This is a genomic window from Paenibacillus sp. FSL H8-0122 (genome assembly GCF_038005345.1).
In the GTDB taxonomy this organism is placed as follows: Bacteria; Bacillota; Bacilli; order Paenibacillales; family Paenibacillaceae; genus Paenibacillus_AQ.
Genome location: NZ_JBBOTB010000001.1, coordinates 5,246,991 through 5,361,886, shown reverse-complemented (window position 1 = coordinate 5,361,886; position 114,896 = coordinate 5,246,991). Strand labels below are relative to the sequence as shown.

The window sequence follows — 114,896 nt, the reverse complement described above, 5'->3', positions numbered from 1 at the left end:
CAAACGAATACAAACGAATACAAACCAAGCTGACTTAGAGTTTTTCTTTGTCAGTTTGGTTTTCTTTATGTGAACTTTAATGAAACTGCGGGGGCGCCGGGTCCTCCGTTTTTTTTGCTGCACAACCCAATCAGAATGGCTATTGCTAGAGTAGATTAGCTTGAGGGTGATTCTGTTAGAGTGGCGGCAATGGACTGCGCCAAAAATGTGGACAGGGGTAAAGGCGCGAATCCGTTCCGATTACATTAGGAAATGGGGGGATACAGATGGATTTCAGTGCATTGACTGGCCTTTTCGTGGATAACAACGGTTCGGTCGTGCTGAATGTTCTGTTATCTACTGCCTTGATCTGGAGTGTTAAGCAAATTGCGAATAAAGAGAAAGTGATTCAGAATTATCAGAAACGGGATGAGGAGAATGAGAAGCAGCTTAGCGAATATAACCGTACGCTCGTGAAGCTGCTGATCGAGAGAGGAACCGCAGAGAAAAAACCTAATGATGAGGGGGTCGTCAACAAGTGAAGCTCCTCGATATCTTTCGCAAGCACGAGCTGAAGCCCAGCCGGGTCAAACGGGAAATTGAGACCCTGGGCCAAATTCAGGAGGCGTATGAATCCAATGATCTAGAGAGGCTTATTGATCTGCACCGTACCGGCTTAGGCAGAAGGGGAGATGATCTGCATGGACATTATTGACTTGATCCTGATTACACTGGAAATGATAGCCTTGATCGCTTTTACCGCGTATGTTATCCGTTACAGCAGGTATTTTATGGGACGAGGCCCCTTGCGTACGTATAATTTATATCTCCGCAGTGTGTGGATAACTTACGGGGCGGTAGCGCTGCTATGTCTCAATCTGCTCTGGGGCAGGCTGAACATTATTCTCGGGCTGAACCTGTCCGGCAGCTTATCCGATATCCTGCGGGAGTATGTGCTGGTGCTGACCCTGGTAATGCTTGTATTCGCAGGCTTGATGCACAAAGAGTTATGGGACAGCAACCATAGGCACAAGCCCCGCCGTGAGCGCAAGAAACTGAAGTAGTAGGCCCCACTGCGCATCATTCCCCCTCGTACACTAGTCCTCCGCCACGTTCATCTCTCTCAATATGAAAAAGCACCAGCTCCAGCTGAAACAGCTGGCTCTAACCATCGCCCTGTCCGTTTTGGAGAAGCGGGATATTCAGATATAATAGGGGAAAAGCATGCAGGGAGGCGGTCTGTTTGACTTCGAATGATACGCTGCAGCTGGCGACCTTCGCCGGCGGCTGCTTCTGGTGTATGGTCAAGCCGTTCGACGAGCTGCCGGGCATCGTCTCGGTAGTGTCAGGTTATACAGGCGGGCACACGGAGAATCCGACTTATGAAGAGGTAGGGTCGGAAGCTACCGGGCACCGGGAGGCGGTGCAGATTGTCTATGATCCGGAGCTGTTCCCGTATGAACGGCTGCTGGAGATCTATTGGCAGCTGATCGATCCGACGGATGACGGTGGGCAGTTCATGGACCGGGGGCATTCTTACGCTCCGGCGATCTTCGTTCACAATGAAGAGCAGCGGAAGCTGGCGGAGCTGTCGAAGGAGAGGCTGAAGGCCAGCAAGCGCTTCAAGGCGCCGATTGTGACGCCCATCCTGCCGGCTGCGCCGTTCTATCCGGCGGAAGCGGAGCATCAGCAGTATTACCGGACCCATCCGCTGGATTATAAGCTGTATCAGAAGGGCTCGGGCCGTGACGACTTCACAGCGCTGCACTGGAACAGCCGTGAGGATAAGAAGCGGCTGCGGGGGCAGCTTACAGAGCTGCAATATGAGGTCACCCAGAACAAAGGCGCGGAGCCTGCCTTCCAGAATGCGTATTGGGACCTCTTCGAGGAAGGCCTCTATACGGATGTGATCAGCGGTGATCCGCTGTTCAGCTCGGCAGACAAATTCGACTCCGGGACAGGCTGGCCCAGCTTCACGGGTCCGGTGGAAGAGGGGATGATCCGGCGGGAAGCCGATTACAGCGGCGGACAGGTGCGGACCGTGCTGCGCAGCAGGTTAAGCGGAGCTTATCTGGGGTATTTAACCTTTGACGGCCCGGAGCCGGCGAAGCAGCATTATCATATCTATTCTGCCTCCCTTCAGTTCGTCCCCAAGGCAGAGCTTGAAGACAGAGGGCTGGGTCGGTATGTGAGACTCTGAAGCTATGGGTCTATTTATAGCTGCCTTGAGCATATGCTGAATCTATAGTCCTGTCCACAAAAGGGGTTGAAGATTTGGCGGGTGCACTTTTAGGCAGCTTTTTGTCTGCCATGGCAACGGTGCTGGGCGTTATTCCTATTCTGTTCGTAAGGCGGCTGTCCGAGCTGTGGAAGGATGTGCTGGTGGCCTTCACGGCCGGGATCATGGTCTCTGCAAGCACCTTCGGGCTGATGCCGCAGGCAATCAGAGAATCGGGTATTACTGCACTGACACTGGGGCTGATTACCGGCGTATTGCTGCTCGATCTGATCGAGAGTCATATTCCGCATATCGATGTGGAGAATAAGCCCGGCCTCAGCAATCTGGATTCCAAAGCGCTGCTCGTCATGATTGCGCTGTTCATTCATAACATCCCCGAAGGGCTTAGCACAGGCTTCAGCTATGCCAGCGAGCAGACAAGCCTCGGCCCGATGGTGGCGATTGCGATTGGCGCGCAGAATATGCCGGAAGGGCTGATTCTGGCAATCTTCCTCATGAATGCCCGCGCCAGCCGGCGTAAGGCGTTGACGATAGCAGCGTTGACCGGTCTGATGGAGATGGTGTCGGCTGTGATCGGATATTTTACTGCCAGCTATGTACAGAATGTGGTTGGATACGGACTGGCGTTCGCTGCCGGAGCGATGCTCTTCATCGTGTATAAGGAGCTGATCCCGGAGAGCCATGGCCACGGCTTTGAACGGCCCTCGACGTATTCGTTTATCTTCGGGCTGCTGGCGATGGTCTATATTACGCAGTTTTTTGGCTAGACTGCTTCAGCGGCAGTGTCATTTGCATCTGCCTGCCGCAGCCGCTATACTATAACGCAATCCCCGGTTCCTATGGAGAAGGAGTGGTGACACGATGGTTAGACTGGAATGGGAAGCTGTATTATCCTTCGTATTATTGATTGCTTCATACCTGTGCTTATACGCGGCTATTCAGAAGCGGACGAATTTCGCCCGCTACAGCATGACGGTTCTCCTGATAGCCAGCGGAGCGCCGCTGGCCGTGATGCTGATTCTGGAGAGCAGAAGGGAAGCGCTGGATGCCAATATCGGGCTGGGCATGGCGTTCCTGCTGACCTGGCTCATTACCGCAGTGGTATTTGTAGCTGCATTGATTACGTGGATAGTTAAGGCAAGGAATCGCGCTCATAGGTAGACAATAAGAAGCTAAGCAAAAAATAAGAAGCTGTCCAGAGACTGTAATGCCTACAGTTTCCGTACAGCTTCTTCTGTTAGCCGTAAGGCCGCTCTACACGTGTAGAGTATACCGTCCTGCCTTGCTGGAATCCCGTACAGCTTCAAGCTCCAGTGTAGAGAGCGGCTGCGAGCGGGCAGCCGCCATATTCTGCCGCAGCTGCTCCAGGCTGCTGGCCCCCGGGATTACGGCGGCTACCGCCGGATCGGCCAGCGGATATTGCAGCGCGGTCTGCGTCAGCGTCCGGGTAAGGGTGGTCTGGCTCATCAGCTGCTCATGCAGGGACGTGAGCTCGGCCTCCGTATAGTTCAGGTATGCCCGCTGTGCCTTGCTGCGGCCATGATCGGTCAGAATGCCGCTAGCCAGCGGCCCCCGCGCAATCAGGCTGATGCCCGCGCGGCCCAGCAGCGGAAGAATGCTGTCCTCCGGGCGTCTGTCGAGAATGCTATACTGGCTCATCACGCTGACGATGCCGGAGCGCTGCACATATTCCCGGATAACATTCGGCCGGATGGAGGAGATGCCGTAATGCCGGATAACCCCTTCCCGCTTCAGTTCCTCGAAGGCTTCAATCGTCTCTTCGATATCATCCTCCAGCGTTCCTCCGTGCAGCTGATACAGGTCAATATAATCGGTCTGCAGCCTGCGCAGGCTCTCCTTCACAGCGGAGCGGATATAGGCCTTGGAGGCATCCCAGCTCCAGCCTTCCTTGCCGGGAATTCTGCGGTTGCCCACCTTGGTCGCCAGGATCACATCGGCGCGGCGGTGCCGGATGGCCTGACCGACAATCTCCTCATTGCGGCCCTCATCGTAGAGGTCGGCGGTATCCAGGAAGTTGATTCCGCGTTCGAGCGCTTCGTGGATAATGGCGGTGGCCTGCGCTTCCTCTGTCCCCAGCGACATGCAGCCAAGCCCCATGGCACTTACATGTAAATCGGATTTCCCCAATCGGTTAGTCTTCATCGGATGTCCTTTCGTTACGCAGTGATAGTTATTGATGGTTATGAATGAGTTCATTATAGCATTCAGGCACACCGTAAGCACTCGGGCGGGACCGCTTCAAGGTTCAATGGGTACAGCATCAGGTTTAAATTAGTGAAAACCATTTTTTGCAGCGCCCCGAGTAGCGTACCCACTCATAGGCGATAGGCTTAATTGTATTTTGTACAACTAAAACGCCTGGTTTGCTCCCCAGTATACGTTTAGCTGTATTTCGTACACTTAAAATCCCCGCTTTCCCGAGTTTCCACCCGTTGGGGCAGATTTAGTTGTACAGATTACAGCTATAAGGGGCAAGCCTTCTTTTTCGCTTTTTTTAAGTGTACATTCTGCAACTATCCCTGAATGTCTACTTGGAACTACACGCCATAAAGCACTGATTAGTTGAAGCTCTCCCGCCAACCCAATGTTCTATTGCACCAAATAACCAACTGATTGTATTTCCTGCAATGGAAACCTCATATTTTGCTGTGAAATGGGATTCTACTGTATTTCGTACAGCAGAAAGTTGCATTTCAGGTGAAAAATAGCCATTGCTCGAGATTCAACTGTACAGAATACAATAGAGCCTAGGTGATAGCCGTTTTTACAGCATTCTATGGTACAAAATGCAATTGCTATTGTTCTAGCTAGTACAGCATCAGGTGTTTAGCTACAGGAATGAAGCATTCGCGTGATAAGGTCTGATCATTGTCATATTCACAAGATTAGCTCTGATGATGTACTAGTTAGGGAGATCTGCACAAAAAAAGAACCCTGCACCACCGCGAGCGGTGGGCAGGGTTGCCGTCATAATCTGTGCTCTGTGATCTGTAGGTTCGGCAGGTGCAGTATCCGCCCCGGCTTATCCGCGCAGAATTGTCTCAATCTGCTCCAGCTCTTCCGCGCTTAGCTCAGGCGCATTCAGTGAAGCTACGGCATCCTCGATCTGGCTGATCTTGCTTGCCCCGATCAGTGCAGAGGTCACCTTGCCGCCGCGCAGAACCCACGATAAGGCGAGCTGGGACATCTTCTGTCCGCGTGCCGCCGCAATCTCGTTCAGCTTGCCAACCTTGGCAAGCACCTCAGGCGTGAGCTCCTTCTCCGAGAGGAAGACACTCGGACCGGCTGCGCGGGAATCAGCTGCGATGCCGTTCAGGTAGCGGTCAGTCAGAATCCCCTTTTGCAGCGGGGAGAAGGCAATGGTGCCGATGCCCTCTTCCTCCAGCACATCCTGCAGGCCGTCCTCAATCCAGCGCGACATCATTGAATAGTTCGGCTGATGGATCAGGCACGGCGTGCCTAGGCGGCGGAGAATCTGCGCGGCTTCACGCGCTTCCTCCGGTCTGTAGTTCGAGATGCCGACGTACAGCGCCTTGCCCTGGCGTACCAGCAGGTCGAGGGCAGACATGGTTTCTTCCAGCGGCGTATTCGGATCTGGACGGTGGTGGTAGTAGATGTCTACATAATCCAGCCCCATCCGCTTCAGGCTCTGATCCAGACTGGAGACGAGATACTTCTTGGAGCCCCATTCACCGTAAGGGCCGGGCCACATATAGTATCCTGCTTTGCTGGAGATGATCAATTCATCGCGGTAAGGGGCAAGATCCTTCTTCAGCATCTGCCCGAAGCTCTCTTCGGCAGAGCCGGCGGGCGGACCGTAGTTATTAGCGAGGTCGAAGTGGGTGATTCCTAAGTCAAACGCCCGGCGGACCATAGCGCGGCCGTTCTCGAAGACATCATTGCCTCCGAAATTATGCCACAGCCCGAGGGAGATGGCCGGCAGCAGCAGGCCGCTGCGTCCGGTGCGGTTATATTTCATCTTGTCATAACGTTCAGGATTGGCGATATACATATTGGATTCCTCCTAAATTTAAGTTGTGCGGGACTTCATACCTCCCTAATTGTAGCGGATAAACGCTTTCAATCGTATGTCAGCATGGATGATTTTTATAGCACAATGTCCGTATCTGCATGGCGGAGCCGGTATTCTTTGGGCGAGCAGCCCTTCACCTTCTTGAACATCCGGGAGAACAGCAAAGCATCCTGATACCCCACCGATTGCGAGATCTCCCCGATGGTGCAGCCGGTCTCCGTCAGCAGCTCGCAGGCCTTGGACATGCGGAATTGGAGCAGATATTGCTGCGGCGGCAAGCCGACCGTCCGCTTGAACAGCGCCGACATATATTTGCGGTCCAGCTTCAGGGAAGCGGACAGGCTCTCCATCGTCACATTCTCGGCGTAATGGGCTTGAAGGTAATGCAGGCACTGCTCGACATAGACACTTCTGCTGCGCGGAGCCGGGCTGTCGGCAGCCGGGACCGTGCGCAGCAGCAGGGAGAAGAACTCATAGAGCATCACCTTCAGCGGCAGGTCCAGCAGCGCTCCGCTGCTCCCCGTCTTAGATAACCTGGCAGACAGCGAGGGCATCAGCTCCTGATCCATCGGGAACACCGGCTGCTCCGGGGTAAGCGAAGTTCGTGACAACAGATAGGCCGCCTCCTCCCCGGTAAAAGCAATCCAGGAATACAGCCAAGGATCATCCTGATCTGCGGCATAATGTGTTACCACATGCGGATAAGTGAGGAAAGCCTGCCCTGCGTTCAATGTATGGGTGGCTTCACCTACGGTTACCGTGCCGGTTCCGGCGTGTATGAAATGGATTTTGTACAGGCTGCGCACCCCGGGTCCGAACGAATGACCGGGTGCGCACTGCTCCTGGCCCCAGTAATGCAGATATAAGTCAGGATTGGCCCGGTGAGGGCGATGGGCGTTATATTTGAATACAGTCATGCTTGCAGCCTCATTTCCTAAAAGGATGATGGCACTCCTAATGAACATATACCTCTAGTATACCTCAGAAGGAGGAGGACCGGACAACCGCAAATAGTCCCAGCCCGGGGAGGGGAGGGACTGAGAGTATGAGGCTGAAGGCAGACTGGCTGGTGCTGCTGGGAATCAGGCTTCCATTTTGAGCATAACCAGCTCTTCTACCGGCTGTCCGTTCACCAGATGCTCCTCCACGATACGGGCCACATCCTCCGTTGTTACATTGTAATACCAGATCCCGTCCGGATACACGATGACAAAAGGGCCGTTGCCACATAGGCCGAGACAGCTGGTTTTGTTGATTTTGACCGTCTTGTTGATCCCCTGCTCCACCAGCTGCTCCTTGAATTCCTGCATGACATCCTCTACATCCTGGTTATTGCAGTGCTCACTGCAGCAGAAGAGCAGATGCTTCTTAAGTACCTTCAGACGCATATTCATCGCGGTTTCCCCCTGGATTCTATAAGAGTAGCTTACCTGTTATACGAGGAGTATAGTCCCTTTTGGCGGTGATGTAAGGAGATTAGAGCATTGTTCCCAAAGGCTTAATAACTGCCATGAACCGGAGAATTCAGTGTAATCTAAGCTGACCTCAACCCACTGAATTTGTGGGAAATGTGTCCGGCGGGCAAATTCCTGTTTCATAAATTTTTTTGCGGAACCCGGCTCAAGATTGAAAGTTACCAGTTTCGCGGAGAAGGGTTTGGTTAAGTAAGGGATGTGAAAGTAAAGAGAGAGTTAAACCATTAACAACCTAAATCAGCTACCAGGAGGGAATCGTTATGAATAAGAAAATTGTAGGTGTGTTCCATACCGAGCATGAAGCATCACGGGCCATTGAAGACTTGAAGGCGCACGGCTTTCTGACAGAGGATATCTCAGTGATAGCAAGAAATAAACGTGATGTGGAAGCGATCAATGATGAGACGGGGACCAAGGTGCCGGAGGGCTTGGCTACCGGCGCAGCAACAGGCGGCTTGCTCGGCGGTGTGACCGGACTGCTCGCAGGCATCGGCGCGCTGGCAATCCCGGGAATCGGGCCGATTATCGCAGCGGGGCCGATTGCAGCCACCCTGACAGGAGTAGCCGTAGGAGCAGGAACGGGCGGTCTGGTCGGCGGTCTGATCGGGCTGGGGATTCCGGAGGATGAAGCCGCCAGCTATGACAACTATGTGGACGAAGGCCGCATTCTGGTTATGGTAGATGCAGATATTGCGCGCGAAAAGGATGTCTACACTGTATTCCGCAACCATAATTCGGCGAACGCTGACCATTATATGAGGGATACCGGTCCTGCGGGTACGGCTGCTGATATGAATGCTCCACGGGACTCCGTGACAGACGCAGTGGATGCGGCGTTCAATGGCTCAGGTCTGGAAGGCCGGCATGATACGGGGCTGGATACGATGAATTCGGCCACCGAGCATGATCTCCCGGAGCGAAGCGCAGTGGAGGATATGAAGCGGCCGGGCATGACAGGGGATCTGTATTCCGGCACGCGTAACGGTATCGACAAGATGCCGGATCATACCGCGGAACGCAGGCTCCAGGATGAGGAGGATCGGCTGGCACAGGAAGCCGCCAGGCACGAGGGGGCACGGCCTGGCAGCCTTGTTGATGAGAAGGCGAAGGATGACAGCGAGCTGCTCAGAAACCACGGGCGCACCCGTTAAGCGGCGAATGAACAGCGGATGACGCATGAGCTTAGGATGATGAACGGCACATAAGATGACCACAGACAAGGGTTTCCCGAAGTCCCGCCGGACTTTAGGGAGGCCCTTGTTTTGCGGTGCGGATCCAAACCTATTAACACTGTACATGATATAACATGAAATGATGTTTTCGCCCATAATTAGACACCAAAGTATTTTATAACAATATTTGGTATGTTAAGCTTGTAGTAGGAAATATATGGAGTAAACGAACATATTGTTAGTATATTTTCTTTTATTACATAATTTTGTATTTTTGTTTTATTAATATTGAAAGGAGGTGAGAAGAACTATGTCAAATATTAGGCCGCCGAATGAGAAAAAAAGGTTCCTATATACCCCCATATCTTGACCCTGAGAAAGTTTTGGACTGGGTGGATATCTAAGAACCTATGTAGCATTGTACATTCTAACTTTATCTGTGTAAACTCAAAAAATGAATAAGGAGAGATTCATAAATGTTCAAAAAACATACATTAACTTCAATAGCAATAGTAGGAGTACTTACCTTAACTTCCTTAACACCAGCCATGGCTGCGAGTGTCAATGGAGCAACAAGCGGTTCAGTGAAATTAACCAATGCAATGATTACTCCGTTCGCAAGTACAAGTGTGGGTGGAGGAACCTGGAACTACGGAACTGAAAAAGTCGGAAATCAAAAACATGTATGGTCACTCTATGACCATTCAGAGTTGTCGCATAAAGCTTCGACTAAATTAGGAAGTGAATCTCATACAAGTGGTTGGAAATATGCAAAAACCACAGCTAAATCCGAGATCTATGGTAACAAAAGCAGCACAGGATATGCATACTGGGATGTCTATAAAAAATAATAAAAGTCATCATTAAAATGATGTGATATTCCACTTTTGAAGTGGAGTATCACACCTTTTTCTTATAAGGAGATTGTTGAACTTGAAAAAAATATCCTTACTATTTCTGGTAGCAGCTTTTTTGTTTTCTTATTATACTGCATATCTTCAAACGGATTATGAAGAATTTGAGAAGGTTAAGAATATAGAACAAACCGTTGGCAAAGAATTTGTAATTCCGAATTTACCCGGATTTGCAAGTCCTGAAGAGGTTTACCCGATATTAGCTTCAGCAGCAGAGGCTTCCAAAGTGAATATTTTACGAGCCGGTATTAATTATAAAGAGAACGATGAAGTAGAAATTTTTAAATATATACTGCTAACAACCAGCACAGATCTTTTTAATCATTTTAAGCTTAAACAGGGAAGATATCTAACAATAGCAGACACCAAACAAACTAATTTCTATTTATCCACAGTGAATTTAGAAGGTAGTCATCAAATTGGTCAAATCAGAGATTTCGGAGATAACAACAGAATCAGCATAAAGCCGTTGCAATCATCTTATGAAATTTTTCCTGTTCAAGGAGCATACTATGCAGAAGCAGCTGACGACAAAGTTTTTAATGATTTTATAAACCTCTTTGCGGATAAAGCGAATAAGTATTTTAACAAAAATGATATTATTTTTACTGCTAATGATTTTGTAAAAGATTCAAATGATGATGAAGTACGCAGTGTTACTTTTCCCTGGATTACCATTTTAACTTATTTAAGCTATGCAATTTATGGAGTTGCAGTGGTTTTACTTATCTATTACTTGTTCAATGAGTCCAGAAGAATAGGAATACTGAAAATGCATGGCATCTCAAATGTTCGTTTGTGGTATATTCTGGTGGGAAAACTTATAACATTTGTATTTATATTTTCTGTTGCAATTTCACTGCTTCTAGCCCTACTAGTAAACAATACAACTTACATATTTATATACACAGTGATGTTTAACCAGTTTAAAGTTTATGTCCTACTGATCATCCTTTCACTAATTTCATATTTGTATATTATGAGAATTAAGATAATTAGTATCATTAAACATTACAAATACACGAATCATATATTTGTGTTGAATATGCTTATTAAGGTTGGTTGCTCCATCCTTTTGGTCTTGATAGGACTTTCAACATGGTCGGAATATACATCTATTAATGATAAGCAGCATGAATTAAAGAATTGGGAGCATAGTAAGGACTACGGTGTACTTTATCTGGTAAACAACGGCTACGACGGAGATAGAATATTTGGAAGTGATTCCTTATTTGAATTAACTTCGCATGATGAGCTTTATTTTATGCTGAATAAGATGGGGGCAATATTAATAGAAACACAAAGTTATGAGGAAGATCAACTTCTTTTAGACAGAAATTGGAAAGGGATACGCTCTATAAAGGCAAACAATAACTACCTGCAAGAGTTTCCAGTCTTTGATATCGATCATAAGGCTGTACAAATCTCTGAGGATACGAGTGATTGGGTATTGTTGGTGCCTGAAAAATACCGGGACAAGGAAAAAGAAATATTAAGTTTCTTTCGAAATATGAGAAAAAACAATATGGAAAATGATCAGGGGTTTTATAAAAAAGAAATTCCTAATCGTCTAAAAAATCAAAAAATTGATATCAAGTGGATTAACAATAATCAAAAGATATTTAGTTTTAATCCGAAAGTATTTCCTTCTGAGAATAATGTTATAGTTGATCCAATTATTGAGGTTGTAACAGAGTACAATAGTGTGCTCACAGACAGAGATACCATATTAGGCCGGGGGCCGGGAGATCCTTTAAAAATAAAACTGATGAATAGAGATCCGCTGTTAACGTATAAAATGCTGGAGCCTAAGTTTAAAGAATTGAAAGTGGACGATAATTTAAAACACCTGGTTACGATTGATCAATATATTTTAGAGGAAATTTACCAAAAGGAAATTGCAATGAAGGAAAGCCTCCTTACTATTGTGGGACTGGTGTCAGGTTTCATCTTGCTTACAACTCAGAATATTATAATTTATTTCAACAAAAACCAGCATAAGCTTATAGTCCGAAGATTATTTGGTACAGGTTTTTTCAGAACTTATAAGGAATACGTAATTTTATTCTCACTCGTATGGATAGTTCAAATAGTGATTTGTAGTGGTATGAATAGAGGAATTGAGCCTAGAATGCTAATAGTAGCAGCTATTTTGCTATTGTTCGATTTTATAGCTTCCTCCATAGCAATTTTGCTCATAGAAAAGAAAAACAAAGTGAAGGTTTTAAAGGGGGGGAATTAAATATATGAATACTATATGTGAACTTGTTGATATATGTAAAAAGTATAACAATCATACAGTCATAGATAATATAAATATGACCGTCTCAAAAGGAGAGATGGTTGCTATTACAGGGAGAAGCGGTTCGGGTAAGACTACCCTATTGAATATCCTCGGATTACTTGAAAAGCCTGATAGCGGTAAGATTAAATTGTTTGACGAGAAAGATCAGAGAATCGGTCCCCTCCGTAGAAATAGGCTTCTCCGGACAAAAATTTCGTATCTGTTTCAAAATTATGCATTAATTGATAATGAAACAGTTGAGTATAACTTGGAAATACCACTTATGTATTCTAATGTAGGAAAGAAAGAAAAGCGAAAAATGAAAATGGCTGTACTGGAGCGGATGGGTCTAGAAATTTCACTTAAACAAAAAATACATGAACTTTCGGGTGGAGAGCAGCAAAGGGTTGCTATCGCAAGAATTCTATTAAAACCTTCTGAAATGATATTAGCTGATGAACCTACAGGCTCGTTGGATGCGGAGAATAGGAATGAGATCATGAGGATTCTAAAAGAGCTCAATGACGAAGGAAAAACGATTATAATCGTTACCCATGATCAATATGTTACTGAAGTATGCAGTAGAATTATAAAGCTTGAGTGATGAGGTGAAGCCCGTGAAGATAACAGAACAGCCTGTATCCCTTTAAGTCGGGGTGCAGGCTGTTTGTGTTTGGGGAGAAGCGCAGCAGTTACTCCTGAACCAAGGGTTCAACGCCTGCTTTTGGCAGAACGGGTATTACCGGTTTAGGCTTGAAGAACAGCTGCTTCAGTGCGCCGGCATTCACAAGGATGGTTCCGAATATAATCGTGAACACGCCAAGCAGCGTTACCCAGGTGACTGCTTCGTTATAGAACAGGAAGCCTACCCCAACGGCAATCGGCGGCGAGATGTACAGCCAGGTGGACGGAAAAACCGGATTCGTCTTGGAGACGAGCCAATAGAACAGCGTATGTCCGACCATGGAGCCGACAACGGTCAGGTAGAGCAGGGAACCTGCGGTTTTAAATGACAACAGGAAGGACGGGTGCAGCGGCTCAGTGAACAGGGAGATGATGAACAGCAGCGCTCCGCCGTACATCATCTGGGCAGCGTTCAGAGCCACGGGGGACTCGCCGGAGAAGGTGGTGATTACTTTTTTGGAATAGATTGCCCCCGCCGCGTAGCAGAGTTCCCCAATCAGCACCACCACACAGCCGATCAGCCACAGCGGGGTAACGTCAGCCGCCAGGCTGGGCAGCACCAGCAGCAGGACTCCGGTGAACCCGATGATACAGCCGAGCAGGGAGTAGGCGGGAGCTTTTTGGCGCAGGAAAACCGTCTGCATCAGCAGAATCATCATCGGTCCGGTGGCTGATAATACGGCAGCAAGCCCGGAGGATACATATTGTTCCGCCCAGTAGAGCGCGGCGAAGGTGCCGAAGGTCAGGGCTGCTCCTGTGAGCAGCATTTCCTTGCGCAGCAGCAGGGAGAAGCGGGCTTTGCCTCTAAGAACCATGAACAGGAACAGCACCGCACCCGCCACGAAAAAACGCAGACCCGCAGAGAAGAAGGGCGGCGCTCCGGCGTCTACGCCGATTTTGATGGCCAGGAAGGTAGTACCGAAGATCAGACATACAAGTGAATAAGCTAACAGAATCATGGTTCAGTTCCCCTTTGCGGTGGTAATGTGCCACCCTCGTACAAGATTTCAGTTAATCATAGCCTCATAGGCACAGAACAGATTGGAGATAGTAGAACAGTTGCGGGAGGGAATGCTGTACAATAAGGGCAAAGAGAAGTTAGCGGCTGGGCGTGCGCGGATATGTAGAAGTCGGCAAGCGTCAGAGGGAGCTGTGTCGAGTGAATATTGAGAATTGGAACGGCGGCGACCCCGGTACATGTTGCAGAAAGGCGGTAGGTTGATGAAAAAAATAGCGGGTGCCAGGCAGAATAATCCCTTATTCCGCCAAGTCTATGAGTTCATGCTGAACCGGATGGAGCGGGGGGAGTGGAGGGCCGATGATAAACTGCCTTCGATCCGGCTGCTGGCGGAGGAGCTGGGGGTTCACCGGCTGACCGTGTTCAAGGCTTACCGGGCGCTGACCGAGAGCGGCAAGCTGTATGTCAAAGACAAATCCGGTTATTATGTGGCCCCGGGCAGCAGGCTGAACCCTCCGCCGGACGAAGGCTCGGCAGTGCCTGGATATATGGTCAGGAGCCCGATGTCCGATATTCAGCGGCTGCCGGTCACGTACCAGTTCTCCCAAGCGTTGATTGATCCGGGCCTGCTGCCGAACCTGTTCCTGTCCGATTATGTCAAAAAAGTCTTCGATCTCTACCCGAAGGTCATGGGCACCTACTCCACAGTGGAAGGGGATGAAGAGCTGCGTGTTACGCTGAGCAGCCATTTCGAGGAGCGGTATAAGCTCCAGTTGTCGGCCCGCGAGCTGCTGATTACTTCAGGCGCACAACAGGCCATCAATCTGATTGCCGGGATCATGCTTGGTCCGATGGATGTTGTGCTGGTGGAGCGGCCTACGTATAGTGTGGCGCTGGATATTTTTCGGCGGGCAGGGGCGCGGCTGGTAGCTGTGGATATCTCGCCGCAGGGCTATGATCTGGCGGCGGTTGAGGAGCTGATGCGTAAGAATAAGCCGCGGATGTTCTACATCAACCCAACCCATCATAACCCGACGGGGTATACAATTCCGGCGAAGCAGCGCAAGCTGCTGGTGGAGCTTGCGGAGCGCTACCGCTGCCTGCTCGTGGAGGATGATCCGTTCCGTGACATGTACTTTGGGGAAGAGCCGCCCCCGCCGTTCTTCGCCTATGATACGGAGGGCTGGGTGATGTATATTAGCAGCTTCAGCAAATATGTGGCCCCCGGCCTACGGATCTGTGCGGTGGCCTGCCGTTATCCGTTCATGGAGCGGCTGATCGCCGCCAAGTCCTTGGCGGATAACGGGACGCCGCTGCTGAATCAGAAGATTTTCCTGCATTATTACACCTCGCCGCGCTTACAGCAGCATCTCGGCAAGCTGCGGATTGCCCTTCAGGTGCACAAGGAGATTATGGAGGAGGAGCTCGCGGCCACCGGCTGGGAATGGACAACTCCGCAAGGCGGGCTTAATCTGTGGGTCAAGCTGCCGGACAGTATTCCGGTAGCTAAGCTGCTGGCCCGTTGCCTGGAGCAATCCATCTCCTTCGTTCCCGGTGAGCTCTGCGATCCGCTGGGGGAGATGAAGTCCTGGCTGCGTCTCAGCTACTCGTTCGCCAGTGAAGCCTTGCTGCGCGAGGGGATGCAGCGGCTCACCGCCATTGCGCGGGAGATTGAGGCGGGGGAATAGATGGCGGGCGTGTGTAACCTTTCTCTGGAAATTTCCGTCTGAGGGTTATAAGGAGCGTGATATTGATGGTAACGAGAAGGAAAATGCGGGGCGCCTGTCTGATGACTCTCTGTACGCTGATTGTCTTCATGACGCTGCTGACTGTGCGCCCGCAGGTAACCTATGCCTGTTCTTGTGCAGTGTCTCCTTCACCGCTGGAAGCAATGGAGAAGAGTGCAGCTGTTTTTGAAGGAACAGTAGTTTCGATTAAAGAGAAATTTAAAATTATGCAGTCAAGCGCTGATCCGGTGCAGGTAACCTTTCAAGTGGGAGCCCGGTGGAAGGGTGAATTGGGGGAGAAGGTTACTGTAACTACGGCATCATCGGGGGCGAGCTGCGGCTTCGAGTTCACCAAGGGGGAACGCTACATCGTGTATGCAGGCGGAGAGGAAGCTGTGGGTGAGGAAGGAACAGCTAAGCTTACAGTCAGCTTGTGCAGCCGGACCGCATTGTTCTCTGGTGCCGAGGAGGACCTGAATGAGCTAGGCGCTGGAATGTCAGGGGGCTCGCCCACGGAGCCGCCCGGGATCGCTGATGATCAAGGGGCGGCCTCTGGTAATAACCCAACAACTGAAAATAATCCAACGACCGTGCCTGAAACAAACTCTGTATCTTGGCTGATTTACGCTGGAGCAGGTATCGGTATAGTAGTCCTTGGAGCCGTCGCAGTGATTCTCCTGCGCCGCCAATCTAACTCGCGCAAATAATCCGGAGTACTTGCAGTAACTCCTGATTGAAGCGAACGCGGGCCCGCGATGAGCATAGGAAGGGCAGAAGTGCACCTGAATTCAGCATACGCGCGCGAAAGGAGCGAATGAGGAGCACTAGTGCACCTGAATGCAGCGGATGCGCGCGAAAGGAGCGAATGAGGAGCACTAGTGCCCCTGAATGCAGCGGATGCGGGCGAAAGGAGCGAATGGGGTGCACTAGTGCCCCTGAATGCAGCGGATGCGGGCGAAAGGAGCGAATGAGGAGCGCTAGTGCACCTGAATGCAGCAGATGCGCGCGAAACGAGCGAATGAGGAGCATTAGTGCACCTGAATGCAGCGGATGCGCGCTAAACGAGCAAATGAGGAGCACTAGTGCGCTTGAATTCCCCGGATGCGGGCAAAAGGAGCGAATGAGGAGCATTAGTGCACCTGAATTCAGCATACGCGCACGAAACGAGCGAAGGAGGTGCACCAGTGCACCTGAATGCAGCAGACTCGCGCTAAATAAACAAAGGAGGGGCATTAATGCCCCTCCTTATTCGTTATGCTCCTATTCCATCAGAGCCGATAAAGCCGATGCTCTGTGAGCCAGCTGATCAGCTCTTCCATGCACTGCTCCGGTCTGTGCTCCGCTGTGTGCAGCGTCAGCTCCGGGTCAGCCGGGGCTTCATAAGGATCGGAGATCCCGGTGAAGGCCGGGAGCTCACCGGAGCGGGCCTTGGCGTACAGCCCTTTGACATCCCGCGCTTCGCAGACGGGAAGCGGGCAGTCCACATAGACCTCGACGAAGCCCGGCAATTCCTGCCGGGCATAGCTGCGCATCTCAGCATAAGGACTGATTACCGAGACCACGGTAATCACGCCATGCCGGTTCAGCATCCCGGCGAGGTAGACCGCCCGGCGGATGTTCTCGAACCGGTCCTCGCGGCTGAAGCCGAGTCCACGGCCCAGGCTGCGCCGCAGTTCATCGCCGTCCAGCCATTCCACTGCCTGGCCCTGCTCCCGGAGCCGGTCTGTGAGCAGCGCGGCAAGCGTAGACTTGCCCGCCCCGGACAGACCTGTAAGCCATATCGTTAATCCGGCAGAGGGCTTGTGTGCTTGTAGCTTACCCGTAGTCATTACTCTGTCCTCCCTGCGCCGTAAGGAATCCGCTCCAGCAGGCCGGAGCCGTAGATCTGCTCCAGGCCCAGCTCCGGCATATGAATATAGCCGATGTAGCAGTCGCAGACCTTCATGCGGCAGCTACGCTGGGCCGCCAGCCCTTCCAGTCCGTCGCGGTAGAGGTTGCCGATGACCGCACGGTCCTTGTAGCAGCGCTTCACCAGGCCGGGGCCCTGCACGTAGAATACGCTGCTTCCGGCATTACAGCTGGCGCCGAGGCTGTCGTAGTCCATCGCATTAATCTGGAAATGCGGGTCTATCCCGCTCAGGAAGCTTATATCCTCCGCTGTATAATAATCCCGCTTGTCCTTGTAGGCATTCACCCACAGATAGACGTCCTCCGGCAGGGCCGCACGCAGCGAGGCGATAGCCGGGAAGGCACTATGAACCCCCACACTGCCTACGCTAAAAGGAATCCCCCGGGCGTATACACTCATGCACTGCGCCAAGAACCGCTCCTCACTGACCTGACCCGGATGATAGGTTGCCCAGAAGGCTGCCTTGGCCGGGTTCAGTTCAGCGGTGAAATCAAGCCGGGCGGACAGATTAGTCTGGATGGCGACCTTGTCCACATGCTCCAGATGGGACAAGGTAATCAGCGCCTCCCGGTACCAGCGGTGCGTCAAGCCTTCGCCATACGGATTGAAAAAGATAGACAGGCGATGGCCTGCGGCCCCCTGCTCCGCTACCCAGCGGACAAAGGTCTCAAGACCGGCGCGGTCTTTGGCGAGGGTGGCGGCGCTGTCTTTGGTTTTGCCGAAGGGGCAGTACGGACAGTCATAGTTACAGGAGGAGAGGGAGCCCCGGTAGTAGAGGACTGCCTTCATGGCAGGATGAACTCCTGCATCTGCTCGCGGATCTCACCGGAGATGAACCAGTCACCGATGGAATCGGAGTAGCCCAGTCCATCTGGAGTCAGCCGCAGAATGCCCTCATCATCCGTGGCGAACCCGCTCTGTACCAAGAGGCCAAGCTCGGGGTGATCCTCCCATAGCGTATTCCCGAAGCGCTGGTTATAGTCGGCAATCGTCAGCCCTTCGCTGTGCAGGATGGCTTTTAGAATGAACCGCCGTTTCTGTTCGGCGAGGCTCAGCACGATGCCATAATCGGCTGTATCATAACGCTCTGCTGCAACATAATCCGCAATGATGCTCTCCGTGGCCTTGCGGCTGACGCCATAGCGGGAGGCATAATGAACATTCCGGGTATAGGAACGCGCGCCGCAGCCGAGGCCGACCATCCCTTCCTCCTGGCAACTGTAGTCGAGAATATTCTTGCCGGTCCCGGCGTCCTCCTTGGCGAATCTGCGCATCGAGAATTGCCGGTAGCCACGCTCTGCCAGTACTGCACGTGCTGCTTCATAGCATTCGTGGCGGATATCCAACTGGTTCACCAGGTCGCCCGGCTTCACAATCGTATGCTCACGGGTGTAGAGCGGATAGAGGAAGATTTCCTCCGGCTCATGCAGCAGCGCCTGGTTCAGCGAATAGAGCCAAGAGTCCACCGTCTGCCCCGGGAGTCCGTAGATCAGATCCAGATTGAGAATGGGAAAATCAAACTGCCCCAGCAGCTCCAGCGCACGGTACACCACCTCGGGGTCCTGCGGGCGGTAGATCGCAGCCGACTCGGCGGCCACGAAGCTCTGGATGCCCATACTGACACGGTCCACGGTATGCTCCTTCAGAATCGTCAGCTTCTCCTCCGTCAGCGTTTCGGGTGAGGTCTCCACGGAGATAGAGGTGGTTCTAAGATCAACCCCCATGATATCCGTTGCAATCCTGAACAGCCGGTTCAGCTGCGAGGGTGCCAGAAGACTGGGCGTTCCGCCGCCGATGGCGAAGCGCGCGTAAGGTTTGTGCTTGGTGAAGACCGCCCACTCCCTCGCCTGCCGCTCCAGTGCGTCAACGTATTCGGCGTGCACATTCGCTCTTTTATCAGGCAGCGTGAACAGATTGCAGAAGCCGCAGCGTGCGCCGCAGAAGGGAACATGCATATATAAGAAGAAGCTCTCCGCAGGCTCATCCCTCCACAGCTCCTCTAACGAAACAGGCGGATCAAGCTCGCGGTAAGCAGTTTTGTGCGGATAGGAATAGAGATAATTGCGGTAGGGATGGGCTGTGATCTGCTCCGTCCATTGCTGAAGCTCCCCAGCGGAGAAGGGAGGCTGTCCGTCTTGGTTCATATGATGAAGAGATTGCCGGATGGACGTCATACGTTCTCCTTCCTTGTGCGGGATCGAATTTCAGTTCAATGCTTATAAAATAAATTCCCGGTACGGAACATTCCATACCGTGTCATGCGCCAGCCGGTGGCCTTGGTAGCCGTCCTCTCCGTAAGCCGTACCGTGATCGGAAAAAGCCAGACAGAACACCGGATTGCCCCGCTTACGGAACGCATCGAACAGACGCCCCAGCTCCCCGTCGGCATAACGCAGCGCTGCGCGCTGGCTGTCCACCGAATCCTTGCGCGCACCCGGCAGGAACATATGGTTCGGGCCATGGATCGCCGAGACATTCATGAACAGGAACAGCCGCTGGTCCTGCGGGGTGTTGCCGAGCAGCTTGAGCGCATGGTTCACCTGATGCTCCGTCGAGCGCGGGTTCGTGACCCCGAAGGTCATCCGCCAGTAGCTCTGCTGGAAATAACCGGGGAGGACGCGGGCGAGGGGCACTTTTTTACTGAAAAAGATTACGCCCCCGATACACACCGTCTGATAACCCGCCGCTGCCAGCCCCGACACCATATCCGGTGTATCGAACAGCCAGGTATGGGGGTGGGTCTTCAGCCCGGTATTCCTGGAATGGAACAGCCGCACATGCTCAGCCTTATTTGTGTTCGCCGGAGTGGGCAGGAAGCCGCCAAAGAAAGCGTGATGGGCCGCATACGTGAAGCTGCCGGGGGTATGCCGCTTCTCCCAGGAGCCGCTGCCGCACAGATTGGGGCAATTCGCCTCCTCCAGCACAGCCGCATCGTAGCGAAGAGTATCGAGTGTGATCATTAAGATATCGTGGGTGCCGACGATGGTATTCATATCGGTCATGGGGCCGGATTCCTCCTAAGACAGCTGCTTCATTTCCCATTCGTAGGTGCTGCAGCCTTGGTATTCAACATCGTACAACAAGTCGCCAAAAGGATTCACATCCGCTGTATACATCCGCCCGGAGCTTCCCGCCAGCACATCGATGCCCGCGATAGAGCAGCGTGGAAAAGCGGCCAGCGAAGCCTCCGCTGTCCGGCGTACTTCTGCCTGCTGCGCCTCGCTCAGCCCGGCTTCCGCCGGAGTCATCCGCCGGCTGCGCAGATGCAGATTCGTAATCGGTGTGGAGCTGACTCTGGCGACAGCGTGGCAGGCTTCTCCAGCGACAACCAGCTGGCGGATATCGAAGGAATGCCCGTCCTTGCCGGGCTTCGGAATCCACTGCTCGGCATAGGCGCCGTGGCGGTAGAGCCAGTTAATGATTCCTGCAAGGCGGGCGGAATCGGTATAACGCTGCAGCTTGCCGGAATTATAATACACCGGGGGACGGGTGATATAACTCTCGACTCCGATGGTGGTAACCGCCGACTCAGCTCCTGTTGCCGGGTTCAGCTGATAAGCAATCACGCCGGAAGCAGCGGAGCCGCTGGCCAGCTTGATGAACACGCGGTGCATCCGCTCCGACAGCATCATCTGGCGCAGGGATGCGTAATCCACGGGGACTTGTCCGCCGCTGCCGCGAAGCGGCCGGGGAACAGGGACGCCGGACTCCGCGAGAATCTGCTGGGTCCGGCGCTTGTCCGTCATGGCTGCGATCTCCGCCGGATCGTTGGTCCAGCGTGAGGCGGGCAGGAGCTGCCCGGCCTCCTGCCGGAGCCGCGCCAGCAGGCGGCAGTATCCGCGGAACCACTGGGACGGGTGATGCAGCACGCCGGGCAGGTCCTTCAGGGCTGAGGCCGCTTTGAAGCTGAGCGGCCTCAGGTCCGGCTGCTGCCCGAACGGGTGCAGCGAGTCGTCTTGGTCCGGCGCATCCGGTGCGCCCAGCGCGATAAGCGCGCGCTCCAGCGCGAAGCTGCCGCCGGGGGACTCCAGCCGCAGCAGTGGCGGGGACGCTGCGGATGCCGATGCAGCGTGCCCGCTGAAGCTGCCGCTCGGAGAATCCGGCAGCAGGCGCTGCGCTTCCGCTGCGGACCCCTGCGCGGGTTGCCCGCCGCTCCGGCGGTCCGTTGTAGCCGGCTGTGCCGGAACCGGCCTCCCGTTCAGCGCTGGCGGTTCCGGCATTGCGCTACGGAGCAGCCGGCTCACCTGTTCCGGCAGTCCGGCTGCCTGCTGCTGCACAGCCTGCTCCAGCAGATCAGCCAGCGGCTGGCCCTCCAGCAGCCCGGCGTAGGGAATCAGGAGCGCCGGGGGCATCCCGAGACGCGAGCGCGCCTGCTGGATACCGGCCGAGCGCCGGTCGCCGGGCTGGCAGAAGACAATCAGCGGTGCGGCGGGCTGCATTATTCTGTGATCGACGGATAACGCCAGTCATCATCGTCATCGGCCTGCTGCTGGTCGCTGACATCCACCGGCAATCCGCTGTTCTTCAGGCGCAGCATCATCTCGTCAGACATGTAGTGATGGCTCAGGTTGAGCAGCTTCAGTCCCTTCACCCGCTCGCTGGCGAGCAGCGCCTCAGCGCCAGTGTCGCTAAGCGTACCCAGTGACATATCGAGGGTATGGAGCTGGTCCAGAATCGGTGCATCCACCAGGGCGGCGGCAATTTCGTCCTGAATCTCACTGTTTTTGAGTCCGAGATAGGTAAGCTTAGGGAACTTTCCAGGCTCGATCAGCGGCAGGAGATCCTCCAGTCCGCCGTCGAAGCCGTAATTGTCTACACCAAGGTATAATTCCAGCTTGCGCAGATTCGGCAGGCGGGAAGCGGCAATGTCCGCCAGCACGGCCTTACTGAGTCCGCCGGTAATAATAATGAGTTCTTCGAGCTTGTCATGCTGCAGTTGGCTCAGACGCAGATCGGTACCGCCTTGTGCAGTCAGGGATTGCAGCTCAGGATAAGCGGACAGCAGCGGCGAGAGATCGGTCTGGTTAATCCACGAGATTTCACATTCCTCATAGCTCATATCCCCGATGAACAGCTTACGCAGTGCCGGGAAGCTGGCGCTGTGCTTCACCAGAGCCTGAACGGCTTCCTCCGAGGTGTTCTCGTAGGCTTGACCCCAGTCGCCAATCGTAAGGCTGGTCAGGCCGGCGGCTTCAGGACTTCCGCTTAAGTGTTCAATCTCCGTCTCCATCCGCTTGCCTTCTTCAAATGCATCATAATCAATACTGAGCTTCACTGCTGTCATGAACAATCCCTCCCGGAAAATAGTAGCTTCCAAATCACCCTAACATGTAGTGAGAGGGAGAGTCAAATGGCAGAGGAACAGGTGCACCTATTTCCCCGTTAACGCCCGTAACCACGGGGTTGTACAGGTCAAATGTAATCGAAAAACCGATCACATTTAGCGTGGCGGTGGCGTGTGGTCCCAATGTAGTCGAAAAACCGACCACATTTGGCCTGGCGAAGGCGCGCGGCCCCAATGTGGTCGAAAAACCGACCACATTGGGCCTGGCGGTGGCGTGTGGTCCCAATGTGGTCGAAAAACCGACCACATTCGGCCTGGCGGTGGCGTGTGGTCCGAATGTAGTCGAAAAACCGATCACATTCGGCCTGGCGGTGGCGTGTGGTCCCAATGTGGTCGAAAAACCGACCACATTTGGCATGGCGGTGGCGCGCGGTCCCAATGTAATCGAAAAACCGATCACATTTGGCACGGCGGTGACCCCCGCCGCGAAGGATGCGCCCAGAGCGCAAAAAAGCACTATCCGCCCGTCCGGGGGAATAGTGCTCTGCAGGATTTACACCCAGCCGAACAGCCGGGCTGCCGAAGCCACCGCGAAGGTTACGCCGATAGCGATAGCGAGCGGGATTACAGCGGAGAGCACGGCCCATTTCAGGCTTTTGGTCTCCTTGTAGATGTTCACGAGTGTGGTGCCGCAAGGATAGTGGAGCAGGGAGAAGAGCATCATATTCAGCGCCGTCAGCCAGGTCCAGCCGTGGCTCAGGAAGATGTCCTTAATGCTGCCGAGACCTTCGATATCGACCATGGCCCCGGAGGACATGTAGCCCATCAGCAGGATAGGCAGCACAATTTCATTGGCGGGCAGGCCGAGGATGAAGGCCATAATAATGAAGCCGTCCATGCCGAGCAGCTGCGCGAACGGATCGAAGAACGCAGCCATATGATTCAGCACACTCTCCCCGCCGACAAATACATTGCCGAGAATCCAGGTGATGATCCCTGCCGGAGCGGCCACGATAATGGCGCGGGTCAGCACATTGAGGGACTTTTCCTTGGAGGAGCGGACAATGGTCTTCCAGATCTGCGGGCGGCGGTAGGGCGGCAGCTCCAGGGTGTAGTGGGTAGGCACACCGCGCAGCGCGGTTTTGGACATGATCCACGATACGCTCAGGGTGACGATAATTCCCACCAGTACGATGCCCATCAGCACCAGCGCCGTCGAGAAGGTACGCAGTGCCCCGGTGGTTGCCGCCCCGACCATGAACATGGAGGAGAGCAGAATAAGCGTAGGCCAGCGGCCGTTGCAAGGGACGAAGTTGTTGGTCAGAATGGCCAGCATCCGTTCACGGGGCGATTCAATAATGCGGGTGGACAGAATAGCGGCAGCGTTGCAGCCGAAGCCCATCGACATTGTCAAGGCCTGCTTGCCATGTCCCCCGGATTTCTTGAACAAGCGGTCCATATTAAAAGCGACTCGCGGCAGATAGCCGAAATTCTCCAGCAGCGCGAACACCGGGAAAAAAATCATCATAGGCGGCAGCATGACGCTGATGACCCATGAGGTGCCTCGGTACAGCCCCAGCACAAGGACGCCGTGCAGCCAGGCCGGGGCATGAACAGCCTCGAAACCGGCGGTCAGATAGCCTTCGATCCAGCTGAAGAGGGAGGCAATCCAGCCGGAAGGGTAGTTGGCTCCGGCAATGGTAATCCAGAATACCAGGCCAAGGCCGGCCAGCATAATGGGGAAACCCCAGATTTTTGAGGTGACGATATTATCCAGCTTGTAGGTGCTGCCCAGCTTCTTCTTGTCGTGATAGGTAACAGCATCGCTGCAGATTCCGGCCGATACCCCGTAGATTCCGCTGACGATCTCGTCACGGACCGCTCCTTTGTCTGCCAGCTTTTTCGCGGTAGCGAGCAGGGAATCAAGCGGGTCTTGGCCGTTAATGGCATGCGGTGACTCCATGGCGGGCCACCTCCTTCGCTACAGATATACCCTTGCGTCCCATATGGGCTTTGAGGGAAGCCAGCAGGCTGTGGTCACCGTCCAGCAGACGCAGGGCAATCCAGCGTGCCGGATATCTGGCGCCGACCGTCTGTTCCACCATCGGGATCAGCTCGGCAATGCCCCGCTCAATCTCATCGTTGTAGGTGATCTTCAGCGGCTCAGCCTTGAATTCACCGGTCGCTACGCGTGCGATCTGATCCAGCAGCGCTTCAATACCGATCCCGTTGCGGGCTGAGATGGCCGTGACAGGCACCCCGAGCCGCTCCGCAATCCGCTTCAGATTAATATCAATGCCCAGCCTCTTGGCTTCATCGATCAGATTGATGCAGACTACGGCGCGTCCCGTAATCTCCAGCACCTGCAGGGCCAGATTGAGGTTGCGCTCCAGCGACGTTGCATCCAGAACCACCAGCGTGACATCCGGCTCCTCGAAAATAATATAGTCCCGGGCCGCTTCTTCATCGGCGGAATTGGAGTAGAGCGAATAGGTGCCGGGAAGGTCAACGGCCCGGTAAGTATGCTCCTTGTGGGTGAACCGCCCTTCGGCGGTGACTACGGTTTTGCCGGCCCAGTTGCCGGTATGCTGGCGCATCCCGGTCAGCAGGTTGAACAGCGTGCTTTTGCCCGTATTGGGATTGCCTGCAAAAGCAACGGTATATTCGCTCATCCTTCTCCGCCTCCAATCAATTCGCCATAAATGAGGGAACTCTCTTCCCGGCGCAGGGCAATGGTAGTATTGCTGATCCGGTAAGCCGTAGGGTCTCCAAGCGGACTGCGCCGCAGCACTTCTACACTATTCCCGGCGACAAATCCGAGATCAAGCAGTCTTCTCCGCAGCACGCCCTGGACCTCGATGCCGCTGATCCGCAGCGTGCTGCCGTTCGTAGCTTCAGACAATGGAATTACGGATCCAGCCATAAGCTCTCCCACTTTCGTATGAATAATGAATGAATAGTTATAGTTATCCTTAAGTATGAAATATGCACTTGTATAGTATATTGTGCAGGGCACAGAATATTGCATCCTGCCACAAGATTAGTATACGTAAATAAATTTGTCCTTGCAACAATAATGTTTCCCTAGGGAAAGATAAATACAGCAAGATTTATCAAAAGTATTTCCGGTGTCTGCTATATACTTTGAGTTGTGGAGGGGGTGAGAGTCATGCACTATCAGTTGATTCACAAAAGCATCGAATTTATTGAGCAGCATTTGGAAGAGGATTTGGATTTGGAGAAGGTGGCTAAGGCAGCAGGGTTATCCAAATATCATTTTCACCGGATTTTTCGCAAATACGTGAACAAAAATGTCCATGAATATATCCGGGCCCGCCGTCTCAGTCAAGCAGCCAATCTCCTGCTGTATTCCGAGACACGAATTCTTGAGATTGCGCTGCAGTACGGCTTTGAGAGCCAGGAGGCTTTTACAAGAGCCTTCAAGGAAATCTATGATTTGCCGCCTGCACAGTACAGATCGCAGGTGAGACTATTGATTCAAGAAAGAGAGGTATATACAATGTCAGAGATTACAGGCTGGTATATTACAGGTACCCACCAGGAGAAATATAAGGTCGAGATCGATCTCCGCGTCTGCTATAAGACAAGTCCCTCCATGCATCTTCGTTCCAGCGGGGAAGCTGCGCAGGACGACAATGGTTTTGGAACCTTGATGCAGCAGTTTCAGGCAAGAGAATATCGGGGGAGACGGATGCGCTTCTCCGGGTTCGTTAGAACGGAGGAGGTCACCGGCTGGAGCGGCCTGTGGATGAGAGTGGATGATAATAAGCAGAATATGTTAGCTTTTGACAACATGCAGAACCGGAGCATACAGGGAACCACGGAATGGAACCACTATGCTTGCGTCATGGATATTCCGTCCGAAGCCGATGTGATCAATATCGGAATTCTGCTGAGCGGAAGCGGACAGGTATGGCTGGGGGAATGTGAATTCGAGGAAGTAGGCAAGGAGGTTCCCGTAACGGATGGCTCTACAGGTGCGGAGAACCTTCCGTCCGGGCCGCAGAATCTGAAGTTCGACCAGCAGCCGGAGCACTCTGCTTCAAGCTGAACGCTGTAACCGGCCCCGCACCCAGATCGACAGGGCCAGCAGCAGCGGAATGGCGACCTGGAAGAGCGGGTCAAGCTTCAGGCTCGGCCCCAGGCCGACGGCGATATGCTGGGTGTAATCCCGCTCCAGGAATGAGGAGCCGTAGATGACTGCCCCCACAGGGAAGACCCACCATTTCGCCGGTTTGCCGGTCAGCTCTGTAAGAGCTTTTACGGAACAGAAGTAGAAGAGCATCATCTTGATCAGCAGCCCCAGGAAGAGCTGGATCGTGACCAGAATATCAAGCCGCTCGACAAATTTGAGATTAGACAGCACCCGGACGGTTTTGAGAAAAGGCAGCTGGCTCACTCCCGCGATCGCCGGGCCGAGGACGGCCACATTCAGCGCGTTCATGAAGATCAGGAATGCGCTGATGAGCAGATAGGCGTTCACGGTGTATTTTACAGGCACACCGGGCTTCTCCCATAGCGTCCACAGCATCAGAAAAACAATCATCTGCCCGAAAGGAAACGAGACGATCTCCGGCAGCGCCGCTTGCAGAACCGGCATTACCCCGCCCTCCATCACAGGTGCCAGGCGGCCCAAATCAATCGCCCCCATGATGCTCAGCATCAGAACGAGCAGGAAATAGAAGAACAGCATGACCGGCAGCAGCACCTCAGGCAGCCTGAAGACAACCTCCGCCCCCTTCCAGATCGCATATAGGGCCAGCAGCACGAACACCAGCATCGTAATGGCCATCGGGGTTCTCGGCAGCATGGTCATCGCCGTCAGCTCGCCGAGGTCGCGGACATTGCGCATGGACTGATAGGCGAAGTACAGGCTGTAGACCGCGCCGATGAACGCTCCTGGAGCTGTGCCGAAATGAGCCTTGAGCATTCCGATCAGATCTGTGCCCGGAGACCGGTGCTGAATCCACATCAGCACAAGGAGCAGGGCGAAGCCCGCCGCTGAACCTGCACACATCGCCAGCCAGGAATCCTGCTTGGCGGTGCCCCCAAGCAGGAACAGCGGCGTGCTGCCGATTTCAAACAGCATAATCATGAACGCAATCTGCAGGGAAGAGACCTGTTCTTTGTTCACCATGATTGCATCTTTAGCCTCCTAACCAATAGATAATGGCTCTGCCGACAGGCTGGAAGAACGCCGTATACAGGCTGCCCAGCGATACATGAGGGGTATTGGTAATTCCGCATAGATTAAGATACGCCCCGTACCCCATAATGCAGCCAAGTAAGAGCCGTCTCCGGCGGCGCTCTTCTCCGCGTAGCTTCGTCCACCCCCAACCATAGGCAAGCGCATAGAGTATAAGAGTAATAGCTATTTTCATAGATATGCTCCCTTACTTCTGCTGAACAGACTTGAATGATTTATTACTGAGTCCGGTCCGTTCTATCTCGATAGAGACCTGCGGGCGGATCTCAATCTCCTGAAAGACGCTGTCCCAGCTCTTCTCCTTCTCAATCTGCTTCCAGCGCTTCGGATCGCTCCGGTGCACTCTCACAGCAAATCCGGTGACGTCTGCCCCCAGCTGCTTGACCTCCGCCCAGGCGTTATTCATTAGCTCCAGCACCCGCTGCTCCAGCGAGGCCTCCATTTCACTGATCGCCTTGCGGTCGTTCAGGTCCATGACACTGCCAAGCTCCGTCAGCACACCGCTGCCCTTGACGTTAACCTCCATCACATAATGATCCTTGTCCCAGACAGGGTGGACGGTGGTGGACGAATTCTGCAGGATGAATGAAGCATCCAGCTTGTCGCTTGCCCCCGGCCGGGAGGGGAAGGCGATGGTGGCAGAATCAACGTTATCGGTCAGAAAAGAAAGCCCGAACGCCTGCTTCTGGCTAAGCCAGCCCGCGAACGTGTCTCCTTTAATAACGCCCAGCCTTCCCAGCGCCAGCCGCGAGGGCAGATCTGTTACCGCTGTCTCACTGGTCTCATCCATCGTCCGGGAGCCGGTTAACAGTATCTCCGGCAACACCGCGCTTTTGGACTCGGAGGACAGCGCCATCGCCAGCTCATACAGCCGGGTTCCCGGATAGTAGGACAAGAGCCTTGATTCCTGTTCGATCATAAGCTGGATGCCGGCGCCCTGATTCTTGGTCATTTGCATCAGCTGATCCAGAATCATCCCGGCATCTCCCTGGGAGATGAACACAAATACCGTTTCTCTGGCATCCTGCTTGCGCAGGAACATATCAATCAGCTGATTGATCCCGTGTCTGGCCAGGCTCTCGCCGATGACGGTGATTCTGGAGTGGGAGAAGAACATCTCCCGCGTACTGGTCAGATTCGTTCGTTCAATGGCTTCCATGATCGTCCGCCCCTTGACGGTGAAGGTGAGGAATGGCGGCGAGCTTGTGCTGCCTCCTCCGCTGCCGCCCATCCCGCTGGCGCCGGAGGAAGGATTGATGACCTGGTACGTGGCCTTCCACTGATTGTCCTCCCAGTCATAGGCTGAGCCGGAGGTAATGCCCAGTTCGTTAAGCTCCCGGTCATCCCAGCAGCCGGAGAGTAGAACGGATAGAAGCGGGAGGCAGAGCAGGAGGCGCAGCAGAGTGCCCGGTTTGTTCATGTGTCCCATCCTTTCCGCTTGGAGCGCGACTTCTGCACCTTATTCAGCAAGACCGCGCCCAGCGGAACCAGCACGTTGAACAGGCAGAAGACCACGAACCGGCCTTCCTGATTGTAGTTGTTCAGCTTGGCTGAGCTTTGCCAGGAGAACAGGCATTCCAGGGCAATAATCAGACCTAGAGCTCCAATGAAGGGCCGGCTGCTGCTGACCCGGAACGTCTGCTTGAAGCACTCCACTGTCACGAACAGGAAGATCGCAAATTTCAGATAGATCGACAGCACCCAGTAAGAGATGAAGAGAATATCCAGCTTCTCTATGAACCGGCCGATCCGGAGGATGCTGATGGTAGCGAAGCCGGGGTAGGCACTCAGCTTAATGAATTCCGGGCCAAATACCATCAGGGCGGTGATCAGAATGAACATCATCAGGATTGCAACGAACAGCAGGCCTGTCCAGCCGATAATCTTGGCTCTCTGCGGATATTGCAGATAAGGGGCCAGAAACAGCAGCACCGCCACTTCAGACATCCATGCAGTCGGTGTCAGGCTCGCCAGGGTGATCTCAGCCAGACTATGGTCGAACATAGGCAGCAGATGATGCACGTTCAGGTCGTTGTACAGCCCTAGCAGATACAGCGGTACGAAGAACAGATAGAGCAGAATAACCAGACTGTTCACTCTGGCGATAGCTTCAATGCCCTGCCTTACCATATAGATGGTGATGAAAAGAATCAGAATGACAAGCACCGTGATCGGAGTATTGATCAGGACGTTGTCTTTAAGGAAATTAACGAATTCACGCAGAATGGTTGCCGTGGTGTCCAGGTAGAACTGGAGCATCAGCAGTCCGAGAATCACGGACACTACCGGAGAGCTTTTCTCCCCGACCCACTCCAGAAAAGGAGCACCGTTGCTGCTCTGAATTACCGCCCCGACAATCCACGCTATTAGCAGCCCCGCCACGGTAGACAGGATAATCGCTAGCGGAGCGTCCTGCTCTGCATAGGAGCTGATAATGATAGGAAGCACGACGGTAGCTGTCGGCAGTATGGTATTGACGACAAGCATGACGGCCTGGGTGGTGCCGATTTTTCCATTCATGCTGGACCCTCTCCCTGCGGCTTGGGCTGTGCCGGTGATGGATTAGCGGCATTTTCAACGGGCTGCGGCTTCTGGTTAGGGGCTTGTCTGCGGGTCTCCTTGCCCAGATTGGTCTTGGGACGCATATTCATGCTCCACAGCGGAACGCGGATGAAGATATCCTTCAGATAACGGGGAATCATCGGCGCTACCGGAGACAGATAGGGAACTCCGAAGGAGCGCAGGCCTGCCATATGAATCAGCAGCACCATCAGGAAGGACATAATGCCGAACAGGCCGAGCGAGGCAGCGATGAACATCATCACGAAGCGGATCAGCCGGATGGAGTTGGCGATGGCCAGTGACGGAATTACGAAGTTCGAGATGGCGGTAAAAGAAACCACAATGACCATTGCCGCCGAGACCAGCCCGGCCTGAACGGCAGCCTGCCCCAGCACTAGCGCACCGACGATAGAAATAGCCGGCCCGATGGTGCGGGGCATACGTACCCCCGCTTCACGCAGGACGTCGAAGGTCAGCTCCATCAGCAGTGCCTCTGCGAAGGCGGGGAGCGGAACGCCTTCCCGCTGGGCAGCCAGACTGATCAGCAGCGTGGTCGGCAGCATCTCCTGGTGAAAGGTAGTAACGGCAATATAAAGTGCAGGCAGCAGCATAGAGACGAAGAACGCACCGTAGCGGATCAGCCGCAGAAAGGAGGAAATATCATACCGCTGGTAGTAATCCTCGCTGGATTGAAAAAAGTTGAAGAAGGTGGACGGGGCCAGCAGCGCAAAGGGAGTGCCGTCAATGACAATCCCCACCTGGCCTTCCAGAATGCCCCCGGCCATGGCGTCGGGACGTTCGGTATTCTGAATGGTGGGAAAAGGCGTCAGTCCGCCGTCCTGTATGAATTCTTCAATATAATTGCTCTCCAGAATGGCGTCGGTATTGATGGCGTTCAGCCGGCGGCGGATTTCGGTCAGCACCTGTTCACTGGCGAGGCCCTTCAGATAGACGAGGGCAATTCTGGTCCCGGTACGTTGGCCGACGGTATATTCCTCAATCCGCAGATCAGCAGTTTTCAGGCGGCGGCGCAGCATGGAGGTCCCGGTACGCAGGCTCTCGGTGAAGCCTTCCTTGGGCCCGCGGATCACCCCCTGGGAGGTCGGCTCATTAATGCTTCTTTTCTCCCAGCCGGAGGTGTCGGCGGCCAGTGCGACCTGAAGCCCCTCGAACAGAATCAGGGTATAGCCGTCAAAAAGCAGGGGCAGCAGCACCTCCAGGGTCCGGGCCTCCTTCACTCCCCCAACCGGCAGAATGTGCTCCTTTATCAGATCGAAGGCAGCTTCTGTGGTCATCTGATCTCCGTTCAGCGTGCTGTTCTCCATTAAGGACTGGAGGACCGCCTGATTGACGGTATCGGCGTTGACCAGACCGTCAATATAAATGAAGGCAAGGGTAAGTGGAGGCTTGGCTTCACTCTTATAATGGCGGATGACAATATCGGAGCTGCTGCCGATCCGGCGGCTGAACTCCTGCAAATTCTCCTCAAGGGAGAGCTTCAGCGGAAGCGGTGCAGGCACGGAGGTTTCTACAGGATCATTGGTAGTCTGGCGGCTCTTCTTCGTTTGCTGAGGCATCTCGGGGGGCTCCTTTATGCTGAAATCTGGATGTGCTCCCTGTATTATCCCCCGCTGGCGGATTCCTTATTCTGCCTGATTACAGACTGAACTGAGCCCGCTTGAGGAGCCGCTGGAATCCAAAAAAAGAAACTGCCCTTAGGAATGGCGGCTTCTCAGCATTCCATAAAGGCAGTTTTATAAACACACTTTAGATTTGAACTCTAAGCTGGGTACATTATTTAGTCTGGACGACCAGCGCATTGCTGATCAGGCGTCCCGGAGTCGTCAAGTACTTGCCGTTATAGTACAGGCCGCTGGAGGCACCGCCATCGAGGTTCATTGCCTGGTAGGCTCCGGCCTGCTTCATAATTTCCGCCAGCTGGGGGATGGTTGCCCCGCCGGAGGTCAGCAGAATCAGCTTATGGTCGCGGGTGATGCCCAGTGCGCTGCGGGAGCCTCCGCCGGTCAGGATTTTGGGGTCCCGGAAGCCCTCGGCTGCCACATTCAGCGCGACCTTCCCGTTGACCAGCAGCCGTGGTCCAGCCTGAAGTGCGCCGTGAACGGAGCCGGCATCGAAGCGGGCTTTGAATTCACTGCCCGGAATCAGCTCAGCCAGCATATTGCGGTCGTAAGCGAATACTGCCCGTTTGTCTCCGGGGCTGTTCTTCAGCATCTTGCCGCCGCTGATGATGTAGCCGTAAGGAGCCTTGAAGGCGCCGTCAGTATAGGCGGCGAAGAATGTGCCGTTGATCGCTGCGGCGGCATTGCTGCGCTTGGCGATGCTGGCAAGGGCTTCCGTCTTGCCGACGGTATTCCCGGCCAGAACGGCATCCAGCTTCACTGAAGGATGCAGCAGGGAGACCGTGACTGTCTGGACGCTGAAGGAGCGGCCGCCGACCTTGTAGGTATGATGTCCGCTGACTACAGCGGGCGAGCCGCTCTTGATCAGGCTGCCGTTCTGTACAGGCAGGGTGGCTGTCTCAGCGGTGCCTGTATCAGCCCCGCTTGTCAGCGTAAGCGACCCGGCCTCCTTGTTCCACTGGAGCTGTATGCCAAGTGTCTGGCTTACAAGAGATAAGGGGACGTAGGTAGTCCCGTTCTCACTGAAGGGCCGCACACTGGAGGTAACGGGCTTACCGTTGACTGAAGCCCCGGGCTTGCCTGGAGTGAAGGTAATGGAATTCCCGCCGCGTGACATCTGAATCTGGCCGCCGGAAGCGGTAAGCACAGACTGGATACCGGCGAAGCCGTTCAGGAAGCGGAGCGGGATGAAGGAGTGATTCTCCTTGTCCACATAAACGGCAAGCTTGGCCTGCGGCGCCGCAGCGGCACCGGTTTGCATGGCTGGAAGAAGGACAGCCAGCAGACAGAAAGCGGTAAAGAGGGTGAGCATTTTTTTCATGATACACAAAATCTCCTTTGGGTTATAGCAGGTTGATCTGCAGGTTAGGATGATTCTGGAACAGGCCCCAGAATGCAGCACTTGAGCTACCATCATATAATCGTCTTCCGTTACCGTCAATGGAGCATGCATCCAGCAGCGGGTTAGTTTATAATGGGATCACATTAGAATATCTGCATATAAGGGTGGTAGCGATCATGACAAGAATAGGCTTAATCCGGCACGGCAGCACACGCTGGAATCAGGAGGGCCGGGTACAGGGCCACACGGATAATCCTCTGGACGAGGAAGGCTTCCGGCAGGCCGGCGTGCTTGCGGAGCGGCTAAGCGGTGAAGCGTGGGACTATATCTATTCAAGCGATTTGCAGCGGGCCAGACAGACGGCGGAGACCATCGCCGGGAGGCTGGGCATCCCGCTGGCCGGTCTCCTTCCGGACATCCGGGAGATGAACGGCGGATTAATTGAAGGAACCACAGAGAGTGAGCGGATCGAGCGCTTCGGCAGCCAGTGGAAGACGATGGATCTGAAGCTGGAGAGTACGGAGCTGGCCCGTAAGCGGGGAGTCCGGGCGATTGAAGAGCTTGCTGCCCGCCATCCCGGCAGCAATGTGCTGGTAGTCAGCCACGGGGCTATTCTGCGGAGTACGCTGGCCGGACTTGTGCCTTCCCTGGATGTGAGCGTGCTGCTGAAGAACACCTCTATCACCTGCCTGGTCAAAGAGAATGACAGCTGGAGCTGTGAATTGTACAACAGCGCGGAGCATATGGACGGATAGGACGGGATATTTCCGAGCATTTCATTACAATAAAGCGCCGGTCCTGCCGATAATATGCTTAGTGCTGATCCGGTGGGGGTATTAATGTCCAGCATCCCCTGCGGGAGTTGTTCAGAATATGTTCAGTCGGATCCTGTACAGTAGCGCTTGAAAGCGATAAAACCAACAATTCATTGATAGGCTGAAGGAGGGCGTAAGACTAGTGGAAGAGGCCCGCAATTATATGCTGACGATTCTATCCATACTTATAGGGGTCCTGACCGTATATAGCACGCTCAGATTGACAAAGGATTTCTCCAGACAACCGCAAAGAACCCGGGCGGTCCGCTCGAGTCTTGTGGTGCTGGTAATTAGTGCCGGGCTTGGCGGCATGCATCTGCTGGGCAGAAGAGCCTTAACCGGCTTCACTACAGAAGGCAGAAGCCTGCTGATCTCTTTGTTCCTGTACATGCTGACACTTGCCGGTATACTATATCTGTTCCTGCGGGTGCGCATGATCCTTGGGGAGCGTGACCAGCTCAAGGAGTTGGCATACCGGGATACGCTGACCGGCCTGCTGAACAAGAACGGAATGGATCATTTCTGGGATCACTGCAAATTGAGCGAGCAGCTGTCGGTGTTATATCTGGACCTGAACCGGTTCAAATCGATTAACGATACCCTCGGCCATCATACAGGGGATCTTTTACTGGAGGCCGTAGGAACCAGCCTGCAGCAATTTACCTGCAAAGGCAAGCGGCATATTTTCCGGGTGGGCGGAGATGAATTCGTCATTATCGCCAAACGCTGCAGCCGTAAGGAGTCAGAGCAGCTTGCCCTTAAGGTTCTGGAGCGCATCACCCGGACCTATAAGCTGGAGAGCCATGAATTATTCGTGTCCGCCAGTGTAGGCGTGACAATTAGCCAGGGCCGGATTGACCCGAAGCAGCTGCTTCAGGAGGCGGATTCGGCTATGTACAGTGCCAAGCAGCTGGGAAGCGGGCGTTATGCCGTATACAAGCAGGAGAGCCGTATTCCTTCCGTGAAGCTGGTCAGCAGCTCAAGAGCGCAATAAATATTTCGTTCAACAGGCGAAAAACAGCATACATTGCTGCACGCAGGTAATCTCATTCACCCGCAAGGGTGATTTTCTTCAAAATATAAGAATTTATATGTTGCACACGATAAATTATCCTTCTATTTCTCGCTGAAACGGTACCGTCCTTTAAAAGGACGGTACCGTTTCCACTTGTAATAGCGGCTGCGCCATCCTATATGGACAGCGCAGCCGTGTTATATCAGTCAGACGCCTCTGGCAGCCAGCAGCCCGGCCAGAACATCAGGGTGATCGGTAATGATCCCCGCCACCTCAGCATCGATTAATGCCTGCATCCGCTCGGGATCATTAACCGTCCACGGATGATAGACAATGCCTTTCTCCGCTGCGGCATTCACGAACTCCGGCAGTACCGAGGAATGATGGGCATGCAGCGCATCTGCCTGCAATGTGGCTGCGTAATTCCAAGGACGGTACAGCCCCTCTCCGTAGAGAATACCCGTACGGATCTCCGGTGCCAGCGACTTGCAGTATGCCAGGGAATAATGGTTGAAGCTGGAGATCACCACCCGCTCACTCATGCCCTGCTCCCTTACAGCGGCGATGACCTTCTCTTCCATGCCGGGATAGAGGAAGGTCCCGTTCTTCAGCTCGATATTAAGAATCGTCTCCCGGCCCTGCAGCAGATCCAGCAGCTCGTCCAGTGTCGGAATCCTTTCTCCTGCGAACTCAGGGCTAAACCAGGAGCCTGCATCTACCTCCAGTACTTCACGTAGCGTCTTATCCTTCACATAACCGCTGCCTGAAGTGGTGCGGTTAAGACTCTCATCATGGATCACTACCACTGCCCCGTCACTGGTCATCTGTACGTCTGTCTCAATGCCGGTTGCACCAAGCTCAAGACCCTTGCGGAAGGCTGCCATTGTGTTCTCCGGGGCGGCTGCGGATGCGCCGCGATGCGCGAAATTAATGATGTTCATGTCGAGTAGTTCCCTCCATCTCTATGATGTAATGCAGCCCGGAGTGTCCGGGCCCCTTATAGTATATTCCACATCACGTCAGGAAACCCTGTCCCCTGCTCTATAAAGGACGGGTTTCTTGAATTTTACCGTGGTACGTCCGGAAGGAATCGCTTAGAATAGACAGCAACTATACTACCTACAGAAAGAAGCGATAAAGCTTGAAGTTTTGTCTGGAATGCGGAAGCCGCTTGGTAATGAAGGAATGCAATGGAGAAGGTAAGGTACCCTACTGTGATTCATGCGCCGTCTTCAGATTCCCTGTGTTCAGCACAGCGATGAGTACAGCCGTACTGAACCGGGAACTGGACAGAATCCTGCTCATCCAGCAGTATAAGCGCAAGGATTACATTCTGCTCGCCGGGTATGTGAACAAGGGAGAGAACGCCGAAGCGGCTCTGGTCCGTGAAGTGAAGGAAGAAGCGGGGCTTGAGGTCATAGCTTATGAATATATGCGCAGCCAGTATTTCGCCCCGTCCAATACGTTAATGCTCAATTACATCAGTGTGGCTGACACGGAGGACCTGAGTGCCATGAGCGACGAGCTGGACCACGCAGCCTGGTTCACACTGGATGAAGCTGCGGACGCTATATTACCGGGCAGCCTCGCGGAGAGCTTCCTGCTCACCATCATTGATAAGCTGAGACAGGGGCGGGCTCTGGAGGATTTTACAGCGGCTGTCCGGTAATTGCGAATGCTGAATGGTTACGGCTTCCCTTCGGGCACAACCCGCTTCGTAAGCTTTGGCAAGTGAACTATTAATAGATATGCGGGAAGAGATCAGGTATGTATGACTTCAATCGGGGTACTGGTGGAATTCACAGGTGTTCCTGAAACTGCGTTGATCCAGGCCGCGTACAGACGTCCAAGACCTACAAGCAGCAGCGGCAGAATCAGCAGCAGTACAAATCCGGTTCCGCATAGAATCCACGAGCGTTCATCTGAGGTTGTGCCGGACAGGAAGAAGAAGAACTCCGGGTCCAGCATATTCAGATCATAGGAGAATACCGATGAACTGATTCGCTGGGCCACAGGTGACAAAAGAGCACTGAAGGCCACCGCAGGCAGAACCAGTGCCAGTGTGAAGCCCAGAATACCTGCAGGCAGCTGCAGAACGCTATACAGAATTCCCCGGTACGACTCGCCTTGGCGGAGCTGCTGCCCTAATGTCCGCAGCCCCGCCCAGCGGAAGGCGGGAGCATAATCCGCCATAACAGCGGGCTGCCCGGTTCCGCTTAGGCTGTTGCCGCTGGACCAGGCTTCAACGATCTTATGTTCTCTGGACATCATGCTGCGGCACCAGGTTAAGGTCAGGGCCAGCAGCGGCAGCCCCACCCATACAATAATCAAGGGCAGGCTTGCACATAGACCTGTAACAGCAATTACGAAGGCGATGATTCCTTTGGGCAGAGAGAGGATCAGCATTTTCCACGCGTGTATACTTTGTCTTATCATTCAGGGCGCTCCATTCCGGATTTCCAAATTTCAACTTCTTCAGTATAGAGGCTTCATCCAGAGAACACACTCTCCAAAAGGCGGGAAAAATCCTGGTCGCAGGTCCAGTACTGACATAGTCAGGAATCTTCCTGTTATTTACAATGTTTATCTTTATACTAAGGGTAGAGCGGTTTATAAGGATTACGACTAAGAAGGGGAGTGTAGCAAATTATGCTGTTAGAGGTTATAGCTACTACAGTAAGTGATGCAGTCATAGCGGAGCGTTATGGTGCCGACCGGATTGAACTGATTACGGGAATCCTTGAAGGCGGATTAACGCCCAGTCTGGGACTGATCGAAGCGGTCCGGGAGAAGGTCAGTATTCCAGTGAGAGTGATGGTCAGGCCGCACGCCCGCTCCTTCGTGTATGACGCATCCGATGCAGAGACCATGCTGCGCGATATCCGGCATATAGGCGGGATAGGCGGGCTGTCTTTGGTTATGGGCATGCTCCGCCAGGACCGGACAATAGATGAAGAGCTGCTGAACCGGCTGCTGGAGCGGGCAGGGGGGATGGAGGTTACCTTCCACCGTGCGTTTGACGAGGTGCAGGACCAGCTTGAAGCCCTTGAGGTCCTGAAGCGGTATCCGCAGATTACCGATATCCTGACCTCCGGCGGGACTGCTGCGGCCAATACACCCGGCGGTATGGTAAGGCTCGCCGTATTGGAAAGGCTGTCTGCCGGTTCTTCGCTCTCCATCCTGGCAGGCAGCGGTCTGAACGCCGCTGATCTGAAGGATTTCGTTACAAGGACCGGCGTCCGCCGGGTACACTTCGGATCGGCGGTCCGGGAGGACGGCGATCCGCTGAAGCCCATTGACCTGGAGCGGCTCGAAGCCATCCGGGCGCTTCTCAAGCCCTATTAGAGCCCCAGCAGTCTGGGCAGCAGCGTCAGCAGCCGCTCCCGGGTCAGCGCATCGCCGGAATTCCATTTGGCTCCATCCAGCATATAGGCATGGCCCTGCTCCACGGCAGGCAGACTGCTCCAGAGCTCCGTCTGGAGCAGCTGCTCCATGGCCTCCCGGGAGTCCTCCCGCTCTGGAATCAGCATGAAGACACGGTCCCCTGCGTAGCTGTGGAGCATCGCCGGGTCCACTTCGCGGAACCCAAGATCCTTGTCCAGAATGTCCTTGATCTCCGCTGTCGGCTGCAGGCCGCCAGGGGCATACAAGGCCGTGGACAAGCCGGTCATTCCCATGGCGTATAGATGGTTGCCATGGTCATAGAACAGCGCTGAAGCCGTTTCACCCGCCCGCAGCCCTCCGGCGTAGAGACGCTGCCACATGGCGGCGTTCTTGGCATGGTAGGCTTGCAGCCAGACCTCAGCTTCGCGCTGCTTCCCGAGCCACTCTCCAAGAATCCTCAGCCGCTGTTCCAGCGGTGCGAAGGAATCGAAGGTGAGTGACGGGGCGATGCCGGATACCCCCCGGTAGACCTGTTCATCCGGGCTTGCGAGGATAATCAGGTCAGGCCGGATGGACCGGGTCAGCTGCGGGTCCAGCGGAAATCCGACATTGGCTAAGCGCTTGACCCGGTGGCTATAGACACTGCCCCGGGCGAACGCTTCGTCACCGCCGACAGGCTTCACCCCCAGCGCCAGCACATCCCCCAGTGTCTCTCCGTGGTAGACAACACGCTTCGGACGCTCCGGGATGTCCACCGAATGTCCGGTCCAGTCCGTGACGGTAATCCGGCGCTGCTGCGACCGGGCATATTGCCCGGGAGTCATTCCCGTCTTCTGCCGGAAGCGGCGGCTGAAGTAGTATTCGTCGGAGAATCCGACCAGCCGGGCAATCTCGCGCAGCGGCTCGGCGGCTTCAAGCAGATAAGTCTTCGAGTGCCCAATACGCACATCGGTCAGATAATCGAGCGGGCGCTGGCCGGTCAGCTTCTGGAAGATCGGAGTGTATTGCCACGGGGAGACACCGGCCAGCTCCGCGAGCTGCTTCACTGTGATGCTCTCCCTGTAATGCTGCTGCATGAAGTGTATCGTGCTCTCCACCGATTGCGCCGGACTTGGCAGCTGGCGGGTGGAGTAGTTCTGTTCAAGCAGCAGGAGCAGCAGCTCTTGGAATTGGAGCTGTTGTCTGAGATGCTGGAGCTCATCCCTGCCGTTATGATGCGCAAGCAGCTCTTCCGCCAGCCGGATCACTCTGGTGAAGGGGTGGACAATCAGCTCTTTTTGCCCCGGAAGCAGTTCAGCTACGTAGAACGCAGGGGAATCACCTGTAGTAACAGCGGCAAAAGTCAGCACATAATAATAAAGCGTCAGCTCCCGGTTCTCCAGACTGTATGAGGTTCCGGGAGGCAGCAGACAGCACTTGTCCGCATGCACAGAGAGTGAGGTCTGCTCCGTGATTCCGAGTTCACCGCGCCCGCCCGTAAACAGCAGGAGCGTATGCTGCTCCGCTGTCTGCACAGCCGATATAGTGTCAGCGCTCTGCATCACCAGCTCAATGCTCCTGAATTGAAACAGCAGGGAGCGGAGAGGGGCGGACGGGAGAGCAGTCAGGTGGTCGTGGTCAGGCTCGCGCAAGGCAGGCACTCCTTTCAGGCCAAATAGAATTGAATTATATTGAGAACGATTATCAATAAACAATATTGTATATAAAATAAAGCAGCTTATCAACAGGCGTTGATAAGCTGCTTTTCAGTCTGTCTGCCCTGGAATTATTGCTTGCCCAGCATGGTAGGAATCTCGCCGAGCAGCCACTCTCTGGTGGTAGCATCACTGGAGGTCTTCATGATGTCCTGTGTGTAGACGTAGCCGTTCTTAACGGCAGGCAGGCTGTTCCACACCGCGCTCTTCAGCAGATTGCCGGTCGATTGCTTGGCTTCTTCTGCTACCGGAGTCAGCAGGAAGATGCGGTCTCCGGCGTATTCCCGTAGCACTTCCAGCGAGATTTCCTGGAAGCCCATATCGGCATCCAGCACCTTTTGAATCGCCGGGGTAGGCTTGAAGCCTTGCTCTCCGTACAGTACCTGCGAGAGGCCCGTCGTTGCCATAACAAACAGCCGGTCCCCCGGATAATAAGTGAAGACCGAAGCGGTCTCGCCGTCCTTCATCCCCGAAGCCTTAAGCTGGGCCCACATCGCATCCTCCTTCGCTTGATACTGGGCCAGCCAGGCCTCCGCTTCCTGCTTCTTGCCTAAAATATCTCCAATATCCAGCATCCGCTCCTTCAGGGGGGCGAAGGTATCGAAGATAATCGTTGGAGCAATTTTGGACAGAGCCTCATAATCTGCTTCCTCAATGCCGGCATAGATAATCAGGTCGGGCTGAAGCTCAATCGTCTTCTCCAGGTTAATGGGGAATCCTACATCTTCCACTCCAGTGAGCTTGTCCTCGAATACCTGGCCTTCACCCATGGAGAGCGGATAGCCGATGGCTTGTACACCAAGTGCCAGCAGATCGCCATACGTTTCTCCGGAATAGATAATCCGCTGCGGATTCACTGGAATCTCTGCTGTATGGCCTTTGTAATCCGTGTGTGAACGGGTGGTAGCGGCAGGTTCAGCAGTGGCTTGCGCGGCAGGTGCGGTGGTTGCTGCACTGCTCCCCTGATTATTCTTATCGCTGCTGCAGGCGAGCAGTAAAGTGCCCATCAGGAAGAGCATGCCCAGGATAGCGAAGGGTTGTCGAGTCTTGTTCATTGTATGTATGCCTCCCAAAGGTATTGTGATTACCAATAATGATAATCATTATCGTTTAGACCATCATAAATTATAGCCAGTTGTTACTCAATGGACAAAACACGAGACAGGAATTGAATTTGTACAATATTTTTTTGCCTGTTTTGTTAATAACATATTGATAATATCAAGAGGTTCTGCTATGATGTTGTTAATAACAATTTAATAATAACAATTAATTAATAACTGAGTTCACCTTTGCTCAACAGATGACTCAGAATACAACCCCTAGGAGGTAATGACCATGTTTGGATTCCGGTTCGTGAAATTTCAGCCCAGTGATTATGTGCTCAAGGTGAAGAATGGCAAGGTAGTGCGTGAAGGGGTCGGGCTTTCTTTTCATTATTATGCGCCGACAACCTCGGTGGTTGTGGTGCCTGTCTCCTCGATCGATGTTCCATTCATGTTCGAGGAAATTACGGCGGACTATCAGACGGTAACCGTCCAGGGGCAGCTGACCTACCGGATTGTCGATTACCGCAAGACCACCCAGATCCTCAACTACACCTATAATCTCAAAAAGAACACCTATCTCTCCGACGATCCGCACAAGCTGGCCCAGCGGGTGATTAATATCGCCAAGGTCCTGACCAAGAAGCAGCTCGGGCAGCTCCCGCTGAAGGAGGCTATCCAGTCGAGTGAACGTCTGGCCAAGCTGATTACCCATGAAATCGGCCAGAGTGCGGAGATTGAGAAGCTGGGCATTGAGCTGATGGGCCTGTCCATTCTGGCGATTGTACCAAATAAGGAGACGCTGCGGGCCTTGGAAGCGCAGGCCAGGGAGGAAATGCTCCGTAATGCGGATAACGCGCTATATGAGCGGCGCAATGCTTCGATTGAGCAGGAGCGGCGGGTGAAGGAGAATGAGCTGAATACGGAGATCGCCGTTCAGACGAAGAAGAGACAGATGCGTGAGGCGCTGCTTGATTCTGACCGGTCAGCGAAGCAGAAGCAGAACGAGATGAAGGAAGAGCAGCTGATTTTTGATACGGAGCTGGAGGAGAAGAAGCAGGCGCTGATTGAGCTGGCCATAGCGAATAAGAGAGCCGAAGCAGATGCCAAGGCTTACGAGCTGACGGCGGTAATGAATTCGCTGCAAAATGTATCGCCTAACGTCCTGCAGGCGCTGACGAATGTCGGCATGAACCCGGATAAGCTGATCGCCATCGCCTTCCAGGAGCTGGCGGAGAATGCCGGGAAGATCGGCCAGCTTAACATTACGCCGGATCTGCTGCAAGGAATCATGGCCGGCTCGGCAGGAGGCGGAGCCGGAGCAGACAGAGGAGGTAACGGACGATGAGCAGCCGGGGATCGGAGAACAAAATCATACTGATCAAGCGCAAGACACGACTGGAGGAGCTGGTGGTCCGCTACAATACAATCCAGCAGGCCCAGTTCTATATTGAACGGCTGGGAGCCGATTTCAGCGACTACTTAAGCGAGGATTTCCAATACCGCAAAGCGGTGGAGACCGCAGTGACCGAGCTCAGCGCCATCGGCCGGCTCCAGGTGCTGGAGCGGCAGCATGTGCCGAATTTCATCTTCGGGGCTGAGGATACCGTAGTGGTCCTGGGCCAGGACGGTCTGGTCGCCAATACGCTGAAATACCTTCAGGAGCAGCCGCTGATCGGAGTGAATCCTGATCCGCTGCGCTGGGATGGCGTGCTGCTGCCCTTCAGAGTCAAGGAGGTGCGGCAAGTAGTGAGTGAGGTGCTGCGCGCCCAGCGCCAGGTCCGTGAGGTTACCCTTGCCAAGGTGGAGCTGAATGACGGGCAGAGCCTGTACGGGGTGAACGATCTGTTCATCGGCCGCCGGACCCATGTCTCGGCCCGGTATCAGCTGGAGCTGAACGGGCAGCTGGAGCAGCAGTCCTCCAGCGGTATCATTGTCTCGACCGGCCTGGGCTCCACGGGCTGGCTCAAGAGTGTGCTGGCCGGAGCCGCAGGTATCGTCAGCCGTGCCGCACAAATGCAGCATGCAGAGGCTGAACGGACAGCCCGGGTATCTGCGGAGATTGCCGCAGTCAGCGCGGGCAGCGGGCTGGCCTGGAATCATCCTGAGCTGTATTTCACTGTGCGGGAGCCTTTTCCAAGCCGGACGACTTCAGCAGAGCTGGTATTCGGGAGAATCAGCAGCAGTCTGCCGCTGCGCATTACGTCGCAGATGCCAGAGGATGGCGTGATCTTCAGCGATGGCGTAGAGAGCGATTATCTGGAGTTCAACTCCGGGGTGGAAGCGACGGTTGGGCTCGCGGAGAAGACCGGCAGGCTGGTAGTCTAGACGAGGCGCAGACCGTTCATGGCGGGGCGGGTACGCCAAAAGGGTTCTCTCAGCTTCCGCTGCTGCGGTCTGAGAGAACCCTTTTTAGCATACAAAACAGCCCTTCAAGCGAAGCTGCCTATGCTCCCCGCTCTTCCTACTGGAAGCTTCGTCCCTGGTTCATTGGAGCGTTATAGGAGGAGCCTGCGGACATCGGTGTCTGCATTGGCGTATGCATCGGCTGGTGGTTGATCCCCGCGTTGATCGGGCTATGCAGTGAGTTCACCGGCTGGCTGTTTGTAGTGAAGGATGGGCTGAAGGAGGAGTTATACCCTCCCATTCCTGTATTGTGGCTCTGACCCATTGGCTGACTCTGTCCCATAGAATGCATTAGTCCCATCTGGTTCCCGGAAATGAAGCTTGGAATGCTTGTATGGGTATTGAAGCCGGAAGTCTGCGGGAACTGCTCCATCGATCTGACCGACTGCGAGATCTGCTCCAGCTGCTGCATTGCGGTCTGATGGCCCTGCAGCGCCTGCTGGATCATCTGAATGGCCTTGCTGTTATGCTGGCTAAGCTCCTGGAGCTTGGCGGCATCCTGCTGCTCCTGCTGGAGAAGCTGCTGGTAATTCTGCGTTCCCTGCTGGGTCTGTGCCATCAGCTGCTGAACGATTTGCTCGCATTCCCGGATCTGTGCAGATGAGTTGGTATTCAAAATTGTTGGCCTCCTTGAGATGGGTGTTATGGTCATGCGGGCTTATTATCTCTGATGGGGCTGGCGAATATTCACGCTTCTGTTGCAAGGGAGGCGCTTCCGCCAAGAACGGTTACAATATTGCAAACGTTGCGTCACTCCGGGCGGGACGAGTTGATAAGAATAGGTACAGGCTGCTCTGCAACTATTGCGGCAAATGAACGTCTATGTAGAAAGACAATCCAGAATCATCCATAACCTGGAGGTGGGGCAACTATGAGTCAGCGTGAACAGGCAAGCCGGATTCAAACGTATTTTCCCAAAAGCATCGCACTTACACTGGTATTCGTAATGCTTTTGACCGCATGCTTCACAGGATCGGCCGCTGCGGCATCGTCTTCCTCAGATCTGATCATTGTGAACAAAAAAACGAACAAACTGGCCTATTACAGTGATGGCAAGCTGGTGAAGATTTTTCCGGTCGCTACCGGTAAAACGAAAAGCCTGACGCCTGAAGGCAGCTTCAAGATGGTGGTCAAAATCAAAAACAGACCCTACTACAAGGATAAGATTCCCGGAGGCGATCCGGCCAATCCGCTGGGGGACCGTTGGCTGGGGCTGGAGGTAAATGACACTTACGGCACGACCTACGCCATTCACGGCAACAACAATGAATCCTCAATCGGTAAATATGTCAGCGCCGGATGCATCCGCATGCATAATGACGATATTCATTGGCTGTATCCGAAGATTAAGAAGAATACCCGGGTAATCATTACAACCTCCGGGCTTGAGATGGCGGGCATTGCCGAGAAGAACGGCTACCGTCTGGGATCTACGATGATTGCGGGAGCTTTTGTCAAGGGCGGGGAGAAGCTGCCGGTGAAGAATTCCTTCCTGCTGGAGGATGCACGGGTGTACATTCCACTGAGTGAATCCGTGAAGCTGCTGGGCGGAAGTCTGATGCAGGAGGCGGGAACCGGAGCGCTCATCATCACAATAGGCAAGAATACAGCAGTTCACAAGCCGCTTAGCACGAAGGCAAAAGTGAACGGCAAAACGGTGGAGATGCTAGCCTCCAAAAGTATAGACGGGCGCCTGTATATTCCATTGGGCAGCTTAACGCCGCTGTTCGGCCTGCCGTTCAGCTGGAATGCTAAAGAGGGAGTAGTGAAGCTATAAAGTAGCAGGGCGCTGCGCAAGGCCAGATGATCCAACCAACATGCCGCCGTATACTGCGGCTCCAGAAGCCAGCCGATCGATTATTGATGGGCTGGCTTCAATGTTTCACCAGGTGGAGTAGAGTGACAGGATACATAGAGAATAGTAATATGAGAGAGATTTGTTATATTCTTGATCTGCCAGGGGAGGGACTGAGGATTAGAGTACGTATTATAGGCGGCTGCGGGAGCGGGAAGACGTATATCGCCCGGAAATTAGCTCAAAGTTACGGAATTCCGTGCTATGAAACGGATAATTTTGTCTGGGATCGCAGGGACAACACCAAGAACTCCCCGGAGGTACGGGATGCCAAGCTCGCGGAAGCTATGGATGCGGAGTCGTGGATCATAGAGGGCGTGCATTACCAATGGGGAACCGAAAGCTTCCGGCAAGCGGATCTGATTTTTCTGATTCGGCCTAAGGCTTATGTACAGGATGCCCGGGTCATCAGCAGGTTCATGAAGACCAGGCTGGGGCTGGAGCAGGGGAATTATAAGCAGTCGTTCAAGTATCTCCGGGTGATGCTGCTGGAATGGAACCGCGGCTTCCGGAGGGAGAGTATTCCTGCGATCATGGCATTAACCGAACAGTATCAAGCTAAGCGGATCATCGTGCAGCAGAATCGTGAGATTTTGCAGCATGTGGGCAGGTATGTGCGGGGGAAGAGTGTGCTGGGAGCGAGTGATTAATGGGATTGTATGGGAGGCCCGAGTTGTGCGGCCGGGGTTATGGATATGAGTGAGAGACTACTTTTGCGTGAGGGGTGAAAGTATGGAGCCGTGGATCGAGGAAGAACTTAATTTATACGATTTTGTAGGCTTTTGGAAAAGAGTGCTGATTAATTTCATCGATTTCCTGATTCTTATGTTTCCAACCTACTTGCTGGAGCGGATTTCAGTTTCTGCTGCAGAATCGGCAGGGTCAGCGTTCCCGCTTTTTATACAGTTTATACTGCTTATGGCGTTCAATGTATTTATGGTTGTCCAATACGGAGGCACGCCGGGCAGGCTTCTTTTGAGGGCAAGAATCGTTGATGAGAATGGAAGATATCCGGTGCTCAAGCAGGCTTTGATCAGGGATAGTTTTATTATTGTTAACAGCTTCCTGGCAGTGATTGTAGGTCTGAATTCAGAGGCGTTATCCGCCATACCAAGCAGTCTCGTGAACTGGAGTCCGCTTGCGGCGGATTTGAATGCTTTTATTGGCTGGGTCGTGGTGTTGGATTGCCTATTCATCGTATTTACCCCACGCAAGCGGGCGCTGCATGATCTGATGGCCCGAACGTATGTGGTGAACAAAACAGCGCTGGACCGTGATCAGACAGGAAAATTCATAGCATAAGGCAATGTGTATAATACCTGGATCAGGAGGCCTGCACCTGCAACCTTTGTTACAGCCCCTGCGTCATAGGGTACAGTTTAGACACAAGAGGATGTTTCCAACAACGAAGGAGATGGCAGCATGACTACATCAATTAGAACAATCACAGGTATTCTTATCATTGGTGCGATGCTAAGTCTTACAGCCTGTAATTCCGGCAAAACGAATACATCGTCAAGCAATACGGCTGCGGCTACAGCGACTGTGCAGACAGGGGATAATGCTTCATCTGCAGCAGAAGGTGCGCAGGTAAGCGGATCTAGTACAGATGACGGCGCTGCTGCGGGTGCAGAGCCTGTAACTGCTGACCCTGAAGCCGCTGCCGGAGCTGCATCAGAGTCTACGGTCACTGAAGCCGCAGGGGCTGAAGCAGATACCGTAGCTCCCGCCACTCCGCAGGAACGCAGCAAGCAGCTGAAGGAGCTGCTGGAGCTTGCTAAGCAGGGCAAGGTGCCCGGCGTCGAATATGCTGCACACACCGGACTTATTGATGAGGTGGAAGCCGCATGGGGAGAGCCGGATCTCAAGGAATCGGCAGGCAAAGGGATCTATTCCACCTATTCGGGCAAGCAGGTGGTAATCGGCTTCAATAAGGGCAGCAAGATTTTCGATGTGCGCTCCAGCGCCCCGGACCTGCGTAACCTGACACTGGAACAGATTGAAGAGGTGCTCGGGAAGCCGGATGCCACCACCGTGAATGGGGAGCATAACATCTATATTTATCAGGCCAACAAGCAGTATCAGCTCAAATTCATCATCCCGGAATCCACAGGAACGGTAGATCATATCTCGGTGTTCTCGGAGCAGGATTCTATTAATAATATGGCAGGCTAGTCAGCTCAGAGCATCTTAGAGCAACTATGATATCCCCTTGCAGCGGCAACTGCAGGGGGATTTTTCGGTTTACAGGCATGTAATCGGAAAACCGATTACAATGGGACCGAAGGCGGCGCGCAGGGCAAATGTAATCGAAAAACCGATCACAATGGGACTGAAGGCGGCGCGCAGGGCAAATGTAATCGGAAAACCGATCACAATGGGACCGAAGGCGGCGCGCAGGCCAAATGTAATCGAAAAACCGATTACAATGGGACCGAAGGCGGCGCGTAGGCCAAATGTAATCGAAAAACCGATTACAATGGGACCGAAGTCGGCGCGCAGGCCAAATGTAATCGAAAAACCGATTACAATGGGACCGAAGGCGGCGCGTAGGCCAAATGTAATCGAAAAACCGATTACAATGGGACCGAGGGACGGCGCGCAGGCCAAATGTAATCGAAAAACCGCTGGCGCGTGAGCCACGCCGCCTTAACCAGTTGCGAGTACTTAAATAATGTCAACGCATGATGTATACTTTCTCTTATGAAAGAAATCAGAAGAAATGAGGCACGGCCATGCATCTGGAACTGATCGCAAGTGAATATAAGGTATCCGCCGGAGGATTAACGGTAGAGCTGCTGCCCAAGGAGTTCGCACTACTGCAGTTTCTGTACCGCAACCGGGGGCGGACCTTCAGCCGCGAGCAGCTGCTGGATAAAGTGTGGCCGATGGAGTATCCGGTGGAGCGGACGGTGGACGATCATATCTACAGGCTGCGTAAGAAGCTGAGGCCGTTAGGCGGGATCGACATTAAGACGATCCGCGGCTTCGGCTACAGTCTGACAATTCCAGGGAGTCTTGCGGGTGTAGCGGTGAATCCGGCAACTCATGATTCTGGGCTGCGGGATACCATGCGTGAGGTCTTCTCGAAATTCCATGTGTACGGCCAGGGCAAATCGATGCTCACTCTGGCCCGCCAGCAGGACATCCTTGGCTATGAGCTGGACCCGCATTATGCGATGGTGGTTCATTTCGTGCAGGGAGATCTGGAGTGGCTGATTCATACGGACGAGATTCCGCTGAAGGACCGGCTCTTTTACCTCAATCTGTTCTACTTCTTCACTGGCAATCCCAAGGAGAAGGTGGAATACGCCGAGCGCCTCATAGAGCGGAATCTGCTGAACGCCCCTGAACAGCTGGAGCTGGAGATTCTGACGATGCTGGACTTGTACACCCTTGCCGGGTTGCCGGAGCTAGCGCTGGAACGCCTGAAACGAACCTACCAGGTCATCGCTGAACCCGGCTTCGAGAATTTCATACCTGTTACGATGATTACCGAGTTGTTCGTCCGTCTGGTGGCGGGTGCCGGTGAGGAAGAACTGGAACGGCTGGATGAAGCAGTAGGCCGAGTGCTGCGGGATAAGCCTTTTTTGCGCGAGATTGGCAGTTATAAGGTGGTAAAAGGTCTCTGGTCGCTGCGGCGTGAACAATGGGCGGAAGGGGATAAGCTGATTCAGGAGGGGCTGCAGGTGATGGAGATGTCCGGCTTCGTTCCGCTGCGGCTCTATTCGATCTACCGGATTCACCATTTCTGCCGCATGTTCCTGGCGGGAAGCTCCTTGGACCGCAAATATGAGGAACTGTTCACTACAGGCCTTGAAGTTTGCGGCCTGCCCCGGCTGGAGCAGGCGCTTGAGGAACTGCTGCTGGGGCTGCCGGAAGCCCTCTGATATTTCTCTGACAATCCTCCGTTATCTTAGGATCATAGATGGATCATCTAAGATCACAGGTAACCTGGAGGAATGTCAGATGGAGATTTCAACTAAGCAGGGAACAAGCCTGCTGCACAACAAAACGTATATGCGGGTCTACACGGCGTTCGCCACTGCCAGCTTCGGCGACTGGTTCGATGCGCTGGCCATTCAAGTACTGGTCGGCTACCGCTGGCAGGCCAGTCCGCTGATGCTGGCGCTCATACCGGTAGCGCTGGCGCTGCCGAGCATTCTGCTCGGCTCGGTTGCCGGCGCGGCCGCCGACCGGATGAACAAGCTGAAGCTGATGCGTACCTGCGACCTGCTGACCGCGCTTTTGACCCTACTGGTGCTGTTCGCGCCGAGTATGGTCTGGCTGCTGCCGCTGCTGGCCCTGCGCTCCGCGCTGTCCACGCTGAATATGCCGGCCCAGCAGTCCCTGACCCGCAGTCTCGTGAGAGAAGACCAGCTGCTGCAAGCCTCATCTCTCAACGGACTGGTCAACCAGGGCTCCAAAATCGCAGGTCCCTTGCTCGGAGGTCTGGCCCTCGCCTTCCTTACGCCGCAGTGGTGCATCCTACTGAATGCCTTGCTGCGCGGCTGCTCTTATCTGTTGTTGTTGTCTATCAAATATAACCGCACTGATGAAGCAGACAGTAAGGAGTCTGAAGCGCATGAAGGCAAGATTCCGCTTCTCACAATGTGGCGGGAAGGCTGGGGCTTTCTGCTGCGCAGCCGGCTGCTGCTGACCGCGATGTTATTCGGACTCGCCGGTGCACTGGTCATTCAGGTGGTTGATTTTCAGTTCACCAGTCTGTTTCGGATCTTCGCCCCGGAGCGGGAAGCGCTGCTGGGCTGGATGGTTGCCGCTACGGGAGCAGGAGCCGTGCTGATCATTCTGGTTCTGAACAAGCTGAAATCCGAAGACGGGTATGGCTGGAAGCTGGGCCTCGGGTATGTGCTGATTGGCGGGGCGATTGCGGCGCTGGGTCTGCTTCAGCCGGGGGCGTCAATTCTGTGGGTGCTGCTCATCGGCTTTGTGCTGGGGATCGGCAACGGCATGTTTATGGTGACGTTCAATTATTGTCTGCAAAAAGAAACCCCGCCGCACATGATAGGCCGAATCTTCGGGATCCAGAATACCGTACTCAGCGCGGTGCTGATTGTAGCGCCTCTCCTGGGCGGTTTGCTGGTACAGTATGCGGGTCCGGCCCGTATATTTGTCAACATTGGCTTGCTGCAGGTGCTCCTGGGTCTGACAGGTGTGGTGTTTGGCCGGCAGCTCTGGCCGGTGGCGGGGTCTAAAGCGGAAGCCGCTCATCCGACAGCAGAGAGTAGCTAAGAAGGTTGATAGATCACTAATGTCTGTATGGACGAACAGGAGGAGCTTATGACTACTTATATCTACATGGTGAGGCACGGGGATTCGCTGCGGACCGGGGTGGATGAATGGACGCGCGGCCTGTCGCCCAAGGGGGAGGAGGATGCCCAGCGGGTCACGGAATGCCTGAAGGATGAAGGCATAGATGCCCTGTACAGCAGCCCGTATATCCGGGCGGTTAATACAATTGCGGATTTGGCGGATAAGCTGGAGCAGGAAATCATTCTGATCGATGATCTGCGGGAAAAGGTCTGGATGGAGGGCAACCAGCAGCTAACCGACGATGACCTGTATCTTGAGCTCCAGAAGATGTACACCGATCCGGATTACGCCCTGCCGGGCGGGGAATCAAACCGGGAGTGCCAGGCACGTGCAGTGAAGGCGCTGCAGGACATTCTGCGGACCCATGCTGGGAAAAAAGTGGCCATCGGAACCCATGGTATGGTGATGTCCTTGATGATGGGCCATTTCTCCACGGGATATGGTCTGGACTTCCTGATGCAGACAACGAAGCCGGATATCTATGTCATGGAGTTCAAAGAAGATGAAGTACTGGTCCGGCGGATGCTTGTGTAAGTAACATGATAGTCATTACGCTAAAAGGTAACAATCGCCCAATAAATTCAAGAAGGCAGCCGACCAAAGTGGTGGCTGCCTATTTAGCTTTTTTTGATCAGCTAGTCGCAAATGGATAATCCGGAATTTCCCTCTTAAAATCATGCGCGCGCCTAACAGCGTCTTCTTGCTCTGCTATAGAGACATCTTCAAAGACCGGGTTCGAAGCGAACATTCGGGGATAGTTGTATTCTATACATTTAAAAACAGTCAAAGGGAAGGATTTCCTCTTCTAGCTGTAGTTTGTACAACTAAATTTGCCCGAGTGGGCGAGATCCCGGATAATGAGGCATTTTATATGTATGAAATACAACTAAACGGTTATTCGGCGGTAAATCAAACGATTTAGTTGTACTAAATACACTTAAGCATTTCGCCTGCACCCTAATCAGTTCTGATGCTGTACTTAAGTAGAGTGGCTAGCCCTATAGCCCATAGAATCGTTTTGTGTTGGCCGTCAGCAGGGCCTGGGCCTCTGGAACGGAATATCCATGCAGCGCCCCCCAGGCGGCAGCAACGTCATGGACCATAGCCGGATGGGTGGTGCGCCCGGCGAACGGTCCTTCAAATGGCCAGGGGCCGTCCGTCTCCGCCATGACCAGCTCCGGCGGATAGCGGCGTGCCAGCTCCTGAATCTCCGGTTCGTAGAGGATATCGGGAGTGAAGGAAATGTAGTAACCGCAGCTAATCATCCGGTCAACAGTAGCAGCGGGGCCCTTGAACCAGTGGAAATGGGCCTGCGCAAGGCCATGCTGCTCCAGCAGATCGCATACGGTCCATGCATCCTCATAGACGGCATGCAGTACTACAGGCTTGCCCAAACGTGCAGCCAGTCCAAGAAGTCTGTCCAGAAGCTGAATGTAGGGTGCCATATCCCAAGCTTCGCCACGCTCCACAGCTTCTGCCCGGGAGTAGTAGGGAAGACCGATTTCACCAATAGCGACCATATTGCCCGCATGGGTTGTAATCCAATCCAGTAGTGTATTTAGCTCTTGTTCCGCAGGCAGAGGCTGCTCGGGATGGAAGCCGTAAGCCGGCTTCACCAGACCGGGATACCTGGCTGCGAGCTCCCGGGTACGCTTGCTGGAGGCGAGATTCATGGAGACCGCGATCAGGGCCTTAATGCCCTGCTCCGGCAGTCCCTCCAGCAGCGAGGACACTGCGTGATCCTCATATTGGTCAAGATGAATATGGGCATCAATCATTGGCAAGTCTCTCCTTCCGGCAGCGGATTATTTCTCCACAATGGCTTCACCCCGCTCATGCGGCTCAAAAGCAATAGACCCCAGCTCCATCCCCGTCTTGCCTGACTTATACTCCAGCTTCAGGGTACCGACACTCTCGGTCATGCCGACCATTAGGCTGGTATCCGCAAGCAGCTTGTTATTCTCAACTTTGTAGTAAGTCACTGCGCCAATGGCCGCTTTGCTGCCGAAATACTTCAGGCCGTCCTCAGCACGGTCCGGGAGTCTCAGCGTCAGTTTGGAGGGCGCGGATCCTGTAAGCTCAAGCTTCAGCAGGACATCGTCCTTATCGAGCGAAATACTGGAGGATACTACAGCAGAAGCCGCCTTGTCCGCAGCAGGCACGGAGAGCTCCTTCCCCTGCTCCGGCTTCACGACATGAACCTCCTGTGCAACCAGCGAGGTTCCGGTTCCCAGAGTGAACACAACCGTAGCCTCCGGTTTGCCGTCCGAATCTACATCGGCATAGAAGAGCTGAGGCGGGTGCGAATAGTCTCTGGGTACGGTCCAGTTGAAGTGTTGCTTCTTGCCGTTAACCTCAAGGATGAAGCCTTTGTAGGTATTGCCGTCCTTCAAGGCAGCATAAAGCTTCACCTTGCTGTTATTGCCGGCAACGGCAAGAGGCTCTGCGGGAACCCTGACCGTGGTGCTCAGATCGCCTGGGGTAACAGTGACCCGGCTTCCGCCAGGCTTGAGCTCCGTGACAGCTCCTGTAAGGGAATCCAGCGTAGCTGCTGCGATATATACACGCCCCGCCTTCAGCAGTACGGGCGCATCCAGCGTTTCATTAGCGCCTCCATCCGTTTGCATGGAAGCGCTGCCGGGCGTAAGAATCGTCTTGTCCCAGCTTGTGGACAGAGTAAGCTGCTTGAGGGTGTTGTTCCATTGCAGCTGCATCGGATAGAACTCCAGCAGCGTGCGGGCCGGAACATACAAGATGCCGCCGGAATGGAAGGGCGCAGCATAGGGCAGAACGGCTTGTCCGTCCACAACAAGGGATAGAGGGGCAGCAGCAGAATGGGCAATATCTATGGATGAACCCGCCGCATGGCCTGCGAGGAGCAGGGCAATAGCGGCAGCGGTAATTAATTTTTTCATAAGATAACCTCCGGAGTCTGGAAATTCCAATCTCTTGTATTATAAATGAAAAACGCCGCCTGCGGGTCACGTTCTGTTAACAAAGATAAGACAAGCCTGTTACAGCCCTAGCTCATACAGCCCATACTGCCCATACTGTATTGTGCCTATCCGCCTGCAACTTGCCATCCCTTATATAGTAGTCTTGCAGGAACCTCAAGCTTGTAGCGCCTGAAGGGCAAGCGACACCAGGGATCTGACGGAGGCCTCGCTCAGTTCTCCCCCGGTCAGCAGCAGCCGGTAAAAAATAGGGCCGTAGACCAAGTCGATACAACTCCCGATATCGAGTCCCTGCTTCAGTTCCCCCTGGGCAATCCCCCGTTCAAACAGCTTCCGGGCTTCCTCGCGGCGCGGGCCGAAATATCTGCTCCGGTATGCCTCCGCCAGTCCGGTATCGGATTGCCCTTCACCAATCAGCTCCGTAATGACTTTACCTTCCCGGCTGGTGAGGAACTGCGCGAGCGTCCCCGCATGAATCAGAATATCCTCCTTGGCGGAACCGGTATCCGGGATCGGAAGTCTCGCATTAGCAGCATACAGATATCCGTCCATCACCACCGCCGCTTTATTCGGCCACCATTTATAGATCGTTGCCTTACTGACCTGGGCCTGCTCCGCAATCTTCTCCACGGTAACTGCGCCGAAGCCGGTCTTCAGCAATAATTCATATGAAGCGTTCAGAATAGCGTTCTTGGCCTCGGTATTGCGCGGGCGGCCTCTTTTTTTCTCCATGATGATTCCTCCTGACAGTGCTGGTTCAACTATAATTGGAGTATAGCATAAAATCGCCTATTTACAATACTGAACGTTTAGTATATTATTTGCTCATAACTAATTAGTGTACTTAGCGTTCAGTATTTAAAAATTGGAAGGTGGCGCTTCAAATGAAAGCTGGAATTCCTGCGCAACAACAATCAGTATCCCCTGTTACTAAAAAGGCTGTTCCCGGCTGGATCACATTTCTGCTGGCTGTCTCCTGCGGACTGATCGTGGCGAATCTCTATTATACCCAGACGCTGGTTGGGCCCATCGGGCAGGCCATTCATCTGTCCGCTGGAGCGACAGGGCTAATCGTTACCCTGACGCAGATCGGTTACGTAGCCGGACTGCTGTTCATTGTCCCGCTCAGTGATATTATAGAGAACCGCCGGCTGACTGTGATGTCGCTGATTCTGGTTGTGGCCGCCCTGGTGCTATCCGTCCTGGCACCGAATGCACCGCTGTTCCTGGCCGCCTCCCTGCTGATCGGGCTGGGCTCGGTAGCGGCGCAGGTCCTGGTGCCGTATGCCTCCTATCTGGCGACGGAGGAAGATCGCGGCCGCGTCGTCGGCAATGTGATGAGCGGCCTCTTGCTGGGCATTATGTTCGCCCGCCCGGTTGCCAGCTTCATGGCAGGACTCTGGGGCTGGCAGTCCATCTTCATAGTCTCGGCTGTCGTAACTGCACTGCTGACGCTGCTGCTAGCCCGTGTCCTGCCCGCCCGGAAGCCCGCTCCCGGCTTGAGATACGGACAATTGCTCCGCTCTCTGGGCACATTGCTCATGCATACGCCAGTTCTGCGGCGCCGCGCTTTATACCAGGCCAGCCTGTTCGGTGCCTTCAGTCTGTTCTGGACGACAGTTCCCTTGTATCTGTCCAGCGAGTATCACCTGTCCCAGCAAGGAATCGCCCTGTTTGCCCTGGCTGGTGTGGGCGGAGCCGTAGCCGCGCCGATTGCGGGCAGATTGGCTGACAAAGGCTGGACCCGGTTATTGACCGGTCTAGGCATTTCACTGGCCGTTCTCTCCTTTATCCTGGCCTATCTGCTGCGGGATACCTCCAATCTTACACTAGGCCTGCTGGTGCTGACGGCCATTCTGCTCGATATGAGCGTGTCTGGTAATCTGGTGCTGGGGCAGCGGGCGATCTATTCACTGGGCAATGAGACCCGGGGGCGGCTGAACGGCTTGTTCATGGCGATTTTCTTCATTGGAGGCGCCGTGGGATCATCACTCGGGGGCTGGGCGTATGCTTACGGCGGCTGGAGTCTGACCACCCTAATCGGGCTGGCACTGCCAGTGCTGGCGCTGATCTACTTTTTGACCGAGAAGAAGCAGCACGCTTGAGAAAAGCAGACATGGCGTTCAGCAATAATCCGCATAGCCAGTAATTCCTAAAAAAACTACAGTAGGCAGAGGAGCTAGATCCTCTGTCTTTTTTTCGAAATATAAGAATGTATAGGTTTCACGCTATACATTATCCTTCTATTTCTCGCCGAAACAGTACCGTCCTATAAAAGGACGGCAAAGCCGTTTCCACTTGTCTGCATATGTAATGGATTCGATAGATAGAGCGTATTAGCTCATGTAAATTACTTGGCCAAGTAAATTCAGCCTGGAAGGGAGGGCTTAAGGAATGCAAGAGCGCGCATTGCTGCCTTTGATACATGACAGGGTTCCTGCTCATATAGAGACAGAGCTGGAGTTTGCAGAGGTTTTTGAAGCCTATTATAAACGGATATTCAACTATATCGCCTACCGGGTGAGCTGCCGTTATACCGCCGAGGATCTGGCCAGCCAGGTATTCGAGAAGACGCTATCCAAGCTGCCCGCCTACTCCCCGGAGAAAGCGCCGCTGGAAGTGTGGCTGTTCGCCATTGCCCGCAACGTAGTGAATGATTATTACCGGAGCCGCGCGCGTCAGCGCTTCTTCTCCCTGGACAGTATCCGGGAGCTGGTGTCGGGCAAAAAAGAGCCGGAGAAGCTCATCCTCGGCAGAGAGCGCAGCGATAGGCTACAGGTGGCGCTGGACACGCTCAGCCCGAAGGAACGTAACCTCATCGCTCTGAAATTCGGGGCGGATCTGAAGAATACGGAGATTGCCCGGATTACCGGAATCTCGGAGAGCAATGTCGGAGTCATTCTCTATCGCAGCATGCGAAAACTGAAATCTGAAATAGGGAGTGTGGAAGAGCTATGAATGACAAGAAGAGCGCCGCACAGGCAGATGAACTTGAGCTTCAGGAGCTGGGGGACTATCTGGCCCGCCAGGACTTCTCACGGGAGTCCGATCCGGCGGAGGTTCTCCGCCAGGTGAAGAGCCGCTCCATTCAGAAACAACAGGAGGATGATAGAATGAAGAACAAACAACGGGTCAGACGTCCGGTGATGATTGCAGCTTCCCTGCTGGTAGCTGCCGTGGTGAGTATATCCTTCGTCAGACCCTCGCTCGCACAGGAAATGCTGGAGCGTGTGCTGAATTCAGTCTATCTGGGACATATTGAGGTCGCTCAGATGGACGGGAGCCACCCTAAGGAGTTCCCGGACGCATGGAAGGGCAAGATATTTGACCAAGAGGGTAAGCCCGTCACCTCATTTAACCCCATGCCGGAAGCCATCTTCAATGCAGCCGGGGAGGCCATCGTCAATTTCGACGGGGATAAGCTGATTACCCTGAGCGAGCAGGAGCAGCTTGACAAGGAAGCGTCAGAGCAGAAATTTATCGTCAAGGAGGCAGCGAAGCTGGATCAATACGCTCTCTTCAAGGTGAAGCTGCCGGAATACCTGCCAGAGGGCTTTGCCTTTGAACGCGGGGAGTTCTATAAGGACGAGACGGGCGTAAGCGGGCAGATTGTTGAACTGTTCTTCGCTAGCAAAGATAAGGATAAGCGAATCTGGATGCAACTGCGCCTTGCTAATGAGGAGAATGCCTTTTCAATGGCAACTGACGATAAGGTGGAGCAGGTGAAGATCAAGGGGACGGATGCGGTTCTGGTCAGTGACAGAAGCCTGGACTGGGAAGCGAACGGCGTGATGTACGGCCTCAGCACCCGTGGCCTTGACCGGGCTGAGGTTCTGAAGATCGCAGAGTCGATTAACTGGTAAGCCGCTGAGGAGCGGATAAGGGAACAGGTACGAGGCATAGACAGGCATAGGAAGAATCAGAGCATCAGACTGCAACCCCCGAGCATGGGGGATCGCGGGCTGGTGCCTTTTTGTAATAGCGTTTCTACTATATAGAAGGAAATAAGAGGAACCATACATAGATTGTTAGATTCCCGGGTGGCGGGAGCGGATTCGCGGCTGGAATAACACTTCTCTTCATGCTTGTCATGCCCGTCTGCATATTGAGGCCAAGTCCTTCATAGACATGTACTAATCAATGCATTCAAAACAGGTTAAGGGGATGATGTCATGCGCCGGATAACATGGGTACTCGCGATCATTATGAGCGTGGCCTTAGTATTGGCGGGGTGCGGGAAGAAGGATGCCGCCTCTGTAGTCAAGGATCTGAATCAAGTGTCTGACAAGCTGGAGAGCAAGCAGGGAGCTTATCAGGGCTCAGGCACGATGACCTTGTACACCGGGGAGCAGCCGCAGGATTACAAGGTGGAGGTATGGTATAAGAATCCTTCGTATTACCGGATCAGCCTGTCGAATGTCCAGAAGGATGTGAAGCAGATTGTGCTGCGCAATGATGAGGGCGTATTCGTCCTGACCCCAAGCCTTGGCAAAAGCTTCCGCTTCCAGAGCGACTGGCCGGACAGCCAGGGTCAGGTCTATCTGTACCAGACACTGCTGAAGGGTATTGTCAACGATAATAACCGGCAGTTCGTGGAGGACGGGGATAATTATGTGTTCGAGGTCGCTGCCAACTATCAGAGCAGTGCGCTGGTCCGCCAGAAGATCTGGCTGAACAAAAAGACCTATGAGCCGAAGCAGGTGCAGGTATCGGATTCTGAAGCCAAGGTTGTGGTGAACGTGACCTTCGACAGCTTCAAGTTCGATCCGGAATTCACAGCAGATTCCTTCGATATGCAGAAGAATATGGCGGCCGGCAGCCCTTCCGAGAACACGATGGCGGAAGTGGACCAAGAGGGCAATCCGGTGGTCTCTGAAGACGGCGAACAGGCTGGTGAGCCGGTTGCGGCCGAGATGGGCGACTTCGGGATCATTGAGCCGGCTTACATTCCGGCCGGTGTGAAGCTGAAGGACACGAACAAAATTGAAGGCAGCAAGGACCATGCGGTGCTGATCCGTTATGACGGCGTCTACCAGTATACGATTATGGAAGCCCGTCCGCTGGACCGTGCGGTGTCGCTGGCTCCCGGAACATTGGTCGATCTGGGCTTTACGGCAGGCCTTCTTAGCGGGGATGAGCAACAGACGCTGACCTGGATGAGCGAGGGTGTTGAGTACCGGATTACAAGCGCAAATCTGCCAGTTACAGAAATGATGCAAATAGCCGCTTCTATGGAGGAACAATCGGGTAAATAAAAATCAGTGGGCGGATACTGCGCAAGGTGGGAATCATTCCTCTACCCGCGGTATCCGTTTTTTGTCTACATCTGCCCACATTGACAGCGGCCTTCACGAGCATTACCATTGGCAGTAAGACTTCTGATCTGTGCGAATAAGGCAGAGATGTTTTACTACAATGTAAGAAGGTGACCTGAAGTGAAGGCAAGCTATCGGCCGACAGCAGCCGAGATTAACCTGGATGATTTGCGTGCCAACTACGAAGCTTTTCGCGGCGTATTGCCGCAGGAGACCAAGTTCATGGGATGCGTCAAAGCAAATGCGTATGGACATGGAGCAGTGGAAGTGACGCGGGAGCTGGAGCGGCTTGGAGCGGACTACGTCAGTGTTGCTTTTCTGGATGAGGCATTGGAGCTGCGTCAGGCGGGAATACTACTTCCTATCCTGGTGCTGGGCTATACTTCACCGGAAGGCATTGCCGTAGCCTGGGAGAACAATATTACCGTTACACTGTTCACACCGGAGGTACTGGAAGCGGTTAGCACCCTTCCTGTAGAGAAGGAGCACCGGCTGAAGGTACACATCAAGATTGACAGCGGAATGGGCAGACTGGGATTATTGCCGGAGGATGCGCCCGCATTCATCGCTAAGGTGCATTCGGTGGCACAGGCGGAGCTTGAAGGCATGTTCACCCATTTTGCCAGAGCAGACGAACGCAACAAAAGCTATACACTAATGCAGCACCGACGTTTCATGAGCGTGGCGGAAGCGCTTCGGGACATGGACATTACCATCCCGATCATACATACGGGCAATAGCGCTACGGCCATTGATACACCTCTACTATCCATTAACATGGTGCGTGTAGGCATAAGCTTGTACGGATTCTACCCCTCGGCTGAGGTGAACCGTGAGCTGGTGGCTCTACACCCGGTAATGACGCTGAAGACGCAGGCTGTATATGTCAAAACCCTGCCGCCTGACTCAGGCATCAGCTACGGCACCCGGTACTTCACGGCAGACGATGAGATCATCGCTACGCTCCCCGTGGGGTATGCTGACGGATATTCCCGCATGCTAACAGGCAAAGCGGAGGTGCTAATACGCGGACGCCGCGTTCCTGTCGTCGGAACCATCTGCATGGACCAGTGTATGGTATCACTGAAATCTTTCGCTCTAGAAGCGGAACAAATCAAAGCAGGCGAAGAGGTTGTACTCATCGGCCGCCAGGGCACCGAGTCGATCACGGCAGATGAACTGGCGCTCCATTTAGGGACGATCCACTACGAAGTAATCTGTATGCTGGCTCACCGTGTACCGCGCGTGTATGTACGCGAAGGTACGCTACTAAGCCTCGTCAATCCCTTGCTGCAAGCCTAATACCCTGACCAGATACCTAGTACAGGAACTGAATATAAGGAACGTACCGTATAGAGCTTGTGACTTATAGTCTATACGAACCGCCATTTCTAGTTTATAATGGGATGCAGCATACTTGATATACTGGCGGCATATATTCCTTGTATAAAATTCCTTGTATATTGTAACACTGGAACACAAGGGCAGAAGGTTTGTGGGGGTGGAAGAGAAGGTGGCCAATTTGCAGAACACCAAAAGAATCATGATCAGCTTGCCCGATCATCTCTTGCAGGAAGTAGATGGGATCGTTCAACTGGAGAACTCTAACCGTAGTGAATTGATCAGGCAGGCCATGAAGCTGTACTTGAGCGATCGGAGGAAACGCACCATCCGCGAGTCCATGCAGCGGGGCTATATGGAAATGGCTAAGATTAATTTGACCATGGCATGCGAGGCCTTTCTCGCTGAGGAAGATGCAGACAGTACTCTTGGCCGCTTAGTAAGCGGGGTGTAACTATTGATTGTTAAACGCGGCGACGTTTTTTTTGCCGACCTTTCACCGGTTGTGGGTTCTGAGCAAGGTGGAGTAAGGCCGGTACTGATTATTCAGAACGATATTGGCAATCGTTTTAGCCCGACTGTGATTGTGGCAGCTATCACTGCCCAGATCCAGAAGGCCAAGCTGCCGACGCATGTGGAGATTGATGCAGCTGCTCATGGCTTTGACCGGGATTCCGTGATTCTGCTGGAGCAGGTTCGTACCATTGACAAGCAACGCTTAACGGATAAAATCACCCACCTGGACGATGAGACCATGAAGCTGGTGGATGATTCGCTGCAAATCAGCCTCGGGCTGATTGATTTCTGAACCCTACGGGGATATAACATCAATCATCGTAACAAAAGGCAGGCCGGAGCAACTTCGGTGCTGCCTTTTTTGATATACCCGAGGATAGATGAGCATGGATGATGGGGGTTGTGTGAGGGCATAATTGCGTGCTATAATTGGACCGATCGGTCGGTCTAGAGGAGGGATAACCATTAAGGGACGTTCAGATGGAGAAGAAACGAAGAGCCGGATTCTGGAGCATGCCTCCAGTTTATTTGCGCAAAAGGGCTACGGCGCTGTAAGCATGAACGAGGTCTGCACAGCCGCGAAGGTCAGCAAGGGCAGTCTGTATCACCATTTTCCGGGCAAGGATGAATTGTTCCTGTACGTGGTGGAGGTGGATACCCAGAATTGGCTCAATGAGTGGGAGGAGCTGCAGAGCGGGATTAGCGGAACGGAGGCCCGCCTATACGCGCTGGGGGATCACTATGCAAAAGATATCCAGAATCCGCTGATTCATGCCCTGGAGGAATACGGCAGATCCCATACGCTCTCGGAGGAGATCAGCGAGCGCCTTTCACATATTTTCGAATCGGTAACAGACGCCTGCCGTGTGCTGCTGCAGGAGGGGATGGATTCCGGTTACTTGATCCGTGGTGACCTGGATAAGTATGTGATCACGCTTAGCGCTATGCTGGAGGGGATCAGCCGGGTCCATGAGATCACAGGCCGGACCGATACCCCGGAGACGATCAGGGCATACTACCGTGCGGGAATTCAGATCCTGCTTCAGGGGATAGGGTCCGGGAAGATGGAGCAATGAATAGAGATAATTGATGAATTAGAACTAGAGCATATAGCAAGGCTCTGGGATATACGGAGGGAAACACCATGTCATTACTGTTAAAAAACCGGGGAGCGATGCTGCTCCTGATGATGAATATCTTTTTGGCGTTCACGGGGATTGGTCTGGTTGTGCCTATTATGCCTACCTATATGAACGAGCTGGGCATCGGCGGGAGTGTGGTCGGACTGCTGGTGGCAGCCTTCTCGCTGACACAGCTGCTGGTCTCGCCCTTCGCCGGAAGACTGTCGGATAAGATGGGCCGCAAAAAAATCATTGTCGGCGGGCTGGCCGTATTCGCCTTCTCGGAGCTTCTGTTCGGTCTGGCTAATGCCTCCTGGGTGCTGTTCGTATCCAGAATGCTTGGCGGTATCGGTGCCGCGATGATCATGCCTGCGGTTATGGCTTATGTGGCAGACACCACTACCTCGGAGGAGCGGGCCAAGGGCATGGGCTTCATCAACGCAGCCATTACCACCGGCTTCATCATCGGGCCGGGAATCGGCGGCTATCTTGCGGAGCTGGGCATTCGCGTCCCTTTCTTCGTCGCTGCGGGAGCGGCCGCCATCGTTGCGGTTATTACCCTGCTGGTTCTGCCGGAATCGCGTTCAGCGGAGCTGCGGGAAGAAGCAAGAACGATGGAAGGTAATAATGATAGTCTAATCATGCAGCTCATGCGCTCGTATCGCGAGCCTTATTTTTTCGGATTAATTATTGTATTCGTGCTGTCCTTCGGTCTGGCCAATTATGAGACGGTATTCGGACTGTTCGTAGATCATAAATTCGCGTTCACCCCTAAGGATATTGCGTTTGTCCTGACATTCGGCTCCATTGCCGGGGCGGTGGTGCAGATTACCGCATTCAGCTGGATTCTGAACAAATTCGGGGAGAGCCGGGTCATTTCCGTGTGCCTGCTGATTGCGGGCCTGTCGATTCTCCTGACACTGTTCGTGCATGGCTTCGTAGCGATTGTTTCTGTGACCTTTGTTGTTTTTCTGGCTATGGATATTCTTCGCCCGGCTGTCGGCACCCAGCTCTCCAAGATGGCAGATGATTCGCAGCAGGGCCTGGTGATGGGGATGAATTCTGCTTATACGAGCCTTGGCAACATTGCCGGCCCGATTGTGGCGGGGGTTCTGTTCGACCTGGATATCAATTTTCCTTATGCGGTGGCTGCGCTGGTCTTGTTCATCAGCTTCATGTTGTCGGTTGGCTATGCCCGGCGGAGAAGAAGCAAGCAGGTTACTGCGGTGCGCTAGTATCCGGAGCATGAATAGAATAACGGACTTATGATTATGATTGCGGCTGTGCTATCCCGGTGGGGACGGTGCAGCCGCTTCTTCTTGTGTACGGGGTAAACTTTGGTCCTGCGGCAAACTGTGATAGTATTTCAGTAGAGAGCTATGAACTCAGACTGTGTATAGAAAGAGGGATCTACTTGAGCGTTGATACGAATCAGGCGGCGAAGGCGGCGGAAGATGCCGCTGCCCGTCAGGAGCAGGAACTGATACTTGCAGCGATTGCGAAGGAGCTGAGCATCAGTCTGAAGCAGGTAAGAACTACGGTGGGGCTGCTCGATGAGGGCAACACCATTCCGTTCATCGCCAGATACCGCAAGGAAATGACCGGGGAGCTGGACGAGAATGTCCTCCGCGATGTCGAAGAACGTCTCGGATATCTGCGTAACCTCGGTGACCGCAAGAAGGATGTGATCCGCAGCATCGAGGAGCAGGGCAAGCTTACGCCTGAGCTGCAGGCGAGCATCATGAAGGCGGTGAAGCTGCAGGAAGTGGAGGATCTGTACCGTCCGTTCAAGCAGAAGCGCAAGACGCGGGCCAGTGTCGCCAAGGAACGTGGACTTGAACCGCTGGCGGATTGGGTGATGGAGCAGAGACGCCAAGGGGTTCCGCTGGAAGAGGCTGCGAAGTATATCGATGCGGACCGGGGTGTGGAGAGTGCCGAGCTGGCGCTGCAAGGGGCGATGGATATCATTGCCGAGAATATTGCCGATGATCCGGCGATCCGTTCCTGGGTACGCCAGTATACAGCGAGTCAGGGGATTCTGGTCTCTGAGGCCAAGGATGCCCAGCAGGAAAGTGTATACGAGAATTATTATGCGTACCGGGAGCCTGTGCACCGGATCCCGCCGCACCGTATTCTCGCAATCAACCGCGGGGAGCGGGAGAATATCCTCAAGGTCGGTATCGAGGTGGTGCCGGACAAGATCCATGCATTCATCATCCGTAAGCTGGTGAAGGGACCTTCGCCGGTCAAGGAGCTGCTGGAAGCGGTGACCGAGGATGCCTACAAGCGGCTGATTGCCCCTTCTGTTGAGCGCGAGGTGCGCGGAGAGATGACAGAGAAGGGGGAGACGCAGGCGATCTCCATCTTCTCGGGCAATCTGCGCAGCCTGCTGCTGCAGCCGCCGGTGAAGGGACGCCATGTTCTGGGCGTCGACCCGGCCTACCGCACCGGCTGCAAGCTGGCCGTCGTGGACGATACCGGCAAGCTGCTGGAGATAGCGGTCACGTATCCGACGCCGCCGAACAACAAGAAGCGTGAGGCGGCGGCCAAGTTCAAGGAGCTGATCGCCAAATATGGCATCCAGCTCATCGTGATCGGCAACGGCACCGGCTCGCGGGAGACGGAGCAGTTCACGGCCGAGGTGATTGCCGAGGTCGGCGACCCTGACCTGGCCTACCTGATCGTTAACGAGGCAGGGGCCAGTGTGTATTCGGCCTCCAAGCTGGCGCAGGAGGAGTTCCCGGATCTGGATGTGGCGGAGCGCAGCGCCGCCTCCATCGCCCGCCGCGTGCAGGACCCGCTCGCGGAGCTGGTCAAGATCGACCCGAAGGCCATCGGTGTCGGGCAGTACCAGCACGATGTGTCGCAGAAGCATCTCGAAGAGAGCCTGAGGGGCGTCGTGGAGTCGGCGGTTAACCATGTCGGCGTCGACGTGAATACCGCTTCGGCCTCGCTGCTCTCCTATGTGGCAGGAGTGAATACGACGATTGCCAAGAATATTGTGAAGTTCCGCGAGGAGAACGGCAAGTTCACTACGCGCAAGGCACTGCAGAAGGTGCCGCGCCTGGGCGCGAAATCCTACGAGCAGTGCATCGGGTTCCTGCGTATCCCCGGAGGGGACAATACGCTGGACCGCACGCCGATCCACCCGGAATCCTACGCGGTGGTGGACCGGTTGTTCCGCGAGCTGGGGCTGGATGTGAAGCAGCTCGGCAGCAAGGAGGTTGCAGAGCAGCTAAGTGCTCTGGATGCGGAGGAACTGGCGGTGAAGCTTGCGGTGGGCGTGCCCACGCTGCGTGACATCATGGAGAGTCTTCAGCGTCCGGGCCGCGACCCCCGCGAGGAGCTGCCGCTGCCCATCTTCCGCAAGGATGTGCTGAAGATGGAAGACCTGTTGCCCGGCATGGAGATGCAGGGCACGGTGCGCAACGTAATCGACTTCGGCGCCTTCGTTGACATCGGGATCAAGAACGACGGGCTGGTCCATATCTCCCAGCTTAGCGGCAGCTATGTGAAGCATCCGATGGACGTGGTCTCCGTCGGTGACAATGTCACCGTATGGGTGCTGGGCGTGGATGTGAAGAAGGGCCGCGTCAGCCTGACGATGCGCCAGCCGCGTGAGGCTGCGGGCAGCGGGGAATAGAGGAAGAGGACGTTATGGACTCAGAGGGCCTTATTTTGCTGAAATCGGCGTTTTGCGGATCGTTTGCGGACTCAGGAGCCGTTAATACAGGCTTCGGAGCCTGTAATTAGGAGTGACAGCCTCATTAACGTCTTCTGAGTCCGTTTAGGCCGACAAAAGAGGCATTTCATTGCCAATAACGGCATCCTGGTCCGCAAAGACCGGAGGCTCAAAAACAAGCTGTGCTTTCCTTCATCAGGATGGCACAGTTTTTTTGCGAAATGGAGCTTATGAATTTGAGCTGGAGATTCACCTCGGCAGTATAAAACAACTATAGTCATTCAAGAACGGAAGCCCCATGACCGGCAGTGGTATGATGGACAGAAACAGAAGGTGGCGGATGGGAATTGAGCAACAGAGTGATCCGGCAGTTTGAAGAGAGGGATATGGCGGCGCTTGGCGCGATGTACGAGCAGGTGTCGGCGCAGGAGGATGTGCTGTTCTGGTGGGTGGGGGATGCGGATAATTGGGAGAATGTCTTCTGTGCTTTTGAAGGGGAGCAGATGGTGGCCAAGGGCCAGCTGCAGCTCTTTAATGTGGTGCCACCGGGACGCGCGGCAGAGAGTAAACATAAGATGTTCGTGAATTTGAAGACATGGCCCGGACGGGAAAAGGATATGGAGCTGCGGGACAGTGTCTACGCCCTTCTGCTGGAACGGGCACAGGTGCTGAAGCGTACGCTGCCCCCGGAATATGGAACGATCCTGTGCACAGGCAATTATGCGGCGGAGGAGAGCAGCCATGCTTATTTCGCAGAGCATCTTGGTTACCTGCCGGATAGCTGCTTGTATACACTTCAGCGCGACCTTCGTGAACCTATCCATGCGGTGGAACTGGAGGAGGGTCTTGAATTAACTAGTTCGCCTATGGATTCACCGGAGCAGCGGGCAGCTTATCTGGAGCTGGAGGCAGAGATCTGGCCGGAGACCCCGCTCGGAATGGAGCGTCTGCTGGAATATCAGGAGCATCCGCTCTGGACATGGATGGTTGTGCGGGATGCAGGCCGGGTGGCGGGCAGTCTGATGGTCTGGCAGGAAGAGGAGCTTGGCATCATTGAGGATGTATTTGTCTGCAAGCCCTGGAGAAGAAGAGGCATTGCCAAGGCGCTGCTGAATCATGCGTTAATGTATCTTCAGGAGAAGGGTCTGGAGCAGGCGCATCTGGTCGCATTGACCACGAATGATTCTGCACTATCCCTGTACCATTCAGCCGGTTTCCAGACTGGGCGTCAGGAGATCCGATACGCTAAGGAGCTGGGCTAACGAACGACTCCCAGATTCATACACACTGTGAAAATCACATATCACAAAAAGCGCACCAGCCAAATATCCGGCGGTGCGCTCTTTGTGGTGATCTAGTTAGGTGGAGGCTGTTACTTTATGACTCTGGAAGCAGCAGAGGTTGCCGAGCCTGGTACAGCTTGGGCAACTGCGGTATAGCCTTCGGGCAGATAGGTGACGGCGGTGCCTGCCGAGATGACCTGCGGGTTCATGGACCCGGGCTTCGGTGAGGTTACCTTGAAGTAGATCACTGCGGTCCGGTCAGCGCCGAACTCAATCCGCTCAATGACCAGGCCATATCCCGGGTTCGGCAGATTGGATACGGTCACCGTAGCTTTGTTGACACCGGCAGCGGCTTTATCCAGTGTAACAGCGGCATCGTATGTGCCGGACGGAGCCGCGATGTTCTCATCCATCATAATCACTTCCTTCACGAATTTGGCCGCATCGTAGACCAGGACGGCAGCTTCTGCACGGGTAACCGCCTCGTTCGGACGGAAGGTGTTGTTCTTCTCCAGCGTGACCAGTCCGGTGTTAATCAGAATCTGCAGGCTGTTCATCTCTGAGGCGGACAGCTTGCCGCCGTCCGTAATGTTGGCATACATCTCCGTATACGCGAAATCTCCTTTGTTCTGTAGCGCTTGAAGCAGCAATTGTGCGAACTGGACCCGTGTCATCACAGCATTAGGATCAATAGACCGCTCCAGCGGCAAGCCGCTTTCTTTGGCCTCCAGGAAGGCGGAGGCATACCATGCCTTATTACTAACCTTGTCAAAATAATCGCCGGCTGTCTTGCCGGAGGTGTCCTGCGCCGAGAGCTTCAGGCCGCTCACAATGAGCTGGAGCCCTTGCGCATAAGTCAGTTTGGCCTTCGGGGCGAACTTGTCGCTGGTCACTCCGTTAAGGATGCCCTCCTGATGAAGTGCATTGATTTTGGCTTCCGCAGCGTGGCCCTTCAGATCTGAGAAAGCGGAAGCCGGTGCCCCGATCGCTAAGGTTGCCGCCAGAATGCTGCAGGCCAGCGAGATTTTGGCCGTGCGCATCCGGGTTAATGTATTCTTCATTGTACATCACCTCGTATCCTCTTAGATGGGATTCAGGAGCAAAAGGTTGCAGCCCATCACTCCATAGATGGAATTATTATTCTCTAACCCCGCAGCGGTGATTCGCCGGAGGTCCAAACAATTCATCATGTGTCAATTTTCACCTACCGAAAGTCGAATCTTCGCCTGAATTCAGCTCCTCTTGCAGCTAAAAAGGTCAATATACGATGATTAAAAGGTAATATACGGTGAGACAGGGTGCGGAAGAAAAATTATAATAATGATAACGCTTTCGTGAAAAAGAGGGGGGTAATCAAATGAGAAAAAAGAGTATTCTGTCCTTGGTCTTGGCAGGTTGTCTGGCCGGACTATCACTCGCAGGCTGCAGCAGTAAAGGGAACAGCCCGGATGCGGGAAATGACAGCAGCAACACGCCGGAGGGGAAGACGAAGCTGAAGGCGATTATCGTGAAGCATTCACTGACCAAAGATGTCATGCAAATGAAATGGCTCGCTGAAATAGAAGAGAAGGCGAATGTCGAAATTGAATGGCAGCAAATCTCTGCGGACTGGGATCAGAAGAAAAGCGCCCTGTTTGCCAGCGGTGAAATTCCGGATTTGCTGTTCAATGCGACCTCTAACTCCGATTTTGTACAATTCAACGGGTTGTTCGAGGATCTGGGCCCGCTGATTGAGCAGGACGCTCCTAATATTCAAAAGATGTTCAACGAGCACCCGGAATTGAAAACGCTTGCTACACAGATCGACGGGAAGCTCTACGGCACTCCGCGTTATAAGGGCATCTGGCCCGGCTCCACCGCCTCGATGTTCATTAACAAAACCTGGCTCGACAATCTCGGCCTTCAGGTCCCTACGACCTGGGATGAGCTGGAGACTGTGCTGCTTGCCTTCCGCGAGGGAGACCCGAATCAGAACGGGGACAAGACGGATGAGATTCCAATGGACTTCAACCCGATCGGCTGGGATTTCACACCGAAGCTGCTGCTGGGCAGCCTTGGGCTGCCTCTGTCCAACGGGGCGAGCGACGGCTACTTCACCGAAGGGGCGCAGGTTAAGAATTTCTATGTAGATGAACGGTTCAAGACACTCATGCAATTCCTGCAGAAGCTGTACAGCCAGAACCTGATCAGCAAGGAAGTGGTCACGCAGGATTACTCCAAATACCAGTCCGTTGCCCGCGGGAATGGATCTACGGCCAAAGTCGGATTCACCTGGGGCTGGGAGACAGGAGACCGCTTCGGCAATGAGCTGAAGGATCAATATGTTACCCTGCCGCAGCTGAAGCAGCATGCAGATTCTACGAATGAGCTGTACTGGAGCAATGACTACTACTACCAGAATTACGGCTCTAATGCGGTGTCGGTCAGTGCCCGCTCCAAGAATAAGGAAGCTGCGATGCGGTTCATTGATGCTTTTTATGAGCCGGTTGTCAGCTTGCAGGTACTGTTCGGCGGGATGAATGACACGGATAAGGGAATCAAGGATAACGGGGATGGCACGTATGCGATTCTTCCTCCGGCGGATGCATCCCTCGACCCGGGCTCATGGAAATGGACGAATTCGTTCGCCGATAACGGCCCGATGTACATTGCCGATGCACTGAAGGACAAGGTGACGCTTGGGTCCGATATGCAGAATGTGCTGAAGGAGAAGGCCGTCTATGATGAGCTGCTGAATAAGGCGGACGAGAAGAGCAATGTCTATCCGCAGAACTTCATGAAGTACAGCACGGAGGACACCAACACCCTGGCAATGAATCAGGCGAACGTCAATAATATCACGGATCAAAAGTGGGCGAACTGGCTGACCACCAAGGTTGATATTGAGAAGGAGTGGGCTGCGTATGTCGCCTCCGTCAATAGCTCCGGCCTGGAGCAGAATCTGCAAATCCGCCAAAAGGCTTATGACGAATACCTCTCGACCTTGAAATAGTGGACTTGAATGGAAGGGGCGCTCCCAAATGAAACCAGCACAGACCACGGTGCCGCATCAGACGCTGCGGGGGAACGGATGGCTGCGTAAGCATGCAGGGCATGCTCAGCTATGGCTGATGGTGCTTCCTGCGGTCATATATATCGCCATTTTCTGCTATGGTCCGATGTACGGCATCCAGCTTGCTTTTCGTGAATTTGATTTCAGCAAAGGACTGACGGGCGGGGAATGGGCCGGGCTCAAATATTTCGAGCAGTATTTCAACAGCCCGATGTTCTGGCCTACGCTGCGAAATACGTTTATCATTGCGTTTTTCTCCATCCTGCTGGGCTTCCCGATGCCGATTCTGCTGGCGCTGGTGGTTAACTCGATCCGCAGCAACAGACGCAAGCGTATCCTGCAGACTACGGTGTATATGCCTTACTTCATTTCTACTGTTGTTCTGGTTGCGTTACTGCAGATTATGCTGTCTCCTACCACCGGGCTGATCGACGGCTTCCTGAAGGCCTTGCACCTGATCCCTGCGGATACGAATCTCATAGGTGACCCTGGCGCCTTCGTTCCGGTGTATGTCATCTCTGCCATCTGGCAGGCCTGCGGCTGGAACAGCATTATCTTCATCGCCGCCCTGTCCTCGGTGGATGCACAGCAGTATGACGCCGCCCGGATTGACGGGGCTAACCGCTGGCAGACCGTCTGGCACGTGGAGATTCCGGCCATCCTGCCGACCATTATTATTTTATTGATTATGAATATGGGCAGCATACTCAGTGTAGGCTTCGAGAAGACTTTTCTTATGCAAAATAGTCTCAACAAGCCCGTCTCGGAGGTCATCTCCACGTATGTCTTCAATGTGGGCGTGAAATCCAACCAGTTCAGCTTCGGTTCAGCGGTCGGACTATTCAATACCCTGATCAACTTCACGTTCCTGATGCTGGCGAATGCACTGGCCAAAAAAACTTCAAAAATCAGTCTGATGTAAGGAGGAAATGGGATGTCAAACAGTCAAGCCGCTCATTCGCAAACGATCAGGCATTCGGGCGGCATCGCAGACAGGCTGTACACGCTGGTGGTTGCGGTCATAAGCATCGCAGCGTTTATCATGGTCGCGTACCCGCTGTATTTCATCATCATAGCTTCCGTCAGCAACTCCACCATGGTGAATCAGGGACAGGTTATTCTATGGCCTAAGGACATTAACCTGTATGGCTATGAGCAGATATTCAAGGACACCCGGATCTGGCAGGGGTATAAAAATACGATTATTTACACGGTGCTGGGTACGCTGCTCAATCTGCTGGTCACGCTCCCTGCGGCGTATGCCTTGTCCCAGCGGAAATTCCGGGCACGCAGGTTCATTATGCCGCTGTTTGTGATCACGATGTATTTTGGCGGGGGCATGATTCCTACCTATCTGCTGATCCGTGACCTGAATCTGTTGAATACGCCCTGGGTAATGATTGTGAACGGTGCCATTAGTGTATACAATCTGATTATTACAAGAACCTTCTTCGAGACCGCTATCCCGGAGGAGCTGCACGAAGCGGCTACCCTGGATGGCTGCTCGCACTTCCGTTATTTCATCTCGGTGGTGGTTCCGCTGTCCAAGGCAGTGATCTCCGTCATCACGCTCTATTATGTGGTGGGTCACTGGAACGACTTCTTCAACGCCTTGCTCTATATCAATACGGATAGCTTACAGCCGCTGCAGATCGTCCTGCGCAATATTTTGTTATCCAATCAGGCGTTCGCGGGCGGAGCCGGATCAGGTGCCGGGGCCGGTGCGGGCAGCTATGCCCAGCAGTTCGCGGATCAGATCAAATATGCAGTCATTATCGTATCGACGGTGCCGGTGCTGATTATCTATCCGTTTATCCAGAAGTACTTCGAGAAGGGCGTAATGATCGGTGCGGTGAAGGGCTGAGCGTATAGCTGACGCTGCGGGCAGCATCCGGTGGGCCGGGAGGGAGGGAACCTCAGTGAAAAAAAGTCTTGAACTGCTCGATTCCATCGGCGAACCTGTATCTCAAGATATGAAGGAAAAGCTTATTCATGGCAGCAGACAATTCCGCATGAGTGTGCATGTAACCAAGGTACCTTCCATGAATAATCTGGTGCTGTATTCCCACTGGCATGAAGAGCTGGAGCTGCTGTTCATGATCAAGGGCACGGCCAAGTTCCATGTGGGGCAGGAGAAGCTGGTCGTCCAGAGCGGAGAGGCGGTCTTCATTCAGCCTAATATGCTGCATTCGGCGATCCGGGTGGATCAGGAGGAGATTATGTTCTGCGCGGTGCTGGTGCATTTCAATTTCCTCTCGAGCCTGGAGAATGACCAGATTCAGCAGCAGTATATCTTCCCGCTCTTCCTCGACAACCGGCGTTATCCGCTGCTGATCGGGCGGGAGCTGGAGGAGAAGCTGCGGCTGATTCCACTGCTGGAGGAGGTGCGGGATCTCTATCAGCAGGAGACGCACGGCTATGAGATGCTAATTAAGGCCAGGCTGTTCGAGGTGCTGTACCGGCTGGAAAAGTATGCGGCTGAGCATCCGCAGGCAGGACTGCCCGGGCAGTCCCGGGGCGGCAACAGCTCGATGCTGGCCAAAAAAACGCTGGCCTACGTCCAGCAGAACTACAATAAACGGATCACGCTCTCCGACATGGCGCAGCAGGTCAACATGAGCCCATCTTACTTTTGCCGGTTCATGAAGAAGCAGTTCGATCTGTCCCCGATGGACTTCCTGAACGAATACCGGATCTCGGAGGCGGTCAGCCTGCTGGAGACCACAGATAAGAAGATCATGGAGATCTCCGGCATGACCGGCTTCAGCAACGTGAACCGGTTCACGGAGATGTTCAAGAAAACCTACGGCTGCCGCCCGATGGATTACCGGAACAGGCTGCGGCAGAGTAAATAGCTTGGACTAGAAGAAAAAGCAGCCCCTATCGCAGGGACTGCTTTTCTTTGTGCTGTGGCTTGTGAACCGGAAGAGAGTCCGTGTTACTTGGCTGCCTCAGATGGCTCAAGCCAGCGCGAACCCATTACAGGCTCAGCCGTTGCAGTGTAGCCTGCGGGCAGGTATGTGGATACCGAGCCTTTGGTGATCACTTGCGGATACATTTTATCCGGGTCAGGCAGGGTTACCTTGAAGTAGATTACCGCCTTAGTGGCGCTGGTGAACTCGATACGCTCTACCGCGAGACCGTAGCCGGGGTTCGGCAGATTGTCAACGGTGATGGTGGCTTTGTTAACGCCTTCAGCGACTTTGTCCAGGACTACATCAGAGACGTAATTGTTAGCCGGAACCGGCTCCGGCTCAGAAGGCTCATTGCCCGGATTGTTCGGCGTAATCACCCGGTCGGCGAATTCAGCGGCATCATGGATCATGACCGCAGCTTCAGCGCGGGTAATCGCATCGGACGGACGGAATTTTCCGTTATCCAGTGTGAGCACCTTCGTGTTCAGCAGCACCTGCAGGCTGTAATTAACCTCTGGAGTAAGTTTATCGCCATCCTCGATCATGAAGAACATCTTGGTCACCGGGAAATTGCCCTTGCTCTGCAAGGCTTGGGTCAATAAATGGGCGAATTCTGCACGGGTCATCGGTGCATTCGGGTTGATATCCTTTGCCAGTGTCAGGCCGCTCTGCTTCGCAAGGGCGAAGGAGGAGGCGTACCAGGCATTATCTTTTACATTGTCAAAAAGCTGGCTGGCCTTAGTACTGCTGTCGGAACCGGCTTTCGGTGCAAGCGCCAATCCTTTTACCAGGAACTGTACGGCTTGCGCATTCGTCACTTTGGCATTGGGAGCAAACAGGTCGTTCGTAATTCCGTTAATTACACCAGCGCTATGCAGTGTATTGATCTTGGTTTCGGCTGAATTTCCCTTGAGGTCCGAAAAGGCAAATGCGGACGCTCCGAACGATAAGCTGGCAGCCAGGATTCCGCACGCGATGCTCATTTTTTTTGCGTGCTTCGTTAGATTAGTTGGTTTCATTGTGCATCACCTCTATATACTCAGATGGTTCTTTACGGCGAAAGGTTGCAGTTGTCCGGAAAATAATACGAAAAAACTTAGGACAACGGGGTAAACCGGGTGGTCCACAGGTACAATTTATTTTGCGGATCGGTAAATCCTCTTTTATTCTGATCCAGGGCTGCGATTCTCTTCATCTCTTCGTCCGACAAGGAGAAATCAAACAGCTCCAGATTCTGTTTCAGCCTTGCAGGAGTAACGGACTTCGGAATTACAGCGATATCCCGCTCAAGGTTCCATCTCAGGATGACTTGCGCCGCAGTTTTATCATATTTGGCTGCCATTTCGGTGAGTACAGGGTGGGCAAGCATCTCCGAGTTACCGTGTCCAAAAGGGCTCCACGCGACATGCTGGATACCGTGCCCCCTCATATAATCATGAAGCGACCCTTGCTGGAGCAGCGGGTTCGTCTGAATTTGATTCACTGCGGGGACAATCGTCCCCTGCTTCATGACCTTGTCCAGATGTTCCGGCTCAAAATTGGATACCCCGATCGCCCGGATCTTGCCCTCCTTGTATAAAGACTCCAGGATGTGCCAGCTTTCCAGATAGTGCTTGGCGGGCCAGTGGATCAGGTAGAGGTCAACATAATCCGTTTGGAGTTTTTGAAGACTGGCTTCAAAGGCTTTACGGGTCTTTCGCCCCAGGTCCGTGCTCCATACTTTGGTCGTAATAAAGAGCTCGCTTCGAGGTACACCCGATTTCTGAATAGCCCTGGCTATCAGCTCCTCGTTGCGGTAAGCTGCTGCCGTATCCAGATGCCGGTACCCGTTCTGAAGCGCCCATACTAGAGCGTCTTCATTATTGTCTTTGATGTTATACACACCCAGACCCACCTTCGGCATCTGGACTCCGTTATTCAAAATGAAATGTTCCATTTAGCATCTTCCTTTCTTTTTGAGTTCGTATAACCAGCCCTCTTGGTCAACGATTATAGCATAAGAAGGCAACTAATCATCATTGGGAAAGAAAATCGAGACGGATGCACTTCGTAGGATTTTGACGGGATGCTCTTTTCCGCTGTCGCACTCCATATAATAATCAGGCTTGCATTCCCAAATATGAACCCATATAATTAAACCGAACAGTCGGTTTTTTTGTAGGAGGGATGAAATGAGTACACCAAAAGGTTCAGTAAAGCGGAGTATGATCCTAGACCAGGCGTTGGAGCTTTTTGTGCAGAAGGGATATGCCGCCACCTCGATGGAGGATATCGTCAAGCACACCGGGGTCAGCAAGGGCAGCATTTATTACCATTTTTCCAGCAAAGATGATTTGTTTGTGAGTATGGTCGAAAAAATCAACCGCGAATGGGTGGAGGAGTGGTCTGAGATTCGCCGCCAATTTCCGGAGGTTGGAAGCAGACTAATGGGAGCAAGCTTGCATTTTGTGAACAGCTTCCAGAGTCCTCTGACGAAGGTGGCTGAAGAGTTCTCCATGAATATGCAGGAGGGTTACCAGGAGATACATCAGCGGCTGATTGAGATCTCAATGGTGCAGATTGAAGTATTTACCGAGATCTTCCGGGAGGGGATGGAGCAGCAGGTTTTTACTATGGCGGACTCGAGCCGGCTGGCTGTGTTATTCACCAGTATGTTAAGCGGCTTGACGCTGTATCCCCAAGTGTTCCCCAAAGACGGGATGCACCAGCATACGCAAGAAGCGGTGGCTCTGTTATTAGAGGGAATTAAGAAGAAATGAATGAAGCGCAGCCTGTTCGAGTCGTTGAACCGCAGTTCTCGGGCAGGCCCGCTTCATTTGAGAATTATTAAACCGAACGGTCAGTTTTATCGAAAAAGGAGGTAATACGATGAAAGAATTGTTGCGAAATCGGGTATTCCTGCTGGTAATGGCCTCAGATGTGCTGCAGCAGGTGGGGATTTGGGTGCGGAATATGGCTTTGCTCTATTATGTGGTGCAGCAGACGCAGGGTGACCCGGTGGCTGTGTCCTTGCTTACGGTGGTGGAATACGCGCCGATTTTCTTATTTTCCCTGGTGGGCGGTGTGCTGGCTGACCGCTGGCGCCCTAAGCGCACCATGATCTGGGGCGATGTTCTAAGCTTTCTCTCCATTGTGCCAATTTTATTTGTGGTGGCATGGGGATACTGGCAGGCGGTTTTTATTGTGGCGATGATCTCCGCGATTGTGTCGCAGTTCTCCCAGCCATCCTCGGCCAAATTGCTTAAAACCCATGTTCCTGAACAAGAGCTGACGGCTGCCATGGCGATGACCCAGATGGTCAGCTCGCTGTTTATCATTCTGGGTCCCATCCTCGGCACCTTTGTTTACTACACCTTCGGAGTTATGGTTTCCTTGAGCAGCCTGCTGGTAATCTTTGCGCTTTCCGCTTGTTTTTTGCTCTTCCTGCCGGATTCACCGCGCTCCATGGAAAGGTTGTCAGTGCAGGCTGTGGTCAACGATTTACGCGGCGGACTGCTCTACCTGCGGGAACATGCCAACTTGAAAGTGTTGATGGTCATGTTTGGCGTCCTTGCTCTGGGAGCCGGTCTGACCGCTCCGCTTGACATCTTTCTGGTTACGGAGCGGCTGGGATTGGCAGAAGCAGACTTGCAGTGGTTTACCGCCTTGTCCGGCTTGGGCCTCCTGATCGGGGCAATAATCGCCGCCAGCCTGTCCGGTCGCCTTAAGGGCAAAGGGGTGGTTTTCGCCGGTTTGATTTTACTCGGGGCGGGGACAATGATTGAAGTATGGTCGGTCTGGCCCATTCTAACAGGCGGGATGCGGCTGATTACCGGTCTGTTCCTGGCTTTGACGCAGACTGTAATTGGCACGTATATGCTGACTTTGGTTCGGGCTGAATATATCGGACGGATTAATGGCCTCATCACTCCAATTTTTACCGGGTGCACGCTGATCGGGACAGGACTTTCTGGTATGCTGGTGGCGCAAAGCTCGCTTATCTTTGTCTATATGCTATCTGGTTTGATTTTGATGCTGGCGGCCTTGGTAGCGCTTCGTCTACGCTTCGACAACCCTGCAGCTAAACAGGCAGAGGGGGGAGAAACAGCGGGGAAGTAATGCAGATAGAGGGTTGTCCGTAAAACAGAGGACCGTAGCGAAAATGCGCGGCCCTTTTTTGTTCATTTTTCAAGTAAGAAGCTATGATATTTTTCCTTTTATATCCCAAAAAATACTATATTATAGAAAATGTAATCTTTGTGAAACCGGTAGTATTTGAGAAGAATGGGATTGGAGAGAAGTTCATGCGTGTTGCGCTGGTGTGTTGTGCAGATTCCACAGAGCCTTGTGAGGATTGCAGGTTTAAGAATGTTCATTCCTTTTTTGCACAGGTGTACGGTTGTAAGGTATTGCATTTCAAGGAGCTTGATGCGCTGGTCGATATTGTGAAGGAGGGCCTCCGGCTCGATGGTGTAATCATTAGCACCCCTGACTTCAACCCGGGATTCATTCATAAGATGCAGTATCTGCAGCAGATGCATACGCTGAGAATATTCTTCATTGTGGAGGAGATCAGCGCTCACGGCAACCCTGTCCCCTTTCCTTCCAATCATATCTACATCAGCAGCTTCGAGCGCTACGGCTTCCAGGAGGAATTGTTCAGCCGGTTGCGCTGCTGGTTCGACGAAGGACTGGACCCTTATACACATCGCACCAGACAAATCAAGGATATCGCCCTTCATCTACACTCCAAATCCCTGAAGGTCGGAGAATTCGTCATTGAGCTTACCTGTAAAGAATTCGAACTCCTGGACCTGCTGCTGGAATGCCAAGGCCAGTACATCCCCACCGAGCAGATTCTGCACCAGCTGTGGGACAGGTATACATCCCCTGAGATTGTAAGGCAGTACGTATACAAGCTGAGGCACAAAATCGAGATCATCTCCGGACGAAGCGACGTCATCCTGTTTCGCCGGGGGATCGGATATTCGGTGAACCCATTGATCTGACAGAGTTCTGTCAGGTCTTTTTTTTGTGCCCCGGGAAACACATAGATTGCACTCTTCCGTATCCTCCCATAAATCAACAATAACTGTAAATTAACGCAAGCTTAACAGCCGGGTTATGTCTCCTTCCGGGCTTAGGCGTTACGATGTCATTAATACGAATGGGGAGGCATATGGAGTGGCAACGATTCAGAACAGTATCTGGATTCACGCAGACCGGATCACCGTATTTGAGCGGACGAATGATATTGCGCACTGGACAGATTTATTCACGGAATATAAGGAAACGAGGGTGCTGGAGCAAGGGGAGGCCTACATCCGGTTTGAGCTGACGACACATCCCGAGGGGAACCGCCCTTCACGCACATGGGAATCAGAACGCTGGCTGGATCGGCCGAACTTCCGGATTACGGCCAGACGCCTTGCGCCGCTGCTGCCGTTCAAGCATATGAATCTCGAATGGCTCTATGAGGAGCAGGACGAAGGGACGTATATGACCTGGATTCAGGAATTCGAGGTAGATCCGGCAAGCGGGCTGACCGGGGAGCAGGTGGAAGCGCATCTGAACCGCACGACCAAGGAACAGATGGCAGCGATCAAGCACAATATCGAGAAGCAAACGGTTCGGAGCTGAGGGCTTACATGGAGAATGTGACAAGAAAAAGAGTCGTGATCACCGGCATGGGGCTGCTTACCCCGCTGGGGAATACGCCGGAGCAGTTCTGGAGGAACAGCCTGCAGGGCAAGGTGGGATATGACCGTTTGCAGGGCTATGAGCATATGGCGCTCAAAAGCCGCGTTACCGGCACCATACCGCAGTTCGAGCATTTGGGCCGGACGGCTGATGAAGCGCAGCGGGCAGGCATGGGGCGGCCGGGTATTCTGGCGGTCAACGCCGCGATAAGGGCGGTTGCCGATGCGGGGCTTGTGTTCACGAAGGAGCTGCGGGAGCGTTCCGGGGTCTGCATCGCCAATGCGATTGCCGACACCCCGTTCTCGGAGCAGACCTTCCTGCGGATGACGGAGGGCGGGCAGGGACCGATTGATCATGGACTCTGTCAGGAGGATTTGTACCGCAAAGGCATGTTCTCTTATATTGCCTTCGAAGTGGCGCATGAGTTCGGGCTTCAGGGAGAGGCACTGGTCATGTCCACAGGCTGCACGGGCGGCATTGATGCTGTCGGATATGGCTATGAGTCGATTATAGCCGGGGAACATGACGTCATGATCTGCGGCGCAGCGGAAGCACCGGTCAGCTCGATGACTATTTCCTCCTTCGATGCCATCGGTGCGTTAACCTCCAAGTTCAACGATGATCCGCAGCGGGCTTCGAGACCTTTTGAGAAGAACCGCAGCGGCTTCGTTCTCAGCGAAGGCTGTGCTGTTGTGGTGCTGGAGGAGCTTGAGCATGCGCTCCGGCGGATGGCGCCGATCTATGGGGAGGTGACCGGATTCGCCAGTACGAATAACGCTTTTCATATGACCGATCTGCCGCAGGACGGAGATGCGCTCAGTCTGACGATGAACGAGGCGCTGGGCAACGCGGGCCTGACAGCGGAGGACATTCAATATATCAACGCACATGGAAGCTCGACTCCGCAGAATGATGCTTTTGAGACCGCGGCTTATAAAAGAACGTTCGGAGAGCTCGCCTACTCCATCCCGATCAGCTCCACGAAATCGATGGTAGGCCATCCGCTCTCGGCAGCGAGTGCCATTGAGATTGTACACTGCCTGCTGGCCTTGAACGAGGGCTATATCCCGCCAACCGCTAACCTGGACGAGCCGGACCCGGCCTGTGATTTGAATTATGTGCCGAAAGAGGCGATCCAGCGCGACCTGTACCATATTCTGACCAATGCCAGCGGATTCTCCGGGATTCACTCCGCGATGATTCTGGCCGCGAACGAATACAGCAACCGGGCAGGCAAGCTTCAGACTGAACAATGGATGTGCAGCCTATGAAGAATACAGTATTCGTAACTGGAGTAGGGATGGTGGGGCCGTGCGGGAATAGTGCCGGGACCTTCTGGGAAGGACTCCTGAGCGGCCGTAATTATATGACTCCGCTCCAGCTTGAGGGTACGACTGGTACCGCGCCTCCCTTCGCTGGACAAGTCCGCGGGATGGAGCCGGAGCGGGTCATCTCGAAGCGTCTGCTCAAGAAATGCTCCCGCTTCTCTGTCATGTCGATTCTGGCTGCGAAGGATGCCATGGATGATGCGCACTGGGAGCTTGATCAGATGAGCCGCGAGCGGATCGGTATCTTCGTCGGCAACAACTCGGGCGGCTGGGAGAGTGCGCGCAATGGCCTGCGTGTCCTCCATACCGAGGGGGCACCCTTCATTGACCCGAATCTGGCGAGCAACTGGTTCCCGGCGGCGGCACAAGGGCATATGTCCCTGGCCTTCGATATCAGGGGCTACAGCAAGACGGTGATCGCCGACCGGAGCAGCGGGCTGCTCGCCATTGCGTATGCGGCCAGAGCCATCCGCAGCGGGATCATCGATGCGGCGATTGTGGGCGGAGCCGAGACGCCGCTTGATCCGTGGGCGCTGTCCTTCTATAACACGGAGGGGCTGCTGAATCTGAGTGCGGACCGCCCGCAGACGGCATACCGGCCGTTCGTGGAGGGACGCAGCGGACTGGCCCTGGCTGAAGGAGCCGCATTCCTCTGCCTCGAATCAGAGCGCAGCCTTCAGAAGCGCGAGGCGTCCCGCCGGGTACGGGCGAGCATCCAGGGCTTCGGCTTCACGAATGACGGCCAGGCCGCCGCCCCGCCTGAGGAAAGTATAGCGCAGTGTGCCAGGGCGATCCGGCTGGCGATCGGACATTCGGAGACGCAGCCGGAGAGAATCGGCTATCTGTCGCTGGATGGGGCCGCCTCCGCCCGCGAAGACGGAATTGAATGCTCGGCCATTCAGGAGGTGTTCGGCAGTAGCACAGAAGCCAAGTGGGCGGGCTGCCCCAAGACCGTCTTCGGCAACACGATTGGAGCGGCAGGGGCGTTCGATGTCGCACTGAGCGTGCTGGCTATGAATCACGGGGAGCTGCCCGGCCTTCCGTATCTGGCAGAATCCGTTCAGGACAATGGCTTGAACTTCGTGCCGGGGATCAGCCGCCGGACCGCTGTGGAGTCTTCGCTGATTCTGTCCAGAGGGAGGGGGGGTGTCTCTTCGGCACTGGTTGTGAACAAGGAAGAGCTGTGAACCGTGAATTGTAAAGCAAGAAGCGTAAGGCCCATTAACTCTAAAGGAAGGGTGTATCTATTGGTATTCGAGAAGGTAAAAGCAATCATTGAGGATATTGGCATTGAGGATGAGATTATCGAATCATCGCGGCTCTATGACGATTTGGCCCTGGATTCAACAGAGCTGGCGCTGGTCTCTACAGCACTTGCGAAGGCGTTTGGCATCTTCATTGAGAGTAGGGTGCTTAAGACTTATTCTGTAGCCCAAGTGATCGAAGCCGTTGCCTTGAAGGCATGATCAGAGGGATCGGCATGGATCTGGTCAGTATCAGCTTCGTGGAGCAGATGCTGGCCAAGTGCGGTGAACTCTTCATCCAGCAGTACTATTCAATGGAAGAAAGGGAACTGTTCGCCTGTAAAAAAAGACATGCGGAACAGTTCCTGGCCGGCAGATTCGCCGCCAAAGAAGCGCTGCTGAAGGCCTTCGGCACCGGAATGAACTGTGAGCTGGACTGGAATGAGCTGGAGTTCCTCAACCTTCCCAGCGGCCAGCCCTATCTGGTCCGCAGCCGAAGACTGGAGTCTTATATACAGCAGCAGGAGAGCATCCACGTAAGCATTAGTCATCACGGTGATTATGCTGCTGCATTCATCATTATTGAGAGCAGTCAATGACTGTGAGGAGGACGAATCACATGAGCAACAACAAAATATTCACACTTTTGGCCATCAACATTCTGCTTGTATTCTCTATTATGGTCAGCATCTTCCCGATCGCACCCCTGATCAGCAGTGATCTCGGCATGACCTCCGGTGAGATTGGAACCATAGCGGGCATTGCCTCGCTGGTGATGACCTTTCTGTCCATTCCGTCCGGCGTGTTCGCAGACCGGTACGGGCGGAAGAAGATTATTATCGCCTCCATGGCATTATCGGCAGTGGCTGTATTTATGGTGGCTGCATCCCACGGAGTCCTGCTGTTCACGGCGGGGTGGCTGCTGTTCGGCTTCGCCAGAGGGTTCGTGTCCACGCCGATCTTCGCGGTGGTGATGGATGTGTGCAAGCCCGAGGAACGGGGCAGAGCAATGGGTATTGTGTCCGGGGCGATTGGCGCCGGGTCGGTGCTGGGGTATGTGGTGAGCGGGCTGCTGAGCAATTATTTCGGCTGGCATACCTCCTTCGCGGTGCTGGCTTCCCTGCTGCTGCTGTCCACGCTGGTTACTACGCTGCTGCTGCGGGAGACCGGAGTCAAGAATACAAGCCGGAGCATCGGGCAAGCCTTCAAAAGCTCCTTCAAATGGCTGGGCGTCCGCGAAATTCTGCTGGCAGGCATTGTGGGAACCCTGTGCTTCATGGTGGGTGTCTTCACTACCTTCCTGGTGCCGTTCGCGGCTAAGGAACAGGATATCTCCCTGGTGCTGCTCAGCTTGCTGTTCATTCCGTATGAAGCGGTAGCCTCGTTCGGGGCGGTCTTCATCGGATGGATCTCGGATAAGGTAGGCAGACATGCGCCCCTGATCTGGGCCCAGTCGATCTGCGTGGGAGCGCTCGTGCTGCTGTATGCACTGGACTTCAACCCCTGGCTGCTGACCTTCGGCTATGCCCTGATCGGGCTTACGGAAGGGCCGATTATTACCCTGGTCAACACGATTATTACGGATAAGGTCATTAAGATTAATCCGATGGAGATGGGCGCGGCCTTAGGAACCTTCCGGACCCTTCAGGGAGTCGGGATTGCGCTGGGGTCCACGCTTGGCGGATTCTTCTACAGCCGGATTGGAACGCATCCCAGCTATCTGGTGGCCGCCGGGCTGATGGTGCTGACGATTCTGATCTCGCTGAGTCTGGGCAAAAAGGAAGAAGCAGGTGTCACCGAATATAAATCTGCGGGATAAGGGGGTGCAGTATGAATCAGGTCTACACGAGAACAGTGGTCCATATGGATGAAGTGCCGGTGGTTCATTCCAGAGGAGGACAGATGCGCGTGCTGGCGAGTCCGGCGACTGTCGGGTCCACCCAGCTGATCATGGGCCATGTCCTGCTCCAGCCGGGAGAAGAGATTAAGGAGCATCTCCATGATTACGGCGAAGAGAATGTCTATGTCGTCCGGGGACGGGGAACGGCGTTCATCGAGGATATTCCGCATGCCATCCGGGAGAATAGCCTGTTCATTGCGCGGAGGGGTGAGCGGCACCGGGTAGTCAATGAGGGTCCGGGCGAGCTGGAGCTGGTCTTCGCTACAGCGCCGCTGGCCCCGAGGCCGGAGATTGGGCACAGAGAGGTCTGACCTCCCTTCTAGGCAATACCAATTCTAAGCAAAGTGGTGAGAAGACAAACGTGAAGAGTGAGCTTGTGATTGTAGATACCCATGCCCATTTCGCCGTCAAGGAGAATAAGAGCCGGGAGCTTAGTCTGGCCGCGGCCGGGACCATCCCGGATTACAAGAAGCAGAAGGGCTTCGATGACCTGCAATATTTGAAGAAAATGGTGGGCGCTGACGGAAACGGCTTCGTGGACGAGAACAATATGCTGGAGGATTACCTCGCCTGTATGGACGAAAACCAGATTGCCATGAGCTGGGTCCATCAGCTGAGCTTCGAGGATGTCTACGGCTATGAGGTGCTGTCCAATGAGAAAATCGCCGAGGCGGTCCGCGCCCACCCCGACAAGCTGCGCGGCTTCGCCAGCGTCAATCCCTATAAGGGGAAGGAAGCGCTGGCGGAGCTGGATTATGCCATTAAGACGCTGGGCATGCAGGGCTTCAAGCTGAACCCCAATGATTACGGCGGCTTCGTCCTGAATGACCGGGATTTGCTGTATCCGCTGTATGAGCGGTGCAGCGAGCTGGGCGTTCCGGTAAGCGTGCATACCGGGATTACGCCGGGCAGTATTTTTCGTATGAAGCATAATTACCCGATTCTGCTCGATGATGTGGCTGTGGATTTTCCCGACCTGACCCTGATTGTGGAGCATATGGGCCATCCCTGGAATGACCTGTGCTATTACATGGTCGGCCGACACGACAATATGTATGTGACGATCACGGCGGTAGCCAATATTCTGATTCACAATAACCCGAAGGTATTCCGGATGGAGCTGGCCAAGATGATCTCGGTCTGCGGCAGCCACAAGATCCTCTGGGGCTCGGACTGGACGGTTACTCCGAACATCGCCGAGGTGCTGAATTACATGCAAAAGGTAGTGATCCCGCTGCCCATGAAGCTGATGATGGGGGTGAAGGAGATCAAGCGGGAGGATGTCCAGAACATCCTGGGACGCAACGCACTCAGAATTATAAAGTAGGTGAGAACTTTGGCAGTTCAGTTCATTGATTTAAGCGTGCCTATGGAGCAGAATCCGGGCGAACTGGCCCCGTACGGGTTCGAGCAGACCGGCCATCAGGAGGGGGCGGACCGCTTCGCCCGCCAATTCGACGGGAGCCGGAAGGACTTCCCGGGCGAAGAGTTCCTGAACATGGAGATGATCACCGCGTCCACCCATACCGGAACCCACTTCGATGCCCCCCTGCACTTCGGCTCCAAGAGTGAGGGAGAGCCTGCAGCATCCATTGACGAGGTGCCGCTGGAGTGGTGCTTCGGCGACGGGGTGGTACTGGATTTCACCCATATCCAGGCGGGTGAGGCTATTGAGAAGCGGGATATTGAGCAGGCGCTTGAGCGGATCGGTTACCAGCTGAAGCCGCTGGATATTGTACTGATCCGGACAGGTGCGGACCGGCACTGGGGAACCCCCCGGTATCTTACGGATTATCCGGGCATGAGCAGGGAGGCTACGGCGTTCCTGACCGGTCAAGGTATCAGACTGATGGGCATCGACAGCTACGGGTTCGACCGTCCGTTCAAGCATATGATCAGTGATTATAAGCGGACCGGGGATAACGCCTATCTGTTCCCCGCTCACTTCTGGGGCAGAGAACAGACATATTGTCACATGGAACGGCTGGCGAATCTGGACCGGATTCCGGTACCGTACGGGTTCAAGGTGGCATGCTTTCCGATCAAGATCAGGCAGGCCGGTGCGTCCTGGGTACGGGCAGTAGCGATTATCGAGTAGCGCATTTCAGTGCAAGTGAAACGAATCACATATTAGATGAGGAGGAATTAGGGATGAATTATGAGTTTGAGCTTAAGGTTACGGGCGTTAAGGGGCATTGCCGGGCAGGACATAAGGAAGGGGATATCATGAAGGTCTCCCCGCTGAACGCAGGCAATCTCTGCGGAACGGCCTTTCATGCGGTCTTCCCGATGCTGCTGGCGCTGAACATGGATGCGAAGCTGCCGTGGGACCCGGAGGGCAATATTGTACACTCGGCTTGCCCGGATATGCGCAACCAGATGACTATGGAAATCCGCCGCATCCCGGTGGAGCCGTCCGGAGATTCTCCATATGCAGGCCGGATGCTGCAATCCAAATGAAGGGAGACCGCTCCATATGAATAATGCGAAGTCATACGTTGAAATGTTCAAGGAGAGAGATTCGATCTGCGTCTCGCATTATCCGGTGCCTGTCTCACAGCACACAGAGCCTGAGGTCCGGTCGCTGATGGAGCTGGAACAGGTGAATACCAAGGATACGCCGGTAGCGCTGTATCTGCATATTCCCTTTTGCGATGCGACCTGCTCGTTCTGCCCCTTCAACCGTTATCTGAAGCGGCAGGATCAGGTGGACCGCTACCTGGCTGCTGTCCGGCAGGAGATGGACAGCTATGCAGCTACGCCGTTTGGCAGCAGTGTTACGGTCTCCTCCATTAATCTGGGCGGCGGGACACCCTCCTGCCTGTCCTCGGAGGAGCTGACCGGACTCCTGCAATACATGAAGCAGTCCTTCCGCGTGGAAGAGGAGGCCATGATCTTCATCGAAGGCAACCCCCGTAATTTCACGGCGGACAAGCTGGAGACCTTGGCTTTGCAGGGCCTCAACCGGATCAGCGTGGGCGTGCAGACCTTCCAGGAGGAGCTTGCCGAGGTACTGGGACTGTATCACAGTGTCGAGGATTCGTTCGCATTAGTGAAGAATGCGCGTAACAGCGGTATTGAGAATGTCGGCATTGATCTGATGTACAATCTGCCGGGCCAGACGCTGGATCAGTGGCGGGCGGATATTCTCACCTCCATCGAGCAGGAGATTGACCATATCTGTGTGATTTCCTTCTGTGTGGTGCCGCATACGCAGATCGCCTCGCGTATAGCGGACGGGAAGATTCCGGGCATCGGGGATGTCTACCGGGAGATTGAGCTGTATACCATCGCCAAGGAGATGCTGCTGGAAGCCGGGTATGAGCAGTACAGCGTGATTGATTTCGCCAAGCCGGGCAAGACGGACCGGCACGCCACCCTGTACTTCTCGGAGCAGGCGCATATGATCGGCATTGGCGCGGCTGCTTTTGGCATCATTAACGGCTACATGTATATCAACAGCGGCAATCTGAATGAATATATGACCCGCGTGCAGGACGGGCTGCTGCCGGTCAATTGCGGGGAGAAGGCCGACGAGCGGGAGCTGGCGCACGGGGCCATGGCCAAGGGGCTGCGGATGCTGTCCGTGAACCGTGCCGGGTTCGTGAAGATGTTCGGGCAGGAGCCGGTGCAGCTGTTCCCGGAGACGATAGAGCGTCTGGTGCAGGACGGGCTGCTGATTCAGGATGCGGAAGGGATTCGGCTGACTGAGGACGGCATTATATGGGGCAACAATGTGAGTAAGCAATTTTTCTCCGCCAAATATGCGGATTACGGGCTTCAACACCGGATGAAGCTGGCCAAGGGACGCCCGGTGCAATCGGTACAATCGGTTCAATCATAAGGAGGGTATAGCTGATGAGCGATATGTTGATGAGAGTTAATCCGCAGGTAGGGGCCGCTTTTGATAGCATGTGCAAGTCGATTGAGGATACGGGGACGCTTGAGCCTAAGGTGCGGGAATTGATCCGGCTGGCTTGCGTAGTTACAGACCGTTCTACCTATGGCATCCGGCTGCATGCACTGAAGGCTTATGAGCTGGGTGCGAGCGCGGAGGAAGTGACAGAGACCGTGATGAATTGTCTGCCGGTGGCAGGGATTGAGGCTGTCTCCTCCGGTCTCGCTGCGGCATTGTCGGCTGTGGAAGCCAAGCGGGGTGTTCATCATGGCAGTTAAGACCACAACCAACGAATCCTTCTACAACGTCTATCCCCATAGAGATCCAATCTGTGTGTCCCACTATCCCAATCCTGTGACCGAGGTTACCCCGGCTGATATTTACGGAACAATGGGCCTTGGTGACCAGCCTCCGGCGCATAATGTCGGCGCAGTCTATGTCCATGTTCCCTTCTGTGCTTCCGTCTGTATCTTCTGTCCCTTCAACAAGATGGCCTATCAGGAAAAGCAGGTCGAGCAGTACATGGAGGCCGTCAAGGCCGAAATCGGCATCTATGCCTCTTCCCCGTATGGTTCGCAGTCCACGATCAGTGCGGTGACGTTCGGGGGCGGAACGCCTTCGGCTCTGTCTGCCGGGCGGATGGTTGAGATGCTGAAGAGCGTTCAGGAGAATTACCGGGTGACGCCGGATGCACAGATCTCATTCGAGGGCAGTCCGGCAACCTTGACGCTGGAGAAAATGCAGGCCATCCGTGCCCAGGGGGCGAACCGGATCAGCATCGGTATCCAGACCTTCAATGACAAGATGGGGCAGCATCTGCGGATGAGCCATGATTCCCGGCGGGCCTTCGAGGTGCTGGAGGAAGCGAAGGAGGCGGGCTTCGGGAACATCGGCATTGATCTGATGTACAACCTGCCTGAGCAGACCATGGAGGAATGGCTGGAGGATGTCCGTACGGCTGTACGTCTGGGCATTGACCATATCACGGTATTCTCTCTGTGTGTAGTACCCTTTACGGCACTGTTCAAAATGATTAAGGAAGGCAAGATTCCGCCAACCGGCAGTGTCGAGCTGGAAGTGGATATGTACCTGGAAGCCAAGCGGCTGCTGCAGGAAGAGGGTTATGTCCAGTACAGCGTGTGGGATTTCGCCAAGCCGGGGTTCGAGGACCGGCATGTCCTCTTGTACTATACCCAGCAGAAGGATCTGTTCGCGCACGGCCCGGCCGCCTTCGGTTATGTCAACAAGCTGATGTATATCAACCAGGGGGATATTCAGGAGTACAGCAACCGGCTCCAGCAGCAGTTCTTGTCCGTCTTCATTGCCAGTCAGGCGGATGATCTGGAAGCGATGCACGGGATGATGGCCAAGGGCCTGCGGATGCTGTCCGTGAAGCGGAAGGATTTCACCGGCATGTTCGGATTCCAGCCGGAGGAGGTCTTCGGTACGACGATCGATGAGCTGGTAGCCAAAGGCCTGCTGGAAACGGATGAGCATGAGATCCGCCTGTCCGCGAGAGGTATTGTCTGGGGCAACAACGTCTGTAAGGAATTCTTCTCGGAAGCGAACCAGCAGACCTTCGAGAGCCGTGTGAAGCTGGCACGCGGACAAAAGCCGGCTGAGGCTGCCGGAGAGGAGCTGAAGGGATGAAGCTGTCTGTCGGCACGAACTTTGATGACCGGTTGCCTATCCTGCTGAAGGATTCGCATGTGGATGTTTTCTACGGCAAGCTGTCCTCTGATCTGGTGGGCGGCGGAAGACCAACCTTTGCACTGCCTACCATAGACCGGGCGAGGGTGGAGGAGCATGTGAAGCTCCTGCATGCCTACGGGTTCAAGTTCAATTATCTGCTGAACGCTACCTGTCTGGATAACCTGGAGACGACGAAGGATTTCCATTACCGCCTGCGCGAGCTGCTGGAATGGATCGGCACGCTGCAGCCGGAATATGTGACGGTATCGCTCCCGATGCTGATTGACATGGTGCGCACCGCGCTGCCGGATGTGAAGATCAGCCTGTCTACCTTTGCCAATGTGAATACGCTCAGACAAGCCCAATATTTCGAGGAAAAAGGCGTCAGCGAGATTACCCTGCCCGAGAGCCGGAACCGTGACTTCGCTTTCCTGGAGAGCCTGCGCAAGAATACCCGCTGCGACTATCAGCTCATTGCAACCAATGACTGTATGCTGGATTGCCCGATGCGCCATAATCATGCGAATTTTCAGAGCCACGCCTCGCAGTGCAACCATGTGACCGAAGGCTTCGCGCTGGATTATTATATGCTGCGCTGTACGGAGCGTAAGCTCCAGCACCCGGAGGAGCTGCTGAAGTCGCAGTGGATTCGCCCGGAGGACATGTATATCTATGAAGAGCTGGGCTATCACAAGTTCAAGCTGACCGAGCGGATGAAGACCACGGAGAAGATTGCGGCTACTGCGCAGTCTTACTCCGGGCGGAAGTATCAGGGCAACCTGCTCAGCCTGCTCAATTCGCGGATGGCGGAGGCCGACTTCGAAATGCCGAACTTCTCGAAGAACATCAAGGAGGATTTCGCACCGTCCGACAAAATGAGACAGGTCTACCGCCTGCTGTTCAGCTTCCAGGCCAGCATCGACAACGAGAGTCTGGAAGGCTTCCTGGAGGGCTTCCGCTCGAAGCGCTGCGACCGGATGGACTGTGACAAGTGTGGCTACTGTGCCGAATGGGCCAGCCGGACCGTCTCCATGGCGAAGCCCGGGAATGAGGCGCTGAAGGAATTCGAGCAGCTGTTCGCGGCGCTCGCTTCGGGAAGCTTCTTCGAGTCAGCGCCAGGAGCGAAGGCGGTCTGGAGCGCGGAGGGCGAGAGTCTCCTGGGCGCGGTCATTGGGCGCAAGCCTGAGTTCATCCGCGATATGGCCGGTCCTGAGATCCGTAAGAAGTCCGAGGAGCTGGCGGCTGCCCGGGGAAGTGCCCAGGTCTTACGGCAGGATGTCGCCAAGGCCAATGTACTGTGCACCCCGGCAGATTTCCGGATGTTCGCGCTTAGCGATCTGCGGGCGCTGGGCTTCGATACGGCTGAGCTGGACTTAGAGGAGGCAGCCGGATGAAGAAGATCATCGGGCTTGCCGGGTCTATGAAGAAGCATCACAGCTCCAGCGAATATCTGCTCTCTGTTGCGCTTGAAGCCGCAGCGGAGCAGGGGGTGCAGACGGAGCTGCTGCGGCTGAATGATTACAACATTCTGCCCTGTGACGGCTGCGGCAACTGCATGAACGGCAAGCACTGCCACCTGCTGAAGGACCCGGAGGATCAATTGACAGAGCTGTACGACAAGCTGAAGGAGGCGGACGGGTTCGTCTTCGCCTCCCCGGTCTATGCGCTCTCGCTTCCGGCCGTCTGGAAGAACTGGATCGACCGCTGCGAGCCGTGCAGCGACGAGGATCTGGACTTCGAGTACTACAATTATGACCGGGTAGCCGGAGTGAAGGGTAAGGCGTTCAAGGGCAAGGTAGCCGGACAGATTGTTGTCGCAGCGGGACCCGGGCATGAATGGGCGCTGGCCTCGCTGATGCCCTGCTTCACGGCGATCAAGCTGTCGATGATTGCCAGCGCGGGCATCAGCCTGATTGAATATGACGGCCAGCCGGGTATCCGCAAGCGCTCCTGGAGCAAGCCGATTGAAGAAGCGGAAGAGGCGAAGATGATGGCCCGGGCGGTCGGGATGCGGGTGGCCTCCTCCTTGGGCTTCTCTTACTTCGACCTTCCCGGGCAGTCGGGGGCAGGGCAAGGACAGGGAAGCGGGGGGCAGGACCCTATGGAGCAGAGCCAGGAACGCGGGGTGCAGGCTGAAGTCTGGTCTGCCTTCACTGTGCAGGACGTCCGGGATGAGGAGGTTACGCTCGGTGAACTGGCTTCGATTCAGCCGCGCATCTTCGTTATCGGCGATCAGCAGGCCAGCCTCCGCTGCGGGCCGCTGCTGGAACAGCTGGAGCAGCAGTTCGGCGGGAGCGCAGACTGTGCGCTGATTGCAAGAGTGGGGCAGCTGCCCCACTTCATCACGCATGAATTCGTGAAGGAGAAGACAAGCCAGACCGTTCCCGGCTTCACGCTCTACTATGACTGGGAGGATAAGCTGGCCTCAAGCTGCACCCTGGAGCCCGGACAGCCGGCCATTCTGGTAGGCAGAAGCCCCGGGGAGTGGCGGTTGTTTGCAGTCGATGAAGCAGACGGCCGGGATATAGACCGGGTCGTGGACTATCTGGAGGAAGCTGTCGTATGAGCGGCCTGGCCGGGAAGTTCAAGGGAGGATACACACTACATGCTGAAGACTAAGGGGATACCTTTACATTACAGTATTCAGGGCGCCGGGGAGGCTGTGCTGTGTCTGCACGGCAACCGGGACTCTTCGCTCGTCTTCGGGGACCTGGCCCGGGCGCTGGAGCCTCATTACCAGGTGCTTCGGGCGGACTTGCGCGCACACGGCCAATCGGAATACGCCGGTCCGGCCTTCACCCTGGAGGACATGGTTGATGATATTCTCAGGCTGCTGGATGAGCAGGGGCTGAAGCAGGTCTCGATCATCGGGCATTCCCTGGGCAGCACGCTTGCGCTGCTGCTGTCCGCCCGTGAGCCGGACCGGGTGAAGAAGCTGGTGCTGATGGGGGCCGCCGCCACCTTCGCGGTTCCGTTCAAGCGGCCGGAGCACGGGGAAGAGATTACGCCGGAGGCTGTGCGACAGACGAATGCGGCGGCGGTTCCGTATTTTTTCACCGAGGGGCATGAAGCGGTTCAGCATCAGATTCTGGAGGGCTGGTCCCGGCTGCCTGCCGCGACCCACCGTCTGATGATTCAGATCAAGCATCCCGATCTCCGGCCGCTCCTTCAGGGAATCCGGCAGAGAACGCTGATTATTAGCGGGGAGGCGGACCGGATTACGCCGCTGCACAAGGCGCTGGAGCTGAACCGGTATTTGCCGGACTCCCGGATGCATTCGGTTCCAGGCGCTGGACACTTTATGTTTCTTGAGGCGGGCGAAGACGTAGCTGCTGCCGCGCTCACTTTTCTTAAGGGGGAGTGAGCATGGGCAGAGTGCTGCTGATCTCGGCGAATACGGAGAAGCGGCCCCCTGTATTCCCGCTGGGTCTTAGCTATATTCACGCCAGTCTGGTCGCTTCCGGCTGGGAGGCAGGCATGCTGGACATGACCCAGCTGGAGTACACCCGGGAGGCCGTTACGAATTACCTTAACGCCTATGCGCCTGATTACATCGGCTTGTCGATCCGTAACCTCGATAATTGCTGCATGCAGTATCCCCGGAGTTTCGTGGATCAGGTCTGCTTAATGGTGGATTGGGTGCGGGAATGGAACAGCAGGGCTGGTATCATTCTGGGCGGTGCGGGCTTCTCGCTACTGCCCAGGCAGTGGCTGCAGGAGACGGGAGCCGATTACGGCATTGTCGGTGACGGCTGTGACAGTATCGTGGAGCTGCTTAACCAGCTGGAAGCGGGGCAGGTGCCGTCCGCAGTAAGCGGGCTCATGTTCAGGACAAGGGCCGGGGAATGGAATTACTGGTCGCCGTATGCGCCTGAACAGCTGGATCAGGAGTATTTTCCCAGCCGCAGCGGGTTTCTGCACAGCTATGATGTGGAGCGTAGGGTCCGCCATAATGTATTGACCAAAAGGGGCTGTGCGCTAAGCTGCACCTATTGCGCTTACCCGTCACTGGAGGGCCGGGCCGTCCGTCTGCGGTCGCCGAAGGGGGTTGCCGATGAAATTGAGCAGATGGTGGTTCAGTATGATATCGGCTCTTTTGATTTCGTGGACAGTGTGTTCAACTATCCGCTGGAGCATGCCGAAGAGATCTGCCGGGAGCTGATCGGGCGGACGCTTCCGTTGTCCTGGGGCTGCTTCCTGAATCCGAGGTTCTTCACGGCAGAGTTCGCAGGTCTGCTTAAGCAGGCCGGGTGTACAGAGGTGGAGTTCGGCATTGATTCAGGCAGCGATATCTGCCTCAGGTCGTTCAAGAAGAACTTCCGGCAGGCCGAGATCCGGACAGTGGTCCAGCTCTGCCGCGACCAGGAGCTGGACTTCAGCTTCTGCCTGCTGATCGGGGGACCGGAGGAGACGCCGGAGACCCTGCACGAGACGCTGGATCTGATGGAGGAGCTATCGGTGCAGCGCATCTTCGGCTTGTTCGGCATCCGTATTCTGCCGTCCACTGATATGTACAGCTATGTCGGTTCCCCTGAGCCGGATGATCTGCTCCATCCGAAGTTCTTCATGTCTCCGCAGCTGAGTCTGGAGCAGGCGAACAGCATCTGTGCGCCGTACCGGGAGCGTAACCCGGACTGGATGTTCATATGAAAGAGGAAGAGCGGGTGGAGTGAAGCATGAGAATACTGGTGGTGTCTACGAATACACTGCTGAAGCCGCTGCCAGTTCTTCCGGTTGGGGCGGGAATGGTCTATTCGGCTCTGACCGCTGCCGGATTCAGGACACGCTTTCTGGATCTGGCCTTTATGGCTGAGCCGCTGGAGGCACTCCGCGAGGAGCTGCGGGTTACCGGAGCGGATCTGATCTGCCTCTCGGTACGCAACATCGACAACCAGGTGATCCAGCAGCCGGAGAGCTATCTCTCTTTCTTACAGCAAATCATGCAGGTATGCCGTACCTGCAGTTCGGCCAAGGTACTGCTTGGCGGGGCTGCCATGCTGGTCATGCCGGGCGAGCTGGTGAAGGAGCTGGGGGCGGATTACGGCATCAAGGGGAGCGGGGGCGAAGCGGAAGCGGTGCGGCTGGCCCGTGAGATCGAGCGGGGGCAGGCCCCGGAGACAGGTACGGTACGTAATGCAGATCCCGCCTATCATCCGGTGTACAGCCGTATTCCGCCGAAGCCGCTGTTCGCTCCGCAGTATTTTATCCCGAACCCCCGGATCAAAAAAGCCTCGATGGGCTATCAGGCCTCCAGAGGCTGCAGCCGGCACTGCATCTATTGCTCGGAGGGCTACATGAATGCCGGCGCCTGCCGGATTCCTGCGGAGCAGTTCAGCGAAGATATGAAGATCCTGGAGAATGACTATCAGGTGCATAATATTACTTTTGTAGACGGTGTGTTCAATCATGATGTGGAGGAGACGATGGAGTTCTGCCGGCTGATCGGCCGCACCAGCCCCTTGCTGGAATGGAGCTGCGCCCTGACTCCGGCCCATATTACCGGGGACCTGATCCGCTTGCTGAAGGAGACCGGCTGCCGCTTCGTAGACATCGGTGCCGACTCGGGTTCGCGGCAGATGCTCCGGCGGATGGGCAAGCAGTTCACCCCGGAGCAGCTTGTTGAACTGGGACACCTGCTGGAGCAATATCGTCTTCCTTATTCGGTATCGCTGCTGTTCGGCGGGCCTGGGGAGAATGCGGAGACGGTGCAGGAGACGGTGCAGCTGGTCAATCAGATGAATCCGGTCTATATTCTGGCCAGCCAAGGCATCCGTGTCTACCCTCACACCGCACTCTACAATATCGCTCTACAGGAGCAGGTGATCCGGGCTGAGGATAACTTGCTTTTTCCGGCCTATTACCAGTCTAAGGACTACAGCGCTGACTTGCTCACCGATGCTCTGTCTGCATCACGCCACATCTATAAGGATATGCTTATGAATTCAATTGGAGGAAGGACTTGATAGAATGAACAAGCCAGTGTACCCGTTCCGGGAGATCGGGATAGGGCATTATCCCATGGGGAACACTCCGGTGTCGCCAGAGGACAGCGCACGGCTGCCGTCTCTGATGAACTTGAATCAAGCCGCAGCAAGCTCCAAGCTGGTCTATGTACATATTCCCTTCTGCGATTCCATCTGCCCGTTCTGCCCGTACCCCAAGGCGTTCAACGAGCAGGGAGCCCGCAAGGATTATCTGGCTGCGCTGTTCCGCGAGCTGGAGATGTACGGGATGACGCCGCAGATCCGCAATTGCTCAGTGGAGGCGCTATATATCGGCGGCGGGACGCCAAGCGTGCTGGACGAGGAAGAGATCACCGCATTATTCGAGCAGCTACAGGCTACACTGCCTATGCAGAGAGTTGAAGAGATTACGTTCGAGGGTAACCCTGCTTCCTTCACCGCCGCCAAGCTTAAGCTGCTCCATGCGCTTGGGGTGAACCGGATCAGTCTCGGGGTGCAGACGTTCAACGATGAGCTGGGCAGACGCCTCGGGCTGCTTCAGACCGGTGAGGATTCCCTGCGCAGTATTCAGGATTCCAGAGAGGCGGGCATTGCGAACGTCAGCCTGGACCTGATGTACAATCTGCCGGGCCAGACGATGGAGGAATGGCTTGCGGATCTGGCGAAGGTAGTGGAGCTGGAGATCGGTCATGTCACGTTATTTCCGCTGAAGATCATTCCCGGCTTCGGTCTGGCGAAGCGCATTGCCAGCGGTGAGCTTCCGGCCTGCGGCGGACTTGAGCTGGAGCAGCAGATGTATATAGAGGCTTGCCGTTATCTGGAGTCGCAGGGCTATTCGGTGGAATCCACGTATGATTTCGTCCGGCCGGGAGGCCATCATGTGTATAGCCGCAAGCATTTTGACGATTACCTGGACCTGCTCTCTGTGGGGCTGGGGGCGTTCGGCGATGTGGGCGGCTATGCCTACCAGAATGTGAAATTACTCCCTGAATATGTGAAAAAGATTACATCCGGCGACCTCCCTATTGCTTTAGGCTACGAAGTGAAGGCAGAGGATCTGCCTAACCAGTTCCTGGCGATGGGCCTACGCCGTACAGCGGTTGACCGCCAGCAGTTCCGCCGCAAATTCGGAGTTTACCCGGAGGAGCATTTCCCCGAGCTGTTCGACAAGTTCGTGAAGGAAGGGCTGGTGGAGATCCGCGAGGACACGATTGCGCTCACGCGTTTCCACGGGTTGTTCTGGGGCAACAATGTATGTAAGGAGTTCTGCGAGGAGCAGATCAAGATGGCTTTTCCAAAATAATGGAGGGGTACTGAAATGAACAGTAAAGTGAGTAAAAATGTCTTCTACGGCGATCTTCAGGAGGCCGGGAAGTATGCGGAGCTGGAGCAGCGTCTGCTCGGCGAGTCGAATCTGCCGGGGCCGCGGGCGAATCTGGGGGCGGCTTCCACCTTCGCGGATGCTTTCGCGTCGGATTGGGTGGCCAGTGAAGCCTGGGAGCTGCTTGTGCAGTGGACGGGCAAGACAGAGGCGGAAGCTCCTACAGATGATCCCCGCGAGTTCCTGCCGTTCTGCGCGCTCCAGGCGATGGGCAGCTATTACCGCTATGCGGAGCCTGCCCGTCAGCAGATCATTCTGGAGCGCTGCCGGGCGGCGATGAACGATGCACGCTGGCGGATGCGCGAGGCGGCAGCGATGGCGCTGCAGCGCATCGGGGAGCAGGACTTCGGCGTGCTCCGCGCACTGTTCGACGACATGAAAGGCACGGCTAACGCGCTGGAGCAGCGGGCCTTCGTCGCTGCCCTGGCCCACCCGCCGATGCTGAAGGAGCAGGCCAATGTCCTGTATGCACTGGAGCTGTCCGAGGAGATCCTGGACGGCATTGCCGCCGGACAGACCCGCTACGGCGCGGAAGAATTCCGCGTTCTCTCCAAGGGTCTGGAATACGCAGTTAGCGTCTTCGTGGAACGCGCCCCCGAAGCCGGCTTCCGCATGCTCGCCAAGTTCGCTGTAACCGATGATAAGCGCATGCAAAAGATCGTAAAATCCAACCTCGGCAAAGCCCGCCTGGCCAAAAAATTCAGCCAGGATGTGGAGCGCATTCAGGTGTTGATGAATGCTTAATGGGGGGCGAGGGGTGAGTGATGCGGCCTCGTGGTGGATTGGAGGTGCAGCGTATTGCTCCTGGGAAATATGCCCGTAGAGAGAGCGAACCCGCCTGGTCACCCGAGTCTGCTCCTCCGCGGACCTGAGGGCCGTTATTTTCAAAGAATGGTTACTTCTTTGCCGGTTTGCGGACTGTGGTGCGCTTATTGTCTCACTGCGAGGCGTTTTCAGGCGGCATATCCATCAATAACGGCCCTGTAGTCCGCGAATGCTGGAAAAGTTGGATTTTTCGCGGAATAAGGGCCTCTGAGTCCACTACGAAAGTGGGAGAGAGCACCATGCTGGTGGTCTAGTCAAGTAAAGGGAACAGAGATAGCCGGCCTGCATACTGAAGTATGCGGTCCGGCTTATTTGCAGTGTGTTGAAATACCCCGGCCGATACCATGTGGAGACAATTTAGGATTATGCAGAATATGGCCGAAGAGGTACAATAGAAACAAAAAGTCGGTGCGAATGCCAAGCTCTCATGAAATCGTAGGGGGTTTCGCACCTCAGAATTTGTCGAAACTCTCAGGAATCGAGGGAGTTCTTGAAAAGTCAAGGGTGGACAGATACCTTTTCGAGATTGGAACAAAGGGATATATAGTGTATGTATACGGGAAAAGCATAGGTTGTGCTGTTTTCCGCTGTCGCACTCTATGTGAGTGCGTGGATTGAAATTATATCTTTTAATGATTGTGGAAATTTTGATTTTGTCGCACTCTACGTGAGTGCGTGGATTGAAATGCATTAGATCTTTGCGTCAATACATTTGCGTCATTGTCGCACTCTACGTGAGTGCGTGGATTGAAATTTAATCGCATAACGCACGAAATAATATGAACTGGCGTCGACTCTACGTGAGTGCGTGGATTGAAATGATGGACCACGACCGGCAGTTGAAAGATTTATACGTCGCACTCTACGTGAGTGCGTGGATTGAAATTTGTAACTATCCATAACGTACTTGCCGTCGCCGCTATCGTCGCACTCTACGTGAGTGCGTGGATTGAAATCTCAGCTCAAATAGCGCAGGAATACAGACGGGAACGGTCGCACTCTACGTGAGTGCGTGGATTGAAATTTGAGACGCCTGTGCGGAGCCGGCGGGAAATTTCTGTCGCACTCTATGTGAGTGCGTGGATTGAAGTAATTGTAGCATCTGATTTATACTGTGTGGTCAACGTCGCACTCTATGTGAGTGCGTGGATTGAAGTGGACAGTGATGGGATGGAGAACGACTCCACCAGCGGGTCGCACTCTATGTGAGTGCGTGGATTGAAATCTCCAGGTCAGACAAAAATGCATCCGCATTATGTGGTCGCACTCCGTGTGAGTGCGTGGATTGAAATGCACCAAAAAGGCCGACCGCTATGCGACCGACCAAGGGTATCTTAAACCACTCCTACCCTGATACGCCTGCATTGTGTTGCCCGGAATTTTCCAATGCCGCAGTAAGCCGCGGCAAGGCTATCCCTAACCTTTTCGCTTCCCGTACAACTTCAAGTATCGCAAAACCTGCTTTACTATTGTTGTATTCCATGAAAAGCCGTGCTAAGCTGCCCTTCGCAAAAATAACCTTGTTAAAAAGGATGCCGAGAAGTGCGGGCGGAGTCTTGGTTAACAGTAGAGTGATCATATCCATTTTTGCGCCTCTTGCTTTCAGTACAGGGATAATCTCCCTCATATTCCTGCCAACATTTGCGAAGGAGTCGCTATGATCCAAGATTGCCGGAAAGCTTCCCCGTCTCAATACCTCGGTCTCCATAGCGGCATTCATGGCAAAGTGATTCCATAGCCAGCTTTGCATATCCTTGATCCAGTTAATTTTAAAATGGGCACTTTCAAATAGCGCTTTGACCAGGTTGTTAATAGGTTCAGTGCCTGCCCGTGGCTGTTCCAGAAACAGCATTTTTAAAAAGCCGCCTCTAAGCCTGTTGTCCTCAATGCCACCGCCGCCTCCCGGGAACCCAAAGACCACATTGTCCATAGACAGGGGGGAGATCGAAGAATTCAAATCCTGCCAAAGGTTATTGAAGATGAGGACAGGCGTGCTCCCAGCAGTAGTCGATATTAGTTGTGTTGCTGCCGGAAGCTGCTCCGTGTTGACACTCACAATAATGAGATCATAATTTGGTCGAATCTCTTCGTGTAATTTGACGTTCCAGCTTTCTTGGATGAGCTGCTTCCCTTTTCGTGCGTCCCACATTTCAAGCTCAATGCTGCTGCCTAAGGTTTCCTTTCTCCCTTTTCTAACGTAGAACTCCACTGTATGTCCTGCCTGTTCAAAAGCCCAAGCATATTGGGTCGATATGACACCTCTGCCGAAGAATAAAATTCTCATATTAGCCTCCTGAGCTTATATATTAATCTTTGTTGATAATCCAACAACGTGTTGTATAATTTATTGTATAGAAGCTCTACAGGACCATCAACCATCAGATTTTTAAGATCTGTCGTGTAATCGATGTACGGAAACTGGAGGCAAATAATGAAAAAGCAACCTGAACTTACGGATAAAACAAGGCAAACCTTTATCAATGTATTCTGTGATTTATATAGCCAGAAACCAATCGAAAAAATAACCATCCAAGAGATCGCTAAGCGATCAGGATATAACCGCAGTACCTTTTATCAATATTTTACGGATATCTATGAGTTGTTGGATTACGTGGAAGAGCGTGTTTTTAGATCCATTAAAGAGGAAATGGCAAGCAGAGAGTTCTCCACACATACCTTCCAAGATGCACTTCAATGCCTGGAGAATGCAGAGGAAATTTCAATCCTGAAAGCCCTCTTGGGCGACTATGGTTCTGTTCATTTTATTGAACGGCTGAAAAGAGAAATTCCCTTGGAGAGATTGATTGTGGACCTTCCGGCAGATGAAGCTTTAGCACCGTATATCATTGAGTTTTACATATCCACACTAATGTCGATGTTTCGCCTTTGGATACGGAATGACAAAGATCTGTCGTCGGAAGAATTGGTCAAGCTGGTAGATACCCTGTTTACAAACGGAATTGGGACTACGGTGATTCCTTAATATGTTAAGATACAACAATGATATAATGAGGGGGATTGTCCTACGGTAAAAACTCAGATCAGACAGCTAACCGTCCAAGACCGGCCTTTTTTATATTGGCATGTGGGTGGTTCCCGCCTCACGTTAAATATTTCACCCAAGGAAGATAAAACCACAAAAATCACGCTCATTTTCGCAGTCACTCCACCTGAAGAGGATCGTCACACCTCCTGGGAGTTTTATGATATTTCAGCATACAAAAACAACTCCCAAACCACCATTCATCTGGGCAAACCGAGACATATTTCCGAGCTTATTCTTTACATACAACGGGAAAAACCTGAGTTGTGGCTCACAGGAAAGCAGCATACGATAGAGAATGCTTGGGAACTGCTGCAAGCCATGGGTTACTCGAACCTGGAGCCCGTTTGGGTTAAGCGGTGGTAGAACCTGATTCGGTTTTCTCTGCGATAAGATAGGCTGAAAAAACGTAGAGGATGGGATGCCATGAAAGCGTTAAAATCGATGTACTATCAATTTATTAGGGAACCGCTGTGGTTTAAAGTGTTAATATCTTTGACTTTACTTGCTTCTATTCTCTTTAGCAGTTCAATGTTTTCGGATTATGCCTATTCTAATATAATTGCCAAGTTAGCGGCCGCAATCTTTTTTTGCTCATACGGAATCAAAATGCGCAGGAACCGTCAAATTTCTGTTATTTTCTTTGCGCTAACTGTTTTGAGTATTATTCTTGTACTTATGCAATTTTCAGAACTAAACTAAACCAACAATTAAAACAATACCGAGAAGCCATTTCGTAACATGAATTCACAACTCTTGTCTTAATGGGGGGCCGCATTATGAATTTTTGGCCGATGAAATTCATTTCAGTTCTAATTTGTTTTGCATTGACGGTATGCGGATGTGCTGGCTTGAAAAGCAATGGAACGGAGCATGTTAGGGCAAGCGATTTCATTATTCCCTTGAACGTTAGCGAAATGTTGAAGCGTCCAGAGACTGGGGTTATTAAATATTTTCAAAACCGTCGTGAAGATTTTGAAATTCTAGGCAGTTATCTGTTAGAGAATGAAAAAGTGTTCCAGACTCGGCCTGTCATACTTCAACAAGATTATTCCATCGAGAACATCCAAGACCCTGAAATTCAAGAAATCGCTCAAACATTGTTTCAAGAAGGTATTGTAAAAAGGATATCCTCCTTAAATGATGCCCCTAGTAAAAGTATTGACTTTTTGTTTGATGCCGAAGACAACTTGTATCAACAAGGCATAACCTACCTCAGCCTACCAGAGATGGCCAAAGGGGATCCTTCGAAATTCAGCTATGTGAATGACTATAAGAATCTGGGCGGCGGCTGGTACTATTATGTCTTCCACTATGACAAACTTAAAAATGAAGATGAATTTCGGAATCTAGCTTGGGCCCAAATCTCAGAAAAGGAAAGAAGCACTTTAACCACGCCGAAAGAGAAAGCCATAGTGATCCTAGAGTCTGGAAAAAACGTTGGCTATTGGATTGATGACAGAAAGTCAGAGGTTGTTGTATCCGTTCAACTTGATACGGAAATGAACGGCCCACTGGGACCGATTACAATGTTTTTTGATCCAATGACCAAAGATTTGATCGGGGGCAATCTGCGTTTTTAATAGGCAAGAAATTAACTGTTCTGCTTGCAAAAGAAGAATGGCACTATTAAGACGTTATAGAGAGAAGATTCCGGTTACGCACGAAGATAAAGAGAGGACGATCCGAACATGAATGTGGAAGTGTATACGTTAAATGCGTTTGCGAAAGGGGGGCGTGGCGGTAATCCGGCAGGCGTTGTCTTGGAGGATGGCCTTTCTCTGGATGCTGCCCAAATGCAGCTCATAGCGAAGAAGTTGGGATTTTCGGAGACGGCCTTTATGGAAAAATCCCTGCTTGCGGATTACAAAATCCGCTATTTCACCCCGGCCAGTGAAGTTAATCTGTGCGGACATGCCACGATTGCTGCGTTTGGGCTAATGCATTCGCTGGGTTTGTCAAAGGAAGGGACCTCCTATTCAATTGAAACCAAGGCAGGGATTCTGGAAGTCGATATTAGCTCCGAGGGTCTTGTTTATTTGTCACAGGCTTTACCACAATTTCTTCAAAAGATATCCTGTGAGGAAATCGCCCCATCTTTGGGGATGGATGCCGGGGATCTGAAAACCGGGTTACCCATCCAGATTGTTTCAACGGGCCTGCGGGACATTATGATCCCGATCCGCAGCAGGGAGCTCTTGCATGAGGTTGAGCCAAATTTTGATGCCATAACCGCCATCAGCGAAAAATATGATGTAGTTGGATATCATCTGTTCACGATGGATACTCCAGACGATGCTGCTGCGGAATGCCGGAATTTTGCGCCGCTGTACGATATTCCCGAGGAGAGCGCGACAGGAACATCCAACGGTGCCCTGCTCAGCTATTTGTACCAACATGGTCAACGATCTTTGCGGGAAGTAGAGAAAGTCATCTTCAGGCAAGGGTATTCGATGGATTGTCCTTCTGAAATCAGGGCAGGACTGCGCCTAAGCGAGAGCGGTGAAATCAATCAGGTTCGGGTTGGCGGTGCAGTAGCTGGCATTGAACGAAGACATATCATGATATAAGCGGAATCAAGCCACCGTTCCATAGGGGACAAGAAATGAAGCTCTCAGACAAAACAAGTACATACCATTTGAAGACATCCATTTGGTTGCTAACCAGCGAAGTGATTAAGCTAACTGGCAGGATAGTTGAAGCGATTTAATGTGACTATATGTGAGGGCTGCAGGTTGAGCGAGACAATCACAGATTCTCAATCAATAATAAATGGATAGCAGCAATAATTCCCAGCGGATAGATGATGAAACGAGAGAATGTATTCTTAAATTCGTTGCGGGAGTGCTTTTCGAAAAAAAAGTGCAGGATCGCATGGATCATGAAAAAGATATCTAGCACCCAAAACGTAATCGTCTGATATTGGCTGAAAAGTAAAGCGAGTATGATGGTGTACAGGGGGAGATGGATAAAGGTGAACACTTTATAGGCTTTTGCATCATCCATATCTTGTAGAACAAGAAAAAGTTTCCATTCCGAACGTCGAATGGCATCCATTTCATGCAGCAGAAATAAAGACAAGTTAAACAAGAATAGCAACAACAATAAATCAGGCATATCAAACCTCCTAAAATTGTACAACAAATGTTTTATACAGCTCAATGAATATACACATTAAAATGTTAATACGTAAAGCTGTTGGAAATGTAACAAGAAAAGTTATATCTGTCTCACTTGAATCCGTTGTCGATAATGAACAAGGTGTTTGCCGAAGATATAATATGAAAAAAATTCCACCCAGAGGAGGAGACGTTACTTAGCGTCACACACCAATCATGCGAGTCAATCGATTACTCTCCATGCTGCTGATCATCTCCGGTCAAGGTACGGTAACGGGCAAGGAGCTTGCCGAGCATTTCGAGGTATCCTTGCGGACAATCTACCGGGACATCGAGAAAATAAGCGAAGCCGGCATACCGGTTGCATCGACCAGCGGCAAGGGCGGAGGATACTATATTATGGACAGCTATAATGTAAGCAACCTCTTTCTTAATGGGGACGAAGCTCATACGTTTGTAGCTGTAATGAAGAATTTACACGGCTTGTTTGGCCGGAACGAAGCTTTTAATGACATCCTGCTAAAAGTCGAACATACCTATAAGCGGGAGCCGGGTAAGGATAAACTGACTCTGAATTTGTCCCATTTCAGCATGGAGCAGGAGATTAAAGCGTTCCTCGGGATCATAAGCGAGGCCATCACGGAGAACAGGCTGCTGGTGTTTGACTACATCAACAGGGATATGGAATACCTGGAGCGGACGGTTGAGCCGGGCTGGATCGACTTTCGACACGGCCATTGGTATGTGATCGGCTTCTGCCGGGTCAGGAACGACTACCGCAGATTCAAGCTTGTGCGGATCAGACAATTGGAGCTGGGGCTGCCTTTTGCAAAAAGAGATGTGCCCGAAGCACGGATTGCCGAGGTGATTGAGCACAATTATTCGCAGGCGGGCATACAGGTTGTGTTGAGATTCACTTCGCGAATCGGCGCGCAGCTTACCGAGTATTTTGAGAAAGAGAAGATTAGCCGGGGGGGAGATGGCAGCTATCTCGTCACGGATACTTTTCCTCATGAGGAGGGCCTGCTGAAATTCATTCTAAGCTTCGGCAAGGAGTGTGAGCTGCTGGAGCCTCGTGGATTACGGGCAGAGCTGCAGCAATATATGCAAAATATGCTTTTCTCCTATAATGACTGACCCCCTGGTGTCAGTCATTGTGTTTTATAGTAGGGATATCGGCGTAGAAATGAATACATATGGAGGTAACGAAGCATGAGTACTCACTACTATTTCAGTTGGTTTAATGATGTTTTGCCAGAGAAGCTGGTTGAGTGGCTGCAGGAGGATCTACAAGACAGACAATCGCTTGTTATGATTAGCGCTCAACCCTCTGATTATGAAGACGGGCAGATTAACTTTGAGGATATAACGGAATGGACATGGCTCCATCAGGCTAATCTTATGTTTAAGGAGAATCATTTCATCGATTACCGCATGCCGAAGGATGAGGCCCGGCAATGGATTCAGAACGCCTCGGTCATTTTTTTATGCGGGGGAGACCCGGTTCAGCAGCACAAATTTTTGGCGGAATATGAATTAACGGATGTAATTAAGAACAGCAATGCCGTTATCTTGGGGGCCAGCGCCGGTGCGTTGAACATGTCTGCCAAATGGGTAACCTCGCGTAACGCCGCCCATACCGTTGAAATAGATAAGATTCAGAATGGGTTGGGCTTAGATCCGTTTGCTTATGAATCTCATTCGAAACGCGACTACGCCTCGTTCGTTCAAGGCTACCTGTTCCCCTTGTCTGAGGAGATAGATGTATATGCGGCAGAACAGGAGAGCGCGATGCGTGTAAAAGACGGCAAAATCGAAATCATGGGTCCGGTATATTGTATATCCCGCTCGAAGATTCAGAAAATAAGCGTATGACCACGGAGTAGTAACCGATTGCGTTAATATATTGGTTCTTCCTATGAACATAATCGATTTTATATATTAGACCAATAAGAGATAACGACCTATGATGTGTTTATCTTAACGAAGGGGAATGATCTGATGTCTATATATGATTTTCAGGTAACCAAGATTGGCGGGGAGACCATTGATTTATCAGTATACCTCGGAAAAGTACTCCTTATTGTAAACACAGCCAGTAAGTGTAGTTACTCTCGCCAATTCGCTGATCTTCAAAAGCTTTATGACAATCATAGGGAGCAGGGCTTTGAAATCCTCGGTTTTCCTTGTAACCAATTTAATGAGAAAGAGCCAGGGAGCAACTCAGAAGTGCAGGAATACTGTACGGGCCACTTTGGAGTGACATTTCCGTTATTTGAGAAGGTGGAGGTTAGGGGGCAGAACCCGCATCCATTATTTGAGTTTTTAACGAATCAAGCGCCGTTTCAAGGCTTCGATACCCAGACTGTGAACGGTCAATGGATGCAGAATTTCCTGCAAAAAAAGTATCCTGACCTATACGCAGGGCATGGGATCAAGTGGAATTTCACAAAATTTCTGATCGGCCGGAACGGACAAGTACAGGGTAGATACGAAACAACGGCAGAGCCATTTGAAATACAGTCAGCGATTGAAGCATTGCTAGACTGATGGTTGCTCCTTACCTCATAGGGTAGTATAATCTTCCAAATATGAGGAGTGAGGAGACTAAAAAATGACTGAACAAACAGTAGACAGCAGAATAGCAACATTAGGAATCGTTCTTCCCCATGCAAGCGAACCAGCAGCTAAGTATGCAAACTTCGTAAAAGTAAACGGGTTATTGTATGTTTCAGGTAAGGGCCCTGCTGGAACACCTAAGGGGAAGTTAGGTCAAGAGTATACAACGGCAGAAGGTTATCAGTTTGCACGGCAGACTGGGATTGAAATTTTGGCTGTACTAAAAGCAGCTTTAGGTACACTGGATAAAGTGAAACGAGTGGTTAAAATTCAGGGCTTTGTTAATGCCGCCGCTCATTTTGAAGAACATCATAAAGTGTTAAATGGTTGTTCTGATCTTATGCTGGATGTTTTCGGGGAAAAAGGTATCCATGCACGATCAGTGTTTGGAGCTGTTTCGGTCAGAGACAACCTTCCAATCATCATTGATTCAATATTTGAGGTTGAAGAATAAAGGAGAAGCCAGGAGGAAACCTTGGAATGGACTTTCGGTTAAGACTTGATGGTGCTTTAGATGAAATCTATGAACCTCTATGGAAGTTACAGATTCAGCTCACCGATGGAGAAAAAGCACTGCTCCGAAGCAAAAAGGTACGGCGGCTTCATTACATTCGGCATGGCGGAGCTTCTTTCATTAATACCCACCATACCTACAGCCGCTTACAGCATACGTTAGGTGTGTTCGCGCTTATAGCACATTTTGAGCCGGATAATCATACGTTGCGGGCGGCTGCATTACTGCATGATATCGGACATGCGCCTTTCAGTCATACGTTAGAATCCCTTCCGGGCGTGGATCATCATGAATGGACGCGGGAGGCCGTATTTTCAGAGGAGATCGTTGACATCCTAGCCCGTGCGAATATTCGTACAACAGAGGTTATGGACTATATAGATGGATCAAAACGTAGCCTCTTGAGGAACAAGGACGGAATTCTTCATGCAGATCATCTAGACTCCTGGATCAGAAGTGCATTTATCGGCGGTTATCTGACGATTTCGACTGATGAACTTTTAGAAGCGATGAGCTATAGAAATGAAAATCTCCAGTTCACACTCGAAGCTGGCAAGCAGGTCACCGGGCTCATATGGGAAGAAGCTCGTTTGCAAACTTCCCCTGCTAACATCGGCGTAAACGCGATCATGAGGAAATTGGCTGGAAGCTTAGTACATAAGGGTGGATTTGAAGCAGCGAAGCTGCGAATCATGACGGATACGCATATCGAGCAGTTGCTTTGTAGTGATCCAGACACACGGGAAGAGTATGAGCAGTTGCTTATGGAATCATGGCGAATTCGCGTGTCGCGGGAAAAGCCTGCTTTTCCAGTGGAAACGGCAGTATTGAGTAAGCTCTATCTCGCAATGCCGCTCATCCAAGGTGTTGTGATCACTGAATATTCGCAAGACTGCCTCGCCACGATCAATCAGCTTACAGAGTTGCTAGGCACCTACTACGTTTGGTGGGAGTGTTAATATATGATGAATCCAGAGAATTTAACTTGCAAAGCATGTGGAAGTACCACCTTTGTAAAAGGTGAAGTGAATGCAGTGGATGCTAGAGTGATGCCGATTGGTAAAACCTTTTCCTTTGGCTCCCCGGTTATCTATACATTTTGTAAAAAGTGCGGAGAGGTAGCCTCCATTCGAATTAAAAATCCGGATAAATTTTGAACATAACATTTCGTAATCAAATTTAATGAGGGGGGAATTTATATTGATATTCTTTAAATTAAAGCCCCTATTTAAATTAACTGCTCTGGTTCTTACTGTCTTTGGCTGCTACGCGCTTATTATGAGATTATTTTTCTAATGATGGACTTATCTTCAATAAAAGTCGAAAGAATTGTGGACGAGTGCCTTATCGATAACATTCCATCTATCAGAGTTTTGGAGAAATTGAATTTTACACGAACCGGAATAGAGAACGGAATGATTATGTGGGAATTACTAAATATACACTAATATATCGTCATGCAGAATGACTTGCGATGGATTAAAATAGAAAAGAGAGTCGGTGCGAATGTCAAGCTCCCATGAAATTCCCGGGAGTTTCGCACCTCAGAATTTGTCCAAAGTCTATAAATATGAGGGTAGTCTTGATAAGTCAAGGGTGTCTTATATCTTTTCAAGAATAGACTTAGGAGCCAGATAGTGAATTAATACGGGAAAGCATGGTTTATGCTTTTTTTCGTTGTCGCACTCTACGTGAGTGCGTGGATTAAAATTTCGTGGTTATGCTCTGTTTCCTAGCTTTAAGCGTCGCACTTTACGCGTGAGTGCGTGGATTGAAGTATCTAACGAGGTGATGTCCATGAGAGGTTTTGTAATCGTTGTTTTGATTTTAGTTGTGGCTTTGGATTCTTCAGGAAGAAGAGGTGAACCCGCTTGACCCTTCAAGCTGTATTTGTGGATCGCGATGGAACCATGGGAGGGAATGGTCATTTCATTCACCCTCGGGATTTTGAATTATTTCCATACTCACTAGAAGCATTGCAATTATTCAAAAAACATGAAATCCCAATCATCGCCCTAACGAACCAACACAACATATCTAAAGGACTTGCTACAGAATTAGACTTTAGGAATGAATTTGACAGTTACGGATTCTACTCCGCCTACATATGTCCTCATGAGCCTGAAGACGGCTGTGTATGCCACAAACCGCAACCTGGGATGCTTCTGCAAGCGGCAACCGATCATGGATTAGATTTAACCCGGTGTGCAGTGATTGGCGATGTGGGTTCGACTGATATGCTTGCAGCCGCAGCAGTGGGGGCCAGAAGAATTCTGGTAGAGACGGGCTGGGGGATGCAGTCTTTGAATAAATACCGTCACCTGTGGTATGAGCAAGCAGCACCAGATTATATTGCGATGGACCTTCTGGATGCGGCAAAATGGTTAGTTAGCACAATAAAGCGGACAACGCCTGAGTAGGGCATTGTTGTCCGCTTTGTTTCTCTAGATGTATATGTGTAGTTAAGCTGGATTATTGCACGATTTCCCGGTTAAACTCCTTTAGGCGGATCAAAGGCTTTTTCCTCTGAGTTCCTTTTCTTGTGGTGGTATGTCCTTGTTCGTCTGTTCTCCGCTCTATAAATTGCCCGGTCAGATAGTTAATGTCATCCTCGTCCGCTTGCTCCATGGTGGTTGATCCTGTGAAGTAGCTTCCGCTTGTCGCTCCAATCAAAAACCAATCCTTATCCTGGTAGCGGAATCTATATTTGTTATACCATCTCCAGTTGCTCCCTCCATAATCGCTAACCAGGAGAGATCCCCTATTAATAGTAATGCTCTCAAAAGGATCGCCCCAAACTCCGCCCTCATCCGCCCGCAAAATGACATTTTCGGCGATGATGGATAGGGTATACGTATTATTTTTGCCGCCAAATGCGATTAAGAGTGACCGTGGAGACGCTTCGTCCTTAACCGTATCCTTCTCAATGACCGTTGCGAGATCTGAGATCCCATCTTTATTCAAATCTCCTTTGGCGATAGCCTTCTCTCCCAGGACAGGCTCTAGAATGTGCCAACCTGCCGGAATTAGTGCATTGATGTTATTTGCTTTGGCCGCTGGTTTTGGGGTAGGGTTTGGTGCTGCTTTTACCTCCGCAGTTTGAATTTGATAAAGAGCGTTACACCCCACTATGTAGCTTAAAAGTGCAACAATACCTACGGACCTTACTATTAGTTTTTTCATCGAGTCAGATTCACTTCCTCTTCATGTGTTTCTGCTTAGTACGTGTACCTACACTAGTATAGCGAATGGATTGATGAACATGTAACACCTTGCACACAACAAAAAAACTACAATATTGAGAGATTTATAGTTATGCAGAATTACTTGCGATGAATTAAAATAGAAAAGAGAGTCGGTGCGAATGCCAAGCTCCCATGAAATCCCCGGGGGTTTCGCACCTCAGAATTTGTCGAATTCCTGAAAGATTGAGAGTGCTAGTTGAATGTCAAGGTGTGATTCATACTCTTCTGATATAATATTAAGGGAAAAGAAGTGAAACGATGTGTGAAAGGCATTGGTTATACTCTTTTCCGCTGTCGCACTCTACATGAGTGCGTGGATTGAAATCCTAACCACAGCCAAGATGCGTACAGCGATCACTCGTCGCACTCTACAGAGTGCGTGGATTGAAATTCAACCATGAGTATATTCAAGGCAGCTTACCATAAGTCGCACTCTACATGAGTGCGTGGATTGAAATAGTAACGACAGAGACGAACCGATTGAAATCCTCCGCGTCGCACTCTACATGAGTGCGTGGATTGAAATAAATCAATTGAATTATAACCGATGTGAGTTGCGGTCGCACTCTACATGAGTGCGTGGATTGAAATCCATTCGATGACCGATTGCTTCAACTGTTGAAGTCGCACTCTACATGAGTGCGTGGATTAAAATCCATTTGCTTCTATGTTTTGCTGTAGATTGGTTATATTGTCGCACTCTACATGAGTGCGTGGATTGAAATCTTCGGGAGTTGCCCATGAGATCCGGCTGCGTGTGTCGCACTCTACATGAGTGCGTGGATTGAAATACCTACAGCAAATGATCGTATCCCGGTTATCATTGTCGCACTCTACATGAGTGCGTGGATTGAAATTTCCTCGGCCGGATTGGTTAAGAATCCCGGTTCGAGTCGCACTCTACATGAGTGCGTGGATTGAAATAGCGGACACCTCCCTGTACTTCGCGTCTTTGTAGTCGCACTCTACATGAGTGCGTGGATTGAAATAGTTCCGCGAACGTCAGCTGATTGACCCCCTCCCCGTCGCACTCTACATGAGTGCGTGGATTGAAATAGTTTCATGAATATACTTAAAGGTAGGTTAGGTGTCGCACTCTACATGAGTGCGTGGATTGAAATTCACCAACGGCCTGCATTATTGTGATTGCGCTCCGTCGCACTCTACATGAGTGCGTGGATTGAAATGGAAACTGGGAGAGGTAGGCCGCCGCAAGCTGGGTGTCGCACTCTACATGAGTGCGTGGATTGAAATTATGGGTAACACTCCTTTATCGAATGGCTCCTATGGGTCGCACTCTACACGAGTGCGTGAATTGTAGACCTAACGTGTGCCCGTACAACTCTATCGTCGCACTTTAGATAAGCTCTTCACGTCTGTTAAATATATCCCCCTTTTTTTAATGATAAAGGAGGCCCCCTACCGTGCAACAATACATTGTAATCAAAGCTCATACATCTACTTATCCTGATCCAATCATCCTGCAAAAAGGTCAAGAAGTTTGGTATGGCAGGGAGGATACTCAATTTCCTAATTGGATTTTTTGTAGATCAGTGTCCACTAGCAAAGAGGGATGGGTGCCGAAGCAGATTTTAACTTCTCCAGATAGCCATGATATTGCAAAAGTGATCGAAGATTATTCCGCTCATGAACTGACAGTTACTCAAGGAGATATACTGTGGGGGTTAAAGCACTTAAACGATTGGACTTACTGTAAAACGGATAATAACGAATACGGTTGGGTCCCAGCTTTTTGTTTATCTGACTTACACGAATCTGGTTAGCTCCATCTTATAAATAAAAGCACTGAATATCTGCGCAGCCGCAGGACTCAGTGCTTTTTTAATCCTATCCTATTCCTTCCGGCGTACCTCAAATAATTCGTTAGGGCTGACTTCAAAATAGAGGCATAGCTTCATGATTAATTCTGCTGATATTTTCTTTTTATCCATGTTGGTGTTATGCACTAATTCCATAATGGTTGTTCTTCGGTGTCCGATTTCATTAGACAATTTTAGTACTGAGATATTGTGTGCCTTTAAAATTTTGTCGAGTTTACAGTGCAGTGTATATTTATCAAATTCCATGGGGACCTCCTAATAATAATGATTGCACTTTCATAGTGCATGATGTATATTATTGATATAGAAGTTGAACTTTAAACGTGCAGTTTTTGGAGGTAATCAAATGGAGGTTGCTCTATGTCCAAACGTCGCCCTCGCAAACTCAATACTCAAGCTATTCTGGACATATCCCGGAAAAACTTGGTGTGGCCAGAGCTAAATGGATTACCGGATACGATCCACTACTATCATTTGACTGATGCGCTGGGACGTAAATGGCAGACAATTGGTTGTCATGTTACGGATGCGATTAAGGTTTTTAAAATGGGAGCGTATCCTCCCTGGACAATTATTATTGAAAAGGCACCTGATACGTCTGACCTAACAGCTCGAGAATTGGTAGCGATTATTAACTGTGATGACAAAGCGTTAGTTAATGACATGCAAATTATTTTAAATACACCAGTAAGATGCAATCAGTTTATAAATACGATTGTTAACGTTAATCATTATAGCATTTTTACAGTGTTATATGATCTGAAAAATGAGTATCTACTAAATGATCCAATGCCTACTCCAGACTTTGAAAGTATGTATAAAATAAACCCGATCGAAGCCTTATCCCGATTGTACTTGGAAAATGTAGATACATTGGATTATTGGGATTGGGTGCAAGCTGGAGGTTCCGCTGAGCTGGCTGTTGAATTCAGAAAAGAACAACCCTCTTTAACATTTATTCAATCTATTGAACAGGCTGAACGGGTCAATGAAGCTAGATAAAATACTAGGAGTGAGCAAAATCGTTTTGCAGATTATAAGCTGTCGGGTAAAATAAGGGATAAGGCTGGTGCGAATGCCATGCTTCCATGAAATCCCCGGGAGATTCGCACCTCAGAATTTGTCGAAACTCTAACATTTAAAGAGTGTGCTTGGAAAGTCAAGAGTGGGCTGATACTTTTTCTAGAATAGAGTTTGGAGGAAGATAGTGAATTAATACGGAAAAAGCATAGGTTATGCTGTTTTCCGCTGTCGCACTCTATACGAGTGTGTGGATTGAAATGAACCGATGATCTCTACCTTATGAGGGTAGCGTGTCGCACTCTATACGAGTGCGTGGATTGAAATACCAGCAGGAACCCAATGTGCAAACCAGCCATATGTCGCACTCTATACGAGTGCGTGGATTGAAATGTTTTGAATTATTTATGAGTAGAGAGGAATTTGAGTCGCACTCTATACGAGTGCGTGGATTGAAATCGAACGCAAGCCGGTGCTAATCAGCTCTGAAAAAAGGTCGCACTCTATACGAGTGCGTGGATTGAAATTGCTCTGTGCTGTTTTCATCCTCATTCTCCTCTGTGTCGCACTCTATACGAGTGCGTGGATTGAAATTTCATCTGTGGTCGCAATACCGGAAAAGTCCCGTCGCACTCTATACGAGTGCGTGGATTGAAATTTGAAGCCTCGGAAGTGATTCCCCGTCTTCCGCAGTCGCACTCTATACGAGTGCGTGGATTGAAATTTTGCATGCTTGGATGTCCTCGTACAAGTGGGAGTCGCACTCTATACGAGTGCGTGGATTGAAATAGATATTGCTAAGCTGCCTACTGTGTCGTATAGCGTCGCACTCTATACGAGTGCGTGGATTGAAATTAGAGAGGTGGTAGGGTCGGTGCTGTAGTACGGGAGTGCACTCCATACGAGTGCATGGATTGAAATTGCGTACACTTTATATATGAGAGGCGAGTCCAGTTGCTACGACCCGTCCCCCTACCTAAAAAATCATCTGATAACGCTGATAATTCCTACAGATTTCTTCAAAGTCAGAGGAATGGAGCAGATGCCGGTGTAAGACTGTTGTTCCATCGGAGAATGACTCTACATAAGTAGAAGAGCTTGAATTGGGGCGCAGAGCAGGGATTTGATGAGTGTGAAGGATGCCTTCTTTTACAGCAAGAAATAGTAAGACGTCCTTACTGAAGTAAGAAATGGGTGGGGAAATCGGCGTACCCAGGTTAAGGGTTTTGTGTGCTTCCTGAACCATCCGATCCTTAATGTTCATTATACCGAGATCACTTGAGGCGATAGCTAGGTTTGACAACTGCGTAGGATAGTGTGAGAGCAAGGCGAAGCATAATGCTAGGACCGAGACTTCCCCTGCATTCTTTTTGGTAACCATGGTTTGCGTTTCGCGGGTAAAGAAGCCTTGCTCATAGTATTGTTCAATCCAATCATCCGGATAATCCTCTGCCCCCAAACCCTTGTACATGTTAAAAAACCGTTGGGAGTGTTCATTCGGCGCTGCCAATCGAAATAACTCCATCAGCTTTTTGTCGCTGTAACCTAGCATAGGCAAGTAGTCATCCACCTCATCGACGATAAAGTAAGGTTTGGGAAGAGAAGCAATGTATGCGGATTTTCCCGAATGATGAGCATACTCGGCATGAACCCAGCCTGGGATAAGAACAAGATCATAGCGATTGAAGATGAAAGAGGAGGGGAGTACGTCTCTATGTTGATAGAAAAATTGAATATTCCCCGTATCCAAAATCAATATTTTTATTTGATTAGCTGTACGTACTAATTGTTCAAGGTCGCTGTAATTACCCATTCAAATGCTCCTTTAGTTCCTTTTGCACAGCGCTGTATTTCCCGGCCCATTTCTCCACCACGCGCAGATTCTCCTGGTACAACTCCACATCAGGGTGCGCCTCAATTTGTTCCCGTATAGCAACTATAATCGGGTTCAGATTAATAATTAGTGAGGGTTTCATTAAGGAATCATCCAGTGCATATTCATGAAAAATCGCTGACCACTCTTCCATTGACCAATGCTTATCAAAGTACAGTCTGATTTGTTGCTGGAGCGACTCATTCCGGTTTTTTTTGGCAATCTGATAGAGTTGAATCAGTACGGCCTTGTAGGGTGCCTTGAAGGATTTCATGCAATGGGCCGCATTAACCAGGAAATCATCATGCCTCAGGGAGAGATAGTAATCATACAAATCATGTCGTCCAAAAATCATCTGGCTGGCAAAATAATCGGCTTTTCGCTCATTTAAATCAAATTCGATCGTAATCTCGTAGTCCTCCAGATGGCTACCCATTTCCTCATGCTCCGTTAAATGATAAATTTCATGCCAGTAGATAAAGTATTGATAAAGCCTGGGCTGCGCAGTGTTTATGACCGGGACGGTTAGACCAC

The 114,896-nt window shown here is 52.8% G+C and carries 114 protein-coding genes, 1 pseudogene and 3 CRISPR repeat arrays (1 of these 118 only partly in view); of the genes and pseudogenes, 78 read left to right on the top strand and 37 right to left on the bottom strand.

Translation table 11 applies throughout. The features are described 5' to 3' along the window. Window positions 1–266 precede the first annotated feature (266 nt). The 6 genes from NSS64_RS23215 to NSS64_RS23190 all read left to right on the top strand — a co-directional run bounded on the left by NSS64_RS23215 (window position 267) and on the right by NSS64_RS23190 (window position 3,379). A complete protein-coding gene (locus tag NSS64_RS23215; protein ID WP_340943708.1) occupies window positions 267–521 on the top strand; it encodes a hypothetical protein in 255 nt (84 codons plus the stop codon). Further along, window positions 518–694, top strand: coding sequence for a hypothetical protein (locus tag NSS64_RS23210; RefSeq protein WP_155991288.1), 177 nt, complete (start codon window positions 518–520; stop codon window positions 692–694). The genes NSS64_RS23215 and NSS64_RS23210 overlap by 4 nt, the downstream gene beginning before the upstream one ends. Beyond that, entirely contained in the window at window positions 681–1,043 is a 363-nt protein-coding gene (locus NSS64_RS23205; protein WP_340943706.1) for a hypothetical protein, read from the top strand. The genes NSS64_RS23210 and NSS64_RS23205 overlap by 14 nt, the downstream gene beginning before the upstream one ends. Window positions 1,044–1,222: 179 nt before the next feature. Further along, on the top strand, window positions 1,223–2,179 hold the full coding sequence (msrA, locus tag NSS64_RS23200) for a peptide-methionine (S)-S-oxide reductase MsrA (protein WP_341141675.1): 957 nt from the start codon (window positions 1,223–1,225) through the stop codon (window positions 2,177–2,179). 74 nt (window positions 2,180–2,253) lie between these two features. Further along, window positions 2,254–2,985, top strand: coding sequence for a ZIP family metal transporter (locus NSS64_RS23195; RefSeq protein WP_340943704.1), 732 nt, complete (start codon window positions 2,254–2,256; stop codon window positions 2,983–2,985). A gap of 94 nt (window positions 2,986–3,079) precedes the next feature. Next, window positions 3,080–3,379 carry a hypothetical protein gene (locus NSS64_RS23190; protein WP_036723218.1) on the top strand — a complete coding sequence of 100 codons (300 nt, stop codon included), beginning with the start codon at window positions 3,080–3,082 and terminating at the stop codon, window positions 3,377–3,379. Window positions 3,380–3,472: 93 nt separating this feature from the next. On the opposite strand, the gene NSS64_RS23185 is transcribed toward NSS64_RS23190, so the two are convergent. The 4 genes from NSS64_RS23185 to NSS64_RS23170 form a co-directional block, all read right to left on the bottom strand. Beyond that, entirely contained in the window at window positions 3,473–4,381 is a 909-nt protein-coding gene (locus NSS64_RS23185; protein WP_341141674.1) for an aldo/keto reductase, read from the bottom strand. Between the two features lie 880 nt (window positions 4,382–5,261). Next, a complete protein-coding gene (locus NSS64_RS23180; protein WP_341141673.1) occupies window positions 5,262–6,251 on the bottom strand; it encodes an aldo/keto reductase in 990 nt (329 codons plus the stop codon). Between the two features lie 95 nt (window positions 6,252–6,346). Further along, on the bottom strand, window positions 6,347–7,189 hold the full coding sequence (locus NSS64_RS23175) for an AraC family transcriptional regulator (protein WP_341141672.1): 843 nt from the start codon (window positions 7,187–7,189) through the stop codon (window positions 6,347–6,349). A 165-nt stretch (window positions 7,190–7,354) separates the two neighbouring features. Further along, complete coding sequence (locus tag NSS64_RS23170; protein WP_341141671.1) at window positions 7,355–7,666, bottom strand: (2Fe-2S) ferredoxin domain-containing protein; 312 nt, start codon at window positions 7,664–7,666, stop codon at window positions 7,355–7,357. A 341-nt stretch (window positions 7,667–8,007) separates the two neighbouring features. On the opposite strand from NSS64_RS23170, the pseudogene NSS64_RS23165 reads away from it, so the two are divergent. From NSS64_RS23165 to NSS64_RS23150, 4 genes and pseudogenes are all read left to right on the top strand, one after another. Next, window positions 8,008–8,502 (top strand): annotated as a pseudogene (locus tag NSS64_RS23165) (general stress protein); the annotation flags it as partial. A gap of 893 nt (window positions 8,503–9,395) precedes the next feature. After that, window positions 9,396–9,770, top strand: a complete 375-nt coding sequence (locus NSS64_RS23160; RefSeq protein WP_340943696.1) for a lactococcin 972 family bacteriocin — start codon at window positions 9,396–9,398, stop codon at window positions 9,768–9,770. A gap of 82 nt (window positions 9,771–9,852) precedes the next feature. Further along, a complete protein-coding gene (locus NSS64_RS23155) occupies window positions 9,853–12,075 on the top strand; it encodes a DUF1430 domain-containing protein (protein WP_341141670.1) in 2,223 nt (740 codons plus the stop codon). A 4-nt stretch (window positions 12,076–12,079) separates the two neighbouring features. Next, entirely contained in the window at window positions 12,080–12,721 is a 642-nt protein-coding gene (locus NSS64_RS23150) for an ABC transporter ATP-binding protein (protein WP_340943691.1), read from the top strand. An 88-nt stretch (window positions 12,722–12,809) separates the two neighbouring features. Here the strand turns inward: NSS64_RS23150 and NSS64_RS23145 are convergent, their stop codons facing one another. After that, window positions 12,810–13,760: a DMT family transporter gene (locus NSS64_RS23145; protein WP_341141669.1), complete on the bottom strand. Its 951-nt coding sequence runs from the start codon at window positions 13,758–13,760 to the stop codon at window positions 12,810–12,812. A 262-nt stretch (window positions 13,761–14,022) separates the two neighbouring features. On the opposite strand from NSS64_RS23145, the gene NSS64_RS23140 reads away from it, so the two are divergent. Beyond that, entirely contained in the window at window positions 14,023–15,447 is a 1,425-nt protein-coding gene (locus NSS64_RS23140) for an aminotransferase-like domain-containing protein (protein WP_341141668.1), read from the top strand. Window positions 15,448–15,512: 65 nt separating this feature from the next. Next, on the top strand, window positions 15,513–16,193 hold the full coding sequence (locus tag NSS64_RS23135) for a hypothetical protein (protein WP_341141667.1): 681 nt from the start codon (window positions 15,513–15,515) through the stop codon (window positions 16,191–16,193). Window positions 16,194–16,754: 561 nt separating this feature from the next. Here the strand turns inward: NSS64_RS23135 and cysC are convergent. The 6 genes from cysC to NSS64_RS23105 all read right to left on the bottom strand — a co-directional run bounded on the left by cysC (window position 16,755) and on the right by NSS64_RS23105 (window position 22,679). After that, window positions 16,755–17,315: an adenylyl-sulfate kinase gene (gene cysC, locus NSS64_RS23130; RefSeq protein WP_340991281.1), complete on the bottom strand. Its 561-nt coding sequence runs from the start codon at window positions 17,313–17,315 to the stop codon at window positions 16,755–16,757. After that, window positions 17,315–18,184 carry an STM4011 family radical SAM protein gene (locus NSS64_RS23125; protein ID WP_341141666.1) on the bottom strand — a complete coding sequence of 290 codons (870 nt, stop codon included), beginning with the start codon at window positions 18,182–18,184 and terminating at the stop codon, window positions 17,315–17,317. Before NSS64_RS23125 ends, cysC begins: the two co-directional genes overlap by 1 nt. Beyond that, window positions 18,181–19,539: an STM4012 family radical SAM protein gene (locus NSS64_RS23120; RefSeq protein WP_341142884.1), complete on the bottom strand. Its 1,359-nt coding sequence runs from the start codon at window positions 19,537–19,539 to the stop codon at window positions 18,181–18,183. Before NSS64_RS23120 ends, NSS64_RS23125 begins: the two co-directional genes overlap by 4 nt. A gap of 72 nt (window positions 19,540–19,611) precedes the next feature. Continuing rightward, window positions 19,612–20,397 (bottom strand): STM4013/SEN3800 family hydrolase, encoded by a 786-nt coding sequence (locus tag NSS64_RS23115; protein ID WP_340991283.1) that lies wholly within the window; start codon window positions 20,395–20,397, stop codon window positions 19,612–19,614. Window positions 20,398–20,412: 15 nt separating this feature from the next. After that, complete coding sequence (locus tag NSS64_RS23110) at window positions 20,413–21,834, bottom strand: STM4014 family protein (RefSeq protein WP_341141665.1); 1,422 nt, start codon at window positions 21,832–21,834, stop codon at window positions 20,413–20,415. Continuing rightward, entirely contained in the window at window positions 21,834–22,679 is an 846-nt protein-coding gene (locus tag NSS64_RS23105) for an STM4015 family protein (protein WP_341141664.1), read from the bottom strand. The genes NSS64_RS23110 and NSS64_RS23105 overlap by 1 nt, the downstream gene beginning before the upstream one ends. Window positions 22,680–22,798: 119 nt before the next feature. Here NSS64_RS23105 and NSS64_RS23100 point away from each other — a divergent pair, with 119 nt between their 5' ends. Continuing rightward, window positions 22,799–23,350, top strand: a complete 552-nt coding sequence (locus tag NSS64_RS23100; RefSeq protein ID WP_341141663.1) for a hypothetical protein — start codon at window positions 22,799–22,801, stop codon at window positions 23,348–23,350. On the opposite strand, the gene NSS64_RS23095 is transcribed toward NSS64_RS23100, so the two are convergent. The 3 genes from NSS64_RS23095 to NSS64_RS23085 are packed head-to-tail and all read right to left on the bottom strand — an operon-like array spanning window position 23,233 to window position 25,602. Next, window positions 23,233–24,642: a nucleoside recognition domain-containing protein gene (locus NSS64_RS23095; RefSeq protein WP_340991289.1), complete on the bottom strand. Its 1,410-nt coding sequence runs from the start codon at window positions 24,640–24,642 to the stop codon at window positions 23,233–23,235. The two genes, NSS64_RS23100 and NSS64_RS23095, sit on opposite strands and share 118 nt — an antisense overlap. Next, window positions 24,620–25,351: a FeoB small GTPase domain-containing protein gene (locus NSS64_RS23090; protein ID WP_340943670.1), complete on the bottom strand. Its 732-nt coding sequence runs from the start codon at window positions 25,349–25,351 to the stop codon at window positions 24,620–24,622. Before NSS64_RS23090 ends, NSS64_RS23095 begins: the two co-directional genes overlap by 23 nt. Next, entirely contained in the window at window positions 25,348–25,602 is a 255-nt protein-coding gene (locus tag NSS64_RS23085) for a FeoA family protein (protein WP_340943667.1), read from the bottom strand. The genes NSS64_RS23090 and NSS64_RS23085 overlap by 4 nt, the downstream gene beginning before the upstream one ends. 246 nt (window positions 25,603–25,848) lie before the next feature. On the opposite strand from NSS64_RS23085, the gene NSS64_RS23080 reads away from it, so the two are divergent. After that, window positions 25,849–26,751, top strand: a complete 903-nt coding sequence (locus NSS64_RS23080) for a helix-turn-helix transcriptional regulator (protein WP_341141662.1) — start codon at window positions 25,849–25,851, stop codon at window positions 26,749–26,751. Here NSS64_RS23080 and NSS64_RS23075 read toward each other — a convergent pair. The 6 genes from NSS64_RS23075 to NSS64_RS23050 form a co-directional block, all read right to left on the bottom strand. Beyond that, window positions 26,743–27,837 (bottom strand): GerAB/ArcD/ProY family transporter, encoded by a 1,095-nt coding sequence (locus NSS64_RS23075; protein ID WP_341141661.1) that lies wholly within the window; start codon window positions 27,835–27,837, stop codon window positions 26,743–26,745. The two genes, NSS64_RS23080 and NSS64_RS23075, sit on opposite strands and share 9 nt — an antisense overlap. A 10-nt stretch (window positions 27,838–27,847) precedes the next feature. After that, a complete protein-coding gene (locus NSS64_RS23070) occupies window positions 27,848–28,081 on the bottom strand; it encodes a hypothetical protein (RefSeq protein ID WP_155991300.1) in 234 nt (77 codons plus the stop codon). Window positions 28,082–28,093: 12 nt separating this feature from the next. Next, complete coding sequence (locus NSS64_RS23065; RefSeq protein ID WP_340943658.1) at window positions 28,094–29,326, bottom strand: Ger(x)C family spore germination protein; 1,233 nt, start codon at window positions 29,324–29,326, stop codon at window positions 28,094–28,096. Next, window positions 29,323–30,426: a GerAB/ArcD/ProY family transporter gene (locus tag NSS64_RS23060; RefSeq protein ID WP_341141660.1), complete on the bottom strand. Its 1,104-nt coding sequence runs from the start codon at window positions 30,424–30,426 to the stop codon at window positions 29,323–29,325. The genes NSS64_RS23065 and NSS64_RS23060 overlap by 4 nt, the downstream gene beginning before the upstream one ends. Beyond that, window positions 30,423–32,045 carry a spore germination protein gene (locus tag NSS64_RS23055; protein ID WP_341141659.1) on the bottom strand — a complete coding sequence of 541 codons (1,623 nt, stop codon included), beginning with the start codon at window positions 32,043–32,045 and terminating at the stop codon, window positions 30,423–30,425. Before NSS64_RS23055 ends, NSS64_RS23060 begins: the two co-directional genes overlap by 4 nt. Window positions 32,046–32,262: 217 nt before the next feature. Next, window positions 32,263–33,429, bottom strand: coding sequence for a phosphodiester glycosidase family protein (locus tag NSS64_RS23050; RefSeq protein ID WP_341141658.1), 1,167 nt, complete (start codon window positions 33,427–33,429; stop codon window positions 32,263–32,265). Window positions 33,430–33,626: 197 nt separating this feature from the next. Between NSS64_RS23050 and NSS64_RS23045 the strand changes: the two genes are divergently transcribed. Together NSS64_RS23045 and NSS64_RS23040 are read left to right on the top strand one after the other, a co-directional pair. Continuing rightward, complete coding sequence (locus NSS64_RS23045; RefSeq protein WP_341141657.1) at window positions 33,627–34,205, top strand: histidine phosphatase family protein; 579 nt, start codon at window positions 33,627–33,629, stop codon at window positions 34,203–34,205. A gap of 202 nt (window positions 34,206–34,407) precedes the next feature. After that, window positions 34,408–35,259 (top strand): GGDEF domain-containing protein, encoded by an 852-nt coding sequence (locus NSS64_RS23040; RefSeq protein ID WP_341141656.1) that lies wholly within the window; start codon window positions 34,408–34,410, stop codon window positions 35,257–35,259. Window positions 35,260–35,486: 227 nt separating this feature from the next. On the opposite strand, the gene NSS64_RS23035 is transcribed toward NSS64_RS23040, so the two are convergent. Beyond that, entirely contained in the window at window positions 35,487–36,221 is a 735-nt protein-coding gene (locus NSS64_RS23035; RefSeq protein WP_339254033.1) for a glycerophosphodiester phosphodiesterase, read from the bottom strand. A gap of 236 nt (window positions 36,222–36,457) precedes the next feature. Between NSS64_RS23035 and NSS64_RS23030 the strand changes: the two genes are divergently transcribed. Next, window positions 36,458–36,949, top strand: coding sequence for an NAD(+) diphosphatase (locus NSS64_RS23030; RefSeq protein WP_341141655.1), 492 nt, complete (start codon window positions 36,458–36,460; stop codon window positions 36,947–36,949). Between the two features lie 92 nt (window positions 36,950–37,041). On the opposite strand, the gene NSS64_RS23025 is transcribed toward NSS64_RS23030, so the two are convergent. Next, entirely contained in the window at window positions 37,042–37,716 is a 675-nt protein-coding gene (locus NSS64_RS23025; protein ID WP_341141654.1) for a sensor domain-containing protein, read from the bottom strand. A 213-nt stretch (window positions 37,717–37,929) separates the two neighbouring features. On the opposite strand from NSS64_RS23025, the gene NSS64_RS23020 reads away from it, so the two are divergent. Then, window positions 37,930–38,625 carry a copper homeostasis protein CutC gene (locus NSS64_RS23020; RefSeq protein ID WP_341141653.1) on the top strand — a complete coding sequence of 232 codons (696 nt, stop codon included), beginning with the start codon at window positions 37,930–37,932 and terminating at the stop codon, window positions 38,623–38,625. Here NSS64_RS23020 and NSS64_RS23015 read toward each other — a convergent pair. Beyond that, window positions 38,622–40,295, bottom strand: coding sequence for a helix-turn-helix domain-containing protein (locus NSS64_RS23015; protein ID WP_341141652.1), 1,674 nt, complete (start codon window positions 40,293–40,295; stop codon window positions 38,622–38,624). The two genes, NSS64_RS23020 and NSS64_RS23015, sit on opposite strands and share 4 nt — an antisense overlap. A 134-nt stretch (window positions 40,296–40,429) precedes the next feature. Beyond that, a complete protein-coding gene (locus NSS64_RS23010; protein ID WP_341141651.1) occupies window positions 40,430–41,413 on the bottom strand; it encodes an ABC transporter substrate-binding protein in 984 nt (327 codons plus the stop codon). A 283-nt stretch (window positions 41,414–41,696) separates the two neighbouring features. Between NSS64_RS23010 and NSS64_RS23005 the strand changes: the two genes are divergently transcribed. Next, a complete protein-coding gene (locus NSS64_RS23005; RefSeq protein WP_340943638.1) occupies window positions 41,697–42,752 on the top strand; it encodes an SPFH domain-containing protein in 1,056 nt (351 codons plus the stop codon). Beyond that, window positions 42,749–43,732 (top strand): sugar kinase, encoded by a 984-nt coding sequence (locus tag NSS64_RS23000; protein ID WP_341141650.1) that lies wholly within the window; start codon window positions 42,749–42,751, stop codon window positions 43,730–43,732. Before NSS64_RS23005 ends, NSS64_RS23000 begins: the two co-directional genes overlap by 4 nt. Before the next feature lie 136 nt (window positions 43,733–43,868). Here the strand turns inward: NSS64_RS23000 and NSS64_RS22995 are convergent, their stop codons facing one another. After that, window positions 43,869–44,426, bottom strand: a complete 558-nt coding sequence (locus NSS64_RS22995) for a hypothetical protein (RefSeq protein WP_341141649.1) — start codon at window positions 44,424–44,426, stop codon at window positions 43,869–43,871. A gap of 255 nt (window positions 44,427–44,681) precedes the next feature. On the opposite strand from NSS64_RS22995, the gene NSS64_RS22990 reads away from it, so the two are divergent. The 8 genes from NSS64_RS22990 to NSS64_RS22955 all read left to right on the top strand — a co-directional run bounded on the left by NSS64_RS22990 (window position 44,682) and on the right by NSS64_RS22955 (window position 51,533). Then, the gene (locus tag NSS64_RS22990) at window positions 44,682–45,587 is read left to right on the top strand and encodes a L,D-transpeptidase family protein (protein ID WP_340943634.1); all 906 of its coding nucleotides are present in this window, start codon (window positions 44,682–44,684) and stop codon (window positions 45,585–45,587) included. Between the two features lie 122 nt (window positions 45,588–45,709). Then, window positions 45,710–46,315: a hypothetical protein gene (locus NSS64_RS22985; RefSeq protein WP_341141648.1), complete on the top strand. Its 606-nt coding sequence runs from the start codon at window positions 45,710–45,712 to the stop codon at window positions 46,313–46,315. Window positions 46,316–46,397: 82 nt separating this feature from the next. Continuing rightward, entirely contained in the window at window positions 46,398–46,967 is a 570-nt protein-coding gene (locus NSS64_RS22980; protein ID WP_341141647.1) for an RDD family protein, read from the top strand. 120 nt (window positions 46,968–47,087) lie between these two features. Beyond that, window positions 47,088–47,840, top strand: coding sequence for a YjgB family protein (locus tag NSS64_RS22975; RefSeq protein WP_341141646.1), 753 nt, complete (start codon window positions 47,088–47,090; stop codon window positions 47,838–47,840). Between the two features lie 100 nt (window positions 47,841–47,940). Further along, entirely contained in the window at window positions 47,941–48,303 is a 363-nt protein-coding gene (locus NSS64_RS22970; protein WP_341141645.1) for a hypothetical protein, read from the top strand. 97 nt (window positions 48,304–48,400) lie between these two features. Continuing rightward, complete coding sequence (locus NSS64_RS22965) at window positions 48,401–49,555, top strand: winged helix-turn-helix domain-containing protein (protein ID WP_341141644.1); 1,155 nt, start codon at window positions 48,401–48,403, stop codon at window positions 49,553–49,555. A gap of 79 nt (window positions 49,556–49,634) precedes the next feature. Next, window positions 49,635–50,918, top strand: a complete 1,284-nt coding sequence (locus NSS64_RS22960; protein WP_341141643.1) for an MFS transporter — start codon at window positions 49,635–49,637, stop codon at window positions 50,916–50,918. A 48-nt stretch (window positions 50,919–50,966) separates the two neighbouring features. Next, window positions 50,967–51,533, top strand: a complete 567-nt coding sequence (locus NSS64_RS22955; RefSeq protein WP_341141642.1) for a histidine phosphatase family protein — start codon at window positions 50,967–50,969, stop codon at window positions 51,531–51,533. A gap of 464 nt (window positions 51,534–51,997) precedes the next feature. On the opposite strand, the gene NSS64_RS22950 is transcribed toward NSS64_RS22955, so the two are convergent. The 3 genes from NSS64_RS22950 to NSS64_RS22940 all read right to left on the bottom strand — a co-directional run bounded on the left by NSS64_RS22950 (window position 51,998) and on the right by NSS64_RS22940 (window position 54,685). Continuing rightward, window positions 51,998–52,777, bottom strand: a complete 780-nt coding sequence (locus NSS64_RS22950) for a TatD family hydrolase (RefSeq protein ID WP_341141641.1) — start codon at window positions 52,775–52,777, stop codon at window positions 51,998–52,000. 27 nt (window positions 52,778–52,804) lie between these two features. Then, window positions 52,805–53,914, bottom strand: coding sequence for a stalk domain-containing protein (locus NSS64_RS22945; protein ID WP_341141640.1), 1,110 nt, complete (start codon window positions 53,912–53,914; stop codon window positions 52,805–52,807). Between the two features lie 195 nt (window positions 53,915–54,109). Further along, window positions 54,110–54,685, bottom strand: a complete 576-nt coding sequence (locus tag NSS64_RS22940) for a TetR/AcrR family transcriptional regulator (protein WP_341141639.1) — start codon at window positions 54,683–54,685, stop codon at window positions 54,110–54,112. 152 nt (window positions 54,686–54,837) lie between these two features. On the opposite strand from NSS64_RS22940, the gene NSS64_RS22935 reads away from it, so the two are divergent. The 11 genes from NSS64_RS22935 to NSS64_RS22885 all read left to right on the top strand — a co-directional run bounded on the left by NSS64_RS22935 (window position 54,838) and on the right by NSS64_RS22885 (window position 67,190). Beyond that, window positions 54,838–56,058: an MFS transporter gene (locus tag NSS64_RS22935; RefSeq protein ID WP_341141638.1), complete on the top strand. Its 1,221-nt coding sequence runs from the start codon at window positions 54,838–54,840 to the stop codon at window positions 56,056–56,058. 289 nt (window positions 56,059–56,347) lie between these two features. Beyond that, window positions 56,348–56,911, top strand: coding sequence for a sigma-70 family RNA polymerase sigma factor (locus NSS64_RS22930; protein WP_341141637.1), 564 nt, complete (start codon window positions 56,348–56,350; stop codon window positions 56,909–56,911). Further along, window positions 56,908–57,816, top strand: coding sequence for a DUF4367 domain-containing protein (locus tag NSS64_RS22925; RefSeq protein ID WP_341141636.1), 909 nt, complete (start codon window positions 56,908–56,910; stop codon window positions 57,814–57,816). Before NSS64_RS22930 ends, NSS64_RS22925 begins: the two co-directional genes overlap by 4 nt. Before the next feature lie 309 nt (window positions 57,817–58,125). Further along, window positions 58,126–59,208, top strand: coding sequence for a LolA family protein (locus NSS64_RS22920; RefSeq protein ID WP_340943605.1), 1,083 nt, complete (start codon window positions 58,126–58,128; stop codon window positions 59,206–59,208). Window positions 59,209–59,388: 180 nt separating this feature from the next. Next, window positions 59,389–60,570 (top strand): alanine racemase, encoded by a 1,182-nt coding sequence (gene alr / locus NSS64_RS22915; protein ID WP_340991320.1) that lies wholly within the window; start codon window positions 59,389–59,391, stop codon window positions 60,568–60,570. 211 nt (window positions 60,571–60,781) lie between these two features. Continuing rightward, window positions 60,782–61,063 carry a CopG family ribbon-helix-helix protein gene (locus tag NSS64_RS22910; protein ID WP_036697455.1) on the top strand — a complete coding sequence of 94 codons (282 nt, stop codon included), beginning with the start codon at window positions 60,782–60,784 and terminating at the stop codon, window positions 61,061–61,063. A gap of 3 nt (window positions 61,064–61,066) precedes the next feature. Next, window positions 61,067–61,417, top strand: a complete 351-nt coding sequence (locus tag NSS64_RS22905; protein ID WP_036697332.1) for a type II toxin-antitoxin system PemK/MazF family toxin — start codon at window positions 61,067–61,069, stop codon at window positions 61,415–61,417. Between the two features lie 124 nt (window positions 61,418–61,541). Then, window positions 61,542–62,201 carry a TetR/AcrR family transcriptional regulator gene (locus NSS64_RS22900; protein WP_341141635.1) on the top strand — a complete coding sequence of 220 codons (660 nt, stop codon included), beginning with the start codon at window positions 61,542–61,544 and terminating at the stop codon, window positions 62,199–62,201. 68 nt (window positions 62,202–62,269) lie between these two features. Continuing rightward, a complete protein-coding gene (locus NSS64_RS22895) occupies window positions 62,270–63,481 on the top strand; it encodes an MFS transporter (protein ID WP_341141634.1) in 1,212 nt (403 codons plus the stop codon). A gap of 245 nt (window positions 63,482–63,726) precedes the next feature. After that, on the top strand, window positions 63,727–65,889 hold the full coding sequence (locus NSS64_RS22890; protein WP_341142883.1) for a Tex family protein: 2,163 nt from the start codon (window positions 63,727–63,729) through the stop codon (window positions 65,887–65,889). Between the two features lie 386 nt (window positions 65,890–66,275). Beyond that, entirely contained in the window at window positions 66,276–67,190 is a 915-nt protein-coding gene (locus NSS64_RS22885; RefSeq protein ID WP_341141633.1) for a GNAT family N-acetyltransferase, read from the top strand. A gap of 110 nt (window positions 67,191–67,300) precedes the next feature. On the opposite strand, the gene NSS64_RS22880 is transcribed toward NSS64_RS22885, so the two are convergent. Then, window positions 67,301–68,272, bottom strand: coding sequence for an S-layer homology domain-containing protein (locus NSS64_RS22880; RefSeq protein WP_341141632.1), 972 nt, complete (start codon window positions 68,270–68,272; stop codon window positions 67,301–67,303). 296 nt (window positions 68,273–68,568) lie between these two features. On the opposite strand from NSS64_RS22880, the gene NSS64_RS22875 reads away from it, so the two are divergent. The 4 genes from NSS64_RS22875 to NSS64_RS22860 all read left to right on the top strand — a co-directional run bounded on the left by NSS64_RS22875 (window position 68,569) and on the right by NSS64_RS22860 (window position 73,118). Next, complete coding sequence (locus NSS64_RS22875) at window positions 68,569–70,203, top strand: ABC transporter substrate-binding protein (RefSeq protein WP_341141631.1); 1,635 nt, start codon at window positions 68,569–68,571, stop codon at window positions 70,201–70,203. Window positions 70,204–70,321: 118 nt separating this feature from the next. Then, window positions 70,322–71,185 carry an ABC transporter permease gene (locus NSS64_RS22870; protein WP_051493818.1) on the top strand — a complete coding sequence of 288 codons (864 nt, stop codon included), beginning with the start codon at window positions 70,322–70,324 and terminating at the stop codon, window positions 71,183–71,185. 12 nt (window positions 71,186–71,197) lie between these two features. Continuing rightward, entirely contained in the window at window positions 71,198–72,127 is a 930-nt protein-coding gene (locus NSS64_RS22865; protein WP_341141630.1) for a carbohydrate ABC transporter permease, read from the top strand. Window positions 72,128–72,182: 55 nt separating this feature from the next. Further along, entirely contained in the window at window positions 72,183–73,118 is a 936-nt protein-coding gene (locus NSS64_RS22860; protein ID WP_341141629.1) for an AraC family transcriptional regulator, read from the top strand. An 83-nt stretch (window positions 73,119–73,201) separates the two neighbouring features. On the opposite strand, the gene NSS64_RS22855 is transcribed toward NSS64_RS22860, so the two are convergent. After that, entirely contained in the window at window positions 73,202–74,197 is a 996-nt protein-coding gene (locus NSS64_RS22855) for an S-layer homology domain-containing protein (protein WP_341141628.1), read from the bottom strand. A gap of 77 nt (window positions 74,198–74,274) precedes the next feature. Further along, window positions 74,275–75,114, bottom strand: a complete 840-nt coding sequence (locus tag NSS64_RS22850) for an aldo/keto reductase (RefSeq protein ID WP_341141627.1) — start codon at window positions 75,112–75,114, stop codon at window positions 74,275–74,277. A 235-nt stretch (window positions 75,115–75,349) separates the two neighbouring features. Between NSS64_RS22850 and NSS64_RS22845 the strand changes: the two genes are divergently transcribed. The 23 genes from NSS64_RS22845 (at window position 75,350) to NSS64_RS22735 (ending at window position 97,007) form a co-directional block, all read left to right on the top strand. After that, the gene (locus NSS64_RS22845) at window positions 75,350–75,937 is read left to right on the top strand and encodes a TetR/AcrR family transcriptional regulator (RefSeq protein WP_076079584.1); all 588 of its coding nucleotides are present in this window, start codon (window positions 75,350–75,352) and stop codon (window positions 75,935–75,937) included. A gap of 109 nt (window positions 75,938–76,046) precedes the next feature. Further along, the gene (locus tag NSS64_RS22840) at window positions 76,047–77,276 is read left to right on the top strand and encodes an MFS transporter (protein ID WP_341141626.1); all 1,230 of its coding nucleotides are present in this window, start codon (window positions 76,047–76,049) and stop codon (window positions 77,274–77,276) included. Window positions 77,277–77,461: 185 nt separating this feature from the next. Further along, entirely contained in the window at window positions 77,462–78,166 is a 705-nt protein-coding gene (locus NSS64_RS22835) for a winged helix-turn-helix domain-containing protein (protein WP_341141625.1), read from the top strand. 175 nt (window positions 78,167–78,341) lie between these two features. Beyond that, a complete protein-coding gene (locus tag NSS64_RS22830; RefSeq protein WP_341141624.1) occupies window positions 78,342–78,797 on the top strand; it encodes an SRPBCC family protein in 456 nt (151 codons plus the stop codon). An 8-nt stretch (window positions 78,798–78,805) separates the two neighbouring features. Continuing rightward, entirely contained in the window at window positions 78,806–80,128 is a 1,323-nt protein-coding gene (locus NSS64_RS22825; RefSeq protein ID WP_341141623.1) for a beta-ketoacyl-[acyl-carrier-protein] synthase family protein, read from the top strand. Then, the gene (locus NSS64_RS22820; RefSeq protein WP_341141622.1) at window positions 80,125–81,372 is read left to right on the top strand and encodes a beta-ketoacyl-[acyl-carrier-protein] synthase family protein; all 1,248 of its coding nucleotides are present in this window, start codon (window positions 80,125–80,127) and stop codon (window positions 81,370–81,372) included. Before NSS64_RS22825 ends, NSS64_RS22820 begins: the two co-directional genes overlap by 4 nt. Before the next feature lie 60 nt (window positions 81,373–81,432). Next, window positions 81,433–81,651 (top strand): phosphopantetheine-binding protein, encoded by a 219-nt coding sequence (locus NSS64_RS22815; protein WP_036723283.1) that lies wholly within the window; start codon window positions 81,433–81,435, stop codon window positions 81,649–81,651. Beyond that, window positions 81,648–82,028, top strand: coding sequence for a holo-ACP synthase (acpS, locus tag NSS64_RS22810; RefSeq protein WP_340943567.1), 381 nt, complete (start codon window positions 81,648–81,650; stop codon window positions 82,026–82,028). Before NSS64_RS22815 ends, acpS begins: the two co-directional genes overlap by 4 nt. 20 nt (window positions 82,029–82,048) lie before the next feature. Next, window positions 82,049–83,248, top strand: a complete 1,200-nt coding sequence (locus NSS64_RS22805) for an MFS transporter (protein WP_340943565.1) — start codon at window positions 82,049–82,051, stop codon at window positions 83,246–83,248. 11 nt (window positions 83,249–83,259) lie between these two features. After that, window positions 83,260–83,640, top strand: a complete 381-nt coding sequence (locus NSS64_RS22800; protein ID WP_340943563.1) for a cupin domain-containing protein — start codon at window positions 83,260–83,262, stop codon at window positions 83,638–83,640. Between the two features lie 50 nt (window positions 83,641–83,690). Beyond that, entirely contained in the window at window positions 83,691–84,656 is a 966-nt protein-coding gene (locus NSS64_RS22795) for an amidohydrolase family protein (protein WP_341141621.1), read from the top strand. Between the two features lie 9 nt (window positions 84,657–84,665). After that, window positions 84,666–85,427, top strand: coding sequence for a cyclase family protein (locus NSS64_RS22790; protein WP_341141620.1), 762 nt, complete (start codon window positions 84,666–84,668; stop codon window positions 85,425–85,427). Window positions 85,428–85,480: 53 nt separating this feature from the next. Further along, complete coding sequence (locus NSS64_RS22785; RefSeq protein ID WP_339254113.1) at window positions 85,481–85,789, top strand: TIGR04076 family protein; 309 nt, start codon at window positions 85,481–85,483, stop codon at window positions 85,787–85,789. A gap of 16 nt (window positions 85,790–85,805) precedes the next feature. Continuing rightward, complete coding sequence (gene hemW, locus NSS64_RS22780; protein ID WP_341141619.1) at window positions 85,806–87,173, top strand: radical SAM family heme chaperone HemW; 1,368 nt, start codon at window positions 85,806–85,808, stop codon at window positions 87,171–87,173. A 14-nt stretch (window positions 87,174–87,187) separates the two neighbouring features. After that, on the top strand, window positions 87,188–87,505 hold the full coding sequence (locus NSS64_RS22775; RefSeq protein ID WP_209878720.1) for a carboxymuconolactone decarboxylase family protein: 318 nt from the start codon (window positions 87,188–87,190) through the stop codon (window positions 87,503–87,505). Beyond that, the gene (gene hemW, locus NSS64_RS22770; RefSeq protein ID WP_339254117.1) at window positions 87,495–88,877 is read left to right on the top strand and encodes a radical SAM family heme chaperone HemW; all 1,383 of its coding nucleotides are present in this window, start codon (window positions 87,495–87,497) and stop codon (window positions 88,875–88,877) included. The genes NSS64_RS22775 and hemW (NSS64_RS22770) overlap by 11 nt, the downstream gene beginning before the upstream one ends. Further along, the gene (locus NSS64_RS22765; protein ID WP_341141618.1) at window positions 88,874–90,313 is read left to right on the top strand and encodes a U32 family peptidase; all 1,440 of its coding nucleotides are present in this window, start codon (window positions 88,874–88,876) and stop codon (window positions 90,311–90,313) included. The genes hemW (NSS64_RS22770) and NSS64_RS22765 overlap by 4 nt, the downstream gene beginning before the upstream one ends. After that, window positions 90,310–91,485, top strand: a complete 1,176-nt coding sequence (locus tag NSS64_RS22760) for a flavodoxin family protein (protein ID WP_341141617.1) — start codon at window positions 90,310–90,312, stop codon at window positions 91,483–91,485. Before NSS64_RS22765 ends, NSS64_RS22760 begins: the two co-directional genes overlap by 4 nt. A 39-nt stretch (window positions 91,486–91,524) precedes the next feature. Further along, window positions 91,525–92,283: an alpha/beta fold hydrolase gene (locus NSS64_RS22755; protein ID WP_340943546.1), complete on the top strand. Its 759-nt coding sequence runs from the start codon at window positions 91,525–91,527 to the stop codon at window positions 92,281–92,283. Window positions 92,284–92,285: 2 nt separating this feature from the next. After that, entirely contained in the window at window positions 92,286–93,569 is a 1,284-nt protein-coding gene (locus NSS64_RS22750) for a B12-binding domain-containing radical SAM protein (RefSeq protein ID WP_341141616.1), read from the top strand. Between the two features lie 26 nt (window positions 93,570–93,595). After that, entirely contained in the window at window positions 93,596–94,882 is a 1,287-nt protein-coding gene (locus NSS64_RS22745) for a B12-binding domain-containing radical SAM protein (RefSeq protein ID WP_341141615.1), read from the top strand. 4 nt (window positions 94,883–94,886) lie between these two features. Then, entirely contained in the window at window positions 94,887–96,185 is a 1,299-nt protein-coding gene (hemW, locus tag NSS64_RS22740) for a radical SAM family heme chaperone HemW (RefSeq protein ID WP_339254129.1), read from the top strand. Window positions 96,186–96,200: 15 nt separating this feature from the next. Next, window positions 96,201–97,007: a hypothetical protein gene (locus tag NSS64_RS22735; RefSeq protein WP_341141614.1), complete on the top strand. Its 807-nt coding sequence runs from the start codon at window positions 96,201–96,203 to the stop codon at window positions 97,005–97,007. A gap of 675 nt (window positions 97,008–97,682) precedes the next feature. Next, window positions 97,683–98,380: direct repeats of the CRISPR family, unit length 27 nt; unit sequence ACTCTACGTGAGTGCGTGGATTGAAAT. Window positions 98,381–98,433: 53 nt separating this feature from the next. Here the strand turns inward: NSS64_RS22735 and NSS64_RS22730 are convergent. Further along, window positions 98,434–99,372: a ketopantoate reductase family protein gene (locus NSS64_RS22730; RefSeq protein WP_341141613.1), complete on the bottom strand. Its 939-nt coding sequence runs from the start codon at window positions 99,370–99,372 to the stop codon at window positions 98,434–98,436. 147 nt (window positions 99,373–99,519) lie between these two features. Between NSS64_RS22730 and NSS64_RS22725 the strand changes: the two genes are divergently transcribed. The 3 genes from NSS64_RS22725 to NSS64_RS22715 all read left to right on the top strand — a co-directional run bounded on the left by NSS64_RS22725 (window position 99,520) and on the right by NSS64_RS22715 (window position 102,701). After that, window positions 99,520–100,071, top strand: coding sequence for a TetR/AcrR family transcriptional regulator (locus NSS64_RS22725; RefSeq protein WP_341141612.1), 552 nt, complete (start codon window positions 99,520–99,522; stop codon window positions 100,069–100,071). An 839-nt stretch (window positions 100,072–100,910) separates the two neighbouring features. Further along, window positions 100,911–101,714, top strand: coding sequence for a hypothetical protein (locus tag NSS64_RS22720; protein WP_341141611.1), 804 nt, complete (start codon window positions 100,911–100,913; stop codon window positions 101,712–101,714). A 108-nt stretch (window positions 101,715–101,822) separates the two neighbouring features. Further along, window positions 101,823–102,701, top strand: coding sequence for a PhzF family phenazine biosynthesis protein (locus NSS64_RS22715; protein ID WP_341141610.1), 879 nt, complete (start codon window positions 101,823–101,825; stop codon window positions 102,699–102,701). A 178-nt stretch (window positions 102,702–102,879) separates the two neighbouring features. On the opposite strand, the gene NSS64_RS22710 is transcribed toward NSS64_RS22715, so the two are convergent. Continuing rightward, entirely contained in the window at window positions 102,880–103,248 is a 369-nt protein-coding gene (locus tag NSS64_RS22710) for a DUF6713 family protein (protein ID WP_341141609.1), read from the bottom strand. A gap of 218 nt (window positions 103,249–103,466) precedes the next feature. Here NSS64_RS22710 and NSS64_RS22705 point away from each other — a divergent pair, with 218 nt between their 5' ends. The 7 genes from NSS64_RS22705 to NSS64_RS22675 all read left to right on the top strand — a co-directional run bounded on the left by NSS64_RS22705 (window position 103,467) and on the right by NSS64_RS22675 (window position 108,803). Further along, complete coding sequence (locus tag NSS64_RS22705; RefSeq protein WP_341141608.1) at window positions 103,467–104,387, top strand: helix-turn-helix transcriptional regulator; 921 nt, start codon at window positions 103,467–103,469, stop codon at window positions 104,385–104,387. Between the two features lie 75 nt (window positions 104,388–104,462). Further along, a complete protein-coding gene (locus NSS64_RS22700; protein ID WP_341141607.1) occupies window positions 104,463–105,125 on the top strand; it encodes a Type 1 glutamine amidotransferase-like domain-containing protein in 663 nt (220 codons plus the stop codon). Window positions 105,126–105,251: 126 nt separating this feature from the next. Further along, a complete protein-coding gene (locus tag NSS64_RS22695) occupies window positions 105,252–105,800 on the top strand; it encodes a glutathione peroxidase (protein ID WP_341141606.1) in 549 nt (182 codons plus the stop codon). A gap of 64 nt (window positions 105,801–105,864) precedes the next feature. Next, window positions 105,865–106,323 (top strand): RidA family protein, encoded by a 459-nt coding sequence (locus tag NSS64_RS22690; RefSeq protein WP_341141605.1) that lies wholly within the window; start codon window positions 105,865–105,867, stop codon window positions 106,321–106,323. Window positions 106,324–106,349: 26 nt separating this feature from the next. Next, window positions 106,350–107,342, top strand: a complete 993-nt coding sequence (locus tag NSS64_RS22685; protein WP_341141604.1) for an HD domain-containing protein — start codon at window positions 106,350–106,352, stop codon at window positions 107,340–107,342. A gap of 3 nt (window positions 107,343–107,345) precedes the next feature. Then, a complete protein-coding gene (locus NSS64_RS22680; protein ID WP_341141603.1) occupies window positions 107,346–107,540 on the top strand; it encodes a hypothetical protein in 195 nt (64 codons plus the stop codon). A gap of 714 nt (window positions 107,541–108,254) precedes the next feature. Beyond that, entirely contained in the window at window positions 108,255–108,803 is a 549-nt protein-coding gene (locus NSS64_RS22675) for an HAD-IIIA family hydrolase (protein WP_341141602.1), read from the top strand. Window positions 108,804–108,855: 52 nt separating this feature from the next. On the opposite strand, the gene NSS64_RS22670 is transcribed toward NSS64_RS22675, so the two are convergent. Beyond that, complete coding sequence (locus NSS64_RS22670; protein WP_341141601.1) at window positions 108,856–109,566, bottom strand: hypothetical protein; 711 nt, start codon at window positions 109,564–109,566, stop codon at window positions 108,856–108,858. 488 nt (window positions 109,567–110,054) lie between these two features. Next, a CRISPR array of direct repeats spans window positions 110,055–110,950; the repeat unit is 32 nt; unit sequence GTCGCACTCTACATGAGTGCGTGGATTGAAAT. A 102-nt stretch (window positions 110,951–111,052) separates the two neighbouring features. On the opposite strand from NSS64_RS22670, the gene NSS64_RS22665 reads away from it, so the two are divergent. Further along, a complete protein-coding gene (locus tag NSS64_RS22665; protein ID WP_340991351.1) occupies window positions 111,053–111,412 on the top strand; it encodes an SH3 domain-containing protein in 360 nt (119 codons plus the stop codon). A gap of 69 nt (window positions 111,413–111,481) precedes the next feature. On the opposite strand, the gene NSS64_RS22660 is transcribed toward NSS64_RS22665, so the two are convergent. After that, window positions 111,482–111,715, bottom strand: a complete 234-nt coding sequence (locus NSS64_RS22660) for a helix-turn-helix domain-containing protein (RefSeq protein WP_340991352.1) — start codon at window positions 111,713–111,715, stop codon at window positions 111,482–111,484. 114 nt (window positions 111,716–111,829) lie between these two features. Between NSS64_RS22660 and NSS64_RS22655 the strand changes: the two genes are divergently transcribed. Then, window positions 111,830–112,471: a hypothetical protein gene (locus tag NSS64_RS22655; RefSeq protein WP_341141600.1), complete on the top strand. Its 642-nt coding sequence runs from the start codon at window positions 111,830–111,832 to the stop codon at window positions 112,469–112,471. A gap of 248 nt (window positions 112,472–112,719) precedes the next feature. Next, window positions 112,720–113,410: a CRISPR direct-repeat array (repeat unit 32 nt; unit sequence GTCGCACTCTATACGAGTGCGTGGATTGAAAT). Between the two features lie 55 nt (window positions 113,411–113,465). On the opposite strand, the gene NSS64_RS22650 is transcribed toward NSS64_RS22655, so the two are convergent. Then, on the bottom strand, window positions 113,466–114,302 hold the full coding sequence (locus tag NSS64_RS22650) for a hypothetical protein (protein WP_341141599.1): 837 nt from the start codon (window positions 114,300–114,302) through the stop codon (window positions 113,466–113,468). Next, window positions 114,295–114,896: the 3' portion of an ImmA/IrrE family metallo-endopeptidase gene (locus NSS64_RS22645; protein WP_341141598.1), read on the bottom strand. 217 nt of this gene lie beyond the right edge of the window; only the last 602 of its 819 coding nucleotides appear in the window; its start codon lies beyond the right edge, outside the window — the gene reads right to left on this strand; its stop codon occupies window positions 114,295–114,297. Before NSS64_RS22645 ends, NSS64_RS22650 begins: the two co-directional genes overlap by 8 nt.

Bases quoted from the DNA above. Each gene is read 5' to 3' on its own strand.
- NSS64_RS23135 (WP_341141667.1), top strand. From the start codon at position 15,513: ATGGTAACGAGAAGGAAAATGCGGGGCGCCTGTCTGATGACTCTCTGT.
- NSS64_RS23080 (WP_341141662.1), top strand. From the start codon at position 25,849: ATGCACTATCAGTTGATTCACAAAAGCATCGAATTTATTGAGCAGCAT.
- NSS64_RS22735 (WP_341141614.1), top strand. From the start codon at position 96,201: ATGAACAGTAAAGTGAGTAAAAATGTCTTCTACGGCGATCTTCAGGAG.
- NSS64_RS23160 (WP_340943696.1), top strand. From the start codon at position 9,396: ATGTTCAAAAAACATACATTAACTTCAATAGCAATAGTAGGAGTACTT.
- NSS64_RS22745 (WP_341141615.1), top strand. From the start codon at position 93,596: ATGAGAATACTGGTGGTGTCTACGAATACACTGCTGAAGCCGCTGCCA.
- NSS64_RS22785 (WP_339254113.1), top strand. From the start codon at position 85,481: ATGAATTATGAGTTTGAGCTTAAGGTTACGGGCGTTAAGGGGCATTGC.
- NSS64_RS23065 (WP_340943658.1), bottom strand. From the start codon at position 29,326: ATGAACAAACCGGGCACTCTGCTGCGCCTCCTGCTCTGCCTCCCGCTT.
- NSS64_RS22655 (WP_341141600.1), top strand. From the start codon at position 111,830: ATGTCCAAACGTCGCCCTCGCAAACTCAATACTCAAGCTATTCTGGAC.
- NSS64_RS22650 (WP_341141599.1), bottom strand. From the start codon at position 114,302: ATGGGTAATTACAGCGACCTTGAACAATTAGTACGTACAGCTAATCAA.
- NSS64_RS22880 (WP_341141632.1), bottom strand. From the start codon at position 68,272: ATGAAGAATACATTAACCCGGATGCGCACGGCCAAAATCTCGCTGGCC.
- NSS64_RS23185 (WP_341141674.1), bottom strand. From the start codon at position 4,381: ATGAAGACTAACCGATTGGGGAAATCCGATTTACATGTAAGTGCCATG.
- NSS64_RS22750 (WP_341141616.1), top strand. From the start codon at position 92,286: ATGGGCAGAGTGCTGCTGATCTCGGCGAATACGGAGAAGCGGCCCCCT.
- NSS64_RS23205 (WP_340943706.1), top strand. From the start codon at position 681: ATGGACATTATTGACTTGATCCTGATTACACTGGAAATGATAGCCTTG.
- NSS64_RS22850 (WP_341141627.1), bottom strand. From the start codon at position 75,114: ATGGAACATTTCATTTTGAATAACGGAGTCCAGATGCCGAAGGTGGGT.
- NSS64_RS22805 (WP_340943565.1), top strand. From the start codon at position 82,049: ATGAGCAACAACAAAATATTCACACTTTTGGCCATCAACATTCTGCTT.
- NSS64_RS22855 (WP_341141628.1), bottom strand. From the start codon at position 74,197: ATGAAACCAACTAATCTAACGAAGCACGCAAAAAAAATGAGCATCGCG.
- NSS64_RS23050 (WP_341141658.1), bottom strand. From the start codon at position 33,429: ATGAAAAAAATGCTCACCCTCTTTACCGCTTTCTGTCTGCTGGCTGTC.
- NSS64_RS23085 (WP_340943667.1), bottom strand. From the start codon at position 25,602: ATGGCTGGATCCGTAATTCCATTGTCTGAAGCTACGAACGGCAGCACG.
- NSS64_RS22975 (WP_341141646.1), top strand. From the start codon at position 47,088: ATGACTACATCAATTAGAACAATCACAGGTATTCTTATCATTGGTGCG.
- NSS64_RS22990 (WP_340943634.1), top strand. From the start codon at position 44,682: ATGAGTCAGCGTGAACAGGCAAGCCGGATTCAAACGTATTTTCCCAAA.
- NSS64_RS22945 (WP_341141640.1), bottom strand. From the start codon at position 53,914: ATGAAAAAATTAATTACCGCTGCCGCTATTGCCCTGCTCCTCGCAGGC.
- NSS64_RS23215 (WP_340943708.1), top strand. From the start codon at position 267: ATGGATTTCAGTGCATTGACTGGCCTTTTCGTGGATAACAACGGTTCG.
- NSS64_RS22725 (WP_341141612.1), top strand. From the start codon at position 99,520: ATGAAAAAGCAACCTGAACTTACGGATAAAACAAGGCAAACCTTTATC.
- NSS64_RS22720 (WP_341141611.1), top strand. From the start codon at position 100,911: ATGAATTTTTGGCCGATGAAATTCATTTCAGTTCTAATTTGTTTTGCA.
- NSS64_RS22920 (WP_340943605.1), top strand. From the start codon at position 58,126: ATGCGCCGGATAACATGGGTACTCGCGATCATTATGAGCGTGGCCTTA.
- NSS64_RS23150 (WP_340943691.1), top strand. From the start codon at position 12,080: ATGAATACTATATGTGAACTTGTTGATATATGTAAAAAGTATAACAAT.
- hemW (WP_339254117.1), top strand. From the start codon at position 87,495: ATGGCAGTTAAGACCACAACCAACGAATCCTTCTACAACGTCTATCCC.
- NSS64_RS22660 (WP_340991352.1), bottom strand. From the start codon at position 111,715: ATGGAATTTGATAAATATACACTGCACTGTAAACTCGACAAAATTTTA.
- NSS64_RS23175 (WP_341141672.1), bottom strand. From the start codon at position 7,189: ATGACTGTATTCAAATATAACGCCCATCGCCCTCACCGGGCCAATCCT.
- NSS64_RS22825 (WP_341141623.1), top strand. From the start codon at position 78,806: ATGGAGAATGTGACAAGAAAAAGAGTCGTGATCACCGGCATGGGGCTG.
- NSS64_RS22755 (WP_340943546.1), top strand. From the start codon at position 91,525: ATGCTGAAGACTAAGGGGATACCTTTACATTACAGTATTCAGGGCGCC.
- NSS64_RS23110 (WP_341141665.1), bottom strand. From the start codon at position 21,834: ATGCAGCCCGCCGCACCGCTGATTGTCTTCTGCCAGCCCGGCGACCGG.
- NSS64_RS23045 (WP_341141657.1), top strand. From the start codon at position 33,627: ATGACAAGAATAGGCTTAATCCGGCACGGCAGCACACGCTGGAATCAG.
- NSS64_RS22835 (WP_341141625.1), top strand. From the start codon at position 77,462: ATGCGTGTTGCGCTGGTGTGTTGTGCAGATTCCACAGAGCCTTGTGAG.
- NSS64_RS23105 (WP_341141664.1), bottom strand. From the start codon at position 22,679: ATGACAGCAGTGAAGCTCAGTATTGATTATGATGCATTTGAAGAAGGC.
- NSS64_RS23025 (WP_341141654.1), bottom strand. From the start codon at position 37,716: ATGATAAGACAAAGTATACACGCGTGGAAAATGCTGATCCTCTCTCTG.
- NSS64_RS22690 (WP_341141605.1), top strand. From the start codon at position 105,865: ATGACTGAACAAACAGTAGACAGCAGAATAGCAACATTAGGAATCGTT.
- NSS64_RS22930 (WP_341141637.1), top strand. From the start codon at position 56,348: ATGCAAGAGCGCGCATTGCTGCCTTTGATACATGACAGGGTTCCTGCT.
- NSS64_RS23070 (WP_155991300.1), bottom strand. From the start codon at position 28,081: ATGAAAATAGCTATTACTCTTATACTCTATGCGCTTGCCTATGGTTGG.
- NSS64_RS22775 (WP_209878720.1), top strand. From the start codon at position 87,188: ATGAGCGATATGTTGATGAGAGTTAATCCGCAGGTAGGGGCCGCTTTT.
- NSS64_RS22845 (WP_076079584.1), top strand. From the start codon at position 75,350: ATGAGTACACCAAAAGGTTCAGTAAAGCGGAGTATGATCCTAGACCAG.
- NSS64_RS22935 (WP_341141638.1), top strand. From the start codon at position 54,838: ATGAAAGCTGGAATTCCTGCGCAACAACAATCAGTATCCCCTGTTACT.
- NSS64_RS22800 (WP_340943563.1), top strand. From the start codon at position 83,260: ATGAATCAGGTCTACACGAGAACAGTGGTCCATATGGATGAAGTGCCG.
- NSS64_RS23120 (WP_341142884.1), bottom strand. From the start codon at position 19,539: ATGAACCAAGACGGACAGCCTCCCTTCTCCGCTGGGGAGCTTCAGCAA.
- NSS64_RS23190 (WP_036723218.1), top strand. From the start codon at position 3,080: ATGGTTAGACTGGAATGGGAAGCTGTATTATCCTTCGTATTATTGATT.
- NSS64_RS22925 (WP_341141636.1), top strand. From the start codon at position 56,908: ATGAATGACAAGAAGAGCGCCGCACAGGCAGATGAACTTGAGCTTCAG.
- hemW (WP_339254129.1), top strand. From the start codon at position 94,887: ATGAACAAGCCAGTGTACCCGTTCCGGGAGATCGGGATAGGGCATTAT.
- NSS64_RS23125 (WP_341141666.1), bottom strand. From the start codon at position 18,184: ATGAAGGCAGTCCTCTACTACCGGGGCTCCCTCTCCTCCTGTAACTAT.
- NSS64_RS22940 (WP_341141639.1), bottom strand. From the start codon at position 54,685: ATGGAGAAAAAAAGAGGCCGCCCGCGCAATACCGAGGCCAAGAACGCT.
- NSS64_RS22865 (WP_341141630.1), top strand. From the start codon at position 71,198: ATGTCAAACAGTCAAGCCGCTCATTCGCAAACGATCAGGCATTCGGGC.
- NSS64_RS23035 (WP_339254033.1), bottom strand. From the start codon at position 36,221: ATGAACATCATTAATTTCGCGCATCGCGGCGCATCCGCAGCCGCCCCG.
- NSS64_RS22870 (WP_051493818.1), top strand. From the start codon at position 70,322: ATGGTGCTTCCTGCGGTCATATATATCGCCATTTTCTGCTATGGTCCG.
- NSS64_RS22685 (WP_341141604.1), top strand. From the start codon at position 106,350: ATGGACTTTCGGTTAAGACTTGATGGTGCTTTAGATGAAATCTATGAA.
- NSS64_RS22680 (WP_341141603.1), top strand. From the start codon at position 107,346: ATGATGAATCCAGAGAATTTAACTTGCAAAGCATGTGGAAGTACCACC.
- NSS64_RS23055 (WP_341141659.1), bottom strand. From the start codon at position 32,045: ATGCCTCAGCAAACGAAGAAGAGCCGCCAGACTACCAATGATCCTGTA.
- NSS64_RS23095 (WP_340991289.1), bottom strand. From the start codon at position 24,642: ATGGAGTCACCGCATGCCATTAACGGCCAAGACCCGCTTGATTCCCTG.
- NSS64_RS22710 (WP_341141609.1), bottom strand. From the start codon at position 103,248: ATGCCTGATTTATTGTTGTTGCTATTCTTGTTTAACTTGTCTTTATTT.
- NSS64_RS22765 (WP_341141618.1), top strand. From the start codon at position 88,874: ATGAAGCTGTCTGTCGGCACGAACTTTGATGACCGGTTGCCTATCCTG.
- NSS64_RS22950 (WP_341141641.1), bottom strand. From the start codon at position 52,777: ATGATTGATGCCCATATTCATCTTGACCAATATGAGGATCACGCAGTG.
- NSS64_RS23075 (WP_341141661.1), bottom strand. From the start codon at position 27,837: ATGGTGAACAAAGAACAGGTCTCTTCCCTGCAGATTGCGTTCATGATT.
- NSS64_RS22700 (WP_341141607.1), top strand. From the start codon at position 104,463: ATGAGTACTCACTACTATTTCAGTTGGTTTAATGATGTTTTGCCAGAG.
- NSS64_RS22895 (WP_341141634.1), top strand. From the start codon at position 62,270: ATGTCATTACTGTTAAAAAACCGGGGAGCGATGCTGCTCCTGATGATG.
- NSS64_RS23005 (WP_340943638.1), top strand. From the start codon at position 41,697: ATGTTTGGATTCCGGTTCGTGAAATTTCAGCCCAGTGATTATGTGCTC.
- NSS64_RS22730 (WP_341141613.1), bottom strand. From the start codon at position 99,372: ATGAGAATTTTATTCTTCGGCAGAGGTGTCATATCGACCCAATATGCT.
- NSS64_RS23140 (WP_341141668.1), top strand. From the start codon at position 14,023: ATGAAAAAAATAGCGGGTGCCAGGCAGAATAATCCCTTATTCCGCCAA.
- NSS64_RS23090 (WP_340943670.1), bottom strand. From the start codon at position 25,351: ATGAGCGAATATACCGTTGCTTTTGCAGGCAATCCCAATACGGGCAAA.
- NSS64_RS22960 (WP_341141643.1), top strand. From the start codon at position 49,635: ATGGAGATTTCAACTAAGCAGGGAACAAGCCTGCTGCACAACAAAACG.
- NSS64_RS23010 (WP_341141651.1), bottom strand. From the start codon at position 41,413: ATGAACAAGACTCGACAACCCTTCGCTATCCTGGGCATGCTCTTCCTG.
- NSS64_RS22970 (WP_341141645.1), top strand. From the start codon at position 47,941: ATGGGACCGAAGGCGGCGCGCAGGGCAAATGTAATCGAAAAACCGATC.
- NSS64_RS22875 (WP_341141631.1), top strand. From the start codon at position 68,569: ATGAGAAAAAAGAGTATTCTGTCCTTGGTCTTGGCAGGTTGTCTGGCC.
- NSS64_RS23180 (WP_341141673.1), bottom strand. From the start codon at position 6,251: ATGTATATCGCCAATCCTGAACGTTATGACAAGATGAAATATAACCGC.
- acpS (WP_340943567.1), top strand. From the start codon at position 81,648: ATGATCAGAGGGATCGGCATGGATCTGGTCAGTATCAGCTTCGTGGAG.
- NSS64_RS23030 (WP_341141655.1), top strand. From the start codon at position 36,458: ATGAAGGAATGCAATGGAGAAGGTAAGGTACCCTACTGTGATTCATGC.
- NSS64_RS22705 (WP_341141608.1), top strand. From the start codon at position 103,467: ATGCGAGTCAATCGATTACTCTCCATGCTGCTGATCATCTCCGGTCAA.
- NSS64_RS22840 (WP_341141626.1), top strand. From the start codon at position 76,047: ATGAAAGAATTGTTGCGAAATCGGGTATTCCTGCTGGTAATGGCCTCA.
- NSS64_RS22980 (WP_341141647.1), top strand. From the start codon at position 46,398: ATGGAGCCGTGGATCGAGGAAGAACTTAATTTATACGATTTTGTAGGC.
- NSS64_RS22695 (WP_341141606.1), top strand. From the start codon at position 105,252: ATGTCTATATATGATTTTCAGGTAACCAAGATTGGCGGGGAGACCATT.
- NSS64_RS23000 (WP_341141650.1), top strand. From the start codon at position 42,749: ATGAGCAGCCGGGGATCGGAGAACAAAATCATACTGATCAAGCGCAAG.
- NSS64_RS22760 (WP_341141617.1), top strand. From the start codon at position 90,310: ATGAAGAAGATCATCGGGCTTGCCGGGTCTATGAAGAAGCATCACAGC.
- NSS64_RS23060 (WP_341141660.1), bottom strand. From the start codon at position 30,426: ATGAATGGAAAAATCGGCACCACCCAGGCCGTCATGCTTGTCGTCAAT.
- NSS64_RS23020 (WP_341141653.1), top strand. From the start codon at position 37,930: ATGCTGTTAGAGGTTATAGCTACTACAGTAAGTGATGCAGTCATAGCG.
- NSS64_RS23145 (WP_341141669.1), bottom strand. From the start codon at position 13,760: ATGATTCTGTTAGCTTATTCACTTGTATGTCTGATCTTCGGTACTACC.
- NSS64_RS22820 (WP_341141622.1), top strand. From the start codon at position 80,125: ATGAAGAATACAGTATTCGTAACTGGAGTAGGGATGGTGGGGCCGTGC.
- NSS64_RS23170 (WP_341141671.1), bottom strand. From the start codon at position 7,666: ATGAATATGCGTCTGAAGGTACTTAAGAAGCATCTGCTCTTCTGCTGC.
- NSS64_RS22670 (WP_341141601.1), bottom strand. From the start codon at position 109,566: ATGAAAAAACTAATAGTAAGGTCCGTAGGTATTGTTGCACTTTTAAGC.
- NSS64_RS22965 (WP_341141644.1), top strand. From the start codon at position 48,401: ATGCATCTGGAACTGATCGCAAGTGAATATAAGGTATCCGCCGGAGGA.
- cysC (WP_340991281.1), bottom strand. From the start codon at position 17,315: ATGACTACGGGTAAGCTACAAGCACACAAGCCCTCTGCCGGATTAACG.
- NSS64_RS22955 (WP_341141642.1), top strand. From the start codon at position 50,967: ATGACTACTTATATCTACATGGTGAGGCACGGGGATTCGCTGCGGACC.
- NSS64_RS23115 (WP_340991283.1), bottom strand. From the start codon at position 20,397: ATGACCGATATGAATACCATCGTCGGCACCCACGATATCTTAATGATC.
- hemW (WP_341141619.1), top strand. From the start codon at position 85,806: ATGAATAATGCGAAGTCATACGTTGAAATGTTCAAGGAGAGAGATTCG.
- NSS64_RS22715 (WP_341141610.1), top strand. From the start codon at position 101,823: ATGAATGTGGAAGTGTATACGTTAAATGCGTTTGCGAAAGGGGGGCGT.